This window comes from Microcoleus sp. PH2017_28_MFU_U_A (assembly GCF_020738035.1).
In the GTDB taxonomy this organism is placed as follows: domain Bacteria; phylum Cyanobacteriota; class Cyanobacteriia; order Cyanobacteriales; family Microcoleaceae; genus Microcoleus.
The window spans coordinates 1-115343 of sequence record NZ_JAEQCX010000044.1; the positions used below are offsets into that span (position 1 = coordinate 1).

General features: G+C 45.9%; 100 protein-coding genes and 3 pseudogenes (1 of these 103 running past the window's edge). 56 read left to right on the forward strand and 47 right to left on the reverse strand.

The window, feature by feature from the left end; genetic code table 11:
* Positions 1–99: 99 nt before the first annotated feature.
* Positions 100–774: a tRNA (guanosine(37)-N1)-methyltransferase TrmD gene (gene trmD / locus JGK14_RS09750; RefSeq protein WP_293180863.1), complete on the reverse strand. Its 675-nt coding sequence runs from the start codon at positions 772–774 to the stop codon at positions 100–102.
* A gap of 322 nt (positions 775–1096) precedes the next feature.
* On the opposite strand from trmD, the gene JGK14_RS09755 reads away from it, so the two are divergent.
* The 3 genes from JGK14_RS09755 (at position 1097) to JGK14_RS09765 (ending at position 6493) form a co-directional block, all read left to right on the forward strand.
* The gene (locus tag JGK14_RS09755) at positions 1097–1990 is read left to right on the forward strand and encodes a cyanophycinase (RefSeq protein WP_293181166.1); all 894 of its coding nucleotides are present in this window, start codon (positions 1097–1099) and stop codon (positions 1988–1990) included.
* 340 nt (positions 1991–2330) lie between these two features.
* Positions 2331–5042, forward strand: a complete 2712-nt coding sequence (gene cphA / locus JGK14_RS09760) for a cyanophycin synthetase (protein WP_293206473.1) — start codon at positions 2331–2333, stop codon at positions 5040–5042.
* Between the two features lie 431 nt (positions 5043–5473).
* Positions 5474–6493 carry a type IIL restriction-modification enzyme MmeI gene (locus JGK14_RS09765; RefSeq protein WP_325315011.1) on the forward strand — a complete coding sequence of 340 codons (1020 nt, stop codon included), beginning with the start codon at positions 5474–5476 and terminating at the stop codon, positions 6491–6493.
* On the opposite strand, the gene JGK14_RS09770 is transcribed toward JGK14_RS09765, so the two are convergent.
* A complete protein-coding gene (locus tag JGK14_RS09770) occupies positions 6485–7750 on the reverse strand; it encodes an RNA-guided endonuclease InsQ/TnpB family protein (RefSeq protein ID WP_325315012.1) in 1266 nt (421 codons plus the stop codon). The two genes, JGK14_RS09765 and JGK14_RS09770, sit on opposite strands and share 9 nt — an antisense overlap.
* 21 nt (positions 7751–7771) lie before the next feature.
* On the opposite strand from JGK14_RS09770, the pseudogene JGK14_RS09775 reads away from it, so the two are divergent.
* The 5 genes and pseudogenes from JGK14_RS09775 to JGK14_RS09795 all read left to right on the forward strand — a co-directional run.
* Positions 7772–7921 (forward strand): annotated as a pseudogene (locus JGK14_RS09775) (transposase); the annotation flags it as partial.
* Between the two features lie 263 nt (positions 7922–8184).
* Positions 8185–8481 carry a hypothetical protein gene (locus JGK14_RS09780; protein WP_325315013.1) on the forward strand — a complete coding sequence of 99 codons (297 nt, stop codon included), beginning with the start codon at positions 8185–8187 and terminating at the stop codon, positions 8479–8481.
* A 50-nt stretch (positions 8482–8531) separates the two neighbouring features.
* Positions 8532–8759, forward strand: a complete 228-nt coding sequence (vapB, locus tag JGK14_RS09785; protein WP_293326076.1) for a type II toxin-antitoxin system VapB family antitoxin — start codon at positions 8532–8534, stop codon at positions 8757–8759.
* Positions 8756–9142 (forward strand): type II toxin-antitoxin system VapC family toxin, encoded by a 387-nt coding sequence (locus JGK14_RS09790; protein WP_325315014.1) that lies wholly within the window; start codon positions 8756–8758, stop codon positions 9140–9142. Before vapB ends, JGK14_RS09790 begins: the two co-directional genes overlap by 4 nt.
* Positions 9117–9470 (forward strand): XisI protein, encoded by a 354-nt coding sequence (locus JGK14_RS09795; protein ID WP_293180884.1) that lies wholly within the window; start codon positions 9117–9119, stop codon positions 9468–9470. Before JGK14_RS09790 ends, JGK14_RS09795 begins: the two co-directional genes overlap by 26 nt.
* A 48-nt stretch (positions 9471–9518) precedes the next feature.
* On the opposite strand, the gene JGK14_RS09800 is transcribed toward JGK14_RS09795, so the two are convergent.
* The 6 genes from JGK14_RS09800 to JGK14_RS09825 all read right to left on the reverse strand — a co-directional run bounded on the left by JGK14_RS09800 (position 9519) and on the right by JGK14_RS09825 (position 13714).
* Complete coding sequence (locus JGK14_RS09800; protein ID WP_325315015.1) at positions 9519–9905, reverse strand: DUF433 domain-containing protein; 387 nt, start codon at positions 9903–9905, stop codon at positions 9519–9521.
* A gap of 123 nt (positions 9906–10028) precedes the next feature.
* The gene (locus JGK14_RS09805) at positions 10029–11057 is read right to left on the reverse strand and encodes a nucleotidyl transferase AbiEii/AbiGii toxin family protein (protein ID WP_325315016.1); all 1029 of its coding nucleotides are present in this window, start codon (positions 11055–11057) and stop codon (positions 10029–10031) included.
* A gap of 21 nt (positions 11058–11078) precedes the next feature.
* The gene (locus tag JGK14_RS09810; protein ID WP_325315017.1) at positions 11079–11468 is read right to left on the reverse strand and encodes a hypothetical protein; all 390 of its coding nucleotides are present in this window, start codon (positions 11466–11468) and stop codon (positions 11079–11081) included.
* Between the two features lie 4 nt (positions 11469–11472).
* On the reverse strand, positions 11473–11817 hold the full coding sequence (locus tag JGK14_RS09815) for a hypothetical protein (protein ID WP_293212094.1): 345 nt from the start codon (positions 11815–11817) through the stop codon (positions 11473–11475).
* Between the two features lie 170 nt (positions 11818–11987).
* Positions 11988–13196, reverse strand: coding sequence for a precorrin-6y C5,15-methyltransferase (decarboxylating) subunit CbiE (gene cbiE / locus JGK14_RS09820; protein WP_325315018.1), 1209 nt, complete (start codon positions 13194–13196; stop codon positions 11988–11990).
* A gap of 20 nt (positions 13197–13216) precedes the next feature.
* Entirely contained in the window at positions 13217–13714 is a 498-nt protein-coding gene (locus tag JGK14_RS09825) for a GNAT family N-acetyltransferase (protein ID WP_293180899.1), read from the reverse strand.
* Positions 13715–13956: 242 nt separating this feature from the next.
* On the opposite strand from JGK14_RS09825, the gene JGK14_RS09830 reads away from it, so the two are divergent.
* Positions 13957–14697 carry an Ig-like domain-containing protein gene (locus tag JGK14_RS09830; protein ID WP_293270179.1) on the forward strand — a complete coding sequence of 247 codons (741 nt, stop codon included), beginning with the start codon at positions 13957–13959 and terminating at the stop codon, positions 14695–14697.
* A 375-nt stretch (positions 14698–15072) separates the two neighbouring features.
* Here the strand turns inward: JGK14_RS09830 and JGK14_RS09835 are convergent, their stop codons facing one another.
* Positions 15073–16833 carry a serine/threonine protein kinase gene (locus JGK14_RS09835; protein ID WP_293206463.1) on the reverse strand — a complete coding sequence of 587 codons (1761 nt, stop codon included), beginning with the start codon at positions 16831–16833 and terminating at the stop codon, positions 15073–15075.
* Between the two features lie 541 nt (positions 16834–17374).
* Between JGK14_RS09835 and JGK14_RS09840 the strand changes: the two genes are divergently transcribed.
* The 3 genes from JGK14_RS09840 to JGK14_RS09850 all read left to right on the forward strand — a co-directional run bounded on the left by JGK14_RS09840 (position 17375) and on the right by JGK14_RS09850 (position 19736).
* Entirely contained in the window at positions 17375–18805 is a 1431-nt protein-coding gene (locus JGK14_RS09840) for a form I ribulose bisphosphate carboxylase large subunit (protein ID WP_293154026.1), read from the forward strand.
* Between the two features lie 135 nt (positions 18806–18940).
* On the forward strand, positions 18941–19354 hold the full coding sequence (gene rcbX / locus JGK14_RS09845; RefSeq protein WP_293196819.1) for a RuBisCO chaperone RbcX: 414 nt from the start codon (positions 18941–18943) through the stop codon (positions 19352–19354).
* Between the two features lie 46 nt (positions 19355–19400).
* Positions 19401–19736 (forward strand): ribulose bisphosphate carboxylase small subunit, encoded by a 336-nt coding sequence (locus tag JGK14_RS09850; protein WP_293154020.1) that lies wholly within the window; start codon positions 19401–19403, stop codon positions 19734–19736.
* Positions 19737–19886: 150 nt separating this feature from the next.
* Here the strand turns inward: JGK14_RS09850 and JGK14_RS09855 are convergent, their stop codons facing one another.
* The 3 genes from JGK14_RS09855 to JGK14_RS09865 form a co-directional block, all read right to left on the reverse strand.
* On the reverse strand, positions 19887–20522 hold the full coding sequence (locus JGK14_RS09855) for a restriction endonuclease subunit R (protein WP_293180908.1): 636 nt from the start codon (positions 20520–20522) through the stop codon (positions 19887–19889).
* Positions 20523–20669: 147 nt separating this feature from the next.
* Positions 20670–20903, reverse strand: coding sequence for a hypothetical protein (locus JGK14_RS09860; RefSeq protein ID WP_293180911.1), 234 nt, complete (start codon positions 20901–20903; stop codon positions 20670–20672).
* 10 nt (positions 20904–20913) lie between these two features.
* A complete protein-coding gene (locus tag JGK14_RS09865; protein WP_325315019.1) occupies positions 20914–22137 on the reverse strand; it encodes a hypothetical protein in 1224 nt (407 codons plus the stop codon).
* 254 nt (positions 22138–22391) lie between these two features.
* Between JGK14_RS09865 and JGK14_RS09870 the strand changes: the two genes are divergently transcribed.
* Complete coding sequence (locus JGK14_RS09870) at positions 22392–22658, forward strand: hypothetical protein (protein WP_293180917.1); 267 nt, start codon at positions 22392–22394, stop codon at positions 22656–22658.
* 84 nt (positions 22659–22742) lie between these two features.
* Here the strand turns inward: JGK14_RS09870 and JGK14_RS09875 are convergent, their stop codons facing one another.
* The 4 genes from JGK14_RS09875 to JGK14_RS09890 form a co-directional block, all read right to left on the reverse strand.
* Positions 22743–23117, reverse strand: coding sequence for a hypothetical protein (locus tag JGK14_RS09875; RefSeq protein WP_293180920.1), 375 nt, complete (start codon positions 23115–23117; stop codon positions 22743–22745).
* Between the two features lie 289 nt (positions 23118–23406).
* Complete coding sequence (locus JGK14_RS09880; protein ID WP_293180923.1) at positions 23407–23904, reverse strand: 2TM domain-containing protein; 498 nt, start codon at positions 23902–23904, stop codon at positions 23407–23409.
* On the reverse strand, positions 23891–24193 hold the full coding sequence (locus tag JGK14_RS09885) for a hypothetical protein (protein WP_325315020.1): 303 nt from the start codon (positions 24191–24193) through the stop codon (positions 23891–23893). The genes JGK14_RS09880 and JGK14_RS09885 overlap by 14 nt, the downstream gene beginning before the upstream one ends.
* A 71-nt stretch (positions 24194–24264) precedes the next feature.
* Positions 24265–25863 carry an outer membrane protein assembly factor BamB family protein gene (locus tag JGK14_RS09890; RefSeq protein ID WP_293180929.1) on the reverse strand — a complete coding sequence of 533 codons (1599 nt, stop codon included), beginning with the start codon at positions 25861–25863 and terminating at the stop codon, positions 24265–24267.
* A 126-nt stretch (positions 25864–25989) separates the two neighbouring features.
* Between JGK14_RS09890 and JGK14_RS09895 the strand changes: the two genes are divergently transcribed.
* A complete protein-coding gene (locus tag JGK14_RS09895) occupies positions 25990–28104 on the forward strand; it encodes a thioredoxin domain-containing protein (protein ID WP_325315021.1) in 2115 nt (704 codons plus the stop codon).
* Between the two features lie 516 nt (positions 28105–28620).
* A complete protein-coding gene (locus JGK14_RS09900) occupies positions 28621–29823 on the forward strand; it encodes a glycosyltransferase family 2 protein (RefSeq protein ID WP_325315022.1) in 1203 nt (400 codons plus the stop codon).
* Between the two features lie 66 nt (positions 29824–29889).
* On the opposite strand, the gene JGK14_RS09905 is transcribed toward JGK14_RS09900, so the two are convergent.
* The gene (locus JGK14_RS09905) at positions 29890–30015 is read right to left on the reverse strand and encodes a hypothetical protein (RefSeq protein WP_293203212.1); all 126 of its coding nucleotides are present in this window, start codon (positions 30013–30015) and stop codon (positions 29890–29892) included.
* Between the two features lie 29 nt (positions 30016–30044).
* Here JGK14_RS09905 and JGK14_RS09910 point away from each other — a divergent pair, with 29 nt between their 5' ends.
* The 5 genes from JGK14_RS09910 (at position 30045) to JGK14_RS09930 (ending at position 38372) form a co-directional block, all read left to right on the forward strand.
* Positions 30045–31361, forward strand: a complete 1317-nt coding sequence (locus JGK14_RS09910; RefSeq protein ID WP_325315023.1) for a glycosyltransferase — start codon at positions 30045–30047, stop codon at positions 31359–31361.
* A gap of 245 nt (positions 31362–31606) precedes the next feature.
* The gene (locus JGK14_RS09915) at positions 31607–32851 is read left to right on the forward strand and encodes a glycosyltransferase (protein ID WP_293180944.1); all 1245 of its coding nucleotides are present in this window, start codon (positions 31607–31609) and stop codon (positions 32849–32851) included.
* Complete coding sequence (locus tag JGK14_RS09920; RefSeq protein ID WP_293180947.1) at positions 32848–33639, forward strand: ABC transporter permease; 792 nt, start codon at positions 32848–32850, stop codon at positions 33637–33639. Before JGK14_RS09915 ends, JGK14_RS09920 begins: the two co-directional genes overlap by 4 nt.
* Positions 33640–35712, forward strand: coding sequence for a Wzt carbohydrate-binding domain-containing protein (locus JGK14_RS09925; protein WP_293180950.1), 2073 nt, complete (start codon positions 33640–33642; stop codon positions 35710–35712).
* Positions 35713–35885: 173 nt separating this feature from the next.
* On the forward strand, positions 35886–38372 hold the full coding sequence (locus JGK14_RS09930; protein ID WP_293180953.1) for a sulfotransferase: 2487 nt from the start codon (positions 35886–35888) through the stop codon (positions 38370–38372).
* Between the two features lie 287 nt (positions 38373–38659).
* Here the strand turns inward: JGK14_RS09930 and JGK14_RS09935 are convergent, their stop codons facing one another.
* From JGK14_RS09935 to JGK14_RS09965, 7 genes are all read right to left on the reverse strand, one after another.
* Positions 38660–39880, reverse strand: a complete 1221-nt coding sequence (locus JGK14_RS09935; RefSeq protein ID WP_293281544.1) for an NAD(P)/FAD-dependent oxidoreductase — start codon at positions 39878–39880, stop codon at positions 38660–38662.
* Between the two features lie 4 nt (positions 39881–39884).
* The gene (locus tag JGK14_RS09940) at positions 39885–40256 is read right to left on the reverse strand and encodes an aspartyl protease (protein WP_325315024.1); all 372 of its coding nucleotides are present in this window, start codon (positions 40254–40256) and stop codon (positions 39885–39887) included.
* Positions 40253–40570 carry a hypothetical protein gene (locus JGK14_RS09945; protein ID WP_293180962.1) on the reverse strand — a complete coding sequence of 106 codons (318 nt, stop codon included), beginning with the start codon at positions 40568–40570 and terminating at the stop codon, positions 40253–40255. The genes JGK14_RS09940 and JGK14_RS09945 overlap by 4 nt, the downstream gene beginning before the upstream one ends.
* Positions 40571–40639: 69 nt before the next feature.
* Positions 40640–42547, reverse strand: coding sequence for a 1-deoxy-D-xylulose-5-phosphate synthase (gene dxs, locus JGK14_RS09950; protein WP_325315025.1), 1908 nt, complete (start codon positions 42545–42547; stop codon positions 40640–40642).
* 239 nt (positions 42548–42786) lie between these two features.
* On the reverse strand, positions 42787–43053 hold the full coding sequence (locus JGK14_RS09955) for a DUF4926 domain-containing protein (protein ID WP_293206447.1): 267 nt from the start codon (positions 43051–43053) through the stop codon (positions 42787–42789).
* Positions 43050–43466, reverse strand: a complete 417-nt coding sequence (locus JGK14_RS09960) for an SET domain-containing protein (RefSeq protein WP_293206445.1) — start codon at positions 43464–43466, stop codon at positions 43050–43052. The genes JGK14_RS09955 and JGK14_RS09960 overlap by 4 nt, the downstream gene beginning before the upstream one ends.
* 220 nt (positions 43467–43686) lie before the next feature.
* Complete coding sequence (locus JGK14_RS09965; RefSeq protein WP_325315026.1) at positions 43687–43995, reverse strand: hypothetical protein; 309 nt, start codon at positions 43993–43995, stop codon at positions 43687–43689.
* A gap of 41 nt (positions 43996–44036) precedes the next feature.
* On the opposite strand from JGK14_RS09965, the gene JGK14_RS09970 reads away from it, so the two are divergent.
* From JGK14_RS09970 to JGK14_RS09980, 3 genes are read left to right on the forward strand one after another with little or no spacing between them, the layout of a single operon-like run.
* On the forward strand, positions 44037–44246 hold the full coding sequence (locus tag JGK14_RS09970; RefSeq protein WP_293180977.1) for a helix-turn-helix domain-containing protein: 210 nt from the start codon (positions 44037–44039) through the stop codon (positions 44244–44246).
* Between the two features lie 13 nt (positions 44247–44259).
* Positions 44260–44472, forward strand: a complete 213-nt coding sequence (locus JGK14_RS09975) for a helix-turn-helix domain-containing protein (protein WP_293180980.1) — start codon at positions 44260–44262, stop codon at positions 44470–44472.
* 10 nt (positions 44473–44482) lie between these two features.
* Positions 44483–44638 (forward strand): hypothetical protein, encoded by a 156-nt coding sequence (locus JGK14_RS09980; RefSeq protein ID WP_293180983.1) that lies wholly within the window; start codon positions 44483–44485, stop codon positions 44636–44638.
* Positions 44639–44996: 358 nt separating this feature from the next.
* On the opposite strand, the gene JGK14_RS09985 is transcribed toward JGK14_RS09980, so the two are convergent.
* Positions 44997–45146 carry a hypothetical protein gene (locus JGK14_RS09985; RefSeq protein ID WP_293224683.1) on the reverse strand — a complete coding sequence of 50 codons (150 nt, stop codon included), beginning with the start codon at positions 45144–45146 and terminating at the stop codon, positions 44997–44999.
* Positions 45147–45248: 102 nt separating this feature from the next.
* On the opposite strand from JGK14_RS09985, the gene JGK14_RS09990 reads away from it, so the two are divergent.
* Together JGK14_RS09990 and JGK14_RS09995 are read left to right on the forward strand one after the other, a co-directional pair.
* Positions 45249–46883 (forward strand): MBL fold metallo-hydrolase, encoded by a 1635-nt coding sequence (locus JGK14_RS09990; protein WP_293191049.1) that lies wholly within the window; start codon positions 45249–45251, stop codon positions 46881–46883.
* Entirely contained in the window at positions 46873–47028 is a 156-nt protein-coding gene (locus tag JGK14_RS09995) for a hypothetical protein (RefSeq protein WP_293180989.1), read from the forward strand. The genes JGK14_RS09990 and JGK14_RS09995 overlap by 11 nt, the downstream gene beginning before the upstream one ends.
* Before the next feature lie 133 nt (positions 47029–47161).
* Here the strand turns inward: JGK14_RS09995 and JGK14_RS10000 are convergent, their stop codons facing one another.
* The gene (locus tag JGK14_RS10000; protein ID WP_265236321.1) at positions 47162–47473 is read right to left on the reverse strand and encodes a DUF6679 family protein; all 312 of its coding nucleotides are present in this window, start codon (positions 47471–47473) and stop codon (positions 47162–47164) included.
* Positions 47474–47715: 242 nt separating this feature from the next.
* Here JGK14_RS10000 and JGK14_RS10005 point away from each other — a divergent pair, with 242 nt between their 5' ends.
* Complete coding sequence (locus JGK14_RS10005) at positions 47716–47910, forward strand: hypothetical protein (protein ID WP_293180997.1); 195 nt, start codon at positions 47716–47718, stop codon at positions 47908–47910.
* Between the two features lie 286 nt (positions 47911–48196).
* Positions 48197–48526, forward strand: coding sequence for a hypothetical protein (locus JGK14_RS10010; RefSeq protein WP_293203218.1), 330 nt, complete (start codon positions 48197–48199; stop codon positions 48524–48526).
* A gap of 39 nt (positions 48527–48565) precedes the next feature.
* Here JGK14_RS10010 and tatA read toward each other — a convergent pair whose 3' ends face one another.
* Positions 48566–48769, reverse strand: a complete 204-nt coding sequence (tatA, locus tag JGK14_RS10015) for a twin-arginine translocase TatA/TatE family subunit (RefSeq protein ID WP_293155728.1) — start codon at positions 48767–48769, stop codon at positions 48566–48568.
* A 302-nt stretch (positions 48770–49071) separates the two neighbouring features.
* Here tatA and JGK14_RS10020 point away from each other — a divergent pair, with 302 nt between their 5' ends.
* Positions 49072–49809, forward strand: coding sequence for a phycocyanobilin:ferredoxin oxidoreductase (locus tag JGK14_RS10020; protein WP_293155731.1), 738 nt, complete (start codon positions 49072–49074; stop codon positions 49807–49809).
* A gap of 501 nt (positions 49810–50310) precedes the next feature.
* On the opposite strand, the gene JGK14_RS10030 is transcribed toward JGK14_RS10020, so the two are convergent.
* The gene (locus JGK14_RS10030; RefSeq protein ID WP_293181003.1) at positions 50311–51222 is read right to left on the reverse strand and encodes a hypothetical protein; all 912 of its coding nucleotides are present in this window, start codon (positions 51220–51222) and stop codon (positions 50311–50313) included.
* Positions 51223–51627: 405 nt separating this feature from the next.
* Complete coding sequence (locus JGK14_RS10035; RefSeq protein WP_293181006.1) at positions 51628–51771, reverse strand: hypothetical protein; 144 nt, start codon at positions 51769–51771, stop codon at positions 51628–51630.
* On the opposite strand from JGK14_RS10035, the gene JGK14_RS10040 reads away from it, so the two are divergent.
* Entirely contained in the window at positions 51751–53808 is a 2058-nt protein-coding gene (locus JGK14_RS10040) for a DNA polymerase III subunit gamma/tau (RefSeq protein ID WP_325315027.1), read from the forward strand. The genes JGK14_RS10035 and JGK14_RS10040 overlap by 21 nt on opposite strands.
* 324 nt (positions 53809–54132) lie before the next feature.
* Here the strand turns inward: JGK14_RS10040 and JGK14_RS10045 are convergent, their stop codons facing one another.
* The 4 genes from JGK14_RS10045 to tig all read right to left on the reverse strand — a co-directional run bounded on the left by JGK14_RS10045 (position 54133) and on the right by tig (position 59254).
* Positions 54133–55149: a GNAT family N-acetyltransferase gene (locus JGK14_RS10045; RefSeq protein ID WP_325315028.1), complete on the reverse strand. Its 1017-nt coding sequence runs from the start codon at positions 55147–55149 to the stop codon at positions 54133–54135.
* 113 nt (positions 55150–55262) lie between these two features.
* Positions 55263–56606: an ATP-dependent protease ATP-binding subunit ClpX gene (gene clpX / locus JGK14_RS10050; protein ID WP_293155744.1), complete on the reverse strand. Its 1344-nt coding sequence runs from the start codon at positions 56604–56606 to the stop codon at positions 55263–55265.
* Between the two features lie 9 nt (positions 56607–56615).
* Entirely contained in the window at positions 56616–57305 is a 690-nt protein-coding gene (gene clpP, locus JGK14_RS10055) for an ATP-dependent Clp endopeptidase proteolytic subunit ClpP (protein WP_293181015.1), read from the reverse strand.
* Positions 57306–57832: 527 nt separating this feature from the next.
* Positions 57833–59254: a trigger factor gene (tig, locus tag JGK14_RS10060; RefSeq protein ID WP_293217809.1), complete on the reverse strand. Its 1422-nt coding sequence runs from the start codon at positions 59252–59254 to the stop codon at positions 57833–57835.
* 1123 nt (positions 59255–60377) lie between these two features.
* Here tig and JGK14_RS10065 point away from each other — a divergent pair.
* The 7 genes and pseudogenes from JGK14_RS10065 (at position 60378) to JGK14_RS10095 (ending at position 69876) form a co-directional block, all read left to right on the forward strand.
* Entirely contained in the window at positions 60378–61424 is a 1047-nt protein-coding gene (locus JGK14_RS10065) for an aspartate-semialdehyde dehydrogenase (protein WP_293191041.1), read from the forward strand.
* Positions 61425–61663: 239 nt separating this feature from the next.
* A complete protein-coding gene (dapA, locus tag JGK14_RS10070) occupies positions 61664–62557 on the forward strand; it encodes a 4-hydroxy-tetrahydrodipicolinate synthase (RefSeq protein ID WP_293181024.1) in 894 nt (297 codons plus the stop codon).
* A 317-nt stretch (positions 62558–62874) separates the two neighbouring features.
* Positions 62875–64770 (forward strand): ribonuclease J, encoded by a 1896-nt coding sequence (locus JGK14_RS10075; RefSeq protein WP_293181027.1) that lies wholly within the window; start codon positions 62875–62877, stop codon positions 64768–64770.
* A gap of 252 nt (positions 64771–65022) precedes the next feature.
* A complete protein-coding gene (locus JGK14_RS10080) occupies positions 65023–65157 on the forward strand; it encodes a helix-turn-helix domain-containing protein (protein WP_325315029.1) in 135 nt (44 codons plus the stop codon).
* Positions 65158–65199: 42 nt separating this feature from the next.
* A pseudogene (locus tag JGK14_RS10085) lies at positions 65200–65656 on the forward strand (RNA-guided endonuclease InsQ/TnpB family protein); the annotation flags it as partial.
* A 554-nt stretch (positions 65657–66210) separates the two neighbouring features.
* Positions 66211–67620, forward strand: a complete 1410-nt coding sequence (locus tag JGK14_RS10090; protein WP_293281542.1) for an extracellular solute-binding protein — start codon at positions 66211–66213, stop codon at positions 67618–67620.
* Positions 67621–67623: 3 nt separating this feature from the next.
* Complete coding sequence (locus tag JGK14_RS10095; protein WP_293181033.1) at positions 67624–69876, forward strand: ATP-binding protein; 2253 nt, start codon at positions 67624–67626, stop codon at positions 69874–69876.
* A gap of 384 nt (positions 69877–70260) precedes the next feature.
* Here JGK14_RS10095 and JGK14_RS10100 read toward each other — a convergent pair whose 3' ends face one another.
* The 3 genes from JGK14_RS10100 to JGK14_RS10110 all read right to left on the reverse strand — a co-directional run bounded on the left by JGK14_RS10100 (position 70261) and on the right by JGK14_RS10110 (position 72602).
* A complete protein-coding gene (locus JGK14_RS10100; RefSeq protein WP_293181036.1) occupies positions 70261–70536 on the reverse strand; it encodes a MoaD/ThiS family protein in 276 nt (91 codons plus the stop codon).
* Between the two features lie 95 nt (positions 70537–70631).
* On the reverse strand, positions 70632–71930 hold the full coding sequence (thrC, locus tag JGK14_RS10105; RefSeq protein ID WP_293181039.1) for a threonine synthase: 1299 nt from the start codon (positions 71928–71930) through the stop codon (positions 70632–70634).
* 411 nt (positions 71931–72341) lie between these two features.
* Positions 72342–72602: a MoaD/ThiS family protein gene (locus JGK14_RS10110; protein WP_293181042.1), complete on the reverse strand. Its 261-nt coding sequence runs from the start codon at positions 72600–72602 to the stop codon at positions 72342–72344.
* Between the two features lie 498 nt (positions 72603–73100).
* Between JGK14_RS10110 and JGK14_RS10115 the strand changes: the two genes are divergently transcribed.
* On the forward strand, positions 73101–73388 hold the full coding sequence (locus JGK14_RS10115) for a hypothetical protein (protein WP_293129162.1): 288 nt from the start codon (positions 73101–73103) through the stop codon (positions 73386–73388).
* A gap of 806 nt (positions 73389–74194) precedes the next feature.
* Here the strand turns inward: JGK14_RS10115 and JGK14_RS10120 are convergent.
* On the reverse strand, positions 74195–75571 hold the full coding sequence (locus tag JGK14_RS10120) for a cytochrome P450 (RefSeq protein WP_293241715.1): 1377 nt from the start codon (positions 75569–75571) through the stop codon (positions 74195–74197).
* Between the two features lie 89 nt (positions 75572–75660).
* Positions 75661–76266 carry a hypothetical protein gene (locus tag JGK14_RS10125; protein ID WP_293181050.1) on the reverse strand — a complete coding sequence of 202 codons (606 nt, stop codon included), beginning with the start codon at positions 76264–76266 and terminating at the stop codon, positions 75661–75663.
* A gap of 816 nt (positions 76267–77082) precedes the next feature.
* Here JGK14_RS10125 and JGK14_RS10130 point away from each other — a divergent pair.
* From JGK14_RS10130 to JGK14_RS10150, 5 genes are all read left to right on the forward strand, one after another.
* Positions 77083–77661: a COP23 domain-containing protein gene (locus JGK14_RS10130; RefSeq protein ID WP_293181053.1), complete on the forward strand. Its 579-nt coding sequence runs from the start codon at positions 77083–77085 to the stop codon at positions 77659–77661.
* Positions 77662–77672: 11 nt separating this feature from the next.
* Positions 77673–78332, forward strand: coding sequence for a S1 family peptidase (locus JGK14_RS10135; RefSeq protein ID WP_293203224.1), 660 nt, complete (start codon positions 77673–77675; stop codon positions 78330–78332).
* Between the two features lie 2 nt (positions 78333–78334).
* Entirely contained in the window at positions 78335–79573 is a 1239-nt protein-coding gene (locus tag JGK14_RS10140; RefSeq protein ID WP_325315031.1) for a COP23 domain-containing protein, read from the forward strand.
* Positions 79574–79587: 14 nt separating this feature from the next.
* Entirely contained in the window at positions 79588–79845 is a 258-nt protein-coding gene (locus tag JGK14_RS10145) for a hypothetical protein (protein ID WP_293181062.1), read from the forward strand.
* A gap of 93 nt (positions 79846–79938) precedes the next feature.
* The gene (locus JGK14_RS10150) at positions 79939–82152 is read left to right on the forward strand and encodes a phosphoketolase (protein ID WP_325315032.1); all 2214 of its coding nucleotides are present in this window, start codon (positions 79939–79941) and stop codon (positions 82150–82152) included.
* Positions 82153–82354: 202 nt separating this feature from the next.
* On the opposite strand, the gene JGK14_RS10155 is transcribed toward JGK14_RS10150, so the two are convergent.
* The 3 genes from JGK14_RS10155 to JGK14_RS10165 form a co-directional block, all read right to left on the reverse strand.
* On the reverse strand, positions 82355–83443 hold the full coding sequence (locus JGK14_RS10155; RefSeq protein ID WP_293181068.1) for a tetratricopeptide repeat protein: 1089 nt from the start codon (positions 83441–83443) through the stop codon (positions 82355–82357).
* A 320-nt stretch (positions 83444–83763) separates the two neighbouring features.
* On the reverse strand, positions 83764–84018 hold the full coding sequence (locus JGK14_RS10160) for a hypothetical protein (RefSeq protein ID WP_293181071.1): 255 nt from the start codon (positions 84016–84018) through the stop codon (positions 83764–83766).
* A gap of 123 nt (positions 84019–84141) precedes the next feature.
* A complete protein-coding gene (locus tag JGK14_RS10165) occupies positions 84142–84435 on the reverse strand; it encodes a hypothetical protein (protein WP_293206749.1) in 294 nt (97 codons plus the stop codon).
* Between the two features lie 475 nt (positions 84436–84910).
* Between JGK14_RS10165 and JGK14_RS10170 the strand changes: the two genes are divergently transcribed.
* Positions 84911–85843 carry a LysR family transcriptional regulator gene (locus JGK14_RS10170; RefSeq protein WP_293206748.1) on the forward strand — a complete coding sequence of 311 codons (933 nt, stop codon included), beginning with the start codon at positions 84911–84913 and terminating at the stop codon, positions 85841–85843.
* Positions 85844–86006: 163 nt separating this feature from the next.
* Here the strand turns inward: JGK14_RS10170 and JGK14_RS10175 are convergent, their stop codons facing one another.
* The gene (locus JGK14_RS10175; RefSeq protein WP_293196839.1) at positions 86007–86654 is read right to left on the reverse strand and encodes a Uma2 family endonuclease; all 648 of its coding nucleotides are present in this window, start codon (positions 86652–86654) and stop codon (positions 86007–86009) included.
* A gap of 273 nt (positions 86655–86927) precedes the next feature.
* Positions 86928–87626: a 2-C-methyl-D-erythritol 4-phosphate cytidylyltransferase gene (gene ispD, locus JGK14_RS10180; RefSeq protein ID WP_293232781.1), complete on the reverse strand. Its 699-nt coding sequence runs from the start codon at positions 87624–87626 to the stop codon at positions 86928–86930.
* Positions 87627–87796: 170 nt separating this feature from the next.
* On the opposite strand from ispD, the gene JGK14_RS10185 reads away from it, so the two are divergent.
* The 9 genes from JGK14_RS10185 (at position 87797) to rpmB (ending at position 101636) form a co-directional block, all read left to right on the forward strand.
* Positions 87797–88759: a glycosyltransferase family 9 protein gene (locus JGK14_RS10185; protein ID WP_293181175.1), complete on the forward strand. Its 963-nt coding sequence runs from the start codon at positions 87797–87799 to the stop codon at positions 88757–88759.
* Positions 88760–89008: 249 nt separating this feature from the next.
* Complete coding sequence (locus JGK14_RS10190; RefSeq protein ID WP_293181086.1) at positions 89009–89188, forward strand: hypothetical protein; 180 nt, start codon at positions 89009–89011, stop codon at positions 89186–89188.
* Positions 89189–89905: 717 nt separating this feature from the next.
* Complete coding sequence (locus JGK14_RS10195) at positions 89906–91891, forward strand: efflux RND transporter periplasmic adaptor subunit (protein WP_442921446.1); 1986 nt, start codon at positions 89906–89908, stop codon at positions 91889–91891.
* Positions 91892–92418: 527 nt separating this feature from the next.
* Entirely contained in the window at positions 92419–95571 is a 3153-nt protein-coding gene (locus tag JGK14_RS10200; protein WP_325315033.1) for an efflux RND transporter permease subunit, read from the forward strand.
* A gap of 251 nt (positions 95572–95822) precedes the next feature.
* The gene (locus JGK14_RS10205) at positions 95823–96308 is read left to right on the forward strand and encodes a hypothetical protein (RefSeq protein WP_293212635.1); all 486 of its coding nucleotides are present in this window, start codon (positions 95823–95825) and stop codon (positions 96306–96308) included.
* Between the two features lie 171 nt (positions 96309–96479).
* Positions 96480–97169 carry a two-component system response regulator RppA gene (gene rppA, locus JGK14_RS10210; RefSeq protein ID WP_293181098.1) on the forward strand — a complete coding sequence of 230 codons (690 nt, stop codon included), beginning with the start codon at positions 96480–96482 and terminating at the stop codon, positions 97167–97169.
* Positions 97170–97438: 269 nt separating this feature from the next.
* On the forward strand, positions 97439–98791 hold the full coding sequence (rppB, locus tag JGK14_RS10215) for a two-component system sensor histidine kinase RppB (protein WP_293212637.1): 1353 nt from the start codon (positions 97439–97441) through the stop codon (positions 98789–98791).
* 342 nt (positions 98792–99133) lie between these two features.
* Entirely contained in the window at positions 99134–101122 is a 1989-nt protein-coding gene (gene htpG, locus JGK14_RS10220) for a molecular chaperone HtpG (protein ID WP_293181104.1), read from the forward strand.
* Between the two features lie 277 nt (positions 101123–101399).
* Positions 101400–101636: a 50S ribosomal protein L28 gene (gene rpmB / locus JGK14_RS10225; RefSeq protein WP_293150949.1), complete on the forward strand. Its 237-nt coding sequence runs from the start codon at positions 101400–101402 to the stop codon at positions 101634–101636.
* A gap of 200 nt (positions 101637–101836) precedes the next feature.
* Here rpmB and JGK14_RS10230 read toward each other — a convergent pair whose 3' ends face one another.
* The 3 genes from JGK14_RS10230 to proS all read right to left on the reverse strand — a co-directional run bounded on the left by JGK14_RS10230 (position 101837) and on the right by proS (position 109138).
* The gene (locus JGK14_RS10230; protein WP_293191023.1) at positions 101837–103900 is read right to left on the reverse strand and encodes an adenylate/guanylate cyclase domain-containing protein; all 2064 of its coding nucleotides are present in this window, start codon (positions 103898–103900) and stop codon (positions 101837–101839) included.
* A gap of 212 nt (positions 103901–104112) precedes the next feature.
* Entirely contained in the window at positions 104113–107085 is a 2973-nt protein-coding gene (locus JGK14_RS10235; RefSeq protein ID WP_293217771.1) for an adenylate/guanylate cyclase domain-containing protein, read from the reverse strand.
* 247 nt (positions 107086–107332) lie between these two features.
* A complete protein-coding gene (proS, locus tag JGK14_RS10240) occupies positions 107333–109138 on the reverse strand; it encodes a proline--tRNA ligase (protein ID WP_293217769.1) in 1806 nt (601 codons plus the stop codon).
* Between proS and JGK14_RS10245 the strand changes: the two genes are divergently transcribed.
* The 4 genes and pseudogenes from JGK14_RS10245 to JGK14_RS10260 all read left to right on the forward strand — a co-directional run bounded on the left by JGK14_RS10245 (position 109138) and on the right by JGK14_RS10260 (position 114690).
* Positions 109138–109539, forward strand: a complete 402-nt coding sequence (locus tag JGK14_RS10245; protein ID WP_293241700.1) for a hypothetical protein — start codon at positions 109138–109140, stop codon at positions 109537–109539. The two genes, proS and JGK14_RS10245, sit on opposite strands and share 1 nt — an antisense overlap.
* 255 nt (positions 109540–109794) lie before the next feature.
* Positions 109795–110697: pseudogene (locus JGK14_RS10250) on the forward strand (hypothetical protein); the annotation flags it as partial.
* Between the two features lie 442 nt (positions 110698–111139).
* Entirely contained in the window at positions 111140–114268 is a 3129-nt protein-coding gene (locus JGK14_RS10255) for an MFS transporter (RefSeq protein WP_325315034.1), read from the forward strand.
* 254 nt (positions 114269–114522) lie between these two features.
* Positions 114523–114690 (forward strand): orange carotenoid protein N-terminal domain-containing protein, encoded by a 168-nt coding sequence (locus JGK14_RS10260; protein ID WP_293181124.1) that lies wholly within the window; start codon positions 114523–114525, stop codon positions 114688–114690.
* A 386-nt stretch (positions 114691–115076) separates the two neighbouring features.
* Here JGK14_RS10260 and JGK14_RS10265 read toward each other — a convergent pair whose 3' ends face one another.
* Positions 115077–115343, reverse strand: partial view of an acetoacetate decarboxylase family protein gene (locus JGK14_RS10265; RefSeq protein ID WP_293181127.1) — the 3' end only. Its footprint extends 408 nt past the window's final position; 267 of the gene's 675 nt are visible here — the last part of the coding sequence; the start codon falls outside the window, past its right edge; the stop codon is at positions 115077–115079.

The following is a 115343-nucleotide window of genomic DNA, read 5'->3' on the forward strand; positions in this document are numbered from 1 at the left end:
GTAGACTGACATTCCGGGCATTGCATAATATTCCTTTTAAATGTGTGTGATTTGTGACGCTCCGACGACCATTTCATCATACCCTAGTTCAGCAACGCCTTAATCCGCTAGCAAATCCGGGCGGCGCGATCGAGTTCTTTCAATTTGCTGTTCCTTGCGCCAGCGAGCAATTTCTGCGTGATTACCAGACAGCAACACGTCGGGTACCTTCAATCCCCGAAAATCGGCCGGCCTAGTGTACTGCGGATAGTCCAAAAGTCCGTCTTCAAAACTCTCAAATTTCAGCGAATCTTCCTTGGCCACGGTTCCCCGCAACAATCGCAAAACCCCATTAATCAAAGCCAAAGCCGGAATTTCCCCGCCTGTGAGCACAAAATCGCCTAGAGACACCTCGCGAGTTACCAAGTGCAGCACTCGATCGTCCACACCCTCATAATGGCCGCAAATCAACACCAACTGATCGCACCCGGTGGCGAACTCCCGAAACATCGGCTGCTGCATCGGTTCGCCCTGGGGAGTCAGCAAAATCACCTCCCGTCTCGGCAAAACCGGTAGCGATTCCACCGCAGCAAAAATTGGTTCCGGCTTCATCAGCATCCCCACTCCGCCCCCATAAGGTTCGTCATCGACTCGCTGGTGCTTGTCTGTGGTAAAATGGCGGGGATTGACAAAATTTACCTCAGCAATATTTTTAGCTAAGGCTTTGCCCATGAGTCCCGATGCTAGGGGAGCCAGGAAAAATTCTGGAAACAGGGTAACTACGTCAAATCGCACAATTATTGGAATTTATTGATACATCACCTCTAGTTTGACCCGGAGAGGCCGATCGGTTTTCAGTAATTGCTTTATTCTTTATAATTTCTTATAATTTCTGAGAATTTTTGCCACTTAAATTCTCTTCCTTTGTCCGCGAGCCGATTTTGTACAACAATCATCTGTTCTCAGGACGGTGACTTGTGTAAAATCGCCCTTAAACAACTGCGCGATCGCGCGATCGCACCTTACTCGCACCAAAAAATATTTACTCTTAAAAAGCCCCATTGTACTCACAGGCACGGCAAAATTTAATTTCACATCTCACAGAGGAAGACACACCATGCAGCAGTTGACATCTCAAGCCCTAGAACACAATCTTTCCCAGCGCACGAAAACCTCGATTATGGTCATCGGAGGAGCCGAAGACAAGGTTCACGGGCGAGAGATTCTGAATACCTTTTTTTGCCGTGCTGGGGGTACAAACGCTCGGCTGGCGATCGTTCCCTGCGCTTCCCGAGATCCCGAAGGAATTAGCAACCGCTATCGCACCATATTTGACGAAATGGGCGTGAGTGCCGTCAAAGTCATTGACATCCGCGAACGCGAACAAGGCGAAAACCCCGTCTGGAAAGATTACTTGGAAGACTGTACGGGCGTATTCATCACAGGTGGCGACCAACTGCGGCTCTGCGGGCTGCTGGCCGACACTCCGCTGATGGAAAAAATTCGTGAATATACTCTCTCGGGTAAGATTACCCTCGCCGGCACCAGTGCGGGTGCTGCGGTAATGGGATATCACATGATTGCAGGTGGCGGAAGCGGCGCGTCACCCAACCGCTCTTTGGTAGACATGGCAAACGGACTTAACATTATTCCCAATATCATCGTAGACCAGCATTTTCACAATCGTAACCGCATGGCTCGCTTGTTGTCGGCTGTGGCTTGTCATCCCGATCGCCTCGCTATTGGTATTGACGAAGATACCTGCGCTTTGTTTGAGGGAGACGATACTATGAAGGTTCTAGGTAAAGGCACGGTGACTATTGTTGATTCTAGGGAAAGTTTTTATACCAACGAGGCAATGGTAGCAGCGACAGAACCCTTAAGTCTGTTCAATATGCGCTTGCACGTCTTGTGTCACGGAGATTGCTACAATATGCCCCTAGGCAAACCAATGCCATCGGCAGCCTGTTCCGAGTCTGGCTGGCCTTTGGAATGCCGCACAGCAAACTAACGCAGGATATCAGAGTCATCGATCGGGCAGAAAGTATGCGGCATTTGGGCCCAATCAAAGATACAACAGAAGGATGTATTCCAAAGCAGCCACGCGCTGACACCAGAAGGTAGAATCACACTCTTATTCTACCTTCTGGCTTCTAGTTGGTTCCTGCCCTTTACCTGCACTTGTTTCTAGCCGATCGCTGGGGCATTAATTTTCTTTCGCTGGCGGCCTATAACTGGAAATTCAATGCAAAACTGTTCACAGCGAACAGTCGATCGAGCAATCTAGCTCCAAATTGAATAAATGCTGCAATTACCTATAAGATTTAGCGACCCATACCCCTCTGACAGTCATGAAAATACTTAAAATCCAGACGTTACGCGGCCCCAACTACTGGAGCATCAGACGCCACAAACTCGTCCTCATGCGTCTGGATTTAGAGGAGTTGGCAGATAAAACCACATCTGAAATTCCTGGCTTCTACGAAGGGTTGACCGCCACACTCCCGAGTTTGGACGACCATCACTGTTCCCCCGGCCATCAGGGAGGCTTCCTGCAACGGGTCAGAGAAGGCACAATGATGGGACACGTCATCGAACACGTAGCCCTAGAACTTCAGGAAATGGCAGGAATGCCGGTCGGGTTCGGTCGCACCCGCGAAACTGCCACACCAGGCATTTACCAGGTAGTAATCGAGTATCAAAACGAACAAGCAGGTCGCTATGCCACCCGGGCGGGCGTGCGGATGTGCCAGAGCATTGCCGATACTGGAAGCTATCCAGCAGCGGAATTAGCCCAAGATTTGAGAGATCTCAGAGAGTTTGCTTTGTCGGCGGCCCTGGGCCCGAGTACCGAAACACTGATCAAGGAAGCAGAAGCGCGGGGCATTCCCTGGATACCTTTGAGCGCCCGGTTTATGATTCAGCTCGGTTACGGGGTGCACCAAAAGCGGATTCAGGCAACTCTCAGCAACCGCACGGGAGTTTTGGGGGTAGAACTAGCCTGTGATAAGGAAGGTACCAAAAATATCCTCGGGGCTGCTGGCGTACCGGTTCCAAGAGGGACGGTGATTAATTATTTGGACGAACTGGAAGGAGCGATCGAAGATGTGGGCGGTTATCCGATCGTCCTCAAACCGCTAGACGGCAACCACGGCCGCGGAATTACGATCGACATCAACTCCTGGGAAGTAGCAGAAGAAGCCTACGATTTAGCCAGCAACGCATCAAAAACCAAGAGTGTGATTGTCGAGCGCTACTACACCGGCCGCGACCACAGAGTATTAGTAGTCAACGGACAAGTCGTAGCAGTCGCCGAACGAGTCCCCGCTAACGTTGTGGGAGATGGCAAGTCTACAGTAGAACAGCTCGTTGAAGAAGTAAACCGCGATCCGCAGCGGGGAGACGGACACGACAACGTGCTCACCCGAATTACGATCGACAAATTGACCCTCGATTTGCTGCAAAAACAAGGCTACGCGATGGACTCGGTATTGCCGGCCGGCGAAAGAGTATTCTTGCGCGCGACAGCAAACCTCAGTACCGGTGGCATTGCAGTCGATCGCACCGACGAAATCCACCCAGAAAACGTCTGGCTATTTTCCCGAGTCGCCAAAATCATCGGTTTGGACATTGCCGGCATTGACGTGGTAACAGACGATATTTCCGTACCGCTGCGCGATACGAACGGAGTCATCGTCGAAGTCAACGCAGCACCGGGTTTCAGAATGCACGTCGCCCCGAGCCAGGGTTTGCCCCGCAACGTCGCCGGCGCAGTATTCGATATGCTGTTCCCCTCGCCTCAACCCACCCGAGTGCCGATTTTAGCGGTGACGGGAACCAACGGTAAAACTACAACCACTCGCCTGCTGGCCCACATTGTCAAGCAAACGGGTCAAATTACTGGCTACACGACTACCGACGGGACTTACATCGGCGATTATTTAGTCGAAAGCGGAGATAATACTGGGCCGCAGAGCGCTCATTTGATTTTGTCCGATCCCACCGTGGAAGTGGCGGTGCTGGAAACGGCTAGAGGCGGAATTTTGCGATCGGGCTTGGGCTTCGATCAGTGCGATGTCGGCGTCGTCTTGAACGTCGCGGCGGATCACTTGGGAATCGGCGACATCGACACCGTGGAACAACTAGCCAAACTCAAGAGCGTCCTCGTCGAGTCAGTAATGCCCAAAGGCTATGCAGTTTTGAATGCAGACGACCCGCTTGTATCACAAATGGCGCAGCGTGTCAAGGCTCAAATTGCATATTTTTCAATGAACCCGGACAACGAATTGGTTGCCAAACACACCGCTGCGGGCGGGCTGGCAGCAATTTACGAAAACGGCTACTTGTCCATCCTCAAAGGCGATTGGACGCTGAGAATTGAGCAGGCTGTGAATGTGCCGCTGACGATGGGCGGGCGGGCGCCGTTTATGATTGCGAATGCTTTAGCGGCTTGTTTGGCGGCTTTTGCTCAGGGAGTGAAAATAGAGGATATTCGATCGGCTTTGTCCAGCTTTCAGGCCTCCGTCGGTCAAACTCCGGGACGGATGAACCTGTTTAATTTGGGCAGCTATCACGCCTTGCTCGACTACGCCCACAACCCGCACAGCTACAAAGCTTTGGGTAGTTTTGTGCAGAATTGGGAAGGAATGCGGATCGGGGTAGTTGGTGCGCCGGGGGATAGACGAGATGAAGATTTTGTCACTTTGGGCAAACTTTCTGCCGATATGTTCGATCGGATTATTGTCAAAGAAGATGTTGACAGGCGCGGGCGAGAACCCGGTGTGGTGGCCAAGTTAATTTGCCAAGGGATTGCAGAGGCGATCGCCGCACGCACCCCAGACAAGTCTAAAGTTGAATACGAGTTGATTCTCGACGAGACAATTGCTGTTAACAAGGCTTTAGATCGAGCACCAGCAGGCAGTTTGGTGGTGATTTTACCCGAAGGCGTCACGAAAGCTCTGGCTTTGATTGAAGCCCGGAAACCGATTAAGGAATCTGCGGTAAATGCTGCTATTGTCGATCGGGTTTCCGAGTCGCGCGACAGTTTGAAAACTTCGGTGTAAATCAAGGCTAAAGTCTTAAGTCTCATTTAATTAATAGGTTGGGTTGACTTGTGTTAAACCCAACCTATTTTTTTCAAATTTAGAATTAGTAGAAATGAGGAGACGGCAATGCCCATAGGTGTCAACTTAACGTCAAACCCAGTCACAGACGGCTGTTTGACTATTAAGGCCTGATCCCCCCTAGCCCCCCTTAAGAAGGGGGGGACAGGAGTCTTCTCAAAGTCCCCCTTCTTAAGGGGGATTTAGGGGGATCTAGACTTAGGTAAAAACGAGATTTATCAAGGCTTTCAGGCTTAAGTTGACACCTATGGGCTCTTGGAGTGTCCCTACCCAAATATTGTAGGGACACGGCACTGCCGTCTCCTCTATATTATACAACCAGATTTGATATGATAAGTCCTAGAAAAAACCAGCAGTAGCAGGATTGAAGCATGAATGAGGTCGATCGCACCAGAGTCGAAACATTCATCAATCGGTGGGCAGGTTCTAGCGGCAATGAACGCGCCAACTACCAGTTGTTTTTTGCGGAAATGTGCGATGCGCTGGGAGTCGATCGCCCGATCGATAAAGGCAGAATTCCCAACGATCCTTACTGCTTTGATAAAGATGTCAAAACCTTTCACCCCAGCGGGAAAGTGACTTCATGGTTTATCGATTTTCACAAAGCCGAGCATTTTTTGATTGAGGCAAAACAGGGCGGCACGACTGGTAAAAAAGGAACGGCAAAACGGGGAACTAATAGCTATTTGCGAGAGATGGAAAAAGCGTTTGTACAGGCAGTTGCTTACACCCGCAATCTCAGCAGCAAACCGCCGTTTTTGTTAACTTGCGATATTGGCGATCATTTTGAATTGTGGATGGGTTTTAGCGGCGACTATGGCGGCTATGGGGCGCGGCGAGATATTGGATTGACAGAGTTGCGAAAGCCGGATGTTTTCGATCTGTTTGTCGATATATTTAGCAATCCGCAGCAGCGCAACCCAGAGAAAATTGCAGCGCGGGTGACGCGGGAAGTGGCGGCGGATTTGGCAGAGTTGGCGAAGGGGATGGAAGCAAATGTCGATCCGCAGCAAGTCGCCCAGTTTTTGATGCGCTGTATTTTCACCATGTTTGCTGAGGATGTGGGGTTGCTGAAGGAACATCTGTTTACCCAGGCGCTGGAAACGCGCTGGATTCTCAATCCGAAGATGTTTAAGCCGGAGGTAGAGGCGCTGTGGGAGGCGATGAATCAGGGGACGAGTTTTGGCTTTCATGGCCAACTGTTGCGGTTTAATGGCGGATTGTTTGCGGAATCCCAGGCGTTTGCGCTGACAAAGACGCAGTTGGAAGTGTTGTTACAGGCGGCGAAGCGGGATTGGTGCAATGTGGAACCTGCGATTTTTGGGACGTTGGTGACGTTCTCCCCCGTTATACCGCTTCGGTTAACGGGGGCTTCAAAAGAATTATTCTAACTGAAACCCAGCTAACATTTCCTTTGCTTCTTGTTTCAATGGCTGAGTAATCTCTAAGCCTCCACAAGCAGAAACGATGAGTCCCACCGCTTTAAAATCCTCAATTGCTCTATGCAAAATATTTATTGCCGCATTAATATCACGGTCTAATTCAGTATGGCAATGAGGGCAAGAATGCCACCTAATTGATAAATCTTTTTTAACTTTAACTCCACACCCTGAGCAATCTTGAGATGTATTATTCGGGTTAACTTTAACAACACGAACGCCGCGTATTACCGCCACTGCTTCCAGTATCGTCATGAAACTTCCCCAAGCTGCATCTAAAATTGATTTCCCCCAGTGAGTACGAGCAAGTCCTTTTATATTCAGGTCTTCAACTGCAATTAAGTCATATTGTCTTACCAGGAAGTGTGCTGTTTTATAATGAAAATCTTTTCGCTGTCTCTGAATTCGTTGATGAATTTTGGCGACCTTATTAGCTTGCTTTTGATAGTTGGCGGAGCCTTTTTGTTGATTTGCTAACTTCCTTTGTTGTCTACCTAAATGATTTTGAGCTTTTCTTCTTGTTTGTTGAATCCGGACAATTTTACCGTCTGATGTCGCTAAAAATTTTTCTAAACCGACATCAATGCCAACTGCTGTTTTTATGGTATCTATTGGCATTAGTGTCGGTACACTGCCATCTTCTATGCTTAAGCAAACATACCAACCATCGGCTTTTTTAACAATGGTTGCCGTTTTGAGTGTAAATCCGTTAAGAATAGGACGATGTACAATTACTGGTATTTCTCCAATTCTGGGAATTCGTAATGTAGTTCCTGTTAAAAAACAAGCTGCTTTTGGGTGATTGACTATAGAAAAACAAAACGAACGTAATTCACCTTTCTTTTTAAAGCGTGGTCTACCAGCACGTTTAAGGGTTTTATCCGGTGTTAACCAACGCCACCAAGCTTTTTCTAATCTTTGAATATTGATTTGCTGAACTTCAGAATAAATATCTTTGTACTCAGGAAATATTTTTTTGGTTTCCTTGAGTGCTGATTGCTGAGTGTAATAATTGGCGGTTTCAGGTATTTTGCCAATGGGCTCTGAGATAATTGAGCATCGGTCAATCCGGCAACGAGTACGATGTAGCCAGTCCAACCTTTGTCCTAAAGCATAATTCCAGTGCCGACGCAACAACTCCAACCAATTGTCCATGATGGCAATTTGTTCGGAGTTAGGCTTAATTCGGTACTGGTACGTTATCATCATGTCATTATCCTAAATCGTTTTCGGTTAATCCGCAAAGAATTTTCGGAATATCTCAGCAATTTCTACTATAAGCCTGTGTTCTGGACTGGCTCGTATTTTGTAGCTAGTTGTGGTGGCGTTACGATTGAACAGCTAAAAAAATACGTTGAACAACAATCAGTACCAAATTAAATTGTGCTGCGCGTTTACTTAAAGAGTGGCAATTCCCCACCCGTTAAGCGAAGCGCTATCAAAAAGCCCTAGTCTCCACCCTCAAACAAATCCACGACGAACTCGATCGCGCCGTATTTGCCGCCTATGATTGGGAAGCAACCCTCACCGACGACCAAATCCTCGAAAACCTCGTCACCCTCAACGCCCAACGCGCCGAAGAAGAACGCAACGGACACATTCGCTGGCTGCGTCCCGACTACCAAGCCCCCGGCGAAACCTACGTGCAACCATCCCTTGCAGGTATCATAACCGAAACAGAAATCGCGATCGCCCCCACTGAACAACAACCCTTCCCCAAAACCCTGAAAGAGCAACTTTCGGCCATCCGCGACTTATTCCGCACCCAAAGCGGCGAATGGACAGCCGCCCAAGTCACCGCCCATTTCAAAGGCGCAAATCGCAAACAAAAAGTCATTCTCGACTGTCTAGAAAGCCTCGAAGATTTGGGGATTTTGCTCAGTCATGCGGAAAATGGGATGACGTTTTGGCATTTGGCGGAAGTTGGAAGCGATCGGTAAGTTTTGCTTGGCAATTGTTATCATAATTTTATCCAGCAAGAGGCGATCTAATGCTAGAAACCACCATCCTAGAAACCTTAGTCAAATTGCCAGATTCCCTGAAACAGGAAGTGCTGCACTATGTAGAATTCTTGGCTGCAAAATATGCAAATAATGAGGTGGCCGTAAATCCTCCTCAAAAGAAACGTCTAGCAGGGATGATGAAAGGCACGTTTGTCTTACCCCTTGCTGATGATTTTGATGCACCATTAGAGGATTTACAGGAGTATATGGAATGAGTGCATTGCTCCTCGATACTCACACTTTTATTTGGTTTTCAGAAAATGCTCCTAACCTATCAGTTGCATTGAAAGAGCAGATTGAATCCGCCGATAGAGTCTATTTGAGTATTGCCAGTCTTTGGGAAATTGCCATCAAAATCAGCATTGGTAAACTGACGCTGCAATCAGACTATGCAGATATCGAAGCTCAGTTACCTGCTGCTGGCATCTTGTTACTGCCAATTTCATTTGCGGATACTGTACGGGTTCGCAACCTACCATTTCATCATCGCGATCCATTCGATCGCATTTTAATTGCCCAATCCATTAATCATTCTTTAGTTTTAGTCAGCCGTGATGAAATGTTTGATGCTTATGCTGTTCAAAGACTATGGACATAAACTAGATTTTTATCGCCAGTGCATCGAAAAGTTACTGCTCGAATCGGGTGAAGACCCGCCGATTAATGGTCAGATAGAAGTAGAATTCGTTTTTGACAAAGAACGCGATCGCTATTTGGTTATCGATTTAGGATGGAATGAACATGACCGTATTTATAACTGCTTCATTCACTTAGATATCAAAGATGGAAAAATTTGGATTCAGCGCAATCAAACCGATCGAAGTTTTGCTGATGAATTAGTAGAAATGGGGATTGCCAAAGAAGAGATCGTGTTAGGAGTTCAGCCTCCCTATGCGCGACAGTATACAGGGTTTGGAGTTGCATAGGAAAGTGTTGCAGCAGTGTGATATGGTCGGTATCGAGAACATATTGAGTCATAGGGTCTCAGACTCAGGAAAATCGATATCGGCATTTCGATCGCGGCGATATACTTCAACATATTTCGTGACTTCATTCAGCAACGGATTACATCTCAAAAGAGGTGAAATATTCAACATCGGACGCGCCTCGTACCAAGCAATCCGATCGTCAATTTCTGGCTGATTATCCAGATAAAAGCTAATCGCATCAAAAACTTGAGCACCCGTCACGAGTTGCAGTAACTTCTGTGGGATTTCTTCAGGCTTTATTCCCGATTTCCAAAACACCACAATATCCCGTACAGTCAATTGAGTACCTGCAATAATCGGTTCCCCCTGCAAAACTTCAAGATTGCGGGTGACATAGCGAGAAATACTTGTAGACGATAGCAAACTGGTCATAACGACCTCATAAGACAATGTAAATCTGCCTTCATCTTAGCGTAGTGGACAGAAGATGCCCGCGTTCATTATTGTTTGATTCATTACGAACCTTTTTTATTATGTAATCGCCCGGACATGATATTACGACAAAGATCCAGGAAACGGAGAAATAGTCTCGCAAAATGTCCTGACTGTGATTTTCCTACCTAAATCCTGAGCTAATAAATCGATACCGTCAATAACTCGATCTGGTTCTGCAATACTTAAAATATCGTAGCATTTTTCCCGATAATCGGGACGCTCTTGGAAATACTGAATCGCTCGATTTAGCGGTTTCATAACTTGATAAGCTGCTTCAGCTTTGTCGATCGCCTCTTGGGGAATCGGACTCGCTAACCTTTGAATTGCCAAGTCGATTAAATCTCTAGAGTTTACCAGATCGCTCGGCCATCGATCGGCATTTGCTAACAGTTTTTCTGCTATACTATCGATTTGATTCAAGCAAGGAACAGGCGACCAATTAGGATAATTTGGTTCGCCAAACTGAATTCGCCCTTCACAAACCATCTCGAATTTAATTGTAGTATCATCCACAATAACTGGAAATCTGATGCCGTATTGGTTTGATTGAATATCGTTGGGGAGAAAAATGCGATTGCGATTAGCAAATATCGCATCATAGCCTGCTTCGGCCACTTTTCGGCGCAGGAGACTGTAGCCACCATCCATCGGACACATAAAGTCAATATCCTGGCTTAACCGATATTCCTCATGTTCCATACTTATCAGGGTTGGGCCACCAAAATAAGCGCGACATTCCTGCAAAAACTCGACATTCAAGTGGCTGAGTACAGTTAATATTTTTTGATGAATTTCGCGCTTAAACATTAGTTGCAAATTTACCCGTTTTTCTGTTTTTTGTGGCTGGCCAATGCTTAATAGTTCCGCTACCAGCCAAGATTGATAGTGTTGGCTAATTTGTTGAATAAAAATTAGTTCCTCAGAGTTGGGTTCTCCCAAAACTCCCCAATAATGCCAGCCAGATTCGTAGCGACATAGCATTTCCGGGAAAGTCAGATTTTTGACATTAGCAATTTGCCAGCAGATAGCCTCAAGAAATGGCATTTTTGCGGGGATTTTAAATGCGGTTGCTATTTCTTTATCGTTCATCTTCTTTGCAAAACTCCTTCTCTATTCCATTTGCAAATACTCCAACACCAGCAGTCGCAAATAGTCTAGCATTCGGATATAAGACCGCATTTGAAGATAGCCCGATCGCATCTCATGATAAAAATTAGCAATCGCAGAACGATCGAACACCCGAAGGTGATGTAAGTCTGCGATCGCTTTCTCGCGATGCTCAACCCCTGCGCTAGTCTCAATCTGACTAGCATAACCACGAATACTGACTGTCACTAACTCAAGCTCTTCCAGAAACGAAAACTCTTCCTCGGAACCAAGATAGTTCTGGGCTATCTCTTTACGCTCTGATTTAGTGTTTTGATAGTCAACCGTCAACTGTGCCAAAAGTTGCACAATAATATCTTGCTGAATCGCTAACTTGTTTTGAACTTGTGTCATATTTTTATTCCTCATTGATGCCATAAGTCACTATTTTTTCAACACCGTACTGATCGGATCGAACAATTAAAAACTCATTTCCCTTTCGGTAAACAGCGGCTCCATCCTGCCGATATCCCGTGCGAGGAACTCTTACAGCACCTCTAGTGTTGAAATTGTGTGCCTTACGCAGATATTTGAGCGGATCAAATCCTTTTCTTTGTGAATGGTCTAACACACTTTGGGCTACAGTTCGATAAGTTCCTCTATCCCATTCAGACAGATATTGCTGTAGTTCAATAACTTCAGTGTTGGAATAGTCTTCAAACAGTTGATCTAGATAAGGATCTACAGATGATTCGTCTGGCATTTTCACTTTCATTCCAGAGGATATTACTGATTATAGCTTTCTAGGAAAAAGATCGATCGCCTTTTAGATTAAATCCGCTCTTCATCGGAATGATTCATCTCTCTGATCTCTTCCTCTGTGTTCTCTGCGTACTCTGTGGTTAAATCAATCCGATCCAATCAGAATTGATATTACCTCTTAACAACCGCCCACTGAGTCACCGGTGCAAGCGGTTTCCAACCCTGAAAAGAACCGATCGCACCAACCCGCTGAATCCCAATTCTAATCAGTTCCCCACCATGCAAAGAATGCCATTGCAAAACCTTAAGTTCACTCTCAATTGTCACCGCATTCACAACTAATCGGCCACCTTCACCTAAAGCATTCCAACAAGTTTCTAGCAAAGCCTCTGCGGTGACACCGCCACCGATGAAAATAGCATTTGGTTGCGGCAAATTTGCCAAAGCATCCGGTGCTGATCCGGTGACGATTTTGAGCTCGGGAACACCCAAATTAGAGGCATTTTCAGCAATATATTCCAGTCTAGTTGGATGGCGCTCGATCGCGATCGCCCGACAACTCCGATGACTCCGCATCCACTCAATCGCGATCGAACCGCAGCCCGCGCCCACATCCCACAGCAACTCCCCCGGAATCGGCGCTAACGCCGACAGCGTAACGGCTCTAACCTCCCGTTTTGTCAACTGTCCATCGTGGCGATAGGCTGCATCCGGTAAGCCGGAGGTGCGGGAAACAATCAGAGTTTCGCGATCGGCTGTAACTGCAATGGCGATCGCATTCAAATCGGCTAAATCCGTCGCATTCCAAGCTGCTGCAACTCCCTCGATCCGCCGTTCCGCCTGCGATCCCATCCGCTCGAACACGGTCATCAAACTGCTGCCAAACCCCCGCTGTGTCAACAATTGGGCAACTTTTTCAGGCGTGTGTCGATCGGCACTCAAGACTAGCAACCGCGCACCGGGAGAGAAACTAAGGGCGATCGAGGCGATCGGGCGATTTGTTAAGCTGAAAGTCTCAACATCCGCCAGAGGCCAACCCAAACGGGTGCAAGCCAGACTAAAAGCCGATGCTGCGGGAATCACAGTCATTTCGGCGATCGGAATCCGGCGCGACAGCGTGACACCAATCCCGTGACACATCGGATCGCCACTTGCGAGCACGCAAACAGCCTCTGGGCGACGGCTGATGATGCTGTCAACTGTGGTTTGTAGTGGTGAAGCCCAAACTAATTTTTCGCGGGTGTCGTCGGTGGGTAGCATTGCGAGGTGACGCGCGCCACCGACAACGATTTTAGATCGATCGAGTAACGAAAGGGCGATCGAACTCAATCCCGAAAGTCCGTCTTCGCCAATTCCCACCACCGAAAGCCATTTGTGCATTGCGCCCTGACTGCTAATTACTACTTATCGATTCTAAAGAATAATATGGGATTTTCATTGACAATCCTTTCTTCTACTTGTCTCATCCCGAGTCTGGCTGCTAATTTGCATGATTCAATGTTTGGGCGATCGCAACTTGCAACCAGATAATCTAATCCAAGTCCATCAAAACCATACTCTAATATTTTCGTGGATGCTTCAGTAGCGTAGCCTTTTTTAATAGCTTTCGGCAACAGCGCATAGACCAACTGCGGCTGCGGTTCCTCAAAAAAATACCACAACCCCACAAATCCAATAACTTCGCGATCGTTCTTTCTCTCGATAAACCACAAGCCGAATTTCTTTTCTCCAAACAGTTGTTCGTTCTGTTCGATCATTTCTTCCACTGGATCTAGCGACCAAATTTGACCGTCGCACAAATATCTCCTGACATAGGAATCGGTAAAAATGGCGTGCAGCTTGTTGAGATCGTTCTCTACAATCGGTGTCAAAATCAATCTATCAGTTTCAAGTATCATTGGACTTCTATTTGTCAACAGTTCGCAAATTCATAAAACCTGATTCACCAAATATCTAGTCTACCATGATATTATATCCGATCGATTAACCATACAGTGCGATCTAGAAGCTCGCACTAGACAATATCGAAATTTTAATATATTTTATCGAACCCTATGCCAATTTTTTTTTTGGCATACAGAAATAGATCGATCGCCCTTAGAGGCAAGTAACTTTTGAGGAAAGTGCGATCGAAAGAACAATGAGAGACTGGCATCAGTTTGATCGAAAACAAAAAATAATCACCGTCGGCTACGGAACCTCAGTTGCGCTGGTACTGGTAGCAATTGGTTGTACCGCGTGGTATGCGATCGTGGTGACGGCAGGCATCTTTAAAACCACTCTCGGTATCTTTAAAACAACTCCTTGTCTGGCTTACAAATTTGAAGACGTTAACCCTTTAATTGCAGGTAAAAACGTTAAACTAAAAATCGGGGAAGGCAGCGGTTCAGATTGCGGAGTATCTGAGTTCGCATTGTTGGTAAAACCAGCAGTTTGGTCATCACAAGATACCAAAGTTATCCAACTTTCCCAAGATGGAACTGTGACGGGAATTGCGCCGGGAAAGTTTACCGTGTTGGCAAAAACAGGACAAAAAACACTCTTGATGTCGGGTGTTGTTTATCCGCCAGATTGGGATGTTCGGATTCAGCCAGAAGTGGCGACAGTGCGCGTGGGCGATCGCATTACCTTTGAAATGATCGCCTCTGATTCAAAAGGCAATTTGCTACCCCCATTAACTTTCGGGCTGCGGACTCCAGATTATCAGGAACCGGGGCCTGGTGCGCCAACCAAGCCTCCGAATTCGCGGCCGTTACTCGATCGCACCTTTCATCATATGGGCGCGCAACCGGGCACGTTTCGGGCGCTGCGCCCCGGAAAGATTGCGATTACGGGTAAAATGGGCGATCGGATAAAATCAGCCCAATTAACTATCAAATAAAACAACAAGTTTTGTTGCTTTTTTATGAATGTAGGCGACCGCATAATTTTGACAGTTGCTGCTTATACACCAATACGGTTTACTTAGAATAGTCCGAAGAGAGGAACGAAGCAATCTCCGTATCTATTTATCATAGGGTTTTACCCTCAGGGCGGTCTTAAGTAAACGGTATTAGATTATAAGCTGTCTAGCCTCTAAATTGTAGATTTTGGGGCGGGCTAGAAGCCTACCCCACAAGAGTTTTAAAACCCGGAGAAACCCCCTAACCCCGCTTAGGTCGGGGGGACAAGAGCCTTCTCAAAGTTTCCCTTTCTAAGGGGGATTTAGGGGGATCTGAATTTGAGGTGAAATGTTGAATATTTAATTAGTTAATTCCTACTTCCAACCCAACCACCTTAACAAAGGCACAACCAAATAATGACTAACTCCCAAACAAAGCCCGATCGCACTTCCCAACAAACCAAAAAATGCAATTGAACTCCCAATCTGCAACCAGCCGAAGGGATAACCAGACGAAAGATCCAAAATTCCTAAAAAACTCCCTGGAAAAATGCTCAAAGCATTCAAAAATAGAAACATTCCCGTCGAACAAGCAGCCACCACCAAAGCGTGCGCTAATTGGTGACTCCGCAAACCCATGCCGATCGTTAAAGTGGCGATCGCAAATGCCCCCAAAATAATCCCCTGCACGCCGCTAAAAGCAGTCGCTTCCATCCAGCACAAACTCGCCAACAAATAGCCCTGAGCACCCATCAATCCCGACAGCCAATACTGTTTTTGCTGGCGAAAACTCCCCGCATCCGTCAAACCTATCGCAGTGCCCCAGCCCGCAAAAGCAAACAAGAGCACTTCCGGGCCGACATTAAAACTCATATAAGGAATTAATTGGTGCAAACCTTCATTCAAAAAACTCGCAAATTCCGGGCCAATAGGCGAAGCATAGGCCAAAACCAAACCGCCGATCGCCCCTGCGGATCCACCAACCCCACCGAGCACCATTTCCCAGCCCGTATCCAGAGAAGCTACTACAAGTTGGGCGATCGCGCCGAACACCAAAACCGTCAAACTTGCCGTTTTTTGCGCCGTCGCCACCACCACTTGCCGGCAAAATTCCACAATAGCTTGACTGACTGGGGCTAACGCAATTTTGCCCTTACTCTTAGCATAAATATCTTGCAAACGCGATCGAACATCCGCAGCCGAAGCCGGACGCTGCTGTATATTCGATCGCACCATATCATCCAACAAATTCGCAAAAGCCGGACTCACAGACACAATGTGGCGCCAGCGCAACTCCCCCGTCATCGGATCTTCAATTTCCGCCGGATACTTCCCCGTCAGCAAATGAATGCAAGTCCGCCCGAGGGCATAAAAATCCGTCGCCGGGACAACTTGGCCCCCAACAATTTGTTCCGGCGGGCTGTACCCAGGCGAAATCAACCGCGTCGAAGAAGCAGAATCTTTCCCCATTGGTTCGACACCGCCCATTTGTTTAACTCCCCCAAAGTCGATCGTCACCAATTGCAAACCGCCCAAACCCTTGCTCAGCAACACTTGGGGCGACTCCGGGTCTCGCAGCATCAAATTGGAGGGTTTAATGTCGCGGTGAATAATCTGACACCGATGCAACTCCTCTAAAATTTGCACAGCTTGACTCAGCCAGCTAAACACCCATTCCTGCGGACATCCCTGAGGGTGATCTTCAAGAATTTCTTCTAAAGTTTTGCCGTGAATCTTTTCCATTACCAAACAAGGTAAGCGCCTCCCTGTGGCATTTCCATCCCCGCCTCCCAAATTTTGGGTTTGGACGTGAAAATAACCGTCCGGCTCGACTCTTGGAACGCCGGGGTGCCGCAAAATTGCCAAAACCCAAGCTTCCTGCTCGAACAGTTTTAGCGCTTTCGGAGAAGTTTCGAGCAACAATTTGAGGACGCGCTCGGTTTGAGTTTCTGCGTCCCAAACTGTGTAGATAGCTGCAAAACCCCCGGTACCGAGCCCTTGTAGAGGTATGTAGCGATTTTTTAGCCGCAGCGGAGTCCCGCAACTCTGACAAAAATTGTTGCCCCAAGTCTGAGGGTAAGGCCTTGGGCAATCTGGATTGATGCAGTGGACGGCTTGTGAAGGGGGGTGAGGCACAACCAGAGTAAAGATGGGGCTAGATATCCATAGTAGACTTACGTGCAGCTAACGCAGAAACCCGGTTTGCCGCACAAGTCCTGTCCATATTATGTGCTATGCTGCCGACTTTTAGGTACGTTGTTGGGCTTCAGCCCTCTTTACATATATTAGAAGAGGGCTGAAGCCCAACAACGTACCTTTGGAGTTCTATAAGTATTTATAACTAATTTTTTCCTACCCCCAACCCAAAATTTAATATCTAAAATTTAATCGATCTCCACCATGATTTAAGTATTTATGACTAATTTTTTCTCCTTCTCCAATCTAAAATCTAAAATTTAAAATCTAAAATCTCATCGATCCCCAACCCTTAGCCCTGCATCCTTCGCCACTTTTGTTTGATAAGATATGTTACATAAAATTTCCTAATGTAAAGCTAAATAAACAATACTTATGATGATTAAAAGAATATTAAAATTTCAACGCGCCACTTTATTGATATATTTCTAAGAGCCGGCCATCAGGCCCAAAAAATTAAGCGAATACTAGGAAGCGAGATATGGCTTACGCGCAAACCCAAACTCAATCAAAGGCTGGGTATAAAGCCGGAGTTCAAGACTATAAACTAACGTATTACACACCGGACTACACGCCGAAAGATACAGATATTTTGGCAGCATTCCGCGTCACACCTCAGCCCGGAGTTCCCCCAGAAGAAGCTGGAGCTGCTGTGGCCGCTGAATCTTCCACCGGTACATGGACAACTGTGTGGACTGACCTCCTGACCGACCTCGATCGCTACAAAGGTCGTTGCTACGACATCGAGCCAGTTCCCGGTGAAGACAACCAATACATCTGCTTCATCGCTTATCCTTTGGATTTGTTTGAAGAAGGTTCCGTCACCAACTTGCTGACCTCTTTGGTTGGTAACGTTTTCGGTTTCAAAGCTCTGCGTGCTCTGCGGTTAGAAGACTTGCGGATTCCCATTGCTTACCTGAAAACATTCCAAGGCCCTCCTCACGGTATTACCGTTGAGCGCGACAAATTGAACAAGTACGGCCGTCCTTTGCTGGGTTGTACAATTAAGCCCAAATTGGGTCTGTCTGCTAAGAACTACGGCCGCGCCGTTTACGAAGTTCTACGCGGCGGTTTGGACTTCACCAAAGACGACGAAAACATCAACTCGCAACCGTTCATGCGTTGGCGCGATCGTTTCTTGTTCGTTCAAGAAGCTATTGAAAAAGCTCAAGCAGAAACTGGCGAAGTCAAGGGTCACTACCTCAACGTAACCGCCCCTACCTTTGAAGAAATGATGGAACGGGCTGAGTTCGCCAAAGAAATCAAAACCCCCATCATCATGCACGACTACCTAACCGGTGGTTTCACTGCAAACACCAGCTTGGCCAAATGGTGCCGTCGCAACGGTATTCTGTTGCACATTCACCGCGCTATGCACGCCGTGATCGATCGTCAAAAGAACCACGGTATCCACTTCCGCGTGCTTGCCAAGTGCTTGCGGATGTCCGGCGGCGACCACCTGCACTCCGGTACAGTTGTGGGCAAACTCGAAGGCGAAAAAGGCATCACGATGGGCTTCGTAGACTTGATGCGCGAAGACCACATCGAAGAAGACCGCAGCCGCGGTATTTACTTCACCCAAGATTGGGCCTCCATGCCTGGTGTCATGCCAGTTGCTTCCGGTGGTATCCACATCTGGCACATGCCAGCCTTGGTTGAAATCTTCGGCGACGACTCCTGCTTGCAGTTCGGCGGCGGCACCTTGGGCCACCCTTGGGGTAACGCACCTGGTGCAGCAGCTAACCGCGTTGCATTGGAAGCTTGCGTTCAAGCTCGTAACGAAGGCCGCAACCTGATGCGCGAAGGCGGAGACATCATTCGCGAAGCTTGCAAATGGAGCCCTGAATTGGCTGTTGCTTGCGAACTCTGGAAAGAAATCAAGTTTGAGTTCGAGGCAATGGATACCGTTTGATGATTTTTGGTTAGAGATTTTAAGTTTTAGGTCGCAAACTTGCTGTTAAGTCTTTATCTTTGAAGAAGATTTACAAGTAAGTTTGCATCCAAAATCTAAAATTCAAAACCTAAAATTTGAGGGAGCTGGGGTCAAATGGATCTCAAACAAGTTGCGAAAGACACCGCTAAGGTGCTGGCAAGTTACCTAACCTATCAATCCGTGCGGATTGTTGTAGCTCAGTTGAGCGAAACCAATCCTCCTCTGGCAATCTGGCTGAATGACTTTTCCACCAAGGGCAAAATCCAAGATGGAGAAGCTTACATTGAGGAACTGCTGAGGGAAAATCAAGATTTAGGATTTCGGATCATGACGGTGCGAGAATATCTGGCGCACGATGTGACGGAATTTTTGCCAGAAATGGTTTGTACTGGCATTCAACAGTCGAATATGGAACACAGACGCCAGCATTTGGAGCGAATTACGCAGCTTAATTGGTCTGTGGCTAGCAGCAATCCTGAAACATCCTCAATAGATTCTGAACCGAATCTGGATAATTTGTCGAGTTAATCGATCGCACTTGGCGAATCGAACACACACCTTAGAGATACAAAAAATGAAGACTTTACCTAAAGAGCGTCGTTACGAAACTCTGTCATATTTGCCCCCGCTGACAGACGCCCAAATTGCCAAGCAACTGCAATACATCTTGGATCAAGGCTACATTCCCGGCGTAGAATTCAACGAAACCTCTGCCGCTGAAATGCGCTACTGGACATTGTGGAAGTTGCCTTTGTTTGGTGCTCGCAGCGTCCAAGAAATCATGACTGAAGTTCAAGCTTGCCGCTCTGAAAACCCCACCTGCTACATCCGCGTCATGGGTTTTGACAACGTGAAGCAGTGCCAAGTGCTGAGCTTCATCGTGCACAAGCCTAACACCAGAGGCTACTAAGCTTTAACAACTCTATTTTGTAGAGAAAAAGCTAGCTAAAAATTGAGGCGTGGGAATTCTCCCCGCCTCATTTTTTTGTGCAGAAGACTCGGCGGTTGAAACCGCCTCTGTACATATAAAAGCTGCTTCCGCCGTTTCAAGATTGGATTGTTAGAGCTTGCAAATAGCTTTGAACACTTGCAGCAACACAACTGAAGATTCTGGTTCCATCAGATTTAGCAAAGGCATTAACTGATAGGTGGGCGGATTTCCACGACGGATATTGACAAACTGATATTCCATTCCATTGGTTGTCAAACCCCAGATTGCGTCTTGATATTTTAAATTTTGATAAGCATAGGTAAGCAATTGGGATAAACCCATAAATGCGTTGATTCCTGAATTTTTAGTTTCAATCACTAAAACCCAAAAAGATGTTTCACTTCTTAATGATTTTAATTTATTGACTGCCAAAATATCAAACCGCCCTTTAATGATTATGTCTTCATCTTCAATGCTAATTTCGGCAATGTCTTGTTCTAGACTAATTTTAATAGGTGGGCGGTAGAAGCCAGCTAATCGCATTAAGGGAAAAGTAGTCAGAGCTTGTACCAATCCTTCAGAAACGCGATCGGTAGAGATGTAGTCATCGAAGTCATCCCGGATTTGTATAAGTTCCTGCTGTTCGTGTTCTGTTATATCTTCAAGGGATAACAGCGAGGTAAATGAGCTGTTGTAGTGCTTTTGTAAGCCGAAAAGACGGTGGACTTCTCCTAATGTTAAGTTTTTGGCATTAATAACTGTCATAATCTTCAAACAAATTAAGTCTCTATTGTAATTATAACATATGCACAAAACTAGGTTTGTAGTAAGGACTTCAGTCCTTAAAACCGAGGCTGAAAGGACTAAAGTCCTCACTACGAACTTGAAAGGACTAAAGTCCTCACTACGAACCTAATCTATCTGCTCCACTACAACTCCATCAACTATTTCATAACCCCAGCTAGAATTTCTGGCTGCAAGTTGTTTAGCCATGTCGTATTCGCCCAAAATACAAAGCTCTATTAACTGCTGAAAACCTGAATTTTTCTCGCGCTGCAATCTTTCCTGACGCAGCTTTTCTCTTTCTGGATTAGAAGGATTTGGGCGCTCACTTCCCAGCGGATTGATATCGCTAATTCGTTTCATTTTAGCCTCATTAAAAAGGGATAGATTCTACAATTTCACCGTCAAAAATTTCATAGCCCCATTCTGGATTAGCAGCAATTTGTTTTTCAACTATACTTCGACCGAGAGAAGTTTGGTAAGCTTTTTGTAAAAACGAAATACTCGGGATTTCGTCTGTAGTTGGTGGCTGTTGTTGTTCGATTTTTGGCGGTTCAGGAATTGGTTCAGATGTGGATTGATTCAGGGCAAATTGCGGCGCGATCGCCCCTAATTTATTCATCACACTTTCTTTGGTAATTTGTGGTCTTTCGTTGAAGGAAGACGGTAAATATGCGGTTTCTACCCCTTGGTTTTTGGCTTTGAGCGCATCGTCCGCAATTCGATCGCACTTTCGCAAAAAACCCTCCCACAAATCCTTCCCCAAAACCGGGTTTCTCAAATCAGCGCGGGCTTTAGATACCGCTGCTTCCAGCGGTTCGCCCTTGTGCACGTAATACTGAATTCGCTCCTCCTCAAACGCCGGATAAGGCACTTCCGGCTCAATTTCCCACTCCCGCTTAACTTTCTGACTTTCTCCTAAAGGAATTCCGGCGATAAACTCGTCCCAAAAAGTCGAAGTTAAGCCCTTTGTCATGCTATCAATAATTTTAAAAGCCCATCCCGAAGGATTGCCAAACCATAAGTTATGCTGTCTGGCATATTCTTCTAAAGCTCGCTGAAAGTTATGCAGTTCTTCTTGGGAATTCCAAGGCCCGCTAAATCGGTAATTTGGATTGACTGCAACCGCTATTTGCTGGCGGGGTTGCCCGAAAAATTTGTCAGTTTTAACTGCACGCTCTGGGGGGTAAGTTTCGGTGAATATTTCTAGAGGAAGATTGTTGTTTTCGCGGCTTGTTTGTGTTATGCTATCGCCGGAAGTAGGTGTCAACAAGTTATTAAATTTTTCCTCGAAGGCGTCAATATCCGCCCAGAGTTCGAGAGTGTCGGTGTTGGGATTTGTGGATTTTGCTTTCAGGAGCGATCGCACTTTCAGCAGCCGTATCGCTAATTCCTGTTCTTCGCGATTTAAACCAGTAGCTTTTTCAATTTCGCTGCTGTTAGTTTTCACCCATTCGCCCGAGTTAGACTGTTGTGTTTGCCATTGCAACAATTGGCACAGAAAAATGCTCGCCGCGACTCCGCCAGTAATTTTGCCTAGTGTCGGATAGTAGATGGCGGGATTTCCGAGATTTCCTAAAAATATTCCTATTTTCATGTTTGATATTCCTAATTCCCTTAAATTGTAGGGTGCGCCATCAGCACCTTACCCTTAAATTGTAGGGTGCGCCATCAGCGCCGAGATCTCCACTAAAGTAGCATCAAAAAACTTAAGATTTTCTTTAAGCTTCTGTCTATTCCTGACTGAATGGAGTTTCTAGAGGAAAGACGGGGATCGCTTGTGCGATCGCCTGATTGACAGAACCGAGTTAAACGTAATAATAAATTATTTACTGTACATTTCCCCCCAAAATGAATCCAGAACGTCAAGAGGCTTATTTGAACTTGATCGAGCGAGTGCTTACCTGTCCCAACGGTCAAGAACCAGAGGTTTTAAGTTCCTGTTCCGATTTAATAGATGCGGGATTTGTGCAGATGCTAATCCAGATATCAGCTTCAATGGCCCGGGAAGGTGACGAAGATACTGCTAATTTTTTAGTGCAACTTGCTCGCTTGCTGGGGAAATCTTTGGGTTTGTCGCCGGATGTCGTGCCCGCTAGCTACAGCCGCGCACAGTGATAGATAAGCGTAGCTATCCCCTAGGCAATCGCCTCGTTGTATCATGTTTTGGGAAATCGGGGAATCTTAACTCCATCGATACCTTTACAACTGATATTCAAGAGGCTCGCAAAAATCATTTACCCCAGTTTTAAATACATAAATAATCACCGATGTCACCAAAATCTGCGGGCAAGTTTTGGCAGCAACTAAATCTCTAAAAGCAGCATTCAATTGTCCGTTTATCAACTCTTCTTTTACCTCAGATTTGCAAATAGCAACGCGGCATCTTTTTGCCAATCCATCCAACCAGTTTTCAGAGATATTCGGTTCTTGTCCAGCTTGAATTGCTAGAGAAATAGCTGCATCTTCGATGTTGCCTTCACAATCTTCGATTTCGTCTAGGGCTTTGAGGGCTGCGGGATATTCCGCTAATTGCGATCGAAATTGGGCAATTTCTTGTGAGGTAATAATCACCATAAGATTTTCTTGTGTTTTCGGCTCGCGGATATGTTTAGCAGTTAAAGTTGGTATTATAGCATTTTTTGGTTGAGGTTGGGATTGCGCGATCGAACTTAATTACATTTGCAATTAATTGTTGCCACTTCGCAATAGCCTGCCTGGAGGTTAAATCCTCATCTAAAAGCAGAAGTCAGGGCGATGAAGCCTGATGTTAAAATTGATTAGTTTCCTCTGTAATTGCGAAGTTTGTGAATCAATCGCAGACTTTAGCTGATAAATATGTCATTGACAAAAGAGTGACTGAATATCAAGACTGCAACCACTTCATAAACTTATCCGTCGCAGTGCCGATAGACTCTCCCACCTGTTTCTTCAAACGCCACCGCCCAAAAGCTTGTTCGTAATCTTCCCCTTCAGTTTGATAAACATTCCAAGCATTCAGCGACAATCCCAATCCCCAGGTTAGTAAAATGAAGAGTGACCAAGAAAGCTCATGCGATCCTGCTAGATTAAACAAAACTAAAAAAGTATTGACAATGCCGTATTTTGTCAAGTTTTTTCGCAATTTGCCGCGACGGTAAGAGTTAAAAACCAGCTTTTCCTGAAATTCACCTCTAGTGGCTAACCATTGCTGTTCCGCCGCCACGATATCCTGTTCGGAAATGCCTAATTCCGCCCCAATCTCGAAAAGCTGCACTCGGGAAAGTTCGCCGTCATCTTGTCGCCGTGCGATCGCAAGCTGTAAAATACCTTGGGCATCCTCAGCACCGTAAATTTGATTTATTTGACTGTCATTGGTCGCCATATAATAAGTTTCCTATAATTCCTGATATCCTTTCCATGATAGAGACAAGCGCTGTTAAACGGTAGGTGGTGACATTGGCGGATTTCAACACCCGGAAACTGCCGAAAGTCGATCGAACGGGCAAGATGCCCATTCCACAAGATAATTGATTAGTTGTGGAACAGGCATCTTGCCTGTTGCTGCTGTATTGTGGAACAGGCATCTTGCCTGTTGCTGCTGTATTGTGGAACAGGCATCTTGCCTGTTGCTGCTCATCTTGCCTGTTGCTGCTGTATTGTGGAACAGGCATCTTGCCTGTTGCTGCTGTATTGTGGAACAGGCATCTTGCCTGTTGCTGCTGTATTGTGGAAAATATCAATTCTAACCCAAAGTATACATCCAGCCATCCCGCGCGCAAATCCTCACAAGCCCATCCCAAACAACAGGTGTCGCCTCAAACGATAAACCTGGCTTAAATCTACCCGATTCTTTTACCTTCAAACGGTAAAACTCGCCCTTAGCATTTTTCAAAGCATTCTTATCCCCCGACTTCGCTCGTTCCCACTTCAACTCAAATAAATAAACACCATTATATCCCGCACTAATTAGTTTATTGCCATCAGTAAATATCGGAGTAGAAATCGAAGAACCAATCTCCTTTTTAAACACGATTACCGGAGTATCGTAAGACTGATTTCGCCAAGGTACAGAATTCTTTTTACCTGTAATCGTATCTTGGGAACCGATGTACAAATTGCCATCGATCGCATTTGTGGCAAATAGCGCTGGAAATCCCCCAGGATTGTACTCATCATTCAACGCCACCGAACCGATTATCCCGCCTTCCCAGCCTGAAAGTCGGCGATTTCCGGTAGGTAAAAACCATTCGACGCTGGCATTCGGTTCTTTGTTCGGATTTAGTTTGAGGACTCCGCCGTTACCTGCAATGTATTGTTTTTCAATCGCACAAAACAGTTTACCCGATTTAGATATTACAGCACTTCCATCAATATCTGAACCAGTATAGAAATCCCATACTATCTTTTTTGTTTTAATACTTATCCCATAAATATGTCCAGAACCCGCAGCTATAAACAGTCTATCTTTGAGCCGAGAAGGTGATGATTCTGCTACCAAGTTACCGCCGTGCTTGCTGATATCTCCTGGCGCATAAAGCTGTACTTCCGACAAGATCTGCGGTTGCTTAATTCCTTGTTTAACTTTAGCTTTGCTGGCAGAACTATTGAGAAAATAGCCGATCGCATTTTCCCCCGCATTGAACAACAGGCCATCGCCCAGATACAAAGCACTGCTATCGTTATCCTGACTGTAGCTGGGCGTTCTCCGGATGTCCAACTTCCACAGTTCCTTACCGGTTCTAAAAGATATTGCCCTAAAACTCGGGACAAGATTTTTGCCACCACCGCCACTGCGGCTGCCTTGCAAAATCACAATTCTGTTTTCGGCGTTGGCTGTTTTGTCGATATAAATTGTTGAAGTTCCTTTAATTATATCATCAAATTCATAGCGCCAAACTTCTTTATTTGTCGCCATGTCTATTTTGTGCAAATAGTGGTCAAAAGCACCTATAATTAAATAAGTTTTATCCCGATCTCTGATAATTGTTGGCTGTCCAGTCCAACCGGCACCACTCCAAACTTGAGATTGCCTTCCCAAAAAAGTCCGGCCGCTTCCTAGCTCAAATTTCTTGATTAACTTCAAGCCTTTGGGGACACCTCTACCGTAAAACCTGCGCTGGTCATTTCCCAAAAAAGTCGGTACGAATAATTCTACTTCTTGAACTAATTTTTTTGCCTGTTTTTTGGAGTCACTATTGCTTTTTAATAGAGGCTTGTTAGATGGTTCTGCTTTTTCAGATGGTTCGGATTGGCACTGTTTGAGAATGACAGGAGGAACTACAACACTCAACAAAAAATGTCCTAGCCGTTGATTGAAATTTCGACGAGATGATAAACTCATTTTATATCGAGATAATCAGTAATAATATTAAAACATGATTGTCGCCAAAACTTAACTAAAACATCTCACGCTAAACTGCTAAATAACTGACAAACTTACTCAGCACAAGTTAAATTATCTTTGATTATGGTCAACCGTCTTGCTCAATCCCAAAGCCTTTACCTGCGGAAACACGCCGAAAACCCGATCGACTGGTGGCCCTGGTGCGACGAAGCCTTAGAAACGGCCCTGGGCCAAAATAAACCGATTTTTTTGTCAATTGGCTACTCTAGTTGCCACTGGTGTACAGTGATGGAAGGAGAAGCATTTTCCGATCGCGCGATCGCCGAATACATGAATTCGCAGTTTGTACCGATAAAAGTCGATCGCGAAGAACGCCCGGACATCGACAGCATATATATGCAAGCCTTGCAAATGATGACGGGCCAAGGCGGTTGGCCTCTCAACGTTTTTCTCACTCCCGACGAGCGAGTTCCCTTCTACGGTGGCACTTATTTCCCCGTAACTCCGCGCTACGGACGCCCGGGATTTTTAGAAGTGTTGCAATCTATTCGCCGCTTTTACGATACAGAAAAGCGCAAATTGCAAGCCTTCAAAGGAGAAATTTTAGACAACCTCCACCAGTCGGCGCTGCTGTCAGTAACAACCGCAGAATTAAATCGCGAAGTCTTCCAAAAAGGCTTAGAACTCAATACCGGAATTATTGCCCGGAGTAACCCCGGGCCGAGTTTTCCAATGATGCCCTATGCTGATTTAGCACTGCGGGGAACGCGCTTTAATTTTGATGCAAAATATGACAGCAAACAAGTCTGCACTCAGCGCGGCTTAGACTTAGCCTTGGGCGGCATTTACGACCACGTAGCGGGGGGATTTCACCGCTACACGGTTGACGCAACTTGGACTGTGCCGCACTTTGAAAAAATGCTCTACGATAACGGTCAAATTGTTGAGTATTTAGCGAATTTGTGGAGCGCGGGAATTGAAGAGCCAGCTTTTGAAAGTGCGATCGCGCGGACAGTAGAATGGTTGAAGCGAGAAATGACTGCGCCGACTGGCTATTTCTACGCAGCACAGGATGCTGACAGTTTTACCCCCCCAACCCCCCCTTACCAAGGGGGGACAACGGGGGGGTCTGAGCCGGAAGAAGGAGCGTTTTATGTTTGGACTTACACCGAACTACAAACGCTGTTAACTGTCGAGGAATTTGCTGAAGTTCAAGAAGCGTTTGATATTAGTCGCAGCGGCAATTTTGAAGGCAAAAATGTATTGCAGCGCCGACATCCGGGAAAATTCAGTACCACGGTAGAAACGGCTTTAGCTAAACTTTTTGCTCTGCGCTACGGCGGCCATCCAGATACTGTAAAAACCTTTCCGCCAGCGCGGAACAATCAGGAAGCAAAAAACGACAGTTGGCCGGGGAGAATTCCAGCAGTTACTGACACGAAAATGATTGCGGCTTGGAATAGCTTAATGATTTCGGGTTTGGCGCGGGCGGCGGCTGTTTTTGGGAATTTTGAGTATTTGGAATTGGCTGTGAAAGCTGCTAATTTTATTTTAGACAATCAGTGGATTGACGGGCGGTTTCAGCGACTCAATTATGACGGACAATCGGCGGTGGCGGCGCAGTCGGAAGATTATGCTTTGTTTGTGAAAGCTTTGTTGGATTTGCATCAAGCGAGTTTGATGTTAGGAAACGGGGAATCTGTACAGCAATTGCCGAATTCTCAGTTTTGGTTGGAGAAAGCTGTGCGGGTGCAAGATGAGTTTGATGAGTTTTTGTGGAGCTTGGAATTGGGCGGGTATTACAATACTGCTAAGGATGCTAGCGGGGATTTGTTGGTGCGGGAACGCAGTTATACTGACAATGCTACTCCGGCGGCCAATGGAATTGCGATCGCCTCTTTGGTTCGCTTGGCGCTGCTGGGTCAAAATTTAGAATATCTCGATCGCGCCCAACAAGGTTTGCAAGCTTTCAGCAGTATTGTCCGAGATAGTCCCCAAGCTTGTCCGAGTCTACTTTCGGCTTTAGATTGGTACCAGCATTCTACCCTAATTCGCACGTCGCCCGACCAGATTTCTGGATTGATTTCGCGGTATTATCCGACTGCTGTCTGTCAGATTGAGGCTGATTTACCCGAAGGTGTTATCGGGTTAGTTTGTGAGTGTTTGACTTGCAAAGAACCTGCGAAAAGCCAAGAGATGCTGTTAGCAGAAATTCTGCACAGTCAAACGCGAGTATAGAAGGAGAAGGACTTCAGTCCTTACTACAAACTTTTAGGGAAAAAGAAGGACTGAAGTCCTTACTACAAACCTTTAGAGAAAAAGAAGGACTGAAGTCCTTACTACAAACTGGTTCGTAGTAAGGACTTTAGTCCTTTCAATGTTAGCCCTCAATTTGCCAAAATCTCGACTAAATATTCTATAGTCACCTCGACAGCATGGGCGATTAACACCTGCAATTGACATCAGCCCGGACGTGCGATCGCCTTCGGCGGTAAAAATTGTGTAGAAAAAAAACTTGACATCAGCCGACGATAGAAAGTAAAAATAAATAACAGCAATCACCAAAATGAGGCTTTATGTTTGATTCGCGATCGGTGAGCGACAAGTATGACATTGATAAATTGCTATCTCGTACAACAATTTTGGCTAAAAGACATCCGGTAAAATACGGAGAATAGATGTTTTTTTTGAACCTTGTTCAGCAATCTAAAATTCACAATTCTGCAATCTAAAATCTAAAATCTAAAATCTAAAATGGCAACAGCTATTCTCGACCTGGAAATCTCCCAACTACCGCCAGAAATAGCGGTTGAGGAGCGTTACAGCAAAGCCTTGGTTTTAATTAGGCTGCACGGAAAACCGATCGGTCAAGCGACTTTACCCGCAGTCGGAGGTCGCATAGACGGCTCCCAATTGCGGGAAACACTGATGAATGCTGTGGGCGATAACCTGTGGAAAAATTGGCTCTACGAGACCCTGGAATGGGACGAACGCGGGCCAGTACAGGCAATGCCCACAGCCACTGTAGCGGTTTGCACGCGCGATCGCCCGGAAGATTTGCAGCGCTGTCTCGACGCGTTGATGCGGCTGCCCGACGACGGTCAGGAATACTTAGTAATTGACAATTGTCCCGCCACGGAGGCTACGAGGGAACTGGTCGAAAATTACCCAAAAGTCCGCTACGTGCGGGAAGACGTGGCGGGGTCTAGCACTGCCCGCAACCGCGCTGTGCTGGAAGCTAAGGGGGAAGTTATCGCTCTGACAGATGACGATGCAGTACCAGATCCGAACTGGTTGCGATCGCTCTTGCACAATTTCGGCGATCCGCGAGTTATGTGTGTCACCGGGTTGGTAATGCCTTTGGAACTCGAAACTGAAGCTCAAGAATGGTTCGAGCGTTACAGCCCCCACGGACGTGGATTTCAGCGAGTCATCTTCGACGGGGCGTACTGCAACCCGCTGATTGTAGCTCCTATAGGCGTTTCGGCGAGTATGGCTTTGCGGAAGAGCGCGATCGACTGCGTAGGTCTATTTGACGAAGCTTTGGGTGTGGGGACGCCTGCAAAATGCGGGGAAGATCACGAACTTTATGTCCGCATCCTGACTGCGGGCTATCGCATTATCTACGAACCGAGGGCTCTAAGCTGGCATCGTCACCGGCGCGATTGGGAAGATTTGCGCAAAACGATGTACTGCTACGGAATTGGAGTCTACGCTTTCTGGACGCGCACTTTGGTGAAAAATCGGGAGTTTAGCATACCGCTGTTAGCCTGGGGATGGCTGCGCTACAAACAACTGCCTGAGTTGATTGCTTCTTTGCGAAACAAACCGGACTCTATCCCAAAAGACTTGCTCTTAGCTCAACTTCGCGGCTGCATCGGCGGCCCGATGGCTTATTTTGCTTCTCGCAAACGGTTGCAAGAAATTAAAGGGGAGTCAGTAGTTAGTAGTCAGTAGTCATTAGTCATTAGTCATTAGTCATTAGTCATTAGTCATTAGTCATTGGTCATTAGTCATTAGTCATTAGTCATAGTGCTGTCCCCGCTCGCGAACGTTATTAGCGCGAGCGTCCCCGCTCGCGAACGTTATTAGCTGAGATTCTTCCATCTTCCATCTTCCATCTTCCATCTTCCATCTTCCATCTTCCATCTTCCAATTCCTATTACCAATTACCAATTATGAACAGGGAAAATCTCACTGTTAGCGTAATTATTCCCAGTCACAACCGCAGTTATTCGCTGCGACGCGCTCTCGATGCCCTGCACTCGCAGACTTATCCGATCGACCTCATCGAAGTGACGGTAGTTGCAGATAGCTGCATTGACGATACTTTGGCAATGCTCAAAGACTACCAAGCTCCGTTTAAAATACAGGTTATTGAAGCAAAGTGTCGGGCTGCTTCGATCGCCCGGAATACCGGAGCAGCCTCCGCTACCGGAAAACTGCTGATATTTATAGACGACGATATCGAACCAACTCCGCCTTTAGTCGAAAGTCATGTACGCATTCACCAACAGCGTCCGGGCTGCGCGGTAATCGGCCCTTATCCTCCTAAATTGCAGGGAGGGACTAGATTCTTTGACGTAACAGTGCGGGCTTGGTGGGAAGAAAAATTTTATGAGATGAGCCAGCCTGCTCACCGTCACACTTATCAAGACTTGCTCACCGGCAACCTTTCTCTGGATGCAGAACTGTTTGCTAGCACCGGAGGCTTCGATTCAGGCTTCGGCCAAGGCACTGCCCATGAAGATTACGAGTTCGGCTTACGCTTGCTCAAAGCAAATATACCTTTTGCTGTGGCAGCGGATGCAGTCGGGTATCACTACGAACACGAAACTAACAACCTCGATCGCTCTTTTCGGCGCGCGCGTGCGGAAGGCCGCTCCGATGTCTTGCTGGGTCAGAGGCACCCAGAACTCAGACCTACTCTGCACGTAGGGGATTACGAAACTCCTTACTCTCTGGTCGATCGGATTTTGGTCGCCCTGGTTTTTTACTGGCCGGCCGCGCTAGATTTGCTGGTGTTGGGACTGAGACGATCGCTAGATTTACTAGAAGCTGTCCGGATGCGCGGTACTTGGCGGTGGCTGAACACTAAATTGCGCGGTTACTGGTACTTCCGTGGTGTGGTAGACGAATTGAAAACTCGATCGGGCATTTCTAGTTTTCTGCAAGAAGGCCCGGCCCGCGCGGATTTGGCAGAAAACGAAATAGAAATCGATTTGCAGCAAGGTTTGGAAGCAGCAGAACAAAGGATTGATGCCGAAAGACCCGCCGGTATTTACCTTTACTACGACAAGCTGACAATCGGTCACATCCCTCCCGAAGTTGGCGCCGAACCTTTACGGGGAGTTCACCTGCGAACGATTCTGGCGCTGCACTTAGCCGAACCGCTGGCGAGAGCGATGGCGGTTAACGGTATGCCACACAGTTCTGAGTCGATCGCAACACAACCTTTACTTGCTTTTGAAGATCGTGTTTTGGCAATTAAATAATTGCTAATTGGTAAGTTGTAAGGGGTAATAGGTAATGGGAATAGTGAAATTAATAGCTAGTGCTTCATGTTAATGGCTAGTAATTTTCCTAATCGCCAATCACAAATACTAAATACCTAATGCTCCATCCGATTTTGGATTGCCGATTTGAAATTACAATTGCCATCAATTTTTCAATCTAAAATCTAAAATCTAAAATCTAAAAGTGCCAGATTCCAAGTCGGATATTTAGTTAGGAGGAAATTATGGCAATAAAAATGCTTGAGATCGAGTTTACTGAACAGATAAATCCGATTAGGGGACTAGAAAAATATGAAGGCGTCCGCATCTTGGTTCGCTACCGAGGACGCCCGATCGGCTGGGGCTATGTTAATAACAATCCCTGGGAACAGACAATCTCGGCAGATCGAGTGCGACAAACAATTGTCGAGCAGATGGGCAAGACGTTGATTCAATTGAGTTTGGCAGAGCAGTTAGCCCCGATCGCAGAGTTCGATCGAGAATTGCCACCAATTAGCGTTGTCATCTGTACGCGCGATCGCACTGACTTACTCAAAGGCGCTCTGGAATCGCTGCTGGCCCTCGACTACCCCAATCGCGAAATTATCGTTGTAGACAACGCTCCCTCCAACAACAGAACTGCCGAATACGTCGCGGGATTACCTGTACGCTACGTCAAAGAGGAACGGCCAGGATTGGACTGGGCACGAAATCGCGGCATCGCGGAAGCCCGCCACGAAATTATTGCTTTTACCGACGACGACGCGCGACCCGATCGAGGTTGGCTGCGGTCAATTGCTGCTGGCTTTGCCGATCCCGAAGTCATGGCCGTCAGCGGTTTAGTCTCGGCTGCGGAACTGGAAACCATGCCCCAACAGCAATTTGAGCTGGTTTACGGCGGAATGCTGCAATATTTACACAAATTCAAAGTTGAAGGTAACAAACTTTCGGTGAAAGATTTGCTGTGGGCTTGCAATTACGGCGTTGGAGCAAATATGGCTTTCCGCCGCCAAATTTTTGAGGCTGTGGGCAACTTTGACGTGGCTCTTGATGTGGGGACGGCGACACGCGGCGCTGGCGATGTCGAGATGTTTCACCGGATTTTGGCGAAGGGATATACGACTTTTTACGATCCGAGCACTTTGGTGTGGCACTTGCACCGGCGCAGCGACAAAGCTTTGAGCCGACAGTTACAGGATAACGGGCGCAGTTTTGGGGCTTATTTGCTGACTTGCGATCGCAACCGTACCGTAGGGCGCGCCCAACTTGTGCACTTTGTCGTGTTTGAGTGGTTGGGTTGGTGGCTGCTGCGCCGCTTGCGGAATCCTGGCAAACTTCCCCGCAAATTCGTAGTCAGCGAATTGCTGGGGGCTTTGCAAAGTCCTTTTGCTTACCGAGAAGCTCAGTTGCAAGCGCGGCAGTTGGTGGCCCTTGCTGAAGAGGAATCGCAGGAAGTTGAACCGCAGGTAATAGCTGGGGGTGTCCAGTGAGAAATGCAGGACAACTGGTTTACAGGCGCCAAGTCGCTCATTTCTTTGATTTGCTGCGCGAGTTGGTCGATCGCGACATGAAACTACTCTACAAGCGATCGGCCCTGGGGATTGCTTGGACTTTGATCAATCCACTGTTGCAGTTGGCGGTTTTTTCTTTTGTGTTTCGATCGGTAATTCCAATCAACATTCCAAAATATTCTTCGTTTGCTTTCAGTGGTTTATTAATTTGGACTTGGACTCAAAGTGCCTTATTTCAAGCAACAGGACTAATCACCAGCAACCGCGCTTTAATTAGACAGCCAAATTTTCCGATCGCCATTTTGCCTGTAGTCACAACAGCAACAGGGCTAATTCACTTTTTACTGGCGCTCCCAGTCTTAATGATATTTCTGATAATTGACGGTTTGCAGCCGAATTCAGTGCTGTTTTTTTTGCCAGTGCTGCTGGTAATTCAGTTTTTTTTGACAGTCGGTTTGGCTTATCCCCTCGCTGCTTTGAACGTTACTTTCCGGGACACTCAGCACACTCTAGGCGTACTGTTGCAGATGCTTTTTTATCTGACTCCAATTTTCTACGACCTCAACAGCGTCCCGAAAGAATATCTGATATTTTATCAGTTGAATCCGATGGTGCCGTTGATTGAAGCTTACCGAGCTGTACTGCTCAGAGGCACGCAGCCTGATTGGATGGCATTATTAATTGTGAGTGTAGTAGTAGCTGCTCTTTTGCCGATCGGACTGGGAATTTTTAGACGGCAAAGCGATCGATTTGTGGAGGAATTGTAAATGCGTCAAGCAATTGTGATTAAAGGTTTAGGCAAGCGTTTCAACAGCTACAGTGCCGATCGACCTTTTACGATTATGGAGGCTGCTTTGTGGGGGTGGTGGCGGATGAAGCCACAAGCACATTTTTGGGCCTTGCGAGATGTGAGTTTTAGTGTTTCTCCTGGGGAAATGCTGGGAATTCTTGGCAAAAATGGAGCAGGAAAATCGACACTACTGCAACTGATTGGAGGTATCGGCCGTGCTGAGGAAGGAAGTATTAAAGTCAATGGCAAAATTGGCGGTTTGTTGGATTTGGGTGCAGGCTTTCACTCGGATTTAACAGGGCGAGAAAATGTGTTTGTGGGTGCGGTAGTAGCTGGTTTAACTCACCGGGAAGCGACGCGCCGCTTCTCTGATATTGTTGAATTTGCAGAATTAGAACAGTTTATTGACAGCCCCCTACGAACTTACAGTACGGGGATGCAAATGCGGCTGGCTTTTTCGGTAGCGGTACACACCGATCCGGAAGTGCTTTTAATTGATGAACATTTGTCGGTTGGTGATGTGGCTTTTCAAACTAAATGTTTGAACAAGATAGCCGAGTTTAAAACTAAAGGTTGTGCGATTGTTTTAATTTCTCACAATGCTGGACAAATTCAGAAATTGTGCGATCGAGCTTTGTGGCTGCGGGATGGTAAAATCCAGGCTTACGGAGAGCCGGAAGTTGTAGCCGGTCAGTATTTATCGGAAATGCGATCGGAAACAGAAAAGCGCACTCCCATGCGTCCTCCTGAAGTCACAAGTACAGGCTCGGAATTGCGTGTTAATGAAAACCGTTTCGGTTCTTTGGAAGTAGAAATTACGGATGTCAAAGTGTTGCCGGATGAGGAAATAGACAGCGGCGATACGATTACTATTGAAATTCATTACACGGTTCCCAAATCGATTGATGCTGCAATTTTTGGGGTGACAATCAGTCGGGAAGACGGTCAAAGTTGTTTTGAGACTAATACTAATCAAATGGGCCGGTTGATACCGCTGGCGAAAGGTAAAGGCAAAATCCGGCTGCACGTAGACAGGCTGGATTTAGGAAACGGGCAGTATTACGTGAATCCTGGGGTTTACGAGAAGAGTTGGGCCTACGCTTACGATTATCACTGGCACGTTTATCCGCTGTACGTGCGATCGACTGTACACCAAAAAACGATCCTTTGTCCGCCCTACCGCTGGGAGTTTGACGGCAAAATGGAGGTGCTGGATTTGCCAGAAACAACTGACAAAGTTCACGCTTTGAACAAAAATAATCCCAGCTACGCCAAGATTTCCACTCAGTTGAAAAATAAGCAGTCACCTGACTTTTTAATTCTGGGCGCTCAAAAGTGCAGCACCGAGGCTTTATACGGCTATCTAGAAAATCACTTGCAAAATATCAAAGAAGGTGCTAAGCAAGTACACTTTTTTGAATTGAATTTCGAGCGCGGTGTTGAGTGGTACAGCAAGCAGTTGACGCGGAGTGTTGCGGGTGACAAAGTGCTGCTGTGGGAGATGACTCCTTACTATATTTACCATCCGTTGGTGGCCGAGCGGGTTTACAAGTGTTTCCCGGATGTTAAGCTGATTGTGATGCTCCGCAACCCGGTACAAAGAGCGTGGATGCACTATCATTTAGAAGTGGCGATCGGCTGTGAAAAGCTGGATTTTGAAAAGGCGATCGCATCTGAACCAGACAGACTCAAAGGTGAGATCGAAAAATTCAAAGCCGATGAAGGCTATTACAGTTTCAACCACCAGCATTATTCCTACTTGTCGAGAGGAATTTATGTCGAACAAATCAAGAATTGGCTCGATTATTTTCCCAGGGAACAGTTGCTAATTATCAAAAGCGAAGATTTTCAAAAAAATCCGGGAGATGTGTTTTCAGAGGTGTTAGAATTCTTGGATGTTAAGGCGAGTGCTGTCAAAGAATATCAGGGTAATAGTGCCGAAGATTACAGTAATATGCCTCCGGAAATAGAACAAGAATTAACCAATTATTTTAAGCCTTACAATCAGGAGCTTTCTGATTTGTTGAAGGAAGATTTTAGTTGGAGTTAGGATGTTTGTGAAACCGCAGATGAACGCGGATTAACGCGGATTAATACGGTAAAACATAATTCCTGTAGGGGCGGGTTAACCAACCATATTTAATTTTTACCAACAATCTAGATAAACCCGCCCCCACTCCACGAAAAAAATTAGATCGCCAGTTTATTAATATAAAATCAACAATGCAACGAATATTTTTAGTAGGAGCTCCAAGAAGCGGTACTACAATTCTTCAGAGTTTATTAGCGGCTCATCCTGAAGTTATTTCTTTTCCTGAATCTAAGTTTTTTCACTATTTATTGTACGAGAAGTTTGCGGCAAAGTTGCCAAGCAGGATGGAAGCTTTTTTTAATGATGAGATTAATCGCCCTGAACTTTTGCAAGGTTTTGATGACAATCAAAGTGTGGAAGCTAAAGTTAGTTGGTTTGTCGGAGTTTTGGATGGTTTGGCTGCGGAACAGAACAAAAGCATTTGGTTGGAAAAAACGCCGGAACACATATATTTTATTGAGGATATAGACCGCTTTTTGCCAGATGTTAAGTTTATACATATTTTGCGAAATAGTATGGATTGCATCGCTTCTATGTATGAAGCCACTCGGGATTTTAACGAATTGTGGGGCGGTGGTTGGGATTTAGATCGCTGTATCGAGGGATGGAAATATGCAGTATTAACTAGCCATAACTATCTTGATAAATCTAATCATATCTTGGTTAGATATGAAGATCTTGTAGAAAACAAAAAGTTAGTTCTAGAGGATATTTGTAATTTTATTGGAATTGAGTATGATGCTGGAATGCTGATTAATTATAAGGAAAAAGCAGCTAAGCTGAGTTTGAATTTACCTTGGCATCAAGGAATTGCCAGGGATATTCAAAGCACTAAGGTTCACAAATATCATCGAGTTTTTAAAGATAGTGAAATTAAAAATATTCTAACTCATATCGAGTGGGTAAATTCGAGAATTGCCTACAAGGTTACGGTGGAGGTGAGCGAATTAATTTCGGATATTAAGGTTCCACAAATATTCAATCGCGTTTGCTGTACAATCAAGTTAGCAGGTGTTGAACTCGAAGTTAGGGATTTGGAGCTTAATACTATACCAATCCTTTGGCTGCTCCTTCGACAATACAATAGCATGGCTGGGCTCTTATTTCTACGCAAGTCCCTTATTGAATTGCCAGTCTGTGACGGGATTGTGACGGGTACGGTGTTGGCAGATGCGATCGCAGCCCAGTTTGCTTGGCCAATACTTTCACGCTTCTTTCAAGACAATCCAGAAACTCCCCAACTGGAATGGACGCTATTTTTACAAGAAATCTGGAATCGTCCTAATTGGGTTGAGGCTAATTTTTACAATCCCGAAACCGTCGATGAAGCAGTCACAATCACTCTCGATGGAGACTTGATTGCTGTGGAAGTTAGCGAAGAATTGACTAATATAAAAGTTGAGCTTGCTGAAATTGACGTGCTGGTGACAGTAGGCGGTGTGGCGATCGCTATTGTAACCGTTACCGTGGAAAATAACTTTGTTTCTGCTCAAAAAGTGCGATCGACAATTACTCGAAATATCGGTTTTGAGTTGTGCGTCGCCACCGTGCGAGAAGCTTTGTTGGGAAAACCGCTAGATAATAAGCAATCGTTGCGATCGCGCTTAACCTCTACTGCACAACAAAGGTCGAATCTGCCCGACTGGTTGAATGCAAAGGGTTCTAGGGGCATTTACCCCCAAGATGCGGTGATGTTCGGTAGGCGATGTGGTGCAACAGGAACCAGTATCAGCCGCCGCGCCGCACTCCCAGCCCAGGCGCTGCGGGAATTAACGAAATCAGCAGCAATCGCAGGGGAAGTGATAATCCAAATTCCCAGAGAAAACGAGTTACCAAAGCAAGTATTTTACGCACCAGAAATCATTTGGCAAAAATCGCCTTACCGAGAAGTTTCTCACTCAGTGAAAACTCAAATATTTGACAATGATAGCATCACAGAAAAACTCTCGATTCTCGCCTACCGTCGCATTTCTCCCGATGGTTTAAATGCAATTACTCCGCAGGTTTTTGAACAACAGTTGCAGTATCTGAAAGAAAATGGTTATTACAGTGCAACTTGGGAAGATTGGCAAAATGCAAAACTAACTAAAACTCCTTTACCAGGTAAAGCTGTATTAATAACTTTTGACGGTGGCTATCTCGACTTTTTAACCTACGCTTTCCCTTTGCTAAAACGCTTTGACTTTACAGCCACTGTTTTTCTAGTAGCCGAGTCAATAGGAAAGACAAATAGTTGGGAAAAAGCCGAATTTGAACAAGTACAGTTAATGGAATGGCCGGAAATTAGACAATTGCGGGATGCAGGGATTGAATTTGGTTCCATGTCTGCCACCTATCAGCCTCTGACTTCATTGTCCCCCACCGAAATTGTGCGCGAAGCGGCGAAATCCCGCGCAACTTTGGAACGGGGATTAGGGAAATCTGTGAGAGTTTTTGCCTATCCCTACGGGAATGTCGATGAAATTGTAGCGCATTTAATCGGAGCAAGTGGGTATAGTTTCGGTGTATCATATAGATGGAGTACGAGCAATTTTCACGATTCTTTAATGTCGCTACCCCGCCTTCAAGTAACAGCAGAAAATTTCTGGGAATTGGTTCGTAGATGTGTATATTTGTAGGGTGCGTCAGCCAGAGATTTTTAAGACAATCAAAAACATTTCAACTGACGCACCCTACAAGTGAAATTGCTGCAACAAGGTGCGTCAGCCAGATATTTTCAACTCAACAAAAATCTTTCAACTGACGTACCCTACAAGTGAAATTGCTGCAACAAGGTGTGTCAGCCAGATATTTTCAACTCAATCAAAAATCTTTCAACTGACGCACCCTACAAGGGAAATTGCTGCAACAAGGTGCGTCAGCCAGATATTTTCAACTCAATCAAAAATCTTTCAACTGACGCACCCTACAAGTGAAATTGCTGCATCAATCCCTGAAATTTACGTCGCAAATAACCGCCAAATCCTCTGGAAATCTTCTCAAACTTATAATCAAATAAAATATCCATCACATCTTTAGTTTTCATGTACTTTAAATAAGAAATCATTTTATCTGTCAGTTCATCATTAACATCATCAATATACTTTCTCACCGCCAACCTTTCCGAAATATTCCATTTGCGATCGAATTTGCGGTGCATTTGGGTCTCATAATCCGCAAAATCCGAGATTTTCCCATCCAAATATTGTTCAATGTATTTCCCAGCGATTTCGGCACCATCCATCCCGTGTCTAATCCCTTCGCCGCCCAGAAAATTAACTGTCGAGACAGTATCGCCGATCGCAATTATGTTATCCTTCCAATAAATATCCTGCAAACCGCGACTGTATTTCAGCGTCGAACCGTGTTTGTCAATAATTTTATAACTTTTAGACTTCAAATATTCATCAATCAGCAAATCAATATACTGTTTCAGCGGTGACAAATGCTTAACCGTTTTGGCATCTAAAAAAATGCGTCCCGCACCAACTTTCAGTCTATTTTGTTCCATAGGAAATATCCAAGAATAACCCTTCGGCATCCATTTATCACCCAAAAAGAAGATTAAATCATTGGCATATTTATTGTAAACTTCCGGTTCAACTTCAATTAAATATTCGATTCCGGTACCCGACAAAAAATCAGGCTTGTCCTTTTCCTTGTCGTACATAATCGCCCTAGCAAAGCCAGTAGCATCAACCAAGACTTTCGTGCTAACTTTGATAAGTTGCCCGTCAGATAACTGTTTAAATTCTACTGTAGTTTCGCCGTTGGCTTGCGAATGTCCGGTATAGCGACAACCCAGCCAAACTTCACCGCCAAATCGCTCAACTTCGTCGGCTAAAAATGCTCTAAATTTTGCAAAGTTGAGTACAACTCCCAAACTTTCGGGAGATTCCCAAGTTTGACTAACTTTGCTAGTTTCAATAGTCAGTTTGTGCCAAAAACTGCCGATAACTGATTCGGGTAAATCGAATTGAGAGAGGGTTTCTAAAGGTGTGGCGGCGCTGGAAAAGTCATTTTTATTAAAATTGTCGTTTTGTTCTGCAAGCAAAACTTTGCGACCGGATTTGGCTAGAATTCTTGCACAGTGGCCTCCTGCTGGGCCGGCTCCTACTATTACTATATCAAAATTTTTTAAATTCATCTTACTATAAATTCGCTTCTAATGTCAAAACATCCGCCGAAATATCAACTACCAAGCGCCGATTTTTCAGCCATTGCCGGCCGATTAAAATTTCCGGTACTCCTGCACCCACATGAACAGGAATGTCAAATTCTTGACCCTCAAGACGCACTTTTCCTGCATAAATATCGAAATCAAATTCTCCCTTAGCTGTTTGCATTGTTTCTTTGTCTACATAAGTCCAATCAAGCCCTTCTAAATCCTGAATATCCATTGCTAAACAGCCAGAAAAACCTGTATCTAGCAGAGTATCAACAGGTAATTCTAAGCCGTTATCGGCAATCAATGAAATTTCAAAAAATAGCTCGTCATTATCGCCAAATATTCCTTCCATCATATCGTGCCACAAACTCCGGTTTCATTAATCCGAAATACGTGGGGGATAGCATTGGGATGTTTCTGACGACACATTTTTCCAGCAGCTAACGAATCTTGTTCGATAAAATGTTCTCCGCTGTCGGGTTCAACCGCCATGTACCAGTTGTAGTGGGTTTTAATCAATTCTGGTTTGAGGCGATCGAATATGGGTTGACACCGCTGGCGAAATGCGGCTCTTTCGGCGTACCATTGGGCTATTTCTTCTGGAGAAAGTATGCGTTTTGCGTGCAATCTTTTCCGGGGTACTGTGCGAGTTGGGTTGAGATAAGTCATTGTTGATTCTCCTTTTGTGCAGTAAAGCTGAAGTAAGGTGGGCATTGCCCACCCTACAATTCTAGCTAATTAGACGCTAATTGGTGACTTTTGGCGGCTGAATGTTGCTAAAATGCGATCGCACATTTGTGACGGATTCAATCCCAAAGTTGCAAAAGATTGTTCAGGTGTGGCATGATCCACCAATGTATCAGGTACACCCAACCGCATCAGTGGTACGAGAATATTGTTATCCATCAAAGCTTCGGCTACTGCTGAACCAAAACCACCCATTAAACAACCTTCTTCCATCGTGACAACTTTGCCGATTCGTTGCGCCAAAGGTAAGATTAATTCGGTATCTAAAGGCTTGACAAAACGCGCATTAATCACAGTTGCTTCGATGCCGTGTTCGCTCAACATCTCGGCGGTTTGCATTGCCGGATAAACCATTGAACCGTAACCTAAGATTAGCACGTCATCGCCGTTGCGGAGGATTTCCGCTTTGCCGATCGGCAATTCTTCCCAACCTTCTTCCATCAGAGGCACGCCGTAACCGTTACCACGCGGGTAACGCATCGCGATCGGGCCTGTCGTGTGGTTGATGCCAGTGACTACCATCCGCTGCAATTCTGCCTCGTCTTTTGGCGCCATAATTGTCATATTTGGCAGACAGCGCAAGAAGGAAATATCGTACATTCCCTGGTGCGTGGGGCCGTCGGCGCCGACAATCCCAGCGCGATCCAAACAGAAGAACACTGGCAAGTTTTGGATGCAGACATCGTGAACTATTTGGTCATATCCCCGCTGCAAAAATGTCGAGTAAATTACTACAACCGGGCGCATTCCTTCGCAGGCTAAACCAGCCGACAAAGTGACGGCGTGTTGTTCGGCAATGCCGACATCAATGTATTGTTTCGGGAGTTTTTCCTGAAGTTTGTCTAGACAAGTTCCCGTTGCCATTGCCGCAGTAATCCCAACAATTTTTGGATTATCTTCTGCTAGCTTAACCAAGGCATGAGCAAAGACTTTTGAGTAAGCTGGAGGCTTGGGCTTAGTCGAAGGAATGCCCTTGCCAGTCGCTAAATTAAATGGGTTTTGGGCGTGATATCCTACTTGGTCTTTTTCGGCGATCGCATATCCTTTGCCCTTCACCGTCACAACGTGAACTAACACCGGCCCTTGGATGGTATGACCTTGTTTGAAAGTAGCAATTAACTCTTCCAAATTGTGTCCATCTACCGGGCCCATGTAGGTAAAGCCTAATTCTTCAATTACGGCTCCAACTTTGGACACGGCTAACCGTTTCATGCCTTCTTTAAGGCGTTCCATTTCTGGTGTAAATGTTTCGCCAACAAACGGAATTTGCTTGAATTGTTCCTCTAAGTTATCTTTGAGAAATTGCACCGGCTGCGAGAGTCGCATTTTGTTCAAATAGCGGGTAATTGCGCCGACATTGGGCGAGATTGACATCTCGTTGTCGTTGAGCACTACCATCACATTAGTTTTCGGCATATGGCCTGCGTGGTTGATCGCTTCGAGTGCCATACCCCCTGTCAGCGCACCGTCGCCAATGACTGCTACAGTTTTAAAGTTTTCGCCCTTGAGGTCGCGCGCCATCGCCATCCCTAAGGCTGCGGAGATGCTCGTGGAAGCGTGACCGGCGCCGAAGTGGTCAAATTTGCTCTCGCAGCGCTTGAGATAGCCTGCAACGCCGTCTTTTTGGCGCAGGGTGTGAAAATTGTTGTAGCGACCGGTGATCAACTTGTGTGGATAAGCTTGGTGGCCGACATCCCAGGTAACTTTGTCGCGATCGAGGTCGAGTGTTTGGTAGAGTGCTAAGGTGAGTTCCACTACACCCAATCCTGGGCCAAGGTGTCCGCCGCTAGCGGCTACTGTTTCTAAATGCTTTTCTCGAATTTGTCGGGCAATTTGTTCGAGTTGATGAATCGACAGGCCGTGTAATTGGTTTGGATGAGTCAGTTCGCTGAGATGCATATTTTAAAATCCCGCTCCTAAGAATTAGGACGAATCCTTAACAGATAATAGTTTGAGCCTGCGGCGTTCGGTACGCGCAAACTTAGAATATTTTACCTGTTATTTGAGAAAAACTGTTAGGCGTAAGATTTTTATTATTTTTGACCTGGTAATTATAATAAGTAAGTCGAAAACAGTCAATATAAAAAATCCTTATCTTGTTAGTTGGTAACGGCTAATTATTAGCTGCACGGGGATTATTAGCAATTTAAAACTTGTTTTTGTAATGATGGCTGACTTTTTAACCATTGGGTTTCTGCAAGCGGACTGTGATGCAAAATCATTAACTGCGATTTTTTAAGGGATTCTAGGGCGTAGGTACAATCTTGCAAATCGCTAAACTCAACTTCAACAATTTCTGCATCGCATTCATCAACTACTGTTCCCACTTGACCGCGATATAAGCCCTGTTGTGGCAAGTCTTCTAGTAATGCCACGATCGCAAGCAATTCGATCATAAAATTCATTCTATTAATTTACTACTGGTCACAGTGATTGGCTGAAAGCCCATACGTATAAAATAAGTATCATCATATATACATTTATAGTCGCAAACAAGTTCTTCTCCCTCGTAGATGTCACGTGCTGCAACGTCTCGTCGCAAGCTCGAAAGAATATTAGGAGACTCTGAAAAATGATTGATGAAACGTTGATCGTCAAAGCAAAGAACGTATCTACAGAGGAGTTTGTCAAAATAGGCATATTTTAAAAATTGCTCTTTCGCTGAAGGAGACATCCGCTCAATATCCGCCTCTTCATAAGACGTATCGAAGTATGGAGAGTATTCCCAGGTAACGGTACCTTTTGGAATAAACTGCGCTGCGAAAAGACCAATACCGTGAATAGAACTGATGCCAAGTTTTGTTTGAACCAGTAGCATAACTACGCACTTAATTGAGTATTCATAGGAATCGAATATCTCAGATCCTCTTGAAATATTGTAGCCTATCGGTTGCTAAGTAAATTTGATTGAGGAGCCATCTGATCTCTTACACCATTCTTAATTACTTGTTTAGAAACAGGCAAGATGCCTGTTCCACAAGAAAATTTATCTTTTGTGGAACGGGCATCTTGCCCGTTCTTCACAATGGTGCAACATCTCAGATCGATCGCACTTCCGGCAATTTCTCGGCCCCAGTCGTATCAAAGACGATCGCGTGTTTAGTCGCGGGTACTAACCGCCGTAAAACTTGGATGTATCCCTCTGCATCGCCCCGGCGGTGGAAGCGCGCCACAACCAATCGCTGCATATTTGGCAATTGCCGCACAATACAGCAGGGATGAGAGTTTAATTTGGGCTTTGATGTTGGTATCATAGGAAAATCGTGCCCCGCGTTTGCGGGGTTGGGTAGAAAAGCGATCGCCCTCAAGTTTTCGACGCTAGGTGGGCGATCGTTTTCAGTGTACATAGATATTATCCGGTATATATGCACCGAAGTCAAGCAAAAAAATGGGCTACGTGAGACTGCGGATTCGAGAACTAGCTGAGCAAAGAGGTTGGACGTTCAAAGAAGTTGCCGATCGATCCGGAGTCAATTACAACACGGTAAAAAGCTACGGGAGGCGCGATGCTTTGAACACAGTCGATTTGTCTGCTGTCTACAAAATTGCTCGCGCCTTAGACGTGACGATGGAAGATTTAGTCGAGATTTTGGAATAGTAAGGGCGCGCTAATGGGATACGTGAGGCTGCGGATTCGAGAACTAGCTGAGCAAAAGGGTTGGACGCTAAAGCAAGTTGCCGATCGATCGGGAGTGAATTACAACACTGTTAGAAGCTACGTTCAGCGCGATGCTTTGAACACGGCCGATATTTCTGCTGTCTACAAAATCGCCCGCGCTTTCGACGTGACAATGGAAGATTTAGTTGAGATTTTGGAAGATTGAGGGCTCAGAAATGGGGCGAGTCAGGCTGAAGATTCAAAAGTTGGCTCAAGAAAAGCGCCCGACACTGCAAGATGTGTCTCCTCGATCGGCACAAGGTTTGCTTAGAAAAATGTATCAAACTTTTACAAATAAACCGATCGCACTCATAAAGCCGCTATCTTCGTGACAAAAGCACTTCGTCAGCATGAGTCCGGTTCTCTAACTTTGGATTATTCGACTCTACACCGCCCCCAACACCCGAAAGATGAAGATTTGTAATGTTTTGTCAACATCTTAGGGTTGCTGAATTAAAATCTTCTCATAAAAAAGACGAGCTTCTAGCAGGCAAAATTATGAAAAAAAATTTAAAACTCAGCTTATGAGATGGAATTCGCTGCTCTGACAAGGTGCAATAACAATGTAACTAATGTAACTTTTGATGCAAGAACCACTAGCATTAACCTTGTTGAAGGTCACAGGCCAATTTCTGGCCGTGCCTTCTGAAAATCGCTTTCCTCGTCGATCGCATCAAATTTCAAGTGCAATTACTTTGCTTGCACGACGGGAACCGCAGGTATAGAGGAAAAATTTAAGTCCAAAGCTGACGCACCAGAACTTTGAGCGACGGTTTTTTGACCGGCAACGAGGACAGAAACACAGTCTTTTCCTCCATCAAACCTGGTTTTTGCGTCCAAGACTCAACTCGATTCGATCGAATGAATGCAGTCGCAGCCAACATTTAGTTAGATGTTGCGATACAGCAAGTTGCGCGCTTGTACAGGGAGCTAACGGCAGTGATGGATCTCGATTGTTTACCTTACGGCGCAGGCCACGCCCAGGAAGGGGTCTGTCTGCTAGTGCGAATGGGGCCGTACCGCATTTTACTCGACTGCGGTATAGAGGATGTCGCACCCCTGTCAGCGACACTAGATCGATCGCCCCCAGTCGATTTCGTAGTGTGCACCCACGCCCACTCCGATCATGCCAGAGGTTTGCTCGCACTCCACCAGGCTTTCCCCCTGTTGCCAATTTACGCCAGCGAAGTCACAGCGCGACTGCTACCGCTTAACTGGCCGGCCCAGTCTCAGCAGCCAGAGTCGCATTTCTGTGAGGCTCTACCCTGGCAGTCGCCGATCGAACTGCGCCGAGGACTGAGCGTGCAGTTGTTCCCGTCGGGCCATTTGCCCGGAGCGGCGACTGTACTCTTGACCTATGAAGCCCCCCATCGCACCTACACCCTGGTTTACACCGGCGACTTTTTTCTATCGAATTGTCGTTTGGTGGAAGGTTTGCCGCTGGGACAACTCCGGGGCATGAAGCCCGACGTGTTAATTTTGGAAGGTAGTTACGGCACAGCGCGCCACCCTCACCGCCGACAACTGGAAAATCAGTTAGCCGATCGCATCCACCGCGCGATCGCCGACGGATGCTCGGTACTGCTACCCGCACCCGCCCTCGGTTTGGGTCAAGAACTGCTGATGCTGCTCCGCAGCCACCACTACTTCACCGGGCGCGACTTGGATATTTGGGTAGACGGCACTGTCGCCGACGGGTGCGACGCTTATCTGGAACTGCTGCCCCATTTTCCCACCGCCGTTCAAAACTTTGCTCTCCACCAACCTTTGTTTTGGGACGAAAGGGTGAAACCTCGCGTGCGCCGGTTGTCTGCCGAACAGCGCTCCGAATTGGGGAAAACCCCGTGTATTGTAATTACTGACCAAATTTCCGATTTGGGTTTGTACGTTGCCGATCGCACAAATCCTTGGATTTTACTCGCACCTCAAAAACCCGGATATCCCGTCAGGGAATGGTTTGCCAACTGGCAGGAATCAGGAGTTCGGCTCATTGAAACTTATCTGCTAGCCGAACACTGCGACGGGCCGGGAACTACCCAGCTCATCCACAATTTGCGTCCGCAGCACGTAATTTTAGTGCACGGTTCCCCTGCATATTTGGCTGACTTGGCTAACTTGGACGAGCTGCGAAACCGCTACCAGTTGCACACTCCGGCGGTAGGGACTGTTGTCGAATTGCCGATCGGGGAAATGTTTTTGCAGCCCGCTATCCCCGAAACTAACTATGAGGGAGAACTCAGCGAATTGGGGACAGAGGTAGCAATTAGCTTGCCGAGTCCGATTACAGCCGATCCTCGGTGGGCAAATTTTGCCGATACAGGTTTAGTAGAAGCGCGCTGGCAAGGCGAAGAACTGGTACTGCGCGGCATCTCCCAGCGGGAACTGCTATTTCAAGGCAACGCCGTTCAGGCAAACCTCGAATGCTGTGGCAATTGCCAGCACTACCGCGGCCAGCGCTGTTGGAACCAGTCCAGTGCTTTGTTTGGCTTTAAAGTCACTCCCGACGGTTTCTGTCCGGTGTTTGAAGCGATACCGGAGTCTGAATTTTTCATAGATGAGGAATTAGATGCGGAATAAACCTATTGTTGTCATTGCGATCGACAGCTTAGCGCGCTTTCTGATGAGGCGATCGCAGTATTTGTTGTTCGTCGGTTCTGCGTCTGTGACTGCTCTGGTGGCTCAGAGGCGAAAACTGGCGATCGAACTCAAATTTCCATCCTAAATAGCTTATTTGGTGACAATCCAGCAGATTTTTCGGCAAAACCCGAGTTTTGCCCCATTCCTCGACAAAAAAGGGAGAAAAGTCGTTTTCTTTTCCCCCAACTATTTTTTGTGACTCAAGCTAAGGATCAAAACTATTCTAAATTCGAGTCCGGGTAGTGATTGCGAATTTGCTCGGCTTCGGGACAATCGTCAGTAACTAGGGGTTCGCAGTTAGTTCTCGACACCGAAGCCAACTTCTGGGACACAGCTCCAATACTTTCTAGACGCACCATTTCTTCCCAGGAGCTAATTTCGTCTTCTTCGTCGGTTTCGTAGCGCAGCGTGACTAGATCCCCTTCAATATCTAGGATACGAGCGCGCTCTATCCAACGTTGCTGATCTCGAAGAAAAATAGAAACCTCACGACCATCACAACAGAGTTGATAGATTTTGCGCTGTAGCATTTGTCAGTTCTCCTGCGCAGTGTAACTTGCTTAAAATATGGCCTGTTTACAGTAACGTACTTTGAGTTTTACATCGGAAGGCACAGCCCTATGGACTGGCCAGTTTGACGTTTTCCGAAACTTTGGCACCTATGGGGGTTACCATATTTCATTTTACCACTAAATCTATCTTGTACGCTATTTATCTAAGTGCAGATTTTCGGGCCGGCGGCATCCCTCGCAAGAGGCATTTACCAGAATAGATGCCAGAATCAGGACTTGATTCGGGCCAGCCACCCTCCAAGCGGACTGTGCTGCGAGTCGCTCTCAATTGCTCCTTATGTTTCCCAGAGACATTACTAGATAGCGGTTTAATTCACATTTGGCGATCGCACGGACATTGCGGAGGCTCTCATCGGGGACGATCGCAAGGGCGATCGCCACCATTCCTGTGCTAACAACGGTAAAATCTCAAATGTAATCATACCTTGACATCGAACCCACGCACTCGTATACGCCATCAGACTAGAACTAAAACTCCCTCCCTTGTGCCGTGGCGTTAGAAAACCTACAGGTATAGACTTAGGAATGAGAATTAAATAACTTACATTTTTTATTGTTCTTGTGGGATGGGCGTCCCGCCCGTCCAGAAAAGACGGGTTCTTCTGGCCCATCCCACTTTCAAGAGTGTAAATTATTTAATTCGCGATCCTTAGGAATATCGACGTTTGCCAGCTTTGAGTAATGGTAAAAAATACAACTGCCAGTTTCCCTAAAAAAGCCGAAAATCAAGCTAGGGAAATTTCAGTATATCTCTTCAAACAAACAGTTAGGCAACCGACAATCAGAAATACAAGCCTCAAAAAATACCCCCAAATATTATCGAAGGCTCGCCCAAAAATAGGGAAAAATTGCCAAAAACTGACGAACTATCTGCAAAAAACTACAACAAAAATTAGCTATAAATACAGTCCAAATCTGGGTATTTTTGAAGGCTATCGAGCTCATTGCCAGCGCCTTATTATTTGGAAATATGGACACTGCCCAATGAAACATTCTCTACATATACGATGACAGAGCGTTGCTAATTCTATTTGCAGGAAGTTCAGCAAATTACTTTCCTAGCGTTTGCTCTTCCTCCTTGTCCTTATCCTTGTCCTTCTGGGTAGATTCATCATCAGCTTGACCGACCCCTTCCTTAAAACTCCGCAGCGTTTTGCCCAAAGCATTTCCCAACTCAGGAATTTTCTTGGGGCCAAAAATTAGAATAGCGACTACCGCAACAATGCCCAATTCGGGCAATCCCAGACCAAACATACAAAATCTCCGCGCTTACCTACTTTGCTTTTTCCCTGCGAATTACCGCTAGTGCATTTATTTTAGCGGAGAGTTTCCGGAAATCTTACTCATTACTCGGGTTTTTATGGCAATTTATTGCCCTGTGCCACTGCGAATACCTAGACTAATGTCACAGGGCTTGCTATAAGAGGGCAGATTTTTTTGTAAAACTTACTCGATCGCACGTCGAACTGCTGATATCCTTAAAAGTATCTACCTTGTTTACTGCATCCTGCAACCGTAGAATGAAGTTTTATTAAGCGATCGCCCGATAAATAAGAATGTTAGAAACATCCAAGCCTTCCCTGCGCGACCAACAGCACTACCTTATCCGCGAATTAGCCGATCGGATAGAATCAGTATGGCGTCGATACCTCGACCTCGAACCCTACCACCTCCCCGCTGAGTTGGGATACGTGGAAGGGCGGCTGGAAGGAGAAAAACTGATCATAGAAAATCGCTGCTATCAAACTCCCCAATTCCGCAAAATACACCTGGAACTGGCTAAAGTTGGGCCACTGCTGGATATCCTCCACTGCGTGATGTTTCCCAGACCGAATTATGCTTTGCCGATGTTCGGCACAGACATCGTAGCAGGCAAAGGTCAAATTAGCGCCGCGATCGCAGACCTTTCTCCCCTCAATCCCGATCGAACTTTGTCGGAAACCTACCGCACTCGACTGCAAACTTTGCCCGTCAACCAGTTTTCTTGTCCCCGCCAAATTCCCGAATGGGGCGATATTTTCTCAGAGTTTTGCCTGTTTGTGCGCCCCGATTCACAGGAAGAAGAAAGCCGATTTCTAGACATAGTTGAATCCTACGTCGAAATTCACTGCAAACTCGCAGTCGCTTCGGAACCAGTTTCTGTAGCCGAAGAAGCAAAAATTCTCGACGCTCAAATTTACTACTGCACCCAGCAGCAGCAAAACGACAAAACCAGGCGCGTACTCGAAAAAGCTTTCGGTCAAGATTGGGCAGAACATTACATGACCGAGGTGCTGTTTGATTACCCTAAATAGCTAAAATCTGTTTACAATTGTTCCTACCTGGTTGGCAACTCCCCGCTCTCTCAAAGACGGAGATGCTCTAAAATTTCAGGATGTTCCGCTTCCTCACTCAGTCATTCATTAATTCAGCAACGCCGCAATTTATTACGGCGAAGTTGTGTTAATGAATTAGCATTCTGCGTCTGGTAAAACAACTTTGTTAACCTTAATTCGAGTTTGGCGATCGATATTTAGGGAGGTTTGGCAAAAGAACAGCCCTGCACTATTTTACTCGTCACCCACGACAACCGTATTTTAGACATAGCCGATCGCATTATTCCAATATAGCGCGAAAGATTGTAAGTGAGATATTCAACAATTCATTAACAATCCCCTCAATCGCCCAATCTAAAATCTCAAGCTATACCTCATGTACCTGAGAAATGCTATAGAAGACGGTCACCTCGCACAAGACACACAAACACCCGCTGCAACTGACCTTCTTTCAGCACAATTATTGTGATTTTGCTCAACTTATTTCCGAGATCCGGGACGTTTTGCTCCTACCTTCGCAGGGCTTTTTGTTCCACCTTTAGCTGCACTTTTAGAACTACTTTTAGCATTTTTTTGACCCTTGGCTCCTGCCAACTGGCTCTCATTTTCATTAGCCGGTCTGCCGGCAGGCGTTCTCGTAGTCCTAAAGGTAACATTCACCCCTTCATTCGACTGTTCCAACACCAACATCGGCGTCGGCTTCGCTTTTTGATCCCATTCAATGTGAACGATGCGACCTTGAATAGTCGGCTGCCAACTATCATGGTCATCTGAAGGACTCAGATAAGTTTCCAAACAATCAATAATTTGATTAATTGTCGCCGATGTTGCCTGAGTCGGCAGTTTCATCAGCTTAATTTGAATCCGAAACAGCACTCGCCTTTCTATTTTTACGGCTGGATCGCCAGTTTCGTATTCGATATCAAACATCGAATCTACTTGCCTGCCGCTGCCAGCAGTCCCGTTTTTATCTCCTACTGCACTCTGAGTCGGGCGCAGGGCAATACTAATTTTGTCTTTGACTTTTACTTTAATCTGGTTGACAATGGCAAAGTGAAAGACTTCTTCCGCCATCCGCATTCTCAGGTAGTCTAAATTAAAGTCTCGCGAGTGAATGAGGTCGGGGTTTTTTTCCATCTTTGATATGGTTTCCAGAGCCATTTTGTATTTTTTCTGGAGTTCTCTATTTCTAAACTCTTCAAATTTGAGCTTCTTACTCAAATCATCTAGTCTTAGCTTGGTAAATACCGCTAAACCGAGCAGCAATAATAACAGTAATCCCGACGCTCCCATCAAGATTTGGTCGGGGGACGGAGATCCTGGTTTAGCCTGTTTAGGTTTGGGAGAGGCTACTGCCAACCTTGGTTCTACAAGGATGATTTGGGTTGACATGGGCTTTTAAAGGGTAAATTTTGACGCTATATTTATACAGGATTCCAGAGTAGAGCTGGCAGTGTAACTCGATCGACCAACATTGACATCATTCCACCACCATCTTGCTATAACTGGATTTCTACAACTCGAACAGGCACCCTCTAATTAATACTTTATCTTTAACTGCAAGCAGGTTTCCGAAATATCGGAAAATCCCGCGCTGGCACCGGCAAAAAGAAATGGTGAATTGTCTGTGATAGATTATACCAATATAGATCAAAAAAAAAATGTTCCGCAGCCTCCGTTTCTAGAAAAAGAAAAATAAGTACACATAAATCAATACTAACTCTCTCCAGCGATCGCCAAAAACACTTCTGGAGAACAACCGATCGAGAAGCGGACTCTCCTATCGGGTGCTAATTACTACTGTTCGATCGCTCCCGCCCTGCCAGCCCACCGGGAGGCTGGCTGTGAGAATAGAGCTATCGCGCGATCGAACAACGTGTCCTTAGCTAAGATTACAGCTAATACCACAAATATTCGATCGTGACCTACGAACCCCTGCATCACAAGTATCGCCCTCAGACATTTGCCGAATTAGTCGGTCAAGAGGCGATCGCCCAAACTCTCACCAGCGCCATCCTGCAACAGCGCATAGCACCAGCATATCTATTCACCGGCCCCAGAGGCACCGGTAAAACCTCTAGTGCCAGAATTTTTGCCAAATCCCTCAACTGTATTTCTACCGGCGCCCCTACCCCGACACCCTGCGGCAAATGCAACGTTTGTCAAGAAATTGCCCGAGGTTCCACACTAGATGTCATCGAAATCGACGCCGCCAGTAACACCGGAGTAGACAACATTCGGGACTTGATCGAACGAGCCCAATTTGCCCCCGTACAGTGCCGCTATAAAGTATATGTAATCGACGAAGTTCATATGCTCAGTACCCAGGCATTTAATGCCCTATTAAAAACCTTAGAAGAACCGCCCGATCGCGTCGTATTCGTCCTCGCCACAACCGACCCCCAAAGAGTATTACCAACCATCATTTCTCGGTGCCAAAAATTCGACTTCCGCCGGATTCCCCTCGACTCAATGACCTCTCATTTACACAAGATTGCCCAATTAGAAAATATCAATATTGCCAGCGATGCCGTACAAATGGTTGCTCAACTCGCCCAAGGAGGACTGCGAGATGCAGAAAGTTTGCTCGACCAACTCAGCTTATTTCCCGGTCAAATAACCATCGAAAAAGTTTGGGATTTAGTCGGCGCCGTCCCAGAAAATGACTTGATGGAACTACTACAGGCGATCGCAAACGATAACGCTACAGCATTAATAGACATGACCCGGCACCTCATGGATCGCGGACGGGAACCACTAATCGTGCTGCAAAGCCTCGCCAGCTTTTACCGAGATTTGCTAATAGCAAAAGCAGCACCACAACGGTCAAATTTAGTAGCTTTAACCGCCGCAACTTGGGAAAAACTCTGCGATTTTGCCCGCAATTGGGACGCCGAGTTAATTCTGGCAAGTCAGAAACACTTGCAAACCCACGAAGTACAAATTAAAAACACCACTCAGCCGCGATTGTGGCTGGAAGTAACGCTGTTGGGATTGTTGCCTTCAGCCATTAGAACTCAGCCACAACCAGCAGCCCAACCAGGTAGAAATATTGCTCAATCCCAAATTCACCCCCCCGAACCCCCCCAAGCTTTGGGGGGGAGTTCCACAGCTAATATCGAACAGCCTCCCGCAGCCAAACCTCAAAATCCGCCACCGACTTCGCAACCTATTGTCGATCGCACACAAAGCACACCTCCTGCCCCGATTCCCGAAGCGATACCAACTGCTGAAACGAGTCAAACCAATTATTCACCAACTAATTTAGGTAGCGAAATTGATTTAGATAAAGTGTGGCAACAGGTACTCGATCGCGTGCGGCCCCACGGGACTCAATCGCTACTCCGGCAACACGGACAGCTAGTAATGTTTAGCAATGATACGGCTTATGTTAAGATTAGTTCGCAGCCGTTGCTGAATATGGTTAAAGACAAAGTACCTAATATTGAAGAAGCTTTTTTGCAAGTGTTTAACAGTCGAGTAGCAGTAAAAGTAGTTTTAACAAATCCCGCTGCAACTAATAGTTCCCGCACCCAAGATTTGCCCAATTCTAACGAACGTGTTGCCGAAACTCCTCGGAATTCTCCTGCTGCGATCGATGAGAATCAACAGGTAGAGCACTCGGGTAATTCTGAGATGGCAGGTAATTTTTTGAGGGACGGAGGAGAAGAGCAAAAACACTCTTGGGCGAACGAAAATACTGCCACTAATGTGCCAAATGTTTCTGAACCGTTGCGGCAGATCAACACTTCTACAGACTCTCAGAATGAGTTAAATGCTCAGGCTGTAGCGGTACGGGCTGATGCTCAAGCTGTCGCGAATACGAGCAAGCAATGGGCTGATATGTTTGACGGGCAAGTAGTCGATTTGTCGGATGATTTAGAGATTTGGGAGTCGGAAACTTTTAGATTGGAATCTGAACCGGATTTTCCTGAGTTATCTTCTGATGTTGATGAGGATGATTTAATCGATTGGTAATCGATTGATTTTGGGAGTTCAATCAAGATGTTTGTAGTGAGGACTTTAGTCGGCCAATTTAGGGCTTGCTGAAAAAGTGTACGTACTGGAAAAACGAGGCTACACAGATTAACAAATAGTAGGTTTCTGGCTAAATTTCCCAAATTTAGCCATCAACGAACAAGGACAGTGCAAGGGTTTTGAGAATCTATAATCCTATAACTTGCACTTGTGAGAGTTTCAAAAGATTGAAGCCGTTATCTGGAAAACTTTCTACTTTTATTCAGCAAGCCCTAATTTAGATGCGGACTAAAGTCCTCACTACAAACCTATTTGACAGGTGTTTTACTGGGGCGGGAGGGAAATGTGGAGAATTTCGTCGTTGGCGCAGCCCTCGGAGCCGATCGCCGAAAATCCCGCCCTAGTGTAAACTCGAAATTCCTGCTCGTGTAGCGTCATCAAAAAAGCCACCGTAACACCCGCGTCAAAAGCCTCTCGCAACAACCGCGCCGTCAAAGCCCCTGCAATACCCCGCCGCCGAAAAGCAGCCGGCACACCAATTCCCGCGATTTCCGTCGTCTGGTTTTGCGGTGGCGTGCAGATTCCAGCGCCCGCAGGTTCGCCCGTTGCTGCGATGCGGGCGAGTACCGCAATCCCACCCGCCGCCAGAGTTTTCCGAAGACTGTCAACATCTTCAGGGCTGGGTGCAGCCTCTCCATAAGCCTCGTTTTGCGCCGCCACAGTACCCAAAAGTTCGTCATCGGAAACTGGCAGAATTAGCTCGATTTCCGGCGGAATCGGCAGCAATTTCTCCGATCCCGGAGTGCAAATCATCAGCGGTAAGCGTCCCTCAACGGTGAAACCAGCGGATATCAGGGCTTCTTCGACAGCGGGCGCGAGTTTCGTGACATATTCCAAACGTGGCTGTCGATCGCGGTCAGAGTACGCAGCAATTAGTGCGTTAACATCGGCGAGGGAGGGTGTGGCGCCATCTTCGGGAATCGCATAATTCAGATAAGGGTTGGTGGTGTGGGGGCTGAATGTAGCGAGGAAGGGGCCGATATGCTCGGTGTCGCGCTGCTGGCTGGCGGCAAAACGCAGGTATGCTTGAATGCGAGATTCCATAGATTTCTGGTAAAAATAGTTAGGACGGGCAGGATGCCCATCCCACAAAAACTTTTTTTCTTCTTGTGGAACGGGCATCTTGCCCGTCCAAAAATAAGACGGGCAGGATGCCCATCCCACAAGGGCATCTTGCCCGTCCGAAAATAAGACGGGCAGGATGCCCATCCCACAAAAACTTTTTTTTCTTGTGGAATGGGCATCTTGCCCGTCCGAAAATAAGACGGGCAGGATGCCCATCCCACAAAAACTTTTTTTTCTTGTGGAATGGGCATCTTGCCCGTCCGAAAATTTGATGAGAAGGAATTTTACAATTTTGTACGATCAAATTGCTATCCTGAAAACCGATGCTTTTAAGCTGATTCTGGTTTTGGCAACGAAGACGGAAGCACCAACAATTCGGCAGTCGATCGCTTCTCAACCATTTCCTTAGTAATCGTACACCGTGTCACATCCTTGCGCGACGGCAACTCGTACATCACATCTAACATTAATTCTTCGACAATTCCCCGCAGTGCCCGCGCTCCTGTTTTGCGGCGGTATGCCTCTTGGGCGATCGCCCGAATCGCATCCGTCTTAAACTCCAACTGTACATTATCCATTTTTAGCAGCTTTTGATACTGCTTCACCAAAGCATTGCGGGGCTCCGTCAAAATCGCCATCAGCGTTTCCTCATCCAGCGGCTCTAACACCGCCGCCACCGGCACCCGCCCGATAAACTCTGGAATCATCCCATATTTTACCAAATCGTCCGGTTCCAGTTGCTTGAGCACATCAGCGGCCCGCTTTTCCTTCGGCTGAGCTTCTCCCGGCTGAATAAAACCCATTGACTTTTTACCCGTTCTCTGCTCGATCACTTTTTCCAAACCGACAAAAGCGCCACCGCAAATAAACATAATATTGCTGGTATCAATTTGGATGCAATCTTGATACGGGTGCTTGCGGCCGCCTTGGGGTGGTACATTGGCGATCGTCCCCTCCAGCATTTTCAGCAAAGCCTGCTGCACTCCTTCCCCAGAGACATCCCGCGTAATCGAAGGATTTTCGCTCTTGCGGGCAATTTTGTCAATTTCATCAATATAAATAATTCCGCGCTGCGCCTCTTCCACGTCCATATCTGCCACTTGCAGCAGCCGCAGCAAAATATTTTCCACATCTTCTCCGACATAGCCGGCTTCCGTCAGCGTTGTCGCGTCAGCCACCGCAAACGGCACGTCCAGCATATCCGCCAAAGTCTGAGCCAGGAGAGTTTTGCCGCAGCCCGTCGGCCCGATTAACAAAATATTCGATTTTTGCAGTTCTACTTCTTCCGGCGGGTGCTTGCCGCTATTTTTGGCATGGATAAAACTGAGGCGCTTGTAGTGGTTGTAAACTGCCACCGAGAGGACTTTTTTCGCCTCCTCTTGACCGATCGCATTTTCGTCGAGATAATTTTTAATTTCCCTCGGCTTGGGAATTTGGCTCATCGAGATACTTTTGCCCGAGGTAGCGCGGCGTTTTTGCGTTGTTTCCTGCTTCGGAACCGCTGCTGCTGCGGGCACAGCACTCGAATCAAACAACTCCTCATCTAAAATTTCATTGCACAAATCAACGCATTCATCGCAGATATAAACCCCGGGGCCTGCGATTAACTTTCGCACTTGCTCTTGAGACTTGCCGCAAAACGAACATTTTAGATGGGAGTCGTACTTAGACATAACAGCCTCTTAATTCAGTGCAGTGACGTTTTCTCCCGCAGCCGGAAGGTTTTCTTTTGCGATAACTCGATCGACCAATCCGTAATCTTTGGCTTCATCGGCTGACATAAAAAAGTCGCGTTCTGTATCTGCCTCTAATTTGTCGATCGGTTGACCAGTATGGTGCGCTAACAATTGATTCAGCTTACGCTTATGATAAAGGATTTCTTTGGCTTGAATCTCAATATCTACTGCTTGACCTTGAGCGCCTCCGAGCGGCTGGTGGATCATAATCCGGGAACTCGGAAGAGACATCCGCTTTCCGTGGGCTCCCGCTGTCAGCAGAAATGCGCCCATACTTGCAGCCAAACCGTAACAAATCGTCACCACATCCGGGCGAATTTGCTGCATGGTATCATAAATTGCCATACCCGCCGTTACCGAGCCGCCGGGGGAATTGATGTACATTTGGACATCTTTTTCTGGGTCTTCGGCATCTAGATACAATAGCTGAGCTACGATCGAATCAGCCACTTCGTCAGTTACGGGAGTTCCTAAAAACACAATGCGCTCCCGCAGCAAGCGCGAGTAAATGTCAAATGCCCGCTCGCCCATCCCCGACTGTTCTAGTACCATCGGCACTACATTGCTGGGGCTGGAGCTGACATCAAAATCGTTATAGCTTGTAATTAGGTAATTGGAAGATTGAGATACCACCATAAGACACCAGTCAAGGATTCTAGACAATTTGCTGCTGATGAAAGCTTGAAATTAAGCCGCCAGCTTTTAACTATTATGCCTCTTCTGAAGCCAGATGGGGGGAATGGAGAGTTTTGAGCGATCGAGATTGATGGCTGTGCTCGGCGTAACGCTGGTAGAGTGAATGAGTTAAAAGAGTTACTCACCAATCGTGGCTGTTTTTAGTATGCGCCAACCGAAACCCGGTTTCTGTTGCAAAAACTTGGTTTGACTGCGTGACCCTAAGAAACCGGGTTTCTAGCCCCCGCGCGCCATGTTATAGCAAGCATCAGGTGCGAGGCATTCGTATCAATTTAAGCTTAAGAGTTGATAAATATTCGTTTGCCCCCTAGGCTAAATCCCCCTTAAGAAGGGGGAATTTGAGTACCTCCGGATCTGGACCACACCATCCAACAACAATCTATAACTGCGTTTGACGTGCTTTTTAGCACAACTCTACGCGTTGTGCACCCTACGCTGGTAGTTTCTAGAAGCAAAACTAGAAGGTTTTACTCTTGGCCTACCACTTCCACGTCGATCGCGCTCGTGACTGCTTCAGCAGACTCTTCGGCGTCTGATTCTTCTGCTTCTTCCTCTGCTGCTGGAGTCAAAGAGCCTTCAGGTAGGAGTTCAATTGTCCCTTTTTCTTCCAACCATTTCAGGGTTTTTTGTTTTAGCAAGTCTTCTGCTACAAATTCCCGCAACTTTTCAGGGTCAAAATTCCCTTTGGGAAACTGCTTTCTGACTTTTGCTACTTCTGCTACTACTTCTGCTGGTTCAACAGATAAGGATTCCAGCTTGGCTACTTCTGCCAGAGCTAGAGTTTGTTTGAGCCTTTCTACTGCTTCCGGACGAGAGCGTTCCCGCATCGGCCCGATATTTTCTTCGGTAAACAGTTGGTTGATATCTATGCCATAATTTTTCAACTGCATGGCTTGTTGGTTGAGCAAATAATCGATTTCGCGATCGACCATTGTTGCGGGAATTTCCACATCTATGAGCTGAACCAGTGCTGCTGATATGGCTTTTTCCTTATTAACTGATAACTTGTTTTCTTGCTCTGTTTTAAACCGAGTTTCGAGGGATTCGCGCAGTTCTGCTAAAGTTTCAAACTCGCTAACTTCTTGGGCAAAGTCGTCGTCCAACTCCGGCAATTCCTTTTCCTTCAGTTCTTTCAGAGTAATCGTAAATACTGCTGGTTTTCCCGCCAATTCTTCACTGCTATATTCATCAGGGAACTGGACAGAAACTTCTCTAGTTTCTCCGGGGTTCATCCCGATCATGCCTTGAATAAAGCCCGGTACAAACTGATTCTCCGACAATTCTACTTGAAAGTCTTCGGCATCACCGCCGGGAATTTCTGCGGGAGTTTCACCTTCGGCTGCTTCGGTAAATCTACCTGCGAAATCAACCAAAGCCATGTCTCCCAATTGAGCTGGCCGGCCTTCTACGGGGATTAAAGTCGCTTTGTCCGATCGATATTTTGCCAGTACCTCATCTACCTGAGCCTCATCATACTTAACTTCTTCTGCTTGAAGCTGCAAGCCGGTGTACTGACCCATTTTTACTTCGGGTTCTACATCAACCTTAGCCGAAAAAGTCAGAGGCTGTTCTGGATCGAACTTTCCTAGCAATTCTTCAAACTCAGTGCGGAGTTCAAAACTGCCAATTGCCGGAATTTTTTCTTGTTCGAGAGCTTTTTGCAGTGAATCATTAATCAAATTTTCCAAAGCTGTAGCTTTCAAGCGAGTCTGGCCCAGGCGCTGTAGCAAAACTTGGCGGGGAACTTTGCCTTTGCGGAACCCAGGAATATTGACCTCGCGAGCGAATTGTTTAATTACCTGCTCGTAAGCTTGTTTTGATTTTTCTGATGGCACTTCGATTTCCAAACCAATTTGACTGGCTGGAAGTTTTTCCTGGGTTACTTTCATCGGCTTTTGTGATATTTAACAATTTTGATAAAATACATACAAATCTGACTTTGCTTGCATTTTAAGTTTGTACGCTTTGACTTGTAGCGACATAACTACCAACACCTCTACCGGATGAGACTGTAAGTCGTTTCCGGCTACTTTTTTCGCTCTTGCCAAATAGTTTTGGTTTGAGGATACTAGGTTTTGCTGCTAGGAATGTGGAGGTTAAGTCCAGTGACGCTCCTACACCAATTGCAAGCGTTATGGTGTAGGCATCTGAGTCCTGTTAAGGATATCCAGATCTTCCTTCAAGGTACTCCAATTGTTTCCCTCTACGGCATTTTATAGTGAGGAACACGTCCCGCCCCACTCTTGGTTTCAAAAATGAAATTCCAAGCACCTTCGTGCCTTGAAAATTTTACTCGCAGGAGGCCGCCACAATTAAATGTGTCACTTCCCTACGAAACCCCCTATCTTCAGTTGTCAAGGTTCAGTATATTGGTAGCATTTTCGGCTGCCCAATAACTACAATCGTAGCATTCAAACCCTTACTGGGGAAAGTTTTGGTTCTATTTGCTCGTCTCCTGATTCACCCGCCCACTCCCAAGACCTGCGCTTGTTGGCAGGCGGGTGGAATCGTCATCTCGCTCGCCTTTCATCCCACAGTAAGTGGAGTATTACTATACTGTGGGGATTTCCGTCTGTCGAGCTAATAGCCGATGCACCATAGCATATATCGCCCTCGGATGTCAATCCGACCGGCATGAGCGGGCGATCGGATTGAATGGATGCGTTTGCTCAAATGCAGGTATCCCAAAACCAACTTGATGTGGATTGGGCGCGAGCAGATGGCAAAAGATGCTAAACTAAGATTGAGTACGATCGACCACCTCGGTTACTTGCACCCTTGCCATCTGCTCGCGCCCTGATGTCGCATAAAATTAATTTAGTTCGATCAGCTACTGTGCATTGAAATTGTATATTTCCTAAACCGATCAAAAATCCTCTCTCTCCCCCCCTCTCCCCCTCTCCCCCTCTCCCCCTCTCCCCCTCTCCAGATGCACAAAAGCTTATTCAGTATTGCAGTTATTTAAATTTTAGATTTCGATCGTTTAGACTCTAATTTGTGGAGGAAACTAATTTGTCTCAATCCTATCGAGTTGCCATTTTAGGAGCCACCGGCGCAGTCGGTGCCGAGTTACTAGAACTCCTGCACAGCCGGAGTTTTCCCATTTCAGACTTGAAGCTGCTGGCTTCGGAACGTTCAGCAGGCACAACTTTGCCCTTTGGCGGCGAGATGTTGCCGGTCGAAGCTGTATCGGAGCGATCGTTCGATAATGTAGATCTAGTGCTCGCCTCCGCCGGCGGTTCTATCTCTAAACTGTGGGCTCCGAAAGCAGTGGCAGCCGGGGCCGTGGTAATCGACAATTCCAGCGCTTTCCGTATGGATGCGACGGTACCTCTAGTTGTTCCCGAAGTCAATCCCCAAGCTGCGGCAACTCACCGAGGTATCATTGCTAATCCCAACTGCACCACGATTTTGATGGCAGTTGCCGTTTGGCCGCTGCACAAAGTTAAACCAGTCAAGCGCATAGTTGTAGCGACTTACCAGTCTGCCAGCGGCGCGGGGGCCAGGGCAATGGAGGAAATGAAAGATCAAGCCAGAGCAATTTTGGCAGGGGAAATTCCCAAAACCGATATTTTTCCCTACCCCTTGGCTTTTAACTTGTTTCCGCACAATACACCAATTAACGATTTAGGGTATTGTGAGGAAGAGATGAAAATGGTCAACGAAACTCGGAAGATTTTTGGTACTGACGAGATTAGAATTAGTGCGACTTGCGTCCGGGTTCCCGTACTCCGCGCCCATTCGGAGGCGATTAATCTGGAGTTTGCAGAGCCTTTTAGCCCGATCGACGCTAGGGAAATCTTAAAGGAGGCGATCGGCGTTAAGCTGGTAGAAGACTGGCAAGCTAATTATTTCCCGATGCCCGTCGAGGCCAGCGGTAAGGATGAAGTGCTAGTCGGCAGGATTCGCCAAGATATTTCTCACCCCTGCGGGTTGGAGATGTGGCTGAGCGGCGATCAAATTCGCAAAGGGGCTGCTTTAAATGCGGTGCAAATAGCTGAGTTGCTAGCAGACAAAGGTTTGCTGCAAATCCAACAAGCAGCGGCTATTTCTACTTAGGGCGAGTGGGCCCAAAAAATAGATGCAAGTCCCCTACGTCAGGAGTGGAGATCTCAAAATTTTAGAGCCTAGTTGAAGAACCCAGATTCATCTGTGGAGTCAATTTAAAATCTAAAATTTAACATCTAAAATCGACTGAATCTGACAATAGGGCAATTGAAATGAAGATTTTAGATAAATCTTGCATCTGAAATCAAAAATTTAAAATCAAAAATCAACAGTCTAAAATCGGAGAAAGTGTGGTAAAGTTTGGACGGGTTCTGACTGCAATGATTACGCCGTTTAAGGAAGACGGCAGTGTTAACTATGCGGTAGCAGAACAATTGGCAATTCATTTAGCCGATCGCGGTACGGATAGCTTGGTAATGTGCGGAACTACGGGCGAATCTCCCACTATGAGCTGGGATGAAGAGTACCAATTATTTCAGGTGGTACAAAAGGCAGTAGCCGGTAAAGCTTTGGTAATCGCAGGAGCCGGGTCGAATTCGACCTCAGAAGCCATCGAAGCTACGCAAAAAGCAGCTAAACTCGGGTTAGACGGCTGTTTGCAGGTAGTTCCTTATTACAACAAGCCGCCGCAAGAAGGTTTGTACAATCATTTTCGGGCGATCGCGCAATCTGCTCCAGAATTGCCTATAATGTTATATAACATCCCCGGTCGCACTGGCCAGAATATGTTGCCCGAGACAGTAGCTCGATTGGCAGAAATCCCCAACATTGTGGCAGTCAAAGAAGCAAGTGGCAACCTAGATCAAGCAAGTCAAATTCGGTGCTTGACATCACCGGAATTTGCGATCTATTCTGGAGATGATTCCCTAACTTTGCCAATGTTGGCGGTAGGAGGATCTGGTGTAGTTAGCGTAGCCAGCCATCTGGTAGGAGAGCAACTGCAACAGATGATTAAAGCTTTCGAGGCCGGTCAAGTTCAAGTCGCTACCCAGATTCACTTGCAACTTTTTGACCTGTTTAAAGCTCTTTTTCTCACCACAAATCCCATTCCTGTTAAGGCAGCTCTTAAACTTCAAGGCTGGGATGTGGGTTCCACCCGTCCGCCCCTGTGCGCTCCGCCCGTTGAGGTAACTCAAAAGTTAAAGGACGTACTGAGTCAGCTAGCCGCAGTATCTGCTAGCTAGATAGGCGAGAACGAGTTTTCAGACAACTGAATATTAGTTGCGATCGGTCAGTAGTGCGAGCCTCGGAACTCGCGAACGTCATCAGTCATTAGTCATTAACTGTTAGTAAGTAACTGACTGTCAAGGATTAAAGACTGGGAATAAAAGACTCAAGACTGAAGACAACTGACTGTACGGGTTCGCAAAACCCGCAGGGGAGTTTTCCATCATAAATATGTGGAAAAAAATCGCCCTACTAACCAACAGCCGAAAAAAGACGACAGACAAAAGACAACAGACAACAGACTCATAACAAAAATAACTAACAAAGGATACGCATGATCAAAAATACAACTGCATCAGCTCTAAAAGTTATTCCCCTCGGCGGGCTGCACGAAATCGGTAAAAACACTTGTGTGTTCGAGTACGGCGACGAAATAATTCTTTTAGATGCAGGTTTAGCTTTCCCCACAGATGGAATGCACGGTGTAAATATTGTCCTCCCAGACATGACTTACCTGCGGGAAAACAACCACAAAATTAAAGGTATGATCGTGACTCACGGTCACGAAGATCACATCGGTGGCATCCCCTATCACCTCAAACAATTTGAAATTCCAGTCATCTACGGGCCGCGCTTGGCGATGGCTTTGCTCGCCGGAAAATTGGAAGAAGCCGGAGTGTCTCACCGCACTGAATTGCGGACTGTTCGCCCCCGGGATACAGTCAGAATTGGTAAGCATTTCTTAGTTGAATACATTCGCAACACTCACTCGATGGCCGACAGTTTCACTGTGGCAATTCACACTCCCGTCGGAATTATTATTCACACTGGAGACTTTAAAATTGACCACACTCCTGTAGACGGCGAGCATTTTGATTTGCAAAAGCTGGCGGAGTACGGCGAAAGAGGCGTGCTGTGCTTGATCAGCGATTCTACTAACTCGGAAGTTCCTGGTTTTACCGCTTCAGAACGTTCTGTAGCTCCGAATTTAGACAGAATTATCGCTCAAGCAACGGGACGAGTGATGCTGACGACTTTTGCTTCTTCGGTACACCGATTGCAAATTGTTTTGGAATTGGCTAAGAAAAACAATCGGTATGTCGGAGTGGTTGGCCGCTCGATGCTGAACGTGATTGCTCACTGCCGCAATCTCGGCTACATCAAATGCGAAGATAGTATTTTCAAACCGTTGAAAGAAATCCGCAATTTGCCAGATGACAAGGTTTTGATTTTAACTACAGGTTCCCAAGGCGAACCGATGGCGGCGATGACTCGCATTGCTAACGGCGAACATCATGAAGTGAAAATCAGAAAGGGCGATACAGTCATTTTCTCGGCTAATCCGATTCCTGGAAATACGATCGCAGTGGTAAATACGATCGACAAATTGATGATGCTGGGCGCAAACGTGGTTTACGGCCGCGATAAAGGCATTCACGTTTCCGGCCACGGCTGTCAGGAAGACCAAAAGTTAATGATTAACATGACTCGTCCTAAGTTCTTCTTACCTGTACACGGGGAACACCGGATGCTGGTTCAGCACTCCAAGACGGCTCAAAGCATGGGCATTCCCGCGAGCAATATGGTGATTATTGACAACGGCGATGTGGTAGAGTTGACCGAAAATTCGATGCGATTGGGTACTAAAGTGCCTTCAGGAATTGAATTAGTAGATTCTTCGCGATCGGGCGTTGTCAAAGCAAACGTCCTCAAAGAACGTCAGCAATTGGCCGGAGATGGCGCTGTAACGGTAGCGGCAGCTTTGAACTGGGAAGGCAAGTTAGTCGCTAAGCCAGAAGTCCACTTAAAAGGTGTAGTGACATCCGCCGATCGCGCGGAAACGATCGGACTAATCAATCAAACCATTGAAACAGTTTTGAGCGATCGCTGGTCGGAATTTGTCCTACCTGCTACTGCTGAATCGCCAGTTAATGTTGACTGGGTAGGAGTTCAAACCCAAATCGAAAAAGCAATTGGGCGAGTGCTGCGCCGGCAACTGCAAAGCAATCCGATGCTGGTATTCCTGATGCAAATTCCTGAAGAAGCAGTGCGATCGGAATTTGTGCAAAGAGCTCAGCTTTCGATTGAAGCACCTAAGCTAGCATCATCATCATCACCATCATCATCATCATCACCATCATTGCCATCCCCAGTACCAGTCCCGGCTAATGCAGTAACAGGTCGTCGTCGTCCTCGGACTGCTGCAAAAGTAGCTTCCGTTGTCTCCTAGTATTAGTAATCCCTGGCTTTGCGCCAGGGATTTGTTTTTCAACGGCAGATAATATCAAATCCGGTAGCATTGGAATTATAAGAGTGCGATCGTCTTAGCGATCGATCTATGTCGCTTTTCGATCCGCTCGCACTCTCACCAAAAGAATGGGTCTGAAGCCCCATCCTTATAGGACGGCTTTAATTCTCTTTAATTTTATCGATTAGATCAATAATATATGGTATGGTCGAGTAAATCAAACAGCAAAAAATAATGAAAGCAAGGTATCAGTACAGAATCTATCCAACCGACCAACAACGACAGAGCTTGGCTCAATTGTTTGGCTGTGTTCGAGCTAGCCTGGAACGATGCTCTTGCACTTTGCCAGCAATCAGAAAGAAGATTTAAATCAGCAGAACTCCAGAAAATAGTAATTACTCAAGCCAAGCAATCCGAATTGCCAAGTTGCACAATCAAATTGCCGATACCCGTAAAGATTTCCTGCACAAATTGTCAACCAAAATAGTTAACGAAAACCAAGTGATTGTTTTGGAGGATTTGAACGTGTCGGGCATGGTCAAAAACCGGAAGCTTTCCAGGGCAATTAGTCGGCAAGGATGGAGAGAATTCCGAACACTTTGCGAGCGTCAGTCGGAGAAGTTTGGTAGGGAGTTCAAAGTAATTAGTAGATGGGAACCTACCAGTCAAGTGTGTGCAGACTGTGGGTTTAAATGGGGCAAGATTGATTTATCTATTCGTTCGGTTCTTTGTTTAAGTTGTGGCACCGAGCAAGATAGAGATGAGAATGCTGCTAAGAATATAGAACAAGTCGGGATGGGGAATCGCCACGACTTTAAACGGACGCGCTCGGGACTGTAAGACTACTTCGGTAGCTTTTCCCCGATGAAGCGTCAAGAATCACCGTTCCTTCAGGTCGGTGAGTATTTCAATCATCCAAATATATTATTCGGATGCCACCGGGAACGATCTAAATCCTATCGGCCCTAAAAAGAAGGATTAGCTATTAAATTGGATCGATTTTTCATGGTATTTATTAAACAATGGGAGTGGTGGTAAAAGTTTTATTTTTACCACCACTCCCATTATTTAATTGTACTTAATTAAATGCTGAAACTTAAGCATTTATAGCAACCGCTTTCCTCAGTTATACCGTTTCAGTGTGAATGTTTTATAAAGCATCGAAAGTTAATTTTACCGAGCAACTAGGGCATCGGTTCAGTAAAAGAAATTGACACAAGTGGCATAGTATGTATGTTGATGTAGACCTTGGCAGGGCGATCGCATGAGGAAAAAAAAATGGTTGGCGATCGCGTCGCGATCTACTGTCGCCCTCATGCGATCGCCCCTACATAACACATATTTCGTTCTTTTTGTCAAAATATTCTACTGTACCGACGCCCTAGGGTAGACTATAAATAAGGTGTGACACCAATAAACTTTATGAAACGTAGAACATTTAATACACTACCTTTTTTTGCACTTGGACTCGGCTTCACAAGCTGCAATCCATTCCCATTTCATTCTGATTCCCCTCCTAGAGAGCGCGGTATTGAGTTGACTGGTGAAAATGATTCAAATTCCTTTGCTGCTCAAAATCAGCTTAACTGGATGGGGCACTGGTTAAGGGAAGATAAACGCGAGGTTTTGGTACGAGAAGTGGCACAAGAGTTCTCATTTTTACATCAGAATATCGCTCTCAAACTTAAATTTTGGCAACAACTGAATTTGGCGCATAAACCGGGGACAGCCAAAGCGATCGCATCTGCAATTCGATCGGGAAAGTTAGATTGGGATATTGTTTGGTTGGATGAAGATATTTACACCCTAGTTTCAGAAGAGTTAGGCAATCCTAAATGGGGAGAACAACATCTCGTCAACTTTGAAGAAGTTGCAGGATTTACAGAAACACAAAAACCTTTTATTATTCAAGATCCGAGCTATCGCAATCAAACCGGGGGATTTTTAGTCGGCCCTTATATAGAGGGATATTATCATGCGCTGTTTTATAATAAAAATGTTACCGATAGAATTGGCATTAATATCAAATATCAAGGAATGACTTTTGATGACCTCCTCGGTTATGCTGAATCTGTAAATCTCTACAATCGCCAAACTAAAAATAACATCGCCACATTTTATGAGAGCAAAGATTGGATGACACTAGAGATTCTGTTTCAAAATTTAGTCAAATCAGAAATTTTAGATTTTAAGGAAGCCAAATCGGAAGTCGGTTCATCTGAAAAGAATGCTGCCCTCTTCAAAACATTACAAGCATTAGAAACGCTAGGTAAGTTTAATCCATTGATTCCATCGCATCGAGAAAATAATTGGGCAAATACCCGACATCTCATGTTGGACGATCGCGCTCTCTTTTATGTCAATGGCACTTGGATGTACAGCCACTGGCACGGAATGGATGCTCAAAAAATGTCTAAGATTGTCCCTGTAGAACTGCCTTCTTTTCAAAAAACTAACCATTATTTAGGAGGTTATATCCCAACTTGGGGAGTCTTAAAAAACTCTAAAAATCGCGATAGCGCTATTAAATTGCTGATGAATTGGTGTACACCAAAAGTTGCAGAAAAATGGGTTCGCTATACCAGAAATCCGACGGGAATTAGGGGAAATCTCGCTGTTGCTGAATCTGGGATAGATAGTTTCGGAGAGTTTCAAAGTGATATCACTGCCCGGTATGGTGCCAATGTGCATTATTCTAACTACACGGGTTATCTATTTGGAGCCAAAAATCGCAATTTATCGAAGGTGCTTCATCAACAAATCAGAAATCTTCTAGCGGGTGAGATTACTGCTAAAAATTCCTACCAACAAATTTTATCGAAAATTCAATAAATCATGAAAAAGTTTTGGCAAAGCTTAGCATTTAAGATTGGGACAGCAGTCATTGGTGTTGAGATCGTTGCACTCACTTTAATGGGTTCTTACTATGTCAATCGATTTTCTAATGAGATTGATAAAACACTCACAACACAAATCCAATTGCCAGCAAAACTAATTGCTCAAGGGTTGCTAAATTATGAAGCAGTCAGAGATCGCGCTGTGATGGAAAACCTTGTGGGAGAAAAGTTATTAGATACATTAGCAATTGGAACTAACGGCAAAGTCTATTATTCGATGAATTCAGAGGATGTAGGCAAATCGGTTAAAGCGATCGCAGGCTTCAAGATTGAGGAAAACTTCGAGCAAACCTTTAAGGTGAAGCAAGTCATCGCAGTTTCCGATGGATTAATCCACATTGCACCGCTGCGTCTAGAAGATGGAAAATTGATTGGTTTTTTGTATATCAAAGCTGGAATCGAGCGAATTCAAAACCGCAAGAAAGACATTATTATTATATTTTTACTGGGGTCATCTGCTTGTATTGCTGCAACATCTGCTGCAATTTTATTGCTGTTTAATTCTACAATATTTAGCAGAATTAAAGAAATTTTACAGATTCTCAAACAAGTTGAATCCGGCAGTCTAGATGTGCGCTGCGATCGCAAAATTCAATCCGATGAAATAGGAGAGCTGCAATTGGGTGTGAACTCTACAATTGAGCGATTATCCGATTTGCTAAGTAACTTAGAACAGCGAGTTCGCGATCGCACTGAACAATTAGCAGGGGCTTTAAAGGAAAATAAAATTTTACTTGAAGAATCCCAACAGCGCGCGATCGAACTCAAACAAGCTAAAGAAGCTGCCGACAATGCCAATCAAGCCAAAAGCGAATTTCTCGCTAATATGAGTCACGAACTGAGAACTCCACTCAACGGCATTCTTGGTTATGCCCAAATCCTTCAACGTTCCAAGCACTTGGAGAAAAAACATAAAAAAGGATTGGGGATTATTTATCAATGCGGATATCACCTTTTAACTTTAATTAACGATATTTTAGACCTCTCTAAAATTGAAGCTCGCAAACTAGAACTCATTCCCACAGATTTCCATTTTCCCTCTTTTTTAGAAGCAGTTACCGAAATTTGTCGCGTCCGTGCCGAAGAAAAAGGAATTGACTTTATATACGTACCCGAATCTAACCTACCTGTCGGTATTCATGCTGATGAAAAGCGGCTGCGACAAGTCTTAATTAATTTGCTGGGAAACGCCATCAAATTTACAGAACAAGGTGGCGTGACTTTCGCGATTCAAGCACAGGCGATCGCATCAGATCCATCAACCTATCGCTGGCGCTTCCAAGTTAGCGATACAGGAGTTGGGATGACTCCAGAGCAATTAGACACAATTTTTCTACCCTTTGAACAAGTGGGAAATACGAAAAAACAAGCAGAAGGCACTGGCTTGGGACTGGCAATTAGTTGGAAAATTGTGGAGTTAATGGGCAGTCAAATTAAGGCACAAAGCCAACTGGGTAAAGGAAGTATTTTCTCTTTCGATATAGAAGTTCCAGAATCGCAAAGTTGGGCAACAATTTCTCGCACCTCTCAACAAGGTACGATCGCAGGATATCGAGGCACAAAACAGCGCATTTTAGCGGTGGATGATAAGTGGGAAAATCGTGCAGTATTAGTTAATCTTCTTGAACCAATTGGATTTGAAGTTATCGAAGCAAGCAATGGAAAAGAAGCGCTAGAAAAAGCCGTTACACAGCCACCCGATGCAGTGATTACAGACTTAATGATGCCTGTAATGCACGGCTTTGAATTGCTGCAACACCTGCGCCAATCGCCAACATTGAAACAAGTCGTTGCGATCGCCTCCTCAGCCAGTGTCTTTGAAGCCGATCAATTTCAAAGTTTGGATGCGGGTGCAGACGACTTTTTGCCCAAACCCATTGACGCAGAATTGTTGCTGGCTTTGCTACAAAAATATCTGAAGTTGGAATGGGTGTATGAAAATGTGGCGACACCAGAACCGACACCTCCTGTATCCGACATCCGAGAGTCGCAGCTACCCCCAGCCAACCTTCTAGCGCAACTGAACGATTTAGTCAAATGGGGGGATTTAGACGAACTTGCCGAAGTTGCCGCATATGTACAACAAACTCATCCGGAATGCGCTGCTTTCGCTCAACACTTGATTCAACTGGCACAAAATTGTCAGGTGAATGAGCTAAGACAAGTATTAGGAAAAGCTGTTAATGCGTAAATATTTGAGATTAGACTATTGACTGATTTTATGATGCAGATATAGCAATCATTGCAGGAGTCGTAAAAGTTTTACCCCTCCCAACCCTCCCCTTACTAAGGGGAGAAAGTAAGAAATTCACAAATGATTTAGGATTGCTATGGTCAGAATACTGAACAAGAAAACAAGAAGTTGCTCTTTCGTCCTCCGACTATCAGGGGGATGCGAGGGGGATCTCCGGGGAATTAACAGTGTTAACTGAACCGTATTGATTCATAAATCAGCTTTTTTAGTGTCAAATTTTCTCAAAAAAAATCAATCGATTTTAACCACAAATAAACGCAGATAGATTTAACAACTATCTGCGTTCATCTGTGTTTATCTGCTTAAATCTGCGGTCAAAAATCAACCACCAGCAACGGCTGGGACAATACTCACTTCATCACCATCTTTAAGAGCAGTTTCCGTACCTTCCAAAAACCGGATGTCTTCGCTGTTGACGTAGAAGTTGAGAAATCTTCGAGGCGATCCTTGTTCGTCGCACAGGCTTTTTTTGATGCCGGGACAATTTGTTTCTAACGCTTCAATCAGTTCGGAAATGTTTGCACCACCGCATTCTATTGTGGCTTGATTGTTAGTGAATTTTTGCAGTGGTGTGGGAATTAAAACTTTAACGGTCATGGTTAGTTGTTAATTGTGAGTTGTCAGTTGTGAGTTGTCAGTTGTTAATTGTTAGTTGTTGATTCCAATAACCAATAACCAACAACCAATAACTATTAAACAGAAGCTTGCTGCCATTCCAAACGTTCGAGTGTCCGGGCGCGTTCGAGGGCGCGCTCGAAGGCTTCCAGTTTTGGTTCGAGGGTGATGGGTTCGCCGATGTAACCTTGGACGGCTTCTTGGGTTTTCAAGCCGTTGCCGGTGATGTAGGCGACGGTGGTTTCTTCGGGGTCGATTTTACCTGCTTCTACGAGTTTTTTCAAGACTGCGATCGTCGTGCCGCCTGCGGTTTCGGTGAAGATGCCTTCGGTTTCTGCTAGCAGTTTCATGCCTTCGATGATTTCGGTGTCGCTGACGGATTCGATGTTTCCGCCTGTTTTGCGGGCGATGTCGAGGGCGTACATTCCGTCTGCTGGATTGCCGATCGCGATCGATTTAGCAATTGTATTCGGTTTGACTGGTGTTACGAAGTCGCGACCTTCGCGGTATGCTTGGGCGATCGGGGAACAGCCGTCAGCTTGAGCGCCGCTGAACCGGACTTTCTTGCCTTCAACCAAGCCGACTTCGGTGAATTCGTTGAAGCCTTTATAGATTTTGGTGAACAAAGAACCGGAAGCGAGGGGAGCAACTACGTGATCGGGCAATTTCCAACCTAGTTGTTCGATAACTTCGTAGCCGAGGGTTTTCGAGCCTTCGGAATAGTAGGGGCGCAAGTTGATGTTGACAAATCCCCAGCCGTGTGTATTGGCTACTTCGCAGCAGAGGCGGTTAACTTGGTCGTAGTTGCCGTGAACTGCCATCACAGTCGGATTGTAAATTAAGGTGCCTAGGACTTTGCCTGCTTCTAAGTCGGAGGGGATGAAGACTACGCAATCTAGTCCGGCGTGGGCGGCGATCGCAGCCGTGGAGTTAGCTAAGTTGCCAGTGCTGGCACAAGATACTGTTGTGAAACCCAATTCTCTCGCTCGGCTGAGGGCGACTGACACCACTCTGTCCTTAAAGCTCAGAGTGGGCATATTGACGGCATCATTTTTAATGTAAAGATTTTTGAGACCGAGGCGGCGCGCTAAGCGGTGGGATTTTACTAAAGGAGTCATCCCCGTGCCGACATCGATGACGTTTTCTGTAGCGACTGGTAAAAATTCGCGGTAGCGCCAGATTGAGTTGGGGCCTGCTTGGATGGTTTGGCGAGTGACGCGGCGGCGGATGGCGTCGTAGTCGTACTTGACTTCTAGCGGGCCAAAACAGCAATCGCAGACGTGCTTGGCTTGGAGTTCGTACTCTTCGCCGCATTCTTTACATTTGAGGGCTGTGAAGGTTGCTGCTGTGGATTGGGTTCTGGTCGCCTGGGTCATAGCTCAACTCTCTAGTTTTGCGATGTTTTCTTAAGTCTTAGGAAAGATTAGCACGCTCGATCTACCCCGTCAACTATACCCGATTTTTTTAGTCGGGATTAATTTTTGGCAGTTTCTTGCCCGAAATTGGAGGTTGACTGATAGTCCTCAATCTCTTTCTCAGAAAGGGTTTTAAGCTCTGCTGGGGAATGCTGGCCCAGAGGAAAATTATCTCAATTAACCGAACTCAAGAACAATTTTGCTGCAAAACTAATTTCAAAACTTTATAAAGTTTTTTGTGCTGGGTAAGTCCTAGACGCAACTCTCATATTTAAAGCAAAGGTACGTTGTTGCGATGCAAGCGCTCTTTCATAGATATAAAGAAAGAGCGCTGAAGCGCAACTACGTACCTTGAGGAAATCCAAAATTGTATTATCCACCGCTGACGGGGGGGATGAGTACAACTTCGTCGCCGTCTTGGAGGATGGTGTCGGGGGAGACGAATTCTAGGTTGACGCCGAAGCGGGTACGATCGCGCCACTGTTCTAATTGAGGGTATTGGCCGATCGAGCTTTCGAGCACTTCAGATACCGGGGTTTCGGGAGGAAGTTCTAGTGTAAGTTCCGAAACGCCGTAGGCTTCACTGAAGGCGGCGAATAGTTTAACGGTGATGGTAATCGAAGAGTTAGACACGGCTGTTTTGTGCGATCGACAGTTTGGCAATAATCAACTACACCATACAATTAATTGAGAATTACGCGCACCCAGGCTTAGAATTGAAAGCGGCAATCTTTAGTTAATTTTTAGCAGAGCTGGTAAAAATGACCGTTGATTGCAGCATAAAATCCGAACAGTCTTGTATGCCCATCGCTCTTACCAACCAGGCGTTAGAAGCAGTTGGCATCCACTTAAATGCAGCTAGCGAAGATTGAGTTAGCTGGTGTTGAGCCGAGGGCAAGACTACTTTTTGAGGAGGCGGTATCGATACTTCCCCGTAATTGTGGGAGAGTAGCAAAATATCGAACTAACTTTAGCGAGTAACAAAGCAGACTATGCTCTGCTAACTGGCTGATTCCCGACGAAAAATCTGGTTGTCCAGTCCAGCTTATAATTTCCAAAGCTTTGCTCCGCTTAGGAAGCGTGCCCTTCGATCTCAGAATATATAGTCAAGTTAACGCGATCGAGATATTTATGGCAAATAACGATTTTAAAGTGCTTCAAATTATTGAAGCTAAAGGCTGGTATGCCTTTGGGAGTACGAAGCAAAGCCAGCACGTTGAGAGGTGGGTAAGGCCTGTGGTGTGTTGGGTTTTAATAGAAGATAAAAAAAAGCGGCGGATTGTGACTGCTACCGCTAGCTATCAGATCCAGATTGATGACAAAGAAGTCGAGTTTTTTGCCCATGAAAGCGAAATTCAAGATATCGAGAGCCTCCCCAAGTCTGTCTCGGTATCGGAATTTCTCAAAACAGAAGATTGAGATCGGGTGCACAAGGAGATTGTTTAACAAGTTATTAATCATTCCTTAGTAATTCCTTAAACTTGCTGCCGGATGCTTTTTCAATTGGAGGCAAAATCACTCTAATTGAGGAGAGGAGGAGAATTTATACTTTTGCCTTGCCTTCGGTATCTCTAGCCAAAGGTCTTCGGTACCCCAAAAAATAAAGAGGCCGGAAGATTGCTGGCATTGCCAACACGCTTCCGACCTTTGCTGAATAACAGGGTATGCATATGTTTTTAAAGTATGGCAGGCAAGCCTTATAAATATCAAGAGGACTATTGCAATCACCCACAGTAATTCCTTAAACTTGCTGCCGGATCCTTTTTCAATTGGAGGCAAAACCACTCTAATTGAGGAGATGCCAGATGAGAAGATAGCGAGAATTTATATTTTTGAGTTGCCTTGTGCGTCTCTAGCCGAAGGTTTTCAGTACCCAAAAAATAAAGAGGCCGAAAGATTGCTGGCATTGCCAACACGCTTCCGACCTTTGCTGAATAACAGGGTATGCATATGTTTTTAAAGTATGGCAGGCAAGTCTTCTAGATATCAAGAGGACTATTGCAATCACCCACTTTTACTTTTTGGGTATGTTTGCAAGGCTTCTACTATTTTAGACTGGAATTTTGAAATTTGAGGGCGGTGATGGTTACAGGTGAAGGATTCTAGCTATTTTTATGTAGCACTCGCTACATAAAAAAGGCGGGTCGATCGCCCGATCGGCCTAAATTGTTTGCATTCAAAGAGCAAAAGTGCGATGGCTGCACCCCCGCTTGGGTGCTGCGAGTTCAAACCCCAGTAGCAACAGGTTCAGGCATCTGCTGCCGCATCCGTCGCCCCAGGAAGGCCATCCGCACACCGCCCGCCGGCCCTAAAGTCACCCCTCGGCGTTTGGCTTGTACGGGCTTTTTCTCGGCTAAGGTTAAGTCGAAATCGCGCAAAATGGTTGCGATCGCCAGTTTCATTTCCAACTGCGCCAGCGCTAAGCCGATACAACGGCGACTACCGCCCCCAAAGGGCAAATATTCGTAAGGCGAGAATTGCCTCTCCAAAAACCGTTCAGGCTTGAATTGCAGCGGTTCTGGATACAAATCTTCCCGGCGGTGGGTTAAATAAATTGAGCCGAAAACCACCGTACCCGGTTCGAGTTGATGGCCCATTAGTTCCACGGGTTCCCGCACTACTCGCGGAAATGTCAGCATTCCCACTGGGTAAATTCGCAGTGTCTCTTGACAAACTGCACTCAGGTAAGGCAAGCGGGAAATCTCCATTGGGTCGGGGTTTTCGCCCAAACTGTCCAATTCTGGCAGCAGTTTCTGGCGTACCGAGGGCAAACTGTGAATCCAGTAAAAGGCCCAAGCTAGCGCTGTTGCTGTGGTTTCGTGGCCAGCAAACAACAGCGTCATTAATTCGTCGCGCAATTCTTCATTCGTCATTGGTTCGCCGTTTTCGTCGCGGGCGGCCATCATTAAGCTGAGAATGTCGGTACGATCGGCATTTGGTTGCTGTTTGCGCTCTTCTATTTCGCCGTCCATCAGTTCGTGAATTTTTTGGCGCTGCTGTTTCATGCGTCCCCAAGGACTCCAAGGGCCCCAATCTTGCTGCAACCAGGGCAGAAATAGGATACTCGATCGCACCGGAGAGCCGGTCATATCGATAATTGAAGCCAGCAGCGGGGAAAGTTGCTGCAACCGCGGCCCTTCATTCAGTCCGAAGACTACTTGCAAAATTACCCGCATGGTGATTTCCTGCATGGCTGTGCGGGCGACAAAAGGTCGATCGACCTTCCACTTGCTAGCAACATCTTGGGTAATATCGCAAATTTGCTGGCCGTAGTTTCGCATCCGTTCCCCGTGAAAGGGTGGCATCAATAATTGACGTTGCCGTTTGTGCTTTTCTCCGGAGATTACAATCATCGATTGTTCCCCCAGGACTGGTTTGAGAATACCGTTGATATCGCCTGGAGCATCAAGCGCCTTGCTGTTGAGCATTTCCTGGATCGCTTGCGGGCTGTGGATCATCACGAAGGGTTCAAGGTTGCCCCATCGAGTCGTGAAAATCTCCCCGTACTTTTTGGCGTTGCCGTCCATGTATGTCAGCGGATCGCCAATCCATTGAATTAGCTGCAAGAAGCGGGGGGTTTTGGGGCCGTCAGGTAGGGTCATAAAAATTATGGCGCTGTTAGAGGACGCGGGTAACATCCATAGGAATCCCGCAGAAAGCGGGTTGTACGCTCTCCCATAATTTTAAGGGATTATTCTCGAACGGTACTCACAATGTCCTGTCCGAGCTCTGTAAAACGGACTGTTTTAATTTGCCAAGGAGCATAACTGGTTAGGGTTTGGCGCACGCCTCCGAACAAACCTAACATCTGACAGCTTGACAGATTTTGCAATTTCTGGCGCGAATTCCCTGAGGCCCGTAAATCTACGGTAGCGATGCCGAGGTCGCGATCGATTTTAAGCCGATAACCAACTAAACCCAGACTAGCGAAAATCTCCTGCTTTAATACTTCATTAACGGCCGATGACATTAACTGGTTATCTGGGCCTGTAACTGTTGCTGGCTTCAGACTTTGACAAAGATTGTCTACCTCATAAACCGTAACTGTAGCTGTGCTTTCTGGTACTTTGGTACTCGGTAAAACCGAGCTAACAGAGTTAGAGGGCTCCGGTGGGGCCGATCGACTATCAAGTTGATTGCCGGTTAGCTGTAGGTGCGGGAACTGACGGGTTCTTGCTGAGGGTTGGCTCTGGTTTTCGGCTGATTTAGCTGCTGCATCGTAGCTAGAACAACTGCTACCCCCGATCAAAATTAATCCAGTCGCTAAATACCCGAACTGTTTGCAGATAAGGTTCATAACTTTTTAATACTCAACTAAACGTCAGTGTAGGTCGGGCAGAATTTTGGTGGTAGCAAGCACTTAATCCCTAATTACACTCACTTAGAAGTATTTCCGCAGTATGAAGACGAAAATAAGTTCAGAGTTATTGTTTAATAGTCCGGACAGTTTTTAGATCGCAGCCTGAAACCCTTGATTTACCCGAAAGCGTATCGTGTGCCTCGTTAGCGTAGCCCTCGCAGAGGATCGCCATGAAACCCTGATTCTACGGTCGGCAATCAAAAATGTCCGAAATATTGCTTGCTAATACCTTTATTTTAGTGTTAGATTACACAAGAGGGGTATTTCCCCTCATTGGTGCAACCCTGCCGTCTTCGTATCTCCGCAGATCGACCTCGCGATTTAAATCACAAGTTAGATCAAATACCTTGTCAGTGGTGTGATGTACCCGATGCAAATTTAGCTATTCCAAGGTCTGAGGTAACAGCCTCTTTCCGGTTGGCGAAAGCTTGAGTTTGATAGTAGTAATGACGACAGAATTTAGAGTTGGCCACGTATTGTGGCATGGTTCAACAACCGCGCCGAAAGCACCGCGATAAGGAATGTACAAGTAGCGAACAACATACAGAAGATTTCAGCAAACTGAAGTACAAAAAAAACTGGTTTCCGTAAGGCTGCACCTGTGAGTGTCGGCCATGATTCCGAGTTTCTGATGTGCAGTCGATCGAGCTGAAATTTGCTGTGATTTGGATCTCTAATTAACTTGCGTATCAAGATTATTATCGCAGAATCAGGTGCTTTTTGTAACAAATTTACTAAAAATCGAGCGAAAACATGATCGAACAGCAATTAACAAAAGTTTTGGCGACAGCAGCGATCGCCCTGTGCGCTCTGACAGTGGCTTCTGCGCCAAGTTATGCCCGGCCGACAGTGGGGGAAAGCGGATTTTGGTGCAGCACCTCGACAGGTGCGCCGGTGACGCTGTACCAAAACCCTCAAGGTGCAGTAGAGCCTTGGATTGAGTGGACTTCTGATTATTTTTCCGGTTCGGGCTACGATCCGGCAACTCGGTGTCAATTGGTCAGCCAACGCCTCGAAAGCTATCGCCGCAACCGAATGCTGAGGTACATTACCGTTGGTCAGATGAACGGCCAAAATGTCATCTGCACGGCGAATCAAGTCAATGGTGTGTGCCAAAATTTGATTTATACCCTGCGGCCGGGCCAAGACCCGATCGGCTCTTTGTATAATTTGTTAGCTTGGCGTCAAGGACAGGTGGGGATGCCCTCTACGGAGGAAAGCAGCCAAATTCCTTACATTGATGTGAGAGAAAAGCTAGGGGAAAAACTAGGGGAAAATATGGGCGATCGGGCGCAACTGCCCCCTTTTTCTGGGCCCTCGGAACTGCGGTAAAGACTGGAAAATTGCCAATCTCATTGCCAATTCCCGGGGGTGACGTGGAAAACTTGGCGCGACAGGCGACGATACGCATCAAGACCTCGAAATCCTCGGGTTCTGGGGCGATCGTCCAGCGCCAGGGACAAACGTATACTGTGTTGACTAGCTGGCACGTTGTGGCTTTCGACAAGGGCGATCGCACAATTATCACGAGCGACGGCCAGATCCACCAACTGTTGGGAGTTCCGCAGCGACTGGGCGATACGGATCTGGCGATCGCTAAATTTCGCAGCGCGATCGAGTATAAAGTAGCGCCGATTGGCGCGCAGCAGCCAGCGGTGGGAGAGCCGCTGCTGGCGGCCGGATTCCCTGCGGAGACTGGGGCGTTGGCCGTAGCGCAGGGGTTCGTAGAACTGCTGCTGCCAAAATCTTTACCTGAAGGCTATAGCTTGGGCTATACAAATGAGGTTAAAATTGGCATGAGCGGCGGCCCGATTTTTAATGCCAAAGGTTTCTTGGTTGGGATTAACGGTCGAGGTAAGTATCGAGATCCCGGTTTTGGCGTCTATGCTTTTGAAGATGGAAGTGAACCGACGCCGGAATTATTGGAAAAGATGGTTAAATCTAGTTGGGGAATTCCTATCAGTACATATTTGCAGTTCGTCTCGTCTCATGTGGAGAGTTAGCGATGAATTCGTGGGGTTTGCGGTTTGATGCGCTGACAGTCATTTTGACCGGTGCAGTAACGGCGGCAGCAATTGTCGGCCCACAATATGCTGCTTGTGCTAAAACAGCCCAAGAAGTTGCAGAGGTAGCGATGTTCACAACTGTAGAAGTGAACAATACGCTGGGTTTTGCGGCTGGTGGCTCAGGAGTAATTATTGCTAAACAGGGGAATATTTACACTGTTCTGACGGCGAATCACGTAGTGGCAAGTCTCGCCCAAGAATACAGCATTCGCACTCATTCGGAAAAAAGCTATACAGCAATCAGAATACAGCGACTCCCGAAAAACGATCGCGATATAGACTTAGCTTTGATCCAGTTTCAGAGCCGAGATCGGTATCCAGTAGCGCCGATCGGCGAATCGCAACGTGCTGTTGTCGGTTCTACTATTTACGTTGCTGGCTATCCGCTACCAGTCGCCTCTGGATCTGAAAGAAAACTCGAATTTACTGCTGGTATTATCTCTTCTCGCGTCGGTCGCGCATCATCCGGGTACGGATTGCGCTATCAAGCTGTGACAAGGCGTGGGATGAGTGGCGGGCCTGTATTTGATGCTGATGGCAGGGTTGTGGGAATTCACGGCCAGGGTGATACTGTTGGTACGGTGCAGAGCCAGTGGAACGGTCAGACTGAGGAAATTAAAACTGGGTTGAATGCCGCCATCCCGATCGATGCTTTTACGGCGTTGCGATCGCAAACCTTACCTAACGGGTTTGATATTCTCAGCAATATTGCCATCAACCGCAGCTCTCCCCAAACTCAACCGAATCTCCAGCGGGGGGGATTTGTGTGCGATACCTCAACAGGAGAACCAGTGACTGTATATCAAAATCCCCAAGGGTTTAGAGAGCCTTGGATTCGCTGGAATTCTAATTTCTTTTCTAGTGCTGGCTACGATCCTCTGACTCGCTGTCAACAAGTGACTCAACGCCTAGATAATTATAACCGCAACAAACAGCTTAATTATGTCACTGTCGGTCTGGTAAACAATCAAAAAGCGATTTGCACGAGCAGCCGGATTAACGGGCCCTGCGAAGGTTTGATCTACACGTTGCGCCGCGATCAAGATCCAGCTCCTGCACTTAGCACTTTCTTCGTTTGGTTGGCGAATCAAAAGGCTAGACCGTCTCTTTTTGAAAGCGGCGCTCCGATTTATATTAATCTTGGGGAACGACTAGATGTAGATATTGCCGAGCCCTAAAGAAACAGTTTGTAGTGCGGACTTCAGTCCGCTTTATGCTGCGGACTGAAGTCCGCACTACAAACCTTACTTATTGGAGTCAATCGATCGGACGCGATAGAAAGGTTGCGCTCAGAGTAAAAAAAGCAGATAGCCTTTCGGCTTCGCTCAAGGTAAAAAGAAGGAAGACGGAAGAAGGAAGAGGGAATAAAATTAATGGTTTCAGCAATCAACAAAGTTGTCACCGTTTTGGGGATTGCTATAAAAATTTGAGATATTTGACAGATTTATGATTCGACATAGCAGAAGTGATGATTTTTTGCAACACAAAAGCTATAAAATTACTGTTACTTAATCCAAGTCAAATTTTTCAGGTATAAAGAAGCATGACTGCAACTACGCCGAAGGCAACGTCAGCAATTCCTAGTTTTTGTGAAGGAATCCAGTATTTCTCGGAGAATGTGCCGGGTTTTGAGACTTACGGGAAAACACCTGCGATCGCCCAAGGAAGCAATTCGATCGCCGATCCAGCAGATCCAGCCGCCGTCTTTCAAACGATGCTCGGAGCAGACGCCCTGCGCTACTTAACGCTGCAAATCACAGCCAGCAAGGCATCGGGACATCCGGGGGGTTTTGCCAGCCAAGCTGAGGCCTACGCTGCGTTGGTGATGTTGGGACACAAGAACATTGTCACCGAAGTCGGGCACCACGCGCCAGGATTTTATAGTGCCATGTTTCTCGATCGATCTTTAGAAGACATGGGAATTACCAAAGTGCAGCAAGCGCGCGATAAATTCCGCGAAAAAGACGGTTTATTAGGACATCTTTCCGGCTTCATTCCCGGCCTTTTAGCACCAGCAGGCCCCCTCGGACAAGGACAGCATTTCGCAATGGCGGGCGCACTTTTGCACCCCGACAAACTGTTTGCTTTCACAATGGGCGACGGTGGGATGGGCGAACCCTATCCGATGAGCAGCATGGGACATTTTCACACTGCTTATCCAAAGGCTACTAACTTTTTGCCAGTGTTAGTTTGGAACGGATATTCCCAAGAACATCACAGTATGGTTTCGACTAAAACTAATGCTGAAATGATTGCTTATTGGCAAGGAAACGGTTTTAAAGAAGTCATCTTAGTTGACGCTAAGGAATTTGATGACAAAAATCAACCGGAAGCTTATGTTGACAGCACGGCTTTTTCCCTCGAACAGCGGATGGCATTTACCAAAGCTGTTTTACAAGGAGTTGACAAAGCAGCCAAATCTGCTCTCGGCGGCAAATTAACTGTGTTTATTATCAAACAGTTAAAAGGTGCAGGCGTACACGCATTGGGTGCAAAATCTCACAACCTTTATCCGAAAGATACCCTCGATGCTCCACACATTATTAGCGCTTTAAAACAGCGGGCTTTGACTGCTGAGGCGTGGCAGTTGGTGCGGACAAATTGCGAACGTGCGGGTGGCGGGCCTGCTGCGAAAACCGTTGTTACTGAGTTTACATTGCCGCTAGCAGATTTGGGAGAATTGCCTTTAGAAGAATTTGCGGTTGGTGGAGAAGCGAAGATTTCGACAACTGCAATGGGACGTTTGGTGGGAACTGTCGGCGAGCGCGATCGCACTTTTCTTGTCACCAATGCAGACGGCAACGAAGCATCAGCAATTGCCAACATCAACCAAGCTCTCAAAATCATTCACCCGACGACGGATGATTTGTACAATCAATCGCCAAACGGTCAAGTTTACGAACCTTTGAGCGAAGATGCTTGCGCGGGTTTGGCAGTAGGATTGTCGCTATTTGGAGCGCGGAGTTTGTGGTGTTCCTACGAATCTTTTGCCATCAACGGTTTACCAATTTGGCAAACAGTAACGCAAGCAATGGCAGAATTGCGCCGTGCAACTCCGGCAACTGTCACCTTATTTACAGCGGGTGCATTGGAGCAAGGCCGCAACGGTTGGACGCACCAACGCCCGGAAATTGAGGCTTATTTTGCGGCGATGATGCGTAACGGAAATGTGTTTCCTTTGTTTCCACCGGATGCTAACAGCATTCAAGCTTGTTATGATTGGGCTTTGAGTGCCAGAAATAAGGGAGTTGTGATTACTGCGAGCAAGTCGCCGCTGCCAATTCGTACTACTTTTGCACAGACTCGCCAAGGTTTAGAAGATGGTGGAATTGTGTTGCACGAAACAACCGGAAATAAGAAAGTTGTGTTTGCTGTTGTCGGCGATATGACTTTAATGCCGGTGTTTGAAGCGGCGGCATCATTGGAGAAAGAAGGCTTGGGAGTGCGGATTGTTTCTGTTGTGAATCCCCGCCGTTTGTACCGTTCCAGCGATGTTGCTTGGAATACTTGTTCGGAAGCTGACGGTGGCTTTTTGAGCGATGAGAAATTTGCCGAAATGTTTGGTGGAGATGCCTTGATTGGCGTGACAGGCGGTGCTTCTGGGATGTTGGAGCCGGTGATGCTTCGCAGCAATTGCCCGCGCGATACTTTCGCATGGAAGCGGGGGGAAACCACTGCTAGCGCTGGTGAGTTGATGGCGTTTAATGGGTTGACGGCTGATGCTTTGACTAAAAGGGCGATCGGGCTAGTTGGTTAGGTTATAATTTTCAAGTCTCCCGGTTTGTTACCGGGAGATTCTTAAGGATTGAAAAGGTATGTTGTTGCGATGCAAGCGCTGTTTAATAATCCAAGAAAGAGCGCTTAAGCGCAACTACGTACCAAGAAAGGTATGTTGTTGCGATGCAAGCGCTCTTGAATAATCCAAGAAAGAGCGCTTAAGTGATAATTAGATCCTGCGATTATTGTGGCAAAGACTGCCCGGACGACAATCGTTTAATGCCTTCCATCGCCGTAGTTTCTCCAGCTTTATCGCCGCCATCGCGGGCAATTTTCAAAGCTCGCTCGTAGGAGTTGAGAGCTTTAGGATATTGACGGAGACTTTCATAAATCGCGCCCATATTGTTAAACAAGCGTCCCATACTTGTCTTGTCACCGATAGCTTCAAACATCGGTATTGCTTGCTGAAAATAGATCAACGCTTGAGTATCTTTGCCTTGTTTGCGACAGGTAAGTGCCATGTTGTTGAGGAGGCGGGCGACGCCAGCCCTGTCTCCGATTTCCCGGCGAATTGCTAAGGCTTGATGGTAAAATTCCATCGCTCTGTTAAAGTCGCCGATGTTGTAATAGACGCCGCCCATGTTATTGAGGGTACGGCCTAAATCGCGCCGATCGCCCTCTGTGGTGCGAATCGTCCGCGCTTGCTGGTAAAATTCGATCGCCTTTGCGTAATTTACCTGCTCTGCGTACACTGCCGCGATGTTGTGAAAAGATTCTGCTATTTGAATTTGGTCGTTGGCAATTTTTGCAAGTTCCAAAGCTTCTTGGTGCAGTTTCATCGCTTCGTCAAAATTGTCCGCAAGTCGGTTGACGAAACCGATGAGATTGAGAGTGTGGGCAATGCGGGGCCCTTCGCCGATTTCTCGGTGAATGGCTAAAGCTTGTCGCAAAACTTCCAAAGCTTTGGACTGCGAACCCATTTCGGTGTAAACTTCCCCGATATTGTTGAGGGTTTCTCCGATTCCCGGTTTGTCGGCTAGTTGCTTGCGAATTGCCAAAACTTGCTCAAAAGTCTGGATTGCTTCTCGAAACAAACCCTCACGGTGCTGTTTGACTCCTGTTTCAAAGAGTTTGTCTGCTTCCGTTTTGGGATCTGTTGCTTGGGCACGCGGGGCGAAGCTATCCCGTAGGGAATCGCCCGATCGAGCTGGCCTGGCATTTATAATAGGGGCAAATGCCCGAGCGTCTGAAATTTCCAGCAAGCTGAGTGCGGGCGATACCACAATACTTATAGCTGCGAGATAGCTGAAGCGGTAAGAGTGGCAATACACCGATCGAGTCCTCCAAAAGCCCATTTATAAATAAGATAGACCTCTTTGGGGTGTTTCTGCCAAGTTTTTTTCTGTGTCGCTAGCCTCTGATACCAGTTTCAACAAAGAATGCAACTTTAACCAAGTTGCAAACTCATGCACAAGCAGTCAATTCCACTTCTTCAATCCAAAATCGAAAATGGCTTGGCTTGGCTTATGTCTTACCATAAAGAATTGGTTGAAAGCCCGCCCGATCGGGAGAAATTAAAATCAGACTATTCATTACTCCAATACTCGGACTTAAGGGTAGAGGTAGCTCTCAAACTGTCAACTGTCAACTGTCAACTGTCAACTGTTGAACAGACTGCCATAATCAGCGGCATATAGTTGAGAGCGGAGATGACAGCAAAGTTTTTGCTCGGTGGAAGCGATATTTTTTCTGGACTGTGCAAGATGATGTCCTGTTTGTCAACTGTAATCCAAGCAATTCCTGACAAGACTTGAACTTCTCGATGATTTTGAGGCAACCTATACACCTCGTTTTTCATGAGGATTATGCGATCTGGCGCTGCACATTCGGAATATCTTTGAAGCATAGCATCTCCTTTGGAATTAATTATCCAAAATCAACAATTTCCCCGAATTTTCTGGCGGGCTGGTTTATCAAAATCTTGGCTGCTCGCAAACAATCGAAACTCCCCCACACAAGCAATAATCTACTATTGGCAATAACGCCGATCGATCCAAGCGCGTATTTCGTCATCCGTCGCGGCGCAGGTATAGCGACCAGTCGCGTGATCGCAACCGTGCCAGCAAGTGTTACCATTGCGATCGCAGGTTTGCCAAATTCTGACCTCGTTTTCGCCAGCAGCGGCGGTGAGCAAACCTTGCCAAAGTTGATTGATAGCTGAAAAGAGCGATCGGCTTTTTGGCTTTTTGGCATATTTAGCTGGCTCGTTAATCGAAATAAAGCTTGTGTTTTCGGGACACCGCCGTTTTTCGTAAGTAGACATAACAAACACCTTCAAATTGTTAATTAAACAAAAATTGCACAATCAAAAATCGCAGCTAAAAGGAAGCAATAACTTGCTCGCAATTACAGCACTTTTGATAGCTCTGCAACTCCTGTACAATTAAATCTTTTACCTGATAAATCCACCCTAGCTCTGGGCAAAACAACAATCAAGTCATTACTTGCATAGGTTGTATGAATAAAATCGATAGATAAATATACCAACCGCACCCGACAGTTAGTAGGACGTTATTAATTGCTGAAAACCTTGCCTTCGAGTCCTTTTTCCTGGGAGCATCTCAGTTTTTCAAGAAGCATTTTTTAAAGAGCGGACTAAAGTCCGTACTACGAACCTTTTTTGAGCGGAACACTGTAAATGCACAACTGAGATGCTTCTTTTTTCCTTCTTCCCTCTGTCAACTGTCAACTGTCAACTGTCAACTGTCAACTGTCAACTCTTCCTTCTAGGAAACGCTATGAATGACATCAACACACGGCGGATGAAACTCTCTCAGATTCAGGCTTTGATAGCAGTAGCCGACTGTGAAAACTTTAGCGAAGCGGCTTTGCAAATGGAACTGTCACAATCCGCAGTCAGCCACGCCATCGCCTCTTTAGAAACAGAATTGGGTGTGCAATTGTTCCATCGGGGGCGACACGGTGCTCAACTGACGCCGGTGGGGGAAAGAGTGGTGCTTCACGGGCGTCAAATTGTGCGATCGTTAGAAATGATGGTAAAAGAAGCGGATTTAGAAAAAGGTTTGCAGGGAGGCCAGGTGCGGATAGTGACGTTTCGCAGCGTCGCAACTCATATTCTACCGGGTATTATTGCTCAATTTCGCGATCGCTTTCCCAAGATTGCTGTCAGCATTACCGAAGTCTATTATACCCAGGCTGTGGAGGAAGCTTTGCGATCGGGCAAAGCAGACATCGGCTTTGTTTCTCTTCCCATCTCAGATGAATTTGAAAGTAGAGAAATTTTGCGGGATAAATACGTTGTGTTGTTGCCACCAACTGCTAAATTATCAAGTGGAAAAATTACTTGGGAAGAATTAGCAAATCATCCGCTGATTTTGCAGCCGCCGGAAACTGCTTGTTCTATACCCCTACGCAAATATTTAGCAACTTCGGAGTTTCCCTTAAATATTGCTTACGAACTCAGCGAAGATTCAACTATCGTCAGTATGGTGATGGGCGGTTTGGGTGCTACAATTATGCCGCGTTTGGCGGCCGAACCGATACCTGCTGAGGTAAAAGTTTGCAGTTTACCGGTGGCTTTTGAAAGGGTAATTGGAGTGGCTGTTTTGAAGGATGCGCTGTTAATTCCGGCCGTGTTTGCGTTTTTGGATTTAGTTAAAAGTGCGACAGAGATTGAATATGATACTGATTTTCCGATTAATCCTTCATGATAAACCTAAGTTATTGGTTATTGCATAGATTTGGATTTTTTGACCGCAGATCTCAGCGAATGAACAAGGATGAACGCGGATGGGATTTTATCTGCGTTTATCTGCGTTCCTCTGCGGTTAAAAAAAATCTAGCTCCATAATTACGAACAACCAATAATATCAATCAACCGTCAGTGTTCTCTCTCACCCAGTTGCGTAAATTCACCTCCGCTTCTACCTCATCTACCTGTGCTGCTGCCAAAAATTCGTAGAGCTTGGACTTGGGGAGAATCGGAAAAGTGGGGCTAACAGATACTTCCAAATACTCATCATTCTCCAGCTTATAAATTCGCCATTCTCTACCATCGTACCGCCACAACTCCGGTACTCCCATACTGGCATAGAGAGCAGGCTTGTTAATATCAGTATGGGTGATATCTATTTCTACGACTAAATCGGGTGGCGGATCTGTTGCTAAATCTACTGTACGACCGGCTACGAGGGGCTGATTTTGGATGTAATAGGCATTATCGGGTTCTGCACCGCGCTCTAGATCCGATCGATCGAGGGTTGTCGAACCCATTGTTTTTATCTTTAAACCTAGTTCTCTCACCAAAATCCGAATCAAAAACTCGATTAAGCGTGCTGAAAATTCGTGTTCTTCTAAAGGCATGGTAATTTCTAAAGTCCCTCGATCGAATGTCAATGTAGCCGCTCGTTTATCGCCCAAAATCTGGAGCAGTTGTTGATAACCCTCCCAAGTAATATCTCTAAACACCACTCGCTGTTCGCCTCGGAGTAACGGTGGTGCGATCGGCGCAACAGAAATCATATTTTTTTACTTCCAGCTATGATATTTCTAGGATAACAGAAGGAACAGGCTTTCCGGCCTGTTCCACAATTAATAAAATTATTGATTGTGGAACGGGCCGGAAAGCCCGTTCTTAAAAATAGTCAACAAATTTTATTTACTCTTATACCAATTTTTTATGAGGCTGCTCCCGAATCCGATCCCCCCTAACCCCCCTTAATAAGGGGGGGACAAGATTCCGCTCAAAGTCCCCCTTCTTAAGGGGGATTTAGGGGGATCGAGATATGTGCAACTTCACATTAAATTGGTATTATCTGTTCTCTGCCGCAAAATGAATTCAGCTAACGCCAAATCAACGGGCGTTGTAACTTTTAAATTTGTCTCTTCCCCCTCCACAATTTGCACTGGTAAACCGCATTTTTCAAACAAAGCTGCATCGTCTGTAACTTCCCAACCTTTCTCCCGCCCTTGTTGGTGACACTGCTTTAACAATTTCACTTCAAATCCTTGGGGAGTCTGGGCTGCCCATAAATTGCTTCTGTCCGGTGTGTCTCGCACGATTCTAGACTCATCCACCACCTTAATCGTATCCTTGACCGGGACGGCGACAATCAAGCCCGGACAGCTTAAGAGAGCTGCTGAAGATCGATCGAACAATTCAGGAGTTGCTAAACACCTGGCGCCGTCGTGAATCAACACGCGATCGGCATTTGGCGGCAAGGCCTGCAAACCGTTGTAAACTGACTCTTGCCTGGTAGCCCCTCCTTGAATCAGTTCCACGGGCTTGAGCAAAGCTAAATCGCCCAGAATTGCCTTAAAATCAGGAAAATCTTCAGGCTGGCCCATAATGCCGATCCAGCTAATCTGCTGCGAAGCTTCAGCGGCGGCCAAAGTCCAACTCAGCAAAGGTTTTTCCAGCAAAGTCAGCAGCAGTTTGTTCCGCTGACTACCCATCCGTCGCCCCGAACCCGCCGCAGGAATTAATAAGTGCATTAACTAACCCTTCTTCACCCAACTAGGTATATATTAAAAGCGTCCTGTAATTTTCAGTCAGTTGTTTTGCTGTCAGCCAGTAGCTTTTAACGTCTTAAAATACTATAAGCTGATAGCTGAAAGCCGATCGCTGAGAGCTACCTCGATAGATAATAGCCCGATCGTTTATGATGCGAATACTAGCACTTGTCCCAGGCGGGATTGGCGACCAAATTTTATTTTTCCCTACCCTTGATGACCTCAAGCAGTCTTATCCTGAGGCTCAGATTGATGTCATCGTGGAACCGAGGGCGAAGGGCGCTTACCGAGTCTGCAAGTCTGTCAAAGAAGTCTTGACGTACAATTTCAAAGATCGCAATGCGATGGCTGATTTGGGAAATTTACTGGGCGTAATTCGCGATCGCGAATACGAAGCAGTTGTTTCTCTCGGCCAGCGGTGGACTGTAGGACTTCTGCTGTGGCTGACAGGCATTCCCCAGAGAGTTGGGTATTCTGGAACCAACGGCGCTCGATTTCTCACCGATTCGGTACCTCTGAAAACAGACCAGTACGCGGCTTCAATGTACCACGATTTGCTCCAAGGATTCAACATTAACAATCCAAGTCCTGCGATCGCAATTAGTGTACCAAAACAGGATATTCAGTGGGCGGAAGCCGAACAGCAGCGGTTGGGAATCAAAGAAAGCGGTTACATTCTAATTCACGGCGGTTCGAGTCAGCTAGCTTTGTCTAAAGGTATTGACAAAATTTACCCAATAGACAACTGGCAGCAAATCATCAAAGACTGCCAGCAGCGGCAGCCAAATTTACCCGTTGTGGTGGTGAAAGGGCCCGAAGATGAAGCCTTCGTGAAAAAGTTAGTCGAACTCTGTCCGAGTGTAAAAGTTATCTCGCCGGATGATGTCGGCAAGTTGGCGGCCACCATTGCTGCTGCTAATTTGATGATGTGTACTGACAGTGCGCCGATGCACTTAGCTGTGGCGGTTCAAACTTATACAATAGCTTTGTTCGGCCCGACTGAACCTGCAAAATTGCTGCCCAAGAGCGATCGCTTTTTGGGAATTAAATCTCCTACTGGTAAAATGGCTGACATTTCTCCTCAAGAGGTTTTGAAGAAAGTTTGGGGAGGCTAATTTAAGAGGGCGGGTTTTGTACGGGAATTATCTGTTGTCTGGAAGTTGGCTTGCTTAACCCGCCCCTTGTATAGTCTTTATCAAAAAGATGAGGCAGAAGTTTAGATTTTAGATTGAGGGATTGAGGGATTGAGGGATTGAGGGATTGAGGGATTGATTGGTCAATACTTCATCTTTCGCTCGCTCCACTATATACTGAAAAACTGCGATTATTCTCCACCGCGAAGAAGCTTTATTGAGTGCATCTCAATGCAAGCAAATATATCTGTAGGGGCGAAGCATGACCGCAATCAATATGGGATTATAACTAATAACTTATATCCGGTCATGCTTCGCCCTCTTCAAAAACCAGATGCACCCACTTTATTGATGGCTGAAGATACTTTCAAAAAGTCGAAACAGCCGGAAACAAAGAAATTAGATCAATAAATTTTGAATTCGGAACAAGCAGAAATTGAGCAAAGGAAAGAGTGGCACCAAGCTTAGTACAAGCAGTAATTTAGCTCCACCAAGCAATATGTGACACCAAGCCACAACACAAAACAAGTGATAGGAATCACAGGGTGTCAATTGTTCAGGAAATAATTGCTTCACAAAAGCCTGAAATCTAGCTAATAAAAAAGTGGTAACAACCTTCGTATAACATTAATATAGCTCGAACAGGGCTGTCAGAAGTTGTCTGAATTCACATCATTTCATTTTTTACGTAAAAATACTGTAGACAATTCAGCAGCGCTACCTCTAAAGTATGAGAATCACTACAAAGCTATATACAGGGGTAGTCAATGATCTTGAACAGCTTGGAATCAAACACAACTCATAAATCAAAGGCAGCCGGGGACGAGTTCATGAGCATTTTAACAAAGAAACTTGAAGCGAAAGAACTTGAGAAACGAGCAAAAAATCTACAGCGCAATTCCTTGGGATTAGGTAAAACTTATCTTCGGATTTTAGAATCTGGAGGGTATCTGGGCTGCTGAGCCGAAATTTCATCCTAATTTCATTTGGCAGTGAAAGACTAGGTTGAGGAGATAAATTTTAGCTCTTGGTCATTGCTTAGCAGTCGTTTCTTGAAAAATGCTAATAAGTAGCTCCGGTTAATTCGGTTGACTTACTTCTTTTGGCAAAATACCAACCGCTAAGCCTGTGGCACTCAACCTCATTTCCTGGAAAATGCCAACGATGATATTTCACAAATATTCTCAATCTCCGGCAATTATTAGCAGCTTTTCAATAACTTTGTTAAGCCTAATTTTGCTAAATTCTCCTACCGCAGTTTTCGCCCACGCGGGACACGGAAATGAATTTCACCAAAGCGGCGAAACAACTCAAACTCCTGCTGCTATTTCTGTAGATGCCGAAACAGCAAAACGGTTGGGAATTAAAGTCTCTCCGGCTACCCGACAGCGACTAGATATCGGCATCAAAACCACAGGACAAATTGAAACTTTGCCAAACCAAAAGGTAGAAGTAACGGCTTCGGTAGCTGGCAAAGTGGTAGAGTTGTTAGTTAAGCCTGGAGATAAAGTATCAAAAGGTCAACCGGTTGCGGTTTTGTCGAGTTCAGAATTAGGACAGTTGCGCGTTGAATCTCTCTCGAAACGAGCGGAAGCTGAGGCAGATTTGCAGCAAGCACAAGGCGATTTGAAACTAGCACGAGAAAATTACGATCGCCAAATTCAAATCTCTGAAGCAGAAATAATACAAGCCCAAACTCAACTGACAGCGGTAACTAAGCAGTACCAACGAGAGCAAGAATTAGTAAACAAGCGTTCAGTTGTCAAAGTTGCTAAGGAAAATTATCAACGTCAGATTGAAATAGCGCAAGCAGAGATAGCGCGGGCGGAAACTGAACTGACTGTGGCTAAGGAACAGTTCGATCGCGATCGCGAGTTAGTTGCGTCAGGGGCGATCGCGCGGCGTACAATGCTAGAGTCGCAATCTCACTTCGCCGAAGCTAAAGCCAATGTTGCCAAGGCAAAAAGCCGTCCCGAAGTTATTAAAGCCGAAACCGAAATTAAACAAGCCGAAGTAGATCTGCCGGTGCGGGAATTGCGCGATTCCCAAAGCAAGGTAGCCGAGGCAAAAGCTCAACTCACCAAGGCTCAGAGCCGCCGGGAAGTGCTGGAAGCCGAGAATCAGGTCAAACGCGCCAAAACTGCCGTCGCAGTCGCTCAGTCGCGCATTCGCTTAGCCGACGCAGCCTATCAAGCGCGGCTGCAACAATTAGGCACTGTTGCGAACGATCGAGGACTTGTCACCGTAATTGCTCCGATTTCTGGTACGATTGCCGATCGCGCCATCACCCCAGGAGAGTCTGTAAGCGCTGAAAAACCGTTGATGAGCGTCTTAAATGACAGCCGGGTTTTTGCCACCGCCAACATTTACGAAAAAGATTTGAATCAGGTAAAACAGGGCCAGGAAGTCAGGGTAAAAGTTGCTAATTTGGGCGATCGTATTTTCAAGGGAAAAATCACCTTAATTGGCTCATCCGTGCAAGGAGAAACGCGAGTTATCCCAGTGAAAGCAGAATTAGATAATAGTAACGGCGAGTTAAAGCCGGGATTGTTTGCTGAGTTGGAAATTTTAACTAACAAAAATGTTACTAATGTTTTAGCAATTCCGAGTACAGCGGTAGTAGATGTTAGCGGTAAAAAAACCGTTTACGTCCAAAATGGCGATGCTTATCAAGCGGTTGACATTGAAGTCGGTCAAACTGCGGGGGATTTAGTAGAAATTAAGAGCGGTTTATTCGATGGAGATTTGATTGTAACCCAGCGGGCGCCTCAACTTTACGCCCAATCTTTGCGGGGCGGTAGTAAGCCATCAACAAGCGAGGAAAAGAAAGAGGTAAGTCCTAAGGTAACAGAGGTTAACTTTAATAATTTGCCTGTGTCTTTATTGTGGGCGGGAGTTGGGGGAGGAATTGCGATCGCATCCTTGACTTTCACAGCCGGGGTATTTTTGGGAAAACGGCGCAAATTTCCAGCACTAGCAGCATCTCAAAGTCATGCCAAAAATGGTTTTTCTACCTCCGCAGTGGCAATCAATGCGAGTAAAGTAGATGAATTGCCGCATGATGACAACCACCGTGTTAAAAGCCAGGAGGCAGAAACCCAGAGTTTAAAGTAAAATTTTTGTTTACAAGTAATCACCTTGTCTGAGAGTTGATTCATTTATCTGCATCTAGAAATCTGTGCGATTCTTCTCGATCACAAATATACATCATAGGTTTTTTACGCCCTTTGAACTGAGCGCGCATGATTACTCGTTTTGAGCGCTTTGGCGGGACTGGATTGTAGTCTGTTTCGCCAAAGTTTTTTAGAGTTTGTGAGTATTTGTTGGGTGCTTTCATAATAACTATGATGAACATTCGATTGGTTATTTAAAGGATTTGTAAGGTGCGTCGCTACGAGATTGTCGTTTTTTTTGAGGATTGTAGATGGCGACGCACCCTACAGCTACTGACAGCTTACATAACCCTTAAACCAAGAGGGCTGAAGCCCAACAACGTCCGCGAATCTTTCTGAGAACCGCTATAACTTATAAATCAGACTTAAAAGAGAAACGATTTCATCCTAATTTCATTCTTGGGTGTCAATCTAGATTGAATGGCTATTTAACTGTCAACTGTCAACTGTCAACTGTCAACTGTTTAAATGTTCAGCACTATTCTGAGATGGGTAATTAATCGCCGTTGGCTAGTCGTTCTCGCCACCATTATTATTAGTCTTTGGACATTATATATCATCCCCAAAATGTCCCTCGATGTATTCCCGCCTTTTGCACCGCCGCAAGTCGAAATTCAGACAGAAGCACCGGGCCTCGCACCGGAAGAAATCGAATCTTTAGTAACACTACCGATCGAAAGTGCGATTAACGGAACTCCTGGAGTAACAGCAGTACGTTCATCTTCTGCTGTCGGCCTTTCTGCGATTAAGGTAATCTTTGATTGGGGAACTGAAATCTATCAAGCCCGCCAATTAATAACCGAAAGGTTGCAGCAAGCTCAAAGCAAACTCCCCACAGGGGTAGAAACACCACAAATTTCTCCGACAACTTCTCCGGTTGGTTTGGTAATTACCTATGCTTTTACATCAGAAACTACTCCTTTGATGGAAGTGCGCCGTTTGGTTGATTGGCAAGTCACAAATCGGCTTCTAGCCGTGACTGGCGTTGCTCAAGTTGTGGCTTACGGTGGCGAACAAAGACAGTATCAAGTATTAGTCGAACCTGCTAAGTTAAAAGCTTTTAATGTGTCCTTGCAGCAAGTTGCGGAAGCGGCGAAGGCTGCCAATGTTAACGCACCGGGAGGCTATTTAATTACACCGGATAAAGAAACGTTAATTCGAGGCGTGGGGCGGATTGAATCGGTGGCAGATTTGCAGCAATCTGCGATCGCCTCTCGTCAAGGAATACCCGTCAGAATTGGTGATGTCGCCGATGTCAAGATTGGTGCTGCGATCAAGCGGGGAAACGGCAGTTTTAACGGCAAAAAAGCTGTGATTGTGATGGTAAACCGACAGCCCGTTGCTGATACTCCGACGGTAACGAAGGCGGTTGAGGCGGCAATGGCTGAGGTACAGCAAGCTTTGCCGAAAGATATTAAAGTTACTGTGACTTTCCGGCAGGAAGAGTATATCAATTCTTCGGTGGAGAATGTGCGATCGGCTTTAGTTGAAGGCAGTATCATTGTCACCATCATTCTCATCCCGTTTTTGATGAATTGGCGCACTCTGACGGTGGTTTTGCTCGATTTCTTCCTAACTTGGCTGTTCGGGCTGCTGGCGATGTATTGGCTGGGTTTGGGATTGAATACGATGACTTTGGGTGGTTTGTCGGTGGCGATCGGCACTGCGATCGACGATGCGATTGTTTATGCTGAAAATACCTACCGCAATTTACGAGAAAATACGGCTTCTGAGCATCCGCGCCCGGTGATGGATGTGATTTTTGATGGCAGTCAAGAGGTGCGCGATTCGTTAATTGGAGCGACAATAATTGGGATTGTGGTGTTTTCGCCGATTTTTACTTTGCCGGGTGTAGAAGGTCGAATTTTTACGCCGATGGGGATTACTTATTTGGTGGTTGTGGTGATTTCTAGTTTAGAATCGCTGTTCGTTTCTCCGGCGCTTTGTGCTATTTTATTGCCGAACAAACGCATGAGTGCCAAGGAACCTTGGTTACCGAGATTTTGCAAGCGCATCTATCACTTTTTTATCCAATTATCAATGCGGTATTCGGCGATAATTTTAGTTTTAGCTGCTGCTAGTATGGTGGCTGCTTTAGTTATTTTGCCTTCCTTTGGACGGGTGTTTTTGCCGGAGTTTCAGGAGCAAACTTTGGTGAATACGATTCTGCTTTATCCAGGGGTGTCTTTGGAGGCGACGGATAGCGCGGCTTTTGCGATGGAAGATGCACTTAAGGACGATCGCAGATTTGAATACGTGCAAGTGCGATCGGGTAGAGCTCCGGGCGATGCTGATGCTGCGGGTGTCAATTTAGCTCACATCGATATTGGTTTGAGCGAGGAAGGAATGAAAAATCGGTCGAAAACTTTGGAGTATTTGCGGCAGGAATTTGCGAAATTGCCGGGAGTTGCACCAAATATCGGCGGTTTTATTTCTCACCGGATGGATGAGGTTTTGTCCGGTGTCAGGAGTCAAATTGCTGTGAAAATCTTTGGCCCGGATTTGAATCAACTTCGCACTATCGGTGCTCAAGTTGAAGCGCAAATGAAAACTGTGAAGGGAATTGTGGATTTGCAACTGGAACCGCAGGTGCCGGTGCAGCAGATTCAAATTAAGTTTAACCGCCAAGCTGCGGGGAGATACGGTTTGAAAATTGGAGAACTTTCAGAAATCATCGAAATAGCTTTAAATGGCAAAGTTGTATCCCAAGTTTTGGAAGCACAGCAAACTTTTGATTTAGTTGTCTGGTTGCAGCCTGAAGCCAGAAATAACTTAGAAACTATTCAGAATTTGTTGGTTGATACCCCCCCTCTTTTCCCCCCTTATAAAGGGGGCGATGAAAGGGGGGGTAAAATCCCCCTCGCGCAAGTTGCGACTGTGACATACGGTACGGGCCCAAATACGATTAACCGCGAGAATGTTTCTCGGCTGATTGTGGCGGCGGCGAATGCGAAAGGTAGGGATTTGCGATCGGTTGTGAATGAAATTCAAGCTAAAGTCAAGCGGGAGGTGCAGTTACCGTTTGGTTATTTTATCCAGTACGGCGGTCAATTTGAGGCGGAACAAAGGGCTTCGCAGAATATTATAGTGTTTAGCGCGATCGCCTTTTTGGTCATTACCGTCTTGATGTACTTGTCCGTTAAGTCGATCGCTTCAACTGCGATGATTATGATCAATTTGCCGATCGGCTTAGTTGGAGGAGTAATTGCTGTAGCTTTGACTGGCGGTATAATTTCCGTCGCTTCCCTGGTTGGGTTTGTCACATTATTCGGCGTAGCTACCCGCAACGGCTTGCTGTTAGTAGACAACTATAACTCTAAATTTGCTGAAGGAATGCCCTTTCAAGAAGCCGTTGTTAAAGGCTCGATGGAACGCCTCAACGCCATTTTAATGACCGCTTTAACTTCAGCTTTGGGTTTAGCACCGTTAGTCTTAGAAGGCGGGCCAGGAAAAGAAATATTACAACCTTTGTCGATCGTAGTTTTAGGAGGATTGTTTACTTCTACGGCGTTAACTCTGTTAGTTTTGCCAGCTTTGTACGCTCAATTCGGGAAGTTTTTACGGCCTCAAGAACCTGAGCCTGTTGCTGAAGATGAAAAAACTGGTTTAAGTGCTTTCTAGCAACGATTCGGGCTATTGCTGAAGATTTTTTGATGATTTTCCTTGACAAGCGAATTTCTTCATGGTACCCGCCACGTGATTTATCCGTGGAATCAATCCCAAATCGAAAATCGAAAATCCTCTCTTCCCCCGGATTTATCCGTGGAGTCGCCTCTAAAATCTAAAATCTAAAATCTAAAATCTAAAATCGATTGACGCCCTGTTTTAAAATGCCATAATTTACGAATAATTGTCCGCAAAAATTCAAGCACATGAAAACGATCAAATCAAGTTTAATTATTCTCGGCAGTATCGGACTGCTGTTTTTGGGAGCTTGCGGTAAAGGCGACGAAGCAAGCGATACAAAAATCACTCCCACACCCCCTCCTGCTGCTTCAAAACCTGCGTCTTCTGCTCCCGCTGCTGCTCCCGCTGGTGCAAAAGGAGCTAAAGGCGGTCAAGTTGTCAATGCTGGAGCTTACCATTTAGAGTTTGTACCTGAAAAACAAGCTACTGGAACTCACTTAGATTTGTACCTGCAAAAAGGCGATAAAAAGGAACCGGTTCCTGACGCAAAAGTGTCAGCACAAGTGCAGTTGCCGAGTGGAAAGCAACAAACCCTAGCTCTCAAATACGATCCTGAAGGCAAACATTACGCTGTTGTATTTCCCGGCAAAGATCCAGGCCAGTATCCTGTGAAGGTGAATGCGGATATTAAGGGAGAAAAAGTAGACGGTCGTTTTACATTCACTCAATAGTTTGAGTTGAATTTAGTTGTAAAAACCCGGTCGGATCGACCGGGGTTTTGTTAATTTAGAGTTGAAGAATTAATTATATCCTAACGCAATTGGTACTTTTCAAAAGGTACGTAGTTGCGCTTTAGCGCTAAAGCGCAACTACGTACCTAGCGCGACATAAGGTTACTTTTTATGAGAATTTTGCTAGTTGAAGATGAGCCAGATTTAGGAAAGGCGATCGATCGCACTTTGAAGCAAGAAAAATACATAGTTGACTGGGCCCAGGATGGGAATGAAGCTTGGGAATATCTAGATAGTCAGTGGACGGAATACACCCTAGCCATCTTTGACTGGTTGCTTCCGGGATTGTCGGGAATAGAATTGCTGCGAAGATTGCGCGCCAAACATAGTTTTTTGCCAGTTTTGATGCTGACAGCCAAAGACAGGATGGAAGATAAAGTGGCGGGATTGGATGCGGGGGCTGACGATTATTTAGTCAAGCCCTTCGGGATGGCGGAACTGTTAGCAAGGTTGCGGGCGCTGCAAAGGCGATCGCCCCAAATACAGCCCCAACAGATACAAATCGGAAATCTCGCCTTAGATTGCGGGAATCGCACAGCTTTTTATCTCAATCAAAACGGCACAAACCAGACAATTTCGCTGACTAACAAAGAATTTCAATTGTTAGAATATTTGATGAAACATCCGAACCAAATTGTCACGACTGACCAAATTCGGAATCAGATATGGGAAGCCAGCGCAGATACTTTTAGCAATGTAGTAGCCGCTCAAGTGCGCTTGCTGCGGCGCAAACTCGAATCCGTTGGCTGTGCGAACTTAATTGAAACTGTCCACGGCGTCGGATATCGGATGAAAAGTTGAATTCTGCCTTCAAAATTACTTTTAGACTCGGCGGTTGAAACCGCGTCTACACAAACAATGTCCGCCTCCGCGGACTAAGAAAAGTTGAAATCGCATTTACACAAACAAAGTCCGCCTTTGCGGACTCAGAAAAGACTATTTATTTTCCTCCCTTCTACTAATTCTCTCTTTTCTCCTTCTCTGCGTCCTCTGCGTTCTCTGCGGTAAATAAAAAAATATCATCCCAATCAATTACCAATTACCAATTACCAATTACCCAATCATGAATTGTGAATCAAAATAAACTATTTAACCGCACTCGATCGCAATTAGCGATTTCCTACGCCGCAGTCATGGGTTTGATTTTAAGCTTGTTGGGATTTGGTGTATATAAGGCGATCGCCCACGCGCACTGGATTGCGATCGATCGCGAACTAGAATCGGTAGCGGGGACACTCCACGATAGCCTCGAAATCAAGCTACAGCAACCCGGACGCCTAGAACCAATCGTCAATGAACTTTTGCCAAACCTCCGCGTAATTGGAGTTAACGGCGTTAAAGAACAGTTAGCCGATCGCCATATTTTAAGCGCTATCAACCAAAGCTATTACTATATTCGTTTATTTGACTCTTCTGGGAAATTGATTGCTACAGCAGGCGCTTATCCCGAAACATTGCCGCCGATATTTAACTCCCAACACTGGCAAACAATCGCTGACAGCAAAGGGAATATTTATCACCAAATTTCTGTATCACTGCACACAAACACCCTGGAAGATTGGGGATACTTTCAAGTAGGACGGAGCTTGCAAGACTTCAACAGTTATCTCAGTACAGTGAGATTAATTTTGAAATTAGGATTGCCGACAGCCTTGATTTTGGTGGTTTTTTCTAGTTGGTGGCTGGCAGGATTGGCAATGAAACCGATTTATTCTTCTTACCGACAAATCCAACAGTTTACGGCGGATGCTGCCCACGAATTGCGAACGCCTTTAGCGGCATCTCAAGCCACTGTAGAATCGGCGCTGTTAATGCCACAATTGGATGAGAAAGAAGCACGGGAAATTTTGCAGACTGTCGATCGCCAAAACCGACGATTGACTCAGTTAGTCACTGATTTGTTGCTGTTGGCGCGGATGGACTCTCAGGTGAAATCCGTTAGCGAAGCCCTCGAAGAGGATCGCCCTCAGCTTTGTTGTTTAAACGACTTGGTGGGCGATTTAGTCGAGGAATTGGCTGCTTTGGCGAGATCCTCCCAGGTAGCGCTAACATCCGAAATCCGCGTACAGCATCCATTGAATGTTGTCGGAGATGCCGATCGACTTTACCGTCTCGTTACTAACTTAATTGTCAACGCCATTCAATACACTCCCCCTGGCGGAAAAGTCACAGTAATCTTAGATTGCACTCACCAAGAGGCGATAATTCAGGTGCAAGATACCGGGATTGGGATAGCGGCGGCAGATTTAGGGCGGATATTCGATCGCTTTTACCGAGTCAACAAATCTCGATCGCGCCATACCGGCGGATCGGGACTCGGATTGGCGATCGCCCGCGCGATCGCCCGCGCACACCGCGGCAGCCTCAGCGCCCGCAGCGAATTGGGTTCTGGTAGCACATTTCTCCTGCGGTTGCCTTTGTGAGCTACTATGTGGGGGAAACTGACATCTTGCACCATTTTCAAGAACAGGCAAGATGCCTGTTCCACAAAGACTAAATCTTGTTGTGGGGTGGGCATCCTGCCCGCCGATGATAGTTTGCACCATTTTCAAGAACAGGCAAGATGCCTGTTCCACAAAAACTAAATCTTGTTGTGGGGAGTAGGGGTTGGGCATCCTGCCCGCCCGTGAAAGGCTTATTGAGAATTGTGCAAGATGTGAGGAAAACCGAATCATCTTTTTGTGGTAATCCCTTCGGCAATATGTAGCGCGATCGCCCAAAATCAATAAATAGTGATTAATCATCAGTCAGCAGAGAGAAAATCTATGACAGTTTTAGAACAGGGAACAATCTCAATCCATACCGAGAATATTTTCCCGATTATCAAGAAATCGCTATACACCGACCACGAAGTCTTCTTGCGGGAACTAATTTCTAACGCCGTCGATGCCATAGCCAAACTCAAAATGGTTTCCCGTTCCGGCGAATACAGCGGCGACATTGGCGAACCACAAATCAATATTGCGATCGACAAAGAAAACAAAACACTCTCAATTACCGACAACGGCATCGGGATGACAGCCGACGAAGTAAAAAAATACATCAATCAAGTCGCCTTCTCCAGCGCCGAAGAATTTATTCAAAAATATCAAGGCAGTGGCGACGACGCAATTATCGGCCACTTTGGACTCGGTTTCTACTCTTCTTTCATGGTCGCTCAGAAAGTAGACATAGACACCCTTTCTTACCAAGAAGGCGCACAAGCAGTACATTGGTATTGCGATGGTTCACCCGCTTTTGAACTATCAGAATCCGCCCGCACCGAACGCGGCACTACGATTACTCTCACTCTCCAAGACGAAGAACTAGAATATGTAGAAGCCACTCGCATTAAGCAGCTAATCAAAACTTACTGCGATTTCATGCCAGTTCCGATCAAATTTGAGGGAGAGGAACTCAACAAGCATAAGGCAATTTGGCGGGAAGCAGCCAGCAATTTGCAGAAAGAAGATTACTTAGAATTGTACCGCTATCTTTATCCGTTTCAAGACGAGCCGCTACTTTGGGTACACCTGAACACAGATTATCCTTTCATTGTCAACGGCATTCTTTTCTTTCCCAAATTGCGGCCGGATGTCGATGTTACCCAAGGTAATATCAAGCTATTTTGCAACCAAGTTTTTGTCAGCGATCACTGCGAAGAAATTATTCCAAAATTCTTGATGCCGCTGCGGGGAGTCATTGACAGTACCGATATTCCCCTGAACGTTTCTCGCAGTTCTTTGCAAAGCAATCGCACAGTCAGAAGAATCGCTGATTATATTGCGAAGAAAGTGGGCGATCGCCTAAAAGAACTTTACCGCGACGACCGCGATGAATACATCCGTTGCTGGCAAGATATCGGCACTTTTGTCAAGTTTGGATCTCTCAACGATGATAAGTTCAAAAAACAAGTCGAAGATATCTTAATCTACCGCAGCACCTACGAACCAACAGCAGAAAAACCAGAAATTGCAACGCCAGAAGTGCAGGTGCAAACTGAGGACGGAGATTTGTGGCAAGATGTTACTCCAAAATCGGACAGTTCTACTTCGACGCAACCTTACACGACGCTGAAAGAGTATTTGGAACGCAATCAAAAACGCCACGAAAACCGCGTATTTTACTGCACAGAACCTGCGTCACAAGCAACTTACGTCGCCCTGCACAAAAGCCAAGGTTTAGAAGTGCTGTTTATGGATTCTTTCATTGACACGCACTTTATCAGTTTCTTGGAACGCGAATACTCAGATGTTAAATTCTCGCGGGTGGATTCCGACATCGACGACACACTAATTGACAAAGAAAAAGAAGCCGAAATTGTCGATCCGGCGACTAATAAAACTCGCAGCGAACAAGTTAAAGAACTGTTCCAAAATGCTCTCAACAAGCCAAAAGTAAACATCCGCACAGAAGCTTTGAAGTCTGACTCTGCTGAGGCGGCGCCACCTGCGATCGTCCTGTTACCAGAAGCTTTGCGCCGGATGCGCGATATGACGGCGCTTTTGCAGCAGCAAGCAGCGCAATTCCCCGATGAACACGTTTTGCTGGTGAATACGTCTCACCCGCTGATTCAAAATCTGGCTAATTTGAGTCAGGGTGCGATTATTCAAGGCGGCGGCGAGTCTCCCTCGGCGCAGTTGGCCAGCATGATTTGTCACCACGTTTATGACTTGGCTTTGATGGCCCAGAAGGGTTTCGATGCTGAAGGGATGCAGGAGTTTGTCGAGCGATCGAACCATGTCTTGACAAAATTGACTGAACGTGCAATGTAATTAACCCCCCTCCCTTGCTAAGGGGGAGTGGTTTTATACAAACTAGGTACGTTGTTGGGCTTCAGCCCTCTTTATAAGATTAGGAAAGAGGGCTAAAGCCCAACAACATACCTTAGCCCAAGCGCAAGCCAACTGCGGAAGCAAAAGTTGATTTCCCTTGCTGAGAGAGCGATCGGAGGTTTTCTTGTCCCCCCCTTAACAAGGGGGGCTAGGGGGGTTCTACGCAGTTGATATATAATAAAAGGCTGCATCAAAAAAAAGTAGTCTGGAGGGCAATATGTCACGGAAATGTCAGCTAACGGGTAAGAAGGCGAATAACGGTTTTGCGGTTTCTCACTCGCACCACCGCACTCACAAGTTGCAAGGCGCTAATTTGCAGTGGAAGCGGATTTGGTGGCCGCAGGAGAAGCGTTGGGTCAAGTTACACCTTTCTACGAAGGCGATTAAAACCTTGGAGCACAAGGGTTTGGAAATTATGGCTAAGGAAGCTGGAATTAATCTTTACAAGCTTTAAATAATCTTGTTAGTTGAGCAAAGGGCGATCGTATACATTAAAAGTGCGATCGCCCTTACTTTTATATACTGAAAAAGTTGAGGCAGAAACCGGGTTTTTTTAGATAAACACTGCATCATAACCTTAAATTTAGATAAAAAACCCGGTTTCTTGGGCATTGATGCGTCCAGGAAATTTTAACTTTTAGAGAAAAACCTGGATTAGAGGAATTTTCGGCATTTCAGTAAATAAGTAGTCATCCTCCCCTTACCTTTAACTTCGATCGCACCGCGGCTTTCAAAAAAATACTTTTCTCGCAATTGCTGATAAGTTGCCACTGTCACCTGAATGCACCCAGGCGAACCGTGAGATTCCATGCGGGAAGCTGTGTTAACGGTGTCTCCCCACAAATCGTAAATAAATTTTTTAATACCGATGACTCCAGCGACAACCGGGCCGGTATTGATCCCGATTCTGATACTAAAATCTTGATTGTGGGTATTGCTGAATTCAATAATTGCCTGCTGCATATCCAGGGCCATTTCTGCGATCGCCTCTGCGTGATCTGGGCGAGTAATTGGCAGCCCTCCCACTACCATGTAAGCATCGCCAATCGTCTTAATTTTTTCCAAACCGTGCCTTTCTGCTAAGTTGTCAAAAGTCGAAAAAATATCATTCAGCAACGCAACTAATTCTGTTGGAGAAACTCGCGCACTCAATTGAGTAAAACCTACGATGTCCGCAAATAATACAGTAACATCAGCAAAAGTATCTGCGATCGTGCTATCTCCCCGCTTCAACCGATTTGCTATTTCTTCAGGCAAAATATTCAACAACAACCGTTCTGACTGTGCTTGTTGAACTCGCAGTGCATTTAAAGTTTCATTGAGAGCATTAGTTCGTTCTTCAACTCTAGATTCTAACTCTTCATTCAGCTTGCAAAGCGCAATTTCAGCCCGCCTGCGGTCTGTGACATCCGTACCGATTGCCAGCAGCCCCGCGAACTTTCCGGCCGCATCAAACAGCGGTTTATTTGCCCAGGATACGCAAACGCGAGATCCACTGCGCCGCATACTTTCATTTTCATTTGTTGTATACTGTTCCGGGTTATTTAAAATATTGCTCAATAACACGGCCAGGTCGTTTCCCCCTGTATCTGTCTGGGGTAGAATTGTGCCAACTGCGTGTTTTCCCAGTATTTCTTCTTCTCTGTAACCAAAAAAATTCTGTGCAAACTCGTTAAAAAAAGTAATATTACCTTCTGTATCTAGTTTTAAAATAATGCTGTTAGCATTTTCGACCAATTCCCGATACTTAACTTCGCTTTGCCGCAGCAAATCCTCTGCTGATGCGCGTTCTGCTACTGTGGCAGCTAACAGCAGCGAAGTAATTACAATTACGCTCATGAAAGCCTGCAAAAATAAGATTGCTTGATTAATATTTATGGCTTTGGTAATAAACGGGCCAGATCCCTGAGAGCCTCCCCAAATGGCAATACTGGATACAATAAAATATGCTAAAACAGCTCCGCGCTGACCGAATTGAATGGTTGCCCAAATCACCAACGGAAATGGCAAGTATTCTAGGGGATAGCCGGATAGATTACTATCAGTTTTTGATGTGTATACTAGCCAACTGACTATTATTAATAGTAGCAAACATATGGCGCATAAAATTATATTTACAAGTGTTTTAATCTTAATTTTTTGTTGATTGCGTGTCGCTATCTTTTGGTAAAAGATTAGCAGCATAGGAGTAAAAATCAAAACTCCTAAGGTGTCTCCAAGATACCAATTCCACCGAATTTCCCAATATTCGCTCCAGTCAATAAGACCAGTCAAACACAGCCGCAGCGTGCCGAGAGTGCAGTTGATTTGAGTGGCAACTACAGCACCGCAAAAGATTAAACTGACTACATCAATTAGTCGATCCAGTGAGGGGCGAAACTTGAACTGTTGCAGCAAAGTAAATGCACATAAAGCTTGCAAACAACCGCAAAAAGCACTAATTGTTGCATTTATTAAGGATATTTTGAGGTTGAGAGTCTCGTAAAAAAATACGCCTAAAGCTATTCCCGGCCAAAGGCGCCGACCAAATAATAAAACTGCTGCTTGGGCAATTCCTGCGGGCGGCCAGACGCAGGTAGCTAATTTATTCACGCCGGGGATTGAAGATGCTATTTTAGCTCCTAAAGCGTAAGCAAAGGCAATGACAGCTATTTTTCCTAAATATTGCCAATTTATAGATTGAATAAATCGCATAAATTGATTTTTGTTTTGGTTCATAGTGACTTTTATATTTTTAACTAACTATACCAACCGTCAAAACTATTAGGGAATTTTTAATTATTTAAATAGAATTGTTGGCTTTGTTTGTACGGGCTAAGCACAGGTGCGTTGCTACTCAAAAAATTGATTTAAATTGAGGTTTTTTCACTAGCGACACACCCTACAACTACTATTACTTCTTCCTTTTTGCCTCTTTCATTTTCCTTATTTTATAACTTGATTCCTGTGAGAAAATAAGTGTTCATCTCGCCTTTGCCTTTGACTTCAATGGTGCCGCGACTTTCTAATAAATACTTGTCCTGCAATCGCTCGTAAGTTGCAGATGTAACTTGAATTTGACCGGGTAAGCCGTGAGATTCCATACGGGAAGCGGTGTTAACTGTGTCTCCCCACAAATCGTAGATAAATTTTTTGATGCCGATGACTCCGGCGACAACCGGGCCGCTGTTGATGCCGATTCTGATGCTGAAATCTTGATTGTTGGTATTGCTGAAGTCAATAATTGCCTGCTGCATATCCAGGGCCATTTGGGCGATCGCCTCTGCGTGATCGCTGCGGGGCATCGGCAGCCCTCCAACTACCATATAAGCGTCACCAATGGTTTTGATTTTTTCCAATCCGTGCTTTTGGGCTAGGCGATCGAATGTCGAAAAAATCTCGTTAAGCAAGGAAACTAATTCCGGCGGAGAAATTTGGGAGCTAATTTGAGTAAAACCGACTATATCTGCAAACAATACTGTGACTTCGGCAAAAGTATCGGCGATGATGCTTTGGTCTTGTTTGAGTCTTTCGGCGATCGGTTTCGGTAAAATGTTCAGCAGGAGACGATCAGATTTTTCTTGTTCTAAACGCAAAGCTGCCTCAGCTTCTTTGCGAGTTGTGATATCTTCGACAGTACCTTCGTAATAAAGCAAATTTCCATGTATGTCGCAGACAGTATAAGCATTTTCGGAAATCCAAATTATACTGCCATCTTGGCGGTAAACTTGAGATTCAAAATCCGATACTTTGCCGTTTGTTCGCATTAAGTGGATGACTTCGGCGCGGCGTTCCGGGTCTACATATAGCTGGCGGTTGATATCAGTTAACTTTTCCAGCATTTCCTCACAGGAACTGTAACCATAAATGCGAATTAAAGCTGGGTTGACGCTAAGATATTCTCCATCTGGAGTAGTTTGAAAGATGCCGACGATCGCATTTTCAAATATGCTGCGGTATTTTGCCTCAGCTTGTCGCAGGGCTGCTTCAGCGCGCTGGCGTTCTCGCGCTTCCACTGCAAAAGTTACAGAGTCTGTTAGAGAAACAGCGAAACTTTGTTCTTCGATAGTCCAATAACGCGGCATTCCTACGTGTTCTAAACAGAGGACTCCTGCTGTTTCTCCGCCTATCTGAATCGGCGTATCTAGCATGGAAGTGATGCCTAACGGAATTAGGTAAGCTTCCACAAATTCTCTAGTTCTAAAATCTTTTTGGGCGTCAAAGGCAGCAATTGCGCGCTCTTCTCGGAGTGCTTGAAAATAGACAGGATAGTCTGCTTCTGCTAATTCCATACCCTCTGAGTGCTGGTTGAGGGCGCGATCGAACAAATCCAGGCACTCCATCTTGGATTTAGGGCGATCGTACAACCAGATACTCGATCGCGCAACTTCCAGAGTACGGCTAGCAGTTTCAGTGATTTCTTGAAGCGCTTTGGTTAAGTCGCCTTGATTCAGCGCTTTATTTTTGGCTAAATCAATTAATGCCGATTTCTGTTTCTGTAGCTGAAGTTCGCTTTGTTTCAGGGCATTTGTCCGCTCTGCAACTCGGATTTCCAGCTTTTCGTTCAGATGAAGCAGCTCTATTTCAGCTTTTCGGCGATCGGTGATATCTGTCCCGATGCAGAGGATGCCCAAAAGTTCTCCTGCTGCATCAACCAGCGGCTTATTTGCCCAAGACACCCAAACGCGAGATCCGTTACGCCGAATATTTTCATTTTCATAGCTAGTAAAGCGATCGGGATTTTGTAAAATCTGATTGTAAACCAACTCTAAGTTATTCCCTTCGATGTCGCTCATGGGAATGATTGTTCCCACAGCACTTTTCCCCAGGATTTCTTCCTGATTGTAGCCAAAGAATATTTCTGCAAACTCATTAAAAAAAGTAATCGTGCCGTCGGGAGATAGTTTGACAATAATACTGTTAGCATTTTCCACCAATTCTCGATATTTAATTTCGCTTACTCGCAGAGATTTTTCTGCCTCCGCGCGTTCGGCTACCGTCGCGGCTAATAACAACGAAGTAATCGTAACTACCGCCATAAAAGCTTGTAAAAATAAGATAGCCTGACTAATATTTTCGGCTTTAGCTATAAATGGCCCAGATCCGTGAGAACTGCCAAAAATTGCGATACTTGACACAAGAAACGATCCTAAGACAGCGGCCCGCTGACCGAATTGGAGCGACGCCCAAATTATCAAAGGAAACGGCAAATATTCCAGGGGATAGCGAGAAATAGAAGCTTCATTTTTTGACTCAAAGACAAGCCAGCTTACCCCAATTAATAATATTAACCATACTCCCCGCCAAATTAAATAATTTTTAGGGAGTTCGGTTTGTCTTTTTAAGCGATCGGCGGTTGCCTTAGGACGCAAAAATATTAAAATCAAAGGAGTTAAAATTAAAACTCCCATTGCATCTCCCAGCCACCAATTCCACCGGAGCGACCAGTATTCTGCCCAATCTACTTTGCCAGCTAAATATATGGAAAACGCGCCAATAGTGCAACTAATCTGAGTAGAAACTAAACCGCCCAATAAAATTAAATTAACTACATCTTTCAAACGTTCTAGAGACGGACGAAACCCCAGCCAGCGCAGCACAGTGGCTGCAAAAACAGCTTGCAAAACTGCTCCTACGTTGCCTCCCACCCAAATTGCAAATATCTGTTCGCTTGGGTTAACTAAATTGAGGAAAAATATACCCAAAACAATCGCAGGCCAGGCTTTTGGGCCAAACAATAAAAGTCCGGCTTGTGCAATTCCTGCGGGCGGCCACACCGAGGAAGCAAAGGGATTGACACCTTGAATTGCAAATGCTAGCCTCGCCCCCACGGCGTAAGCGATCGCCACGAGAGTTACTTGGGCTAAGTAGCGCCCTATTCGGGATTGAGGGAATCGAAGAAACTGATTTAGGTTCAGATTCATGTCGAGTTTTAAGTTTTATATAAGTTTATGTAGGGTGCGCTGCGCGCACCTTGCTAGCCTCAATGTAGGTGCAGCAAGCACCTTATACCAATTTTTTGTGAGGCTACTCCCGAATCCGATCCCCCCTAACCCCCCTTAATTAAGGGGGGGACAAGATTCCGGTCAAAGTCCCCCCTCCCACCAGGGGAATTTAGGGGATCGAGATATATGCAACTTCACATTAAATTGGTATTACCGTTACAAAAACTTATTTGATGGCAGCATCAATCCACTGTTTTAAAGTAGAATTGACTTCCTCAATCAGAATTTCATGGGCTTTGTGAGTTGCTCTTTCCACAACTTCAACTTTCCCTAATTTCACCGAACGACCCGGAACAATGCGATAGGGAATGCCGATTAAATCTGCATCTTTGAATTTAACTCCTGCTCGTTCGTCGCGGTCATCTAGTAAGGTTTCAATTCCGGATTGGTTGAGTTCATTGTAGAGTTTTTCGGCGACTTCTACTTGTTGGGCGTCGGAAATATTGGGGATGCTAATGATGGCGTGATACGGCGCGATCGCCACTGGCCAGATTATTCCGTCTTTATCGTAGGATTGTTCTACCGCAGATTGAGCCAGCCGCGACACGCCGACGCCGTAGCAGCCCATGATAAAGGGCATTTCTTCGCCTTGTTCGCTGGTGTAGGTGGCGCCCATCGCTTGCGAGTATTTGGTGCCTAATTGGAAGATGTGGCCGACTTCGATGCCTCTGGCGGTTTGCAAAGTTTGTTCGGGATTGTGCACCGCCCGATCGCCCTTTTTAGCAGTTCTGACGCCCACAACCGTTGCTGGTAGCGGAAATTCTTTACCCCAATTGGCGCCGACCACGTGGTATCCTGACTCATTGGAACCAGTGACAAAGTTTGTTAGATCGACGGCAGTGCGATCGATCAAACGCAAAAACTTAGAATTTACCTCCTTACTTCCAGCGATATAATCATCAGCAACATCCGGAGCCATATAACCCAGAGGCAAAGATTTAGCCGCCCATTTCCGCTGAGCTTCCGCATCAGGAACAGTCAAAAATAGGATTGTTTTAGCTTGATAATTGCCAGCTAACTTTGTCAATTCATTCAGCAACTTTACCTGATTCACATCTTGGTCACCGCGAATGCTTACCAACACCAAGACAGTCATGCCATTATCATAAACAGCCTGATAAAGCACATTTTTGACAACTTGCGTCGGAGAACACTTCAAAAACTTGCAAAGTTTAGCAATTGTTTCAGTTCCCGGCGTTTCCCGCTTTTCAAAACTTGCAAAAGGCGAAGCTTGGGCATCAGCAGGCATCGACACAGCCTTCTCCACATTAGCAGCATACTGACCATCTTCAGTATATAGAACTTCATCCTCTCCCGCTTCTGCCAGCACCATAAACTCTTGAGAACCAGAGCCGCCAATCGCACCAGAATCAGCATCTACCGCTCGGAATTCCAAGCCCGATCGGCGCAGCATATTGCTGTAAGCTTGAGCCATATCCTGATAAGTTTTCTTCAAGCTTTCTTCGCTCGTGTGGAAAGAATAGCCATCTTTCATGATAAATTCGCGACCGCGCATCAACCCAAAACGCGGGCGAATTTCATCGCGAAACTTAGTTTGAATTTGATAGAGATGTACGGGTAATTGCCGATAAGAACGAATCATATCTTTAGCAATTGTAGTAATTACCTCTTCGTGAGTCGGGCCCAGTCCCACTTCTCGCTGCTGCCTATCCTTCATAGCAAACATAATACCTTCAGCTTGAGTGTAGGTATCCCAGCGGCCGGATTCCCGCCACAAATCGGCCGGTTGCAGTTGCGGGAGGAGACATTCTTGAGCGCCGGTAGCGTCCATTTCTTCGCGCACAATTTGGGATACTTTTTTAAGAACTCGCCACATCAAAGGGAGATAAGCGTAAATACCGCTACCGATGCGTCGGATGTATCCAGCACGGAGTAATAGTTTGTGGCTGGGGATTTCTGCTTCTGCGGGGTCTTCCCGCAGGGTGACGAAAAGCATTTGAGAGAGTCGCATTGGCTGATTTCCTTAAAATACCGGATAATTGTCATCTCAGATTAACTTCTGATATTATCAGAACTCAGCCTGATTTGATGAAATCTATGAATAAACTTTGGAAAAATTATCAAAAAGGTATGGCAGCATTTGATAATTGTCACCATCCTACTCTCCTATCTCAGTGGATTGCATTACAAGATGAAATTGGAGAATTTGTGCGAGAACCTAACTTAAGCGAAATTTGGGATATTCTTCATGCTGCTGGTCGATTGCTGTACAAATTAATCGGAATTCCTTTACATCTGGTAGCCTATCCTACTGTTCGCAAACACAGCGAACGTTTTGAGGAGTACGGCTGTATTCGCAGCCGGCGCAACTGTGAGGGGAAATGCTGCAAACAGTTGACGGTTGATAGTTGACAGTTGACAGTTGACGGTTGACAGTTGATAGTTGACAGGGGGAGCATCTCAGTTTTGTAAAAAGCATTTTTTTATTATTCATAGTGCGAGCGTCCCCGCTCGCGTACTGTACAATACGCGAGCGGGGACGCTCGCACTATAAATGCAAAACACAGATGCTCCCGTTGACAGGTAGGGGCAGTGCCCCCGTGAGAACCCTCTCTTAGTTGATAGTTGCCCGTGAGGTTTTTAAACAGTTTATAGCTGATAATTCTCATAACCAGATTCATTCACGATCAATTCGCAAAACAATATCTCAAAGAACTATTAACCCCTCTCGGTAATGTCGCAACCAGCCATGACATTGCTGGAGAAGTGAGGCAGATTGACGTTTTCTTTGCCCCAAAAGCGGAACCTGATGTAGAACCCACAGCCCTCGGCATTCTGGGTCAAATTGCAGCAAAACCCGCTGTAATTGAACCATTCCGCAGTCCTGTGCAAACCGGAGAAATTCGCAGTTGTCTGGGTAAACTCTTTGATGTCCATGCTGAATATGAACGAGTCGCCACTAGAGATAATACCCAGATTGCAGAGGCTGATTTGCCCCAACTCTGGATACTGTCGCCGACTGTTTCCGATGCGATGCTAGCTGGATTTGGGGCGACTTCTGAACCTGAAAATTGGGTAAGTGGAGTTTATTTTTTGAATGTGTCTCTGAAAGCAGCAATCATTGCTATTCACCAACTCCCCCGCACTCCCGAAACGCTGTGGCTTAGGGTTTTGGGGAAGGGAAACGTGCAAAAGCAAGCTATTACCGAATTGAGAGAATTACCGTCTGATAATTTGTTTCGGTTGAACGCGTTAGAATTGTTGTACAACTTGCGAACGATATGAGAAGTCCGCCAAGACATAGATCGAGAAGATCGGGAGTTAATTATGGAACTGTCACCGCTCTATTTAAAACGGCTTGAAGAAGCAACTCAGCAAGGTATTCAGCAAGGTATTCAGCAAGGTATTCAGCAAAGTAAACGCGAGACTCTTGAGAGTATATTACAAGTAAGATTTGGCGAAATCGATGAAGAATTAGCCCCAATAATTGAGCCTTTGATTCAACTTGAACCTCTTGAAATCATACGACTGATTATGCAGCTCGATCGCCCGGAATTACTAGCTCGTTTTCTCCCGGAAAAATCAAACGGAATCCTAACTATAGAGCGCACTCTACGATATGTAGGGTGCGCCGCATCGTACCTTACTACTATAGATCGCCCCCGCTTCAAACTTGCCGGGTGCATCTGGTTTTTGAAGAGGGCGAAGCATGACCGCATATAAGTTATTAGTTATAATCTTATATTCACTGCGGTCATGCTTCGCCCCTACAAACATACCATTTCTGACTTTAGAGGGATTTATTCTTCAGCTTCAAGAGCCATAATCAGCAGTAAGGATGACATAGCTAGAGAACTGATTTACTACTCATCCGGATTGCACGAATCAAGGCTTCTGTAAGATAAAGCCTGACGAAACAAACCACCATCTAAAAAGTTGCAAATCCCCTACTTAAAAGTTAGGGGCAGATTTCAATATGCCTAATTCGGCATCAAACTTTAGGAGGTAATTTATGTTTGAAAGCGAGTTATTAATGTCGCTGTACAGTCCAAAATTCAATATTGCTCAAATGCCAATAGAAATAGATGTCCCGTTTGACCACCCCGATCTCGGAGGGCTGATGTTTCTGAGTCCTCAGTTTTTTGTGGCATTAATCGCCGGAGTCATCATGGCTTTTGGCTTCCAATTCCTGTTAACAAATTTCTCGATCGCCGCCAAAATCTCCAACTGGGATGAGGCTTTACCCGACGATGACGATGATGAGTCCGAAACTTTGGGCACTAAAGTTCGCAAGATCGAAGGCTTGGTCGGCGGTTGGATTTTAGTCACAGTTAACCTAGCTTTATTCTTAGCTTGTTTTCTGGCGGTCAAACTAACTTCAATTGCCTCGGTAGACGGCGCGGCAATTATTGGTGTGGTCATTTGGTCGGCGTACTTTTTAACGCTGGTATGGCTCGGTTCTAGCGCCGTCGGTTCGATGATTGGTTCCTTGATCAAAACTGCTTTTTCCGGCATTCAAGGTGTCATGGGTACTGCTGGTTCTGCGATCGGCGGCAAGATGGCTAGCGACCAAATGGTAAACACTGTAGAGGCGTCTGTGGCTGCTGTCCGCCGCGAGTTGGGCTCGGCTGTAGACCCGGATAGCATTCGCGAAACCATCCAAGATTATGTCGGTTCTTTGCAGTTACCGAAGCTGGATGTTAAGGAAATTCGCGGTCAATTTGAAAAGTTGCTGGGCGATACTGATATCAAATCTCTGGCGGGAAGCGATGTTCTGAAGAATGTTAACCGCCAGACTTTTGTGGATTTAATTAGCAGCCGCAGCGATTTTTCTAAGGATGAAATAAATCAAGTTGCCGACCAACTCGAAGGTGTTTGGAAGCAAACTTTCGGCAAGCAGCAAGATAAGAAAGACCCGAATTTAGAGTTAGTTGATTTTCTCAAGTTTGCGGCTCCAGATTTGCTGAAGTCTGATGAACTCAATGCCAAGCTATCTCAAATTCTGGAAACTCGGGAAAACAAATCAGAATCCAGCAGCGGCATGAAGCGCGCGATGCTGTTGGGTGTGGAAGCTCTTGTCGGCACTGTTTTGTCGCGGACGGATTTGTCGGATTTGGATGTGGAAAAAATCTCTGGTCAGTTGCAGCAATTGACTGAAAAAGGCAAGGAACAAGCTAAATCTTTGGCTTCTAAGGTGGGCGACAAAGTGCCTGCGCTGCCTTTCAATACAGCGAAGGCTGATGTGGAAAATTACTTGCTGAATGCTCAACCTTGGCATCTCAACCGAGAAACTATCAAGCAGGAATTTAGGGATGTTATTTACGATGCCGAAGCTTCTCCGGGAGCTGTTTTGGGCCAGTTAGAGATGTTAAATCCTGAGTATTTTGCAGGCATTCTGAGGCGCCGTGAGGGCTTCAGTCAGGAACAGGCTGCGGAAATTTCTGAACAGCTTGAAAGCGTGCGCCAAGAAGTTCTGGAAATTGTGCAAGGTGCTGCTGGTGAGGAACAGTCTCAAGATTTGCGTAGTCGGATTGAGAATTATTTGCGATCGACTGGCAAGGAAGAATTGAATCCTGAAGGTATCGAGAAGGACTTCCAAGCGCTGTTGGAAGATCGCGATGCTGGTTTTGAGGCGTTGCGCGATCGCCTGTCGCAATTCGATCGCGATACTTTGGTACAATTGCTCGGCCAGCGGGAAGATTTTAGCCCCGAGGAAGCGGATCAGTTAATCGGGCGGCTCGAAAGTTCGCGCGATCGCGTAATTTCCAAAGCACAAGAATTGCAAGAGCAAGCGAAATCGAAAGCGCAAGAAGTGCGCCAAAAGGTAGAAGAGTATCTCCGCAATACTAATAAGGAAGAACTCAATCCTGAAGCGATCGAGCGCGAGTTTCAAACGCTGTTAAGCGACCCGCAAGCTGGTTTGAAAGCGCTGAGAGAACGCTTGTCTCAATTCGATCGCGATACTCTGGTGCAACTGCTGTCGCAGCGCCAAGATCTCAGCGAAGAACAGGTAAATGGGGCGATCGACAAAATCGAATCCGTGCGCGACAACATTATCCACGCGCCGCAAATAGTTGCAGACAAAGCTAAGCAGCAGTACGAGGAAGTTACTACCAAAATTGGCGAGTACCTGCGCCATACTAACCTGGAAGAACTCGATCCTGAAGGCATCAATCGGGATTTGACCAAATTGTTTGAAAATCCGAAAGAAGGTGCCTTGGCGCTGCGGGAAAGACTGTCTCAGGTCGATCGCGAAACCTTGGTCAAGTTGCTTTCGCAGCGGGAAGATTTGAGCGAAGAACAGGTAAATCGGACGATCGATCGCGTGCAAGATTCGATTCGCAGCATCGTGAAATCGCCCCGCCGCTTGGCATCTCGCGCTCAAAAAACTGTCAAGGATTTCCAAGGAAGTTTGGAAAATTACCTGCGGAATACGGACAAGGAAGAGCTCAATCCTGACGGTATCAAGCGAGATTTGCAGTTGCTGTTTAACGAACCCGGAGCGGGGATCCAAAGTTTGGGCGATCGGCTGAAGCACTTTGACCGCGGTACTTTGGTAGCCTTGCTGTCCCAGCGGGAAGACATTTCCGAAGAGGAAGCGAACCAAATTGCCGATCGTATTGAATCTGTCCGCAACGAGTTTGTCGAACAAATTCAAATGGTACAAGACAAGTTCCAGTCAACAATTGACGGTATTTTCTCAAAAATCCGGGATTACCTCAATTCGCTCGATCGGCCGGAGCTCAATTACGAAGGAATCAAGCGGGACTTCCGCAAAGTATTTGACGATCCGCAGGCCGGATTTGACGCGATTAAACAGCGTTTGGGTGAATTCGATCGCGGTACTTTAGTAGCGCTACTGAGTTCTCGTTCCGATATTTCCGAGACAGACGCTCACCGAATTGTTGACCAAATGGAAGGAGCCCGGGACAGCGTTATATTGCGCGCCGAACGCCTGCAAACTGAAGCCAAAAAACGGATTAAAGAGATCAAGAACAAGACCAAACAGCAAGCAGAAGATGCGCGGGAAGCCGCCGCAACTGCTGCTTGGTGGTTGTTCGGTACGGCTCTAACTTCTGTGGTGGTTTCGGCATTGGCTGGAGCAATAGCAGTCGGCGGTATTTCGGGTTTGTTTAGCTAGAATTTCCACAAGTTTCCATTAAAGTTCTCCTGATTCTAGGCTGGCTGTGTTCCAGCCTATTTTCTTTGAAATCCTATTATCTCGGTTCCTACGTAAAAAAAGGTTCGTAGTGAGGACTTTAGTCCGCAAAAATTAATAAGGACTGAAGTCCTCACTACAAACCTTACTGTAGAAAGTTGGTAGTGAGGACTTTAGTCCGCAAAAATTAAGAAGGACTGAAGTCCTCACTACGAACCCTACTTTAGAAGGTGGTAATGGATGAAGGAACTATTATTCCCGTGCCTCCTAACTATCAACTTCCCGAAGCTGGACAAGCTTTATTAGGAAAGATTCAAGGCATGGACTTTCAAGAGCAAATTGATTTCCTGCGCGGTACAGTTTTAGAAATGGGTGCCCAAGTCGCTCCGGGCGCTGGCATTTAATTTGAGTAAAGTAAGGTGGGCATTAAACCTTTTGCAAAAATAGCTAGGAACGGGCTCTTCTGCCCGTTCCACAGAAAAAATTCTTTTTGTGGAACGGGCATCTTGCCCGTTCCAAAATTTGATTAAAAGGAATTTTGCAAAAGATATATAGCGGTTCTCAGAAAGATGAGGTATGACTGACAGCTTATATAACCACTAAACGAAGAGGGCCCAAGCCCAACTACGTACCTCATCTTTTTAAGAAAGGCTATATAGCGGTTCTCAGAAAGATGAGGTATGACTGACAGCTTACATAACCTCCCAGACAAAGAGGGCTAAAGCCCAACAACGTACCTCATCTTTCTGATAGCCGCTATATATTTATATTGCCCACCTACCGATTCCAGCTAATAAGTGAATTCAGCAGCTATGTTCCCTACAAGTTTCGGCGCACCTGCAATTAAATGCATCTCTTCGCAGCCAACTGCGAGCAATGGCTGACCTAAATTTAGATTGGCAAAATGACTCTCTTCAGAGATTTCTACTTCGCCTTTGATAAAGCCGATGCGAGACTGGAACTCTCCTTTAAACATTAGCAAATTTGTGCGATCGGCGCTAAAAATATTTCCGCTCAAAGGTAGGGGAAATCCAAAACTTTGTTTGCTGTAATTGAG

Excerpts from the sequence above, each read along its gene's own strand:
- JGK14_RS09755 (WP_293181166.1), top strand. The coding sequence starts at position 1,097 with ATGCAGCAGTTGACATCTCAAGCCCTAGAACACAATCTTTCCCAGCGC.
- cphA (WP_293206473.1), top strand. The coding sequence starts at position 2,331 with ATGAAAATACTTAAAATCCAGACGTTACGCGGCCCCAACTACTGGAGC.
- JGK14_RS09765 (WP_325315011.1), top strand. The coding sequence starts at position 5,474 with ATGAATGAGGTCGATCGCACCAGAGTCGAAACATTCATCAATCGGTGG.
- JGK14_RS09770 (WP_325315012.1), bottom strand. The coding sequence starts at position 7,750 with ATGATGATAACGTACCAGTACCGAATTAAGCCTAACTCCGAACAAATT.
- vapB (WP_293326076.1), top strand. The coding sequence starts at position 8,532 with ATGCTAGAAACCACCATCCTAGAAACCTTAGTCAAATTGCCAGATTCC.
- JGK14_RS09790 (WP_325315014.1), top strand. The coding sequence starts at position 8,756 with ATGAGTGCATTGCTCCTCGATACTCACACTTTTATTTGGTTTTCAGAA.
- JGK14_RS09795 (WP_293180884.1), top strand. The coding sequence starts at position 9,117 with ATGCTGTTCAAAGACTATGGACATAAACTAGATTTTTATCGCCAGTGC.
- JGK14_RS09800 (WP_325315015.1), bottom strand. The coding sequence starts at position 9,905 with ATGACCAGTTTGCTATCGTCTACAAGTATTTCTCGCTATGTCACCCGC.
- JGK14_RS09805 (WP_325315016.1), bottom strand. The coding sequence starts at position 11,057 with ATGAACGATAAAGAAATAGCAACCGCATTTAAAATCCCCGCAAAAATG.
- JGK14_RS09810 (WP_325315017.1), bottom strand. The coding sequence starts at position 11,468 with ATGACACAAGTTCAAAACAAGTTAGCGATTCAGCAAGATATTATTGTG.
- JGK14_RS09815 (WP_293212094.1), bottom strand. The coding sequence starts at position 11,817 with ATGCCAGACGAATCATCTGTAGATCCTTATCTAGATCAACTGTTTGAA.
- cbiE (WP_325315018.1), bottom strand. The coding sequence starts at position 13,196 with ATGCACAAATGGCTTTCGGTGGTGGGAATTGGCGAAGACGGACTTTCG.
- JGK14_RS09825 (WP_293180899.1), bottom strand. The coding sequence starts at position 13,714 with ATGATACTTGAAACTGATAGATTGATTTTGACACCGATTGTAGAGAAC.
- JGK14_RS09830 (WP_293270179.1), top strand. The coding sequence starts at position 13,957 with ATGAGAGACTGGCATCAGTTTGATCGAAAACAAAAAATAATCACCGTC.
- JGK14_RS09840 (WP_293154026.1), top strand. The coding sequence starts at position 17,375 with ATGGCTTACGCGCAAACCCAAACTCAATCAAAGGCTGGGTATAAAGCC.
- rcbX (WP_293196819.1), top strand. The coding sequence starts at position 18,941 with ATGGATCTCAAACAAGTTGCGAAAGACACCGCTAAGGTGCTGGCAAGT.
- JGK14_RS09850 (WP_293154020.1), top strand. The coding sequence starts at position 19,401 with ATGAAGACTTTACCTAAAGAGCGTCGTTACGAAACTCTGTCATATTTG.
- JGK14_RS09855 (WP_293180908.1), bottom strand. The coding sequence starts at position 20,522 with ATGACAGTTATTAATGCCAAAAACTTAACATTAGGAGAAGTCCACCGT.
- JGK14_RS09860 (WP_293180911.1), bottom strand. The coding sequence starts at position 20,903 with ATGAAACGAATTAGCGATATCAATCCGCTGGGAAGTGAGCGCCCAAAT.
- JGK14_RS09865 (WP_325315019.1), bottom strand. The coding sequence starts at position 22,137 with ATGAAAATAGGAATATTTTTAGGAAATCTCGGAAATCCCGCCATCTAC.
- JGK14_RS09870 (WP_293180917.1), top strand. The coding sequence starts at position 22,392 with ATGAATCCAGAACGTCAAGAGGCTTATTTGAACTTGATCGAGCGAGTG.
- JGK14_RS09875 (WP_293180920.1), bottom strand. The coding sequence starts at position 23,117 with ATGGTGATTATTACCTCACAAGAAATTGCCCAATTTCGATCGCAATTA.
- JGK14_RS09880 (WP_293180923.1), bottom strand. The coding sequence starts at position 23,904 with ATGGCGACCAATGACAGTCAAATAAATCAAATTTACGGTGCTGAGGAT.
- JGK14_RS09885 (WP_325315020.1), bottom strand. The coding sequence starts at position 24,193 with ATGCCTGTTCCACAATACAGCAGCAACAGGCAAGATGAGCAGCAACAG.
- JGK14_RS09890 (WP_293180929.1), bottom strand. The coding sequence starts at position 25,863 with ATGAGTTTATCATCTCGTCGAAATTTCAATCAACGGCTAGGACATTTT.
- JGK14_RS09895 (WP_325315021.1), top strand. The coding sequence starts at position 25,990 with ATGGTCAACCGTCTTGCTCAATCCCAAAGCCTTTACCTGCGGAAACAC.
- JGK14_RS09900 (WP_325315022.1), top strand. The coding sequence starts at position 28,621 with ATGGCAACAGCTATTCTCGACCTGGAAATCTCCCAACTACCGCCAGAA.
- JGK14_RS09905 (WP_293203212.1), bottom strand. The coding sequence starts at position 30,015 with ATGGAAGATGGAAGATGGAAGATGGAAGATGGAAGATGGAAGATGGAA.
- JGK14_RS09910 (WP_325315023.1), top strand. The coding sequence starts at position 30,045 with ATGAACAGGGAAAATCTCACTGTTAGCGTAATTATTCCCAGTCACAAC.
- JGK14_RS09915 (WP_293180944.1), top strand. The coding sequence starts at position 31,607 with ATGGCAATAAAAATGCTTGAGATCGAGTTTACTGAACAGATAAATCCG.
- JGK14_RS09925 (WP_293180950.1), top strand. The coding sequence starts at position 33,640 with ATGCGTCAAGCAATTGTGATTAAAGGTTTAGGCAAGCGTTTCAACAGC.
- JGK14_RS09930 (WP_293180953.1), top strand. The coding sequence starts at position 35,886 with ATGCAACGAATATTTTTAGTAGGAGCTCCAAGAAGCGGTACTACAATT.
- JGK14_RS09935 (WP_293281544.1), bottom strand. The coding sequence starts at position 39,880 with ATGAATTTAAAAAATTTTGATATAGTAATAGTAGGAGCCGGCCCAGCA.
- JGK14_RS09940 (WP_325315024.1), bottom strand. The coding sequence starts at position 40,256 with ATGATGGAAGGAATATTTGGCGATAATGACGAGCTATTTTTTGAAATT.
- JGK14_RS09945 (WP_293180962.1), bottom strand. The coding sequence starts at position 40,570 with ATGACTTATCTCAACCCAACTCGCACAGTACCCCGGAAAAGATTGCAC.
- dxs (WP_325315025.1), bottom strand. The coding sequence starts at position 42,547 with ATGCATCTCAGCGAACTGACTCATCCAAACCAATTACACGGCCTGTCG.
- JGK14_RS09955 (WP_293206447.1), bottom strand. The coding sequence starts at position 43,053 with ATGAATTTTATGATCGAATTGCTTGCGATCGTGGCATTACTAGAAGAC.
- JGK14_RS09960 (WP_293206445.1), bottom strand. The coding sequence starts at position 43,466 with ATGCTACTGGTTCAAACAAAACTTGGCATCAGTTCTATTCACGGTATT.
- JGK14_RS09965 (WP_325315026.1), bottom strand. The coding sequence starts at position 43,995 with ATGTACACTGAAAACGATCGCCCACCTAGCGTCGAAAACTTGAGGGCG.
- JGK14_RS09970 (WP_293180977.1), top strand. The coding sequence starts at position 44,037 with ATGGGCTACGTGAGACTGCGGATTCGAGAACTAGCTGAGCAAAGAGGT.
- JGK14_RS09975 (WP_293180980.1), top strand. The coding sequence starts at position 44,260 with ATGGGATACGTGAGGCTGCGGATTCGAGAACTAGCTGAGCAAAAGGGT.
- JGK14_RS09980 (WP_293180983.1), top strand. The coding sequence starts at position 44,483 with ATGGGGCGAGTCAGGCTGAAGATTCAAAAGTTGGCTCAAGAAAAGCGC.
- JGK14_RS09990 (WP_293191049.1), top strand. The coding sequence starts at position 45,249 with ATGGATCTCGATTGTTTACCTTACGGCGCAGGCCACGCCCAGGAAGGG.
- JGK14_RS09995 (WP_293180989.1), top strand. The coding sequence starts at position 46,873 with ATGCGGAATAAACCTATTGTTGTCATTGCGATCGACAGCTTAGCGCGC.
- JGK14_RS10000 (WP_265236321.1), bottom strand. The coding sequence starts at position 47,473 with ATGCTACAGCGCAAAATCTATCAACTCTGTTGTGATGGTCGTGAGGTT.
- JGK14_RS10005 (WP_293180997.1), top strand. The coding sequence starts at position 47,716 with ATGCCAGAATCAGGACTTGATTCGGGCCAGCCACCCTCCAAGCGGACT.
- JGK14_RS10010 (WP_293203218.1), top strand. The coding sequence starts at position 48,197 with ATGGTAAAAAATACAACTGCCAGTTTCCCTAAAAAAGCCGAAAATCAA.
- tatA (WP_293155728.1), bottom strand. The coding sequence starts at position 48,769 with ATGTTTGGTCTGGGATTGCCCGAATTGGGCATTGTTGCGGTAGTCGCT.
- JGK14_RS10020 (WP_293155731.1), top strand. The coding sequence starts at position 49,072 with ATGTTAGAAACATCCAAGCCTTCCCTGCGCGACCAACAGCACTACCTT.
- JGK14_RS10030 (WP_293181003.1), bottom strand. The coding sequence starts at position 51,222 with ATGTCAACCCAAATCATCCTTGTAGAACCAAGGTTGGCAGTAGCCTCT.
- JGK14_RS10035 (WP_293181006.1), bottom strand. The coding sequence starts at position 51,771 with ATGCAGGGGTTCGTAGGTCACGATCGAATATTTGTGGTATTAGCTGTA.
- JGK14_RS10045 (WP_325315028.1), bottom strand. The coding sequence starts at position 55,149 with ATGGGCATCCTGCCCGTCTTATTTTCGGACGGGCAAGATGCCCATTCC.
- clpX (WP_293155744.1), bottom strand. The coding sequence starts at position 56,606 with ATGTCTAAGTACGACTCCCATCTAAAATGTTCGTTTTGCGGCAAGTCT.
- clpP (WP_293181015.1), bottom strand. The coding sequence starts at position 57,305 with ATGGTGGTATCTCAATCTTCCAATTACCTAATTACAAGCTATAACGAT.
- tig (WP_293217809.1), bottom strand. The coding sequence starts at position 59,254 with ATGAAAGTAACCCAGGAAAAACTTCCAGCCAGTCAAATTGGTTTGGAA.
- JGK14_RS10075 (WP_293181027.1), top strand. The coding sequence starts at position 62,875 with ATGATCAAAAATACAACTGCATCAGCTCTAAAAGTTATTCCCCTCGGC.
- JGK14_RS10080 (WP_325315029.1), top strand. The coding sequence starts at position 65,023 with ATGAAAGCAAGGTATCAGTACAGAATCTATCCAACCGACCAACAACGA.
- JGK14_RS10090 (WP_293281542.1), top strand. The coding sequence starts at position 66,211 with ATGAAACGTAGAACATTTAATACACTACCTTTTTTTGCACTTGGACTC.
- JGK14_RS10095 (WP_293181033.1), top strand. The coding sequence starts at position 67,624 with ATGAAAAAGTTTTGGCAAAGCTTAGCATTTAAGATTGGGACAGCAGTC.
- JGK14_RS10100 (WP_293181036.1), bottom strand. The coding sequence starts at position 70,536 with ATGACCGTTAAAGTTTTAATTCCCACACCACTGCAAAAATTCACTAAC.
- thrC (WP_293181039.1), bottom strand. The coding sequence starts at position 71,930 with ATGACCCAGGCGACCAGAACCCAATCCACAGCAGCAACCTTCACAGCC.
- JGK14_RS10115 (WP_293129162.1), top strand. The coding sequence starts at position 73,101 with ATGGCAAATAACGATTTTAAAGTGCTTCAAATTATTGAAGCTAAAGGC.
- JGK14_RS10120 (WP_293241715.1), bottom strand. The coding sequence starts at position 75,571 with ATGACCCTACCTGACGGCCCCAAAACCCCCCGCTTCTTGCAGCTAATT.
- JGK14_RS10125 (WP_293181050.1), bottom strand. The coding sequence starts at position 76,266 with ATGAACCTTATCTGCAAACAGTTCGGGTATTTAGCGACTGGATTAATT.
- JGK14_RS10130 (WP_293181053.1), top strand. The coding sequence starts at position 77,083 with ATGATCGAACAGCAATTAACAAAAGTTTTGGCGACAGCAGCGATCGCC.
- JGK14_RS10140 (WP_325315031.1), top strand. The coding sequence starts at position 78,335 with ATGAATTCGTGGGGTTTGCGGTTTGATGCGCTGACAGTCATTTTGACC.
- JGK14_RS10150 (WP_325315032.1), top strand. The coding sequence starts at position 79,939 with ATGACTGCAACTACGCCGAAGGCAACGTCAGCAATTCCTAGTTTTTGT.
- JGK14_RS10160 (WP_293181071.1), bottom strand. The coding sequence starts at position 84,018 with ATGCTTCAAAGATATTCCGAATGTGCAGCGCCAGATCGCATAATCCTC.
- JGK14_RS10165 (WP_293206749.1), bottom strand. The coding sequence starts at position 84,435 with ATGTCTACTTACGAAAAACGGCGGTGTCCCGAAAACACAAGCTTTATT.
- JGK14_RS10170 (WP_293206748.1), top strand. The coding sequence starts at position 84,911 with ATGAATGACATCAACACACGGCGGATGAAACTCTCTCAGATTCAGGCT.
- JGK14_RS10175 (WP_293196839.1), bottom strand. The coding sequence starts at position 86,654 with ATGATTTCTGTTGCGCCGATCGCACCACCGTTACTCCGAGGCGAACAG.
- ispD (WP_293232781.1), bottom strand. The coding sequence starts at position 87,626 with ATGCACTTATTAATTCCTGCGGCGGGTTCGGGGCGACGGATGGGTAGT.
- JGK14_RS10185 (WP_293181175.1), top strand. The coding sequence starts at position 87,797 with ATGCGAATACTAGCACTTGTCCCAGGCGGGATTGGCGACCAAATTTTA.
- JGK14_RS10190 (WP_293181086.1), top strand. The coding sequence starts at position 89,009 with ATGCAAGCAAATATATCTGTAGGGGCGAAGCATGACCGCAATCAATAT.
- JGK14_RS10200 (WP_325315033.1), top strand. The coding sequence starts at position 92,419 with ATGTTCAGCACTATTCTGAGATGGGTAATTAATCGCCGTTGGCTAGTC.
- JGK14_RS10205 (WP_293212635.1), top strand. The coding sequence starts at position 95,823 with ATGAAAACGATCAAATCAAGTTTAATTATTCTCGGCAGTATCGGACTG.
- rppA (WP_293181098.1), top strand. The coding sequence starts at position 96,480 with ATGAGAATTTTGCTAGTTGAAGATGAGCCAGATTTAGGAAAGGCGATC.
- htpG (WP_293181104.1), top strand. The coding sequence starts at position 99,134 with ATGACAGTTTTAGAACAGGGAACAATCTCAATCCATACCGAGAATATT.
- rpmB (WP_293150949.1), top strand. The coding sequence starts at position 101,400 with ATGTCACGGAAATGTCAGCTAACGGGTAAGAAGGCGAATAACGGTTTT.
- JGK14_RS10230 (WP_293191023.1), bottom strand. The coding sequence starts at position 103,900 with ATGAACCAAAACAAAAATCAATTTATGCGATTTATTCAATCTATAAAT.
- JGK14_RS10235 (WP_293217771.1), bottom strand. The coding sequence starts at position 107,085 with ATGAATCTGAACCTAAATCAGTTTCTTCGATTCCCTCAATCCCGAATA.
- proS (WP_293217769.1), bottom strand. The coding sequence starts at position 109,138 with ATGCGACTCTCTCAAATGCTTTTCGTCACCCTGCGGGAAGACCCCGCA.
- JGK14_RS10255 (WP_325315034.1), top strand. The coding sequence starts at position 111,140 with ATGTTTGAAAGCGAGTTATTAATGTCGCTGTACAGTCCAAAATTCAAT.
- JGK14_RS10260 (WP_293181124.1), top strand. The coding sequence starts at position 114,523 with ATGGATGAAGGAACTATTATTCCCGTGCCTCCTAACTATCAACTTCCC.